The organism is Ruminococcus sp. YE71, assembly GCF_900119155.1.
GTDB lineage: Bacteria > Bacillota > Clostridia > Oscillospirales > Ruminococcaceae > YE71.
The window spans coordinates 90,222-205,564 of the sequence record NZ_FPIR01000004.1 but is presented as its reverse complement, the minus strand read 5'-3'; the positions used below and the strand labels follow the sequence as shown (position 1 = coordinate 205,564).

Annotated in this window: 104 protein-coding genes, 4 tRNA genes and 2 riboswitches; of the genes, 82 read left to right on the top strand and 26 right to left on the bottom strand. The window is 54.3% G+C overall.

The window, feature by feature from the left end:
- The first annotated feature begins 317 nt into the window (after positions 1 to 317).
- From BT142_RS05500 to BT142_RS05455, 10 genes are all read left to right on the top strand, one after another.
- Entirely contained in the window at positions 318 to 1,232 is a 915-nt protein-coding gene (locus BT142_RS05500) for a GDSL-type esterase/lipase family protein (protein ID WP_072417207.1), read from the top strand.
- A gap of 32 nt (positions 1,233 to 1,264) precedes the next feature.
- Positions 1,265 to 1,813: a DUF4358 domain-containing protein gene (locus BT142_RS05495; RefSeq protein WP_072417206.1), complete on the top strand. Its 549-nt coding sequence runs from the start codon at positions 1,265 to 1,267 to the stop codon at positions 1,811 to 1,813.
- A 117-nt stretch (positions 1,814 to 1,930) separates the two neighbouring features.
- Complete coding sequence (locus BT142_RS05490) at positions 1,931 to 3,343, top strand: MBOAT family O-acyltransferase (RefSeq protein WP_072417205.1); 1,413 nt, start codon at positions 1,931 to 1,933, stop codon at positions 3,341 to 3,343.
- A gap of 18 nt (positions 3,344 to 3,361) precedes the next feature.
- Positions 3,362 to 4,507, top strand: coding sequence for a DHHW family protein (locus BT142_RS05485; RefSeq protein ID WP_072417204.1), 1,146 nt, complete (start codon positions 3,362 to 3,364; stop codon positions 4,505 to 4,507).
- 109 nt (positions 4,508 to 4,616) lie between these two features.
- Positions 4,617 to 5,600 carry a M15 family metallopeptidase gene (locus tag BT142_RS05480; protein ID WP_072417203.1) on the top strand — a complete coding sequence of 328 codons (984 nt, stop codon included), beginning with the start codon at positions 4,617 to 4,619 and terminating at the stop codon, positions 5,598 to 5,600.
- A gap of 102 nt (positions 5,601 to 5,702) precedes the next feature.
- Positions 5,703 to 5,812, top strand: a riboswitch (TPP riboswitch).
- A gap of 51 nt (positions 5,813 to 5,863) precedes the next feature.
- Positions 5,864 to 6,058 (top strand): sulfur carrier protein ThiS, encoded by a 195-nt coding sequence (thiS, locus tag BT142_RS05475; RefSeq protein WP_072417202.1) that lies wholly within the window; start codon positions 5,864 to 5,866, stop codon positions 6,056 to 6,058.
- A 1-nt stretch (position 6,059) separates the two neighbouring features.
- Entirely contained in the window at positions 6,060 to 6,692 is a 633-nt protein-coding gene (gene thiF / locus BT142_RS05470) for a sulfur carrier protein ThiS adenylyltransferase ThiF (protein ID WP_072417201.1), read from the top strand.
- Positions 6,693 to 6,719: 27 nt separating this feature from the next.
- Positions 6,720 to 7,502, top strand: a complete 783-nt coding sequence (locus BT142_RS05465; RefSeq protein WP_072417200.1) for a thiazole synthase — start codon at positions 6,720 to 6,722, stop codon at positions 7,500 to 7,502.
- 11 nt (positions 7,503 to 7,513) lie between these two features.
- Positions 7,514 to 8,764, top strand: a complete 1,251-nt coding sequence (thiH, locus tag BT142_RS05460) for a 2-iminoacetate synthase ThiH (RefSeq protein ID WP_072417199.1) — start codon at positions 7,514 to 7,516, stop codon at positions 8,762 to 8,764.
- On the top strand, positions 8,757 to 9,332 hold the full coding sequence (locus BT142_RS05455; protein WP_072417198.1) for a thiamine phosphate synthase: 576 nt from the start codon (positions 8,757 to 8,759) through the stop codon (positions 9,330 to 9,332). Before thiH ends, BT142_RS05455 begins: the two co-directional genes overlap by 8 nt.
- A gap of 69 nt (positions 9,333 to 9,401) precedes the next feature.
- Here BT142_RS05455 and BT142_RS05450 read toward each other — a convergent pair whose 3' ends face one another.
- A complete protein-coding gene (locus BT142_RS05450; protein ID WP_072417197.1) occupies positions 9,402 to 10,832 on the bottom strand; it encodes an ABC transporter substrate-binding protein in 1,431 nt (476 codons plus the stop codon).
- 390 nt (positions 10,833 to 11,222) lie between these two features.
- Here BT142_RS05450 and BT142_RS05445 point away from each other — a divergent pair, with 390 nt between their 5' ends.
- Positions 11,223 to 13,412, top strand: coding sequence for an N-acetylmuramoyl-L-alanine amidase family protein (locus BT142_RS05445; protein WP_072417196.1), 2,190 nt, complete (start codon positions 11,223 to 11,225; stop codon positions 13,410 to 13,412).
- Positions 13,413 to 13,619: 207 nt separating this feature from the next.
- On the opposite strand, the gene BT142_RS05440 is transcribed toward BT142_RS05445, so the two are convergent.
- The 7 genes from BT142_RS05440 to BT142_RS05410 form a co-directional block, all read right to left on the bottom strand.
- A complete protein-coding gene (locus BT142_RS05440) occupies positions 13,620 to 14,525 on the bottom strand; it encodes a hypothetical protein (RefSeq protein WP_072417195.1) in 906 nt (301 codons plus the stop codon).
- 15 nt (positions 14,526 to 14,540) lie between these two features.
- Positions 14,541 to 15,908 (bottom strand): magnesium transporter, encoded by a 1,368-nt coding sequence (gene mgtE, locus BT142_RS05435; protein WP_072417194.1) that lies wholly within the window; start codon positions 15,906 to 15,908, stop codon positions 14,541 to 14,543.
- A gap of 110 nt (positions 15,909 to 16,018) precedes the next feature.
- Positions 16,019 to 16,495 (bottom strand): Cys-tRNA(Pro) deacylase, encoded by a 477-nt coding sequence (gene ybaK / locus BT142_RS05430; protein WP_072417193.1) that lies wholly within the window; start codon positions 16,493 to 16,495, stop codon positions 16,019 to 16,021.
- Between the two features lie 65 nt (positions 16,496 to 16,560).
- On the bottom strand, positions 16,561 to 17,679 hold the full coding sequence (locus tag BT142_RS05425; RefSeq protein WP_072417192.1) for a DUF4317 domain-containing protein: 1,119 nt from the start codon (positions 17,677 to 17,679) through the stop codon (positions 16,561 to 16,563).
- Between the two features lie 133 nt (positions 17,680 to 17,812).
- Entirely contained in the window at positions 17,813 to 18,451 is a 639-nt protein-coding gene (locus BT142_RS05420; RefSeq protein ID WP_072417191.1) for a hypothetical protein, read from the bottom strand.
- Positions 18,452 to 18,546: 95 nt separating this feature from the next.
- A tRNA-Gln gene (locus BT142_RS05415) sits at positions 18,547 to 18,622 on the bottom strand.
- 29 nt (positions 18,623 to 18,651) lie between these two features.
- Positions 18,652 to 18,726, bottom strand: a tRNA-Gln gene (locus BT142_RS05410).
- Between the two features lie 341 nt (positions 18,727 to 19,067).
- Here BT142_RS05410 and mscL point away from each other — a divergent pair.
- The 35 genes from mscL to BT142_RS05230 all read left to right on the top strand — a co-directional run bounded on the left by mscL (position 19,068) and on the right by BT142_RS05230 (position 51,089).
- The gene (mscL, locus tag BT142_RS05405; RefSeq protein ID WP_072417190.1) at positions 19,068 to 19,535 is read left to right on the top strand and encodes a large conductance mechanosensitive channel protein MscL; all 468 of its coding nucleotides are present in this window, start codon (positions 19,068 to 19,070) and stop codon (positions 19,533 to 19,535) included.
- Positions 19,536 to 19,672: 137 nt separating this feature from the next.
- The gene (locus BT142_RS05400; protein ID WP_072417189.1) at positions 19,673 to 19,951 is read left to right on the top strand and encodes a hypothetical protein; all 279 of its coding nucleotides are present in this window, start codon (positions 19,673 to 19,675) and stop codon (positions 19,949 to 19,951) included.
- A gap of 168 nt (positions 19,952 to 20,119) precedes the next feature.
- A complete protein-coding gene (locus BT142_RS05395) occupies positions 20,120 to 21,697 on the top strand; it encodes an ATP-binding protein (protein ID WP_072417188.1) in 1,578 nt (525 codons plus the stop codon).
- Positions 21,698 to 21,906: 209 nt separating this feature from the next.
- Complete coding sequence (gene infC, locus BT142_RS05390; RefSeq protein ID WP_207645635.1) at positions 21,907 to 22,449, top strand: translation initiation factor IF-3; 543 nt, start codon at positions 21,907 to 21,909, stop codon at positions 22,447 to 22,449.
- Positions 22,450 to 22,472: 23 nt separating this feature from the next.
- The gene (gene rpmI / locus BT142_RS05385) at positions 22,473 to 22,670 is read left to right on the top strand and encodes a 50S ribosomal protein L35 (RefSeq protein ID WP_072417187.1); all 198 of its coding nucleotides are present in this window, start codon (positions 22,473 to 22,475) and stop codon (positions 22,668 to 22,670) included.
- A 66-nt stretch (positions 22,671 to 22,736) separates the two neighbouring features.
- Positions 22,737 to 23,090 (top strand): 50S ribosomal protein L20, encoded by a 354-nt coding sequence (gene rplT / locus BT142_RS05380; protein ID WP_072417186.1) that lies wholly within the window; start codon positions 22,737 to 22,739, stop codon positions 23,088 to 23,090.
- 63 nt (positions 23,091 to 23,153) lie between these two features.
- Complete coding sequence (locus BT142_RS05375; RefSeq protein ID WP_072417185.1) at positions 23,154 to 23,951, top strand: TrmH family RNA methyltransferase; 798 nt, start codon at positions 23,154 to 23,156, stop codon at positions 23,949 to 23,951.
- 232 nt (positions 23,952 to 24,183) lie between these two features.
- Entirely contained in the window at positions 24,184 to 25,404 is a 1,221-nt protein-coding gene (locus BT142_RS05370) for a DNA-processing protein DprA (RefSeq protein WP_072417184.1), read from the top strand.
- Positions 25,405 to 25,454: 50 nt separating this feature from the next.
- A complete protein-coding gene (topA, locus tag BT142_RS05365; RefSeq protein WP_072417183.1) occupies positions 25,455 to 27,557 on the top strand; it encodes a type I DNA topoisomerase in 2,103 nt (700 codons plus the stop codon).
- Between the two features lie 231 nt (positions 27,558 to 27,788).
- Positions 27,789 to 29,108: a methylenetetrahydrofolate--tRNA-(uracil(54)-C(5))-methyltransferase (FADH(2)-oxidizing) TrmFO gene (gene trmFO / locus BT142_RS05360; protein ID WP_072417182.1), complete on the top strand. Its 1,320-nt coding sequence runs from the start codon at positions 27,789 to 27,791 to the stop codon at positions 29,106 to 29,108.
- A 332-nt stretch (positions 29,109 to 29,440) separates the two neighbouring features.
- Positions 29,441 to 30,451 (top strand): phosphate acyltransferase PlsX, encoded by a 1,011-nt coding sequence (plsX, locus tag BT142_RS05350; RefSeq protein WP_072417180.1) that lies wholly within the window; start codon positions 29,441 to 29,443, stop codon positions 30,449 to 30,451.
- Positions 30,448 to 31,146: a ribonuclease III gene (rnc, locus tag BT142_RS05345; protein WP_072417179.1), complete on the top strand. Its 699-nt coding sequence runs from the start codon at positions 30,448 to 30,450 to the stop codon at positions 31,144 to 31,146. Before plsX ends, rnc begins: the two co-directional genes overlap by 4 nt.
- Positions 31,143 to 32,150 (top strand): elongator complex protein 3, encoded by a 1,008-nt coding sequence (locus BT142_RS05340; protein WP_072417178.1) that lies wholly within the window; start codon positions 31,143 to 31,145, stop codon positions 32,148 to 32,150. Before rnc ends, BT142_RS05340 begins: the two co-directional genes overlap by 4 nt.
- A 162-nt stretch (positions 32,151 to 32,312) precedes the next feature.
- Positions 32,313 to 32,651: a hypothetical protein gene (locus BT142_RS05335; RefSeq protein WP_139182181.1), complete on the top strand. Its 339-nt coding sequence runs from the start codon at positions 32,313 to 32,315 to the stop codon at positions 32,649 to 32,651.
- A gap of 22 nt (positions 32,652 to 32,673) precedes the next feature.
- The gene (locus BT142_RS05330; protein WP_072417176.1) at positions 32,674 to 33,321 is read left to right on the top strand and encodes a YhfC family glutamic-type intramembrane protease; all 648 of its coding nucleotides are present in this window, start codon (positions 32,674 to 32,676) and stop codon (positions 33,319 to 33,321) included.
- A gap of 28 nt (positions 33,322 to 33,349) precedes the next feature.
- Positions 33,350 to 36,910 (top strand): chromosome segregation protein SMC, encoded by a 3,561-nt coding sequence (gene smc / locus BT142_RS05325; protein WP_072417175.1) that lies wholly within the window; start codon positions 33,350 to 33,352, stop codon positions 36,908 to 36,910.
- Between the two features lie 14 nt (positions 36,911 to 36,924).
- The gene (ftsY, locus tag BT142_RS05320) at positions 36,925 to 37,830 is read left to right on the top strand and encodes a signal recognition particle-docking protein FtsY (RefSeq protein ID WP_072417174.1); all 906 of its coding nucleotides are present in this window, start codon (positions 36,925 to 36,927) and stop codon (positions 37,828 to 37,830) included.
- A gap of 191 nt (positions 37,831 to 38,021) precedes the next feature.
- Positions 38,022 to 38,531: an isochorismatase family protein gene (locus BT142_RS05315; protein WP_072417173.1), complete on the top strand. Its 510-nt coding sequence runs from the start codon at positions 38,022 to 38,024 to the stop codon at positions 38,529 to 38,531.
- 4 nt (positions 38,532 to 38,535) lie between these two features.
- Positions 38,536 to 39,123, top strand: a complete 588-nt coding sequence (gene rdgB / locus BT142_RS05310; RefSeq protein ID WP_072417172.1) for an RdgB/HAM1 family non-canonical purine NTP pyrophosphatase — start codon at positions 38,536 to 38,538, stop codon at positions 39,121 to 39,123.
- Positions 39,124 to 39,126: 3 nt separating this feature from the next.
- A complete protein-coding gene (locus BT142_RS05305; RefSeq protein WP_072417171.1) occupies positions 39,127 to 39,423 on the top strand; it encodes a YhbY family RNA-binding protein in 297 nt (98 codons plus the stop codon).
- Positions 39,420 to 40,019, top strand: coding sequence for a nicotinate (nicotinamide) nucleotide adenylyltransferase (gene nadD, locus BT142_RS05300; RefSeq protein WP_072417170.1), 600 nt, complete (start codon positions 39,420 to 39,422; stop codon positions 40,017 to 40,019). The genes BT142_RS05305 and nadD overlap by 4 nt, the downstream gene beginning before the upstream one ends.
- A 6-nt stretch (positions 40,020 to 40,025) precedes the next feature.
- On the top strand, positions 40,026 to 40,604 hold the full coding sequence (yqeK, locus tag BT142_RS05295; RefSeq protein ID WP_242871922.1) for a bis(5'-nucleosyl)-tetraphosphatase (symmetrical) YqeK: 579 nt from the start codon (positions 40,026 to 40,028) through the stop codon (positions 40,602 to 40,604).
- A gap of 94 nt (positions 40,605 to 40,698) precedes the next feature.
- Positions 40,699 to 41,061 (top strand): ribosome silencing factor, encoded by a 363-nt coding sequence (gene rsfS / locus BT142_RS05290; RefSeq protein ID WP_072417168.1) that lies wholly within the window; start codon positions 40,699 to 40,701, stop codon positions 41,059 to 41,061.
- A 6-nt stretch (positions 41,062 to 41,067) separates the two neighbouring features.
- A complete protein-coding gene (locus BT142_RS05285; protein WP_072417167.1) occupies positions 41,068 to 41,391 on the top strand; it encodes a hypothetical protein in 324 nt (107 codons plus the stop codon).
- 77 nt (positions 41,392 to 41,468) lie between these two features.
- Entirely contained in the window at positions 41,469 to 43,883 is a 2,415-nt protein-coding gene (leuS, locus tag BT142_RS05280; RefSeq protein ID WP_072417166.1) for a leucine--tRNA ligase, read from the top strand.
- Positions 43,884 to 44,180: 297 nt separating this feature from the next.
- Positions 44,181 to 44,354, top strand: coding sequence for a 30S ribosomal protein S21 (gene rpsU / locus BT142_RS05275; RefSeq protein WP_022128325.1), 174 nt, complete (start codon positions 44,181 to 44,183; stop codon positions 44,352 to 44,354).
- A 65-nt stretch (positions 44,355 to 44,419) separates the two neighbouring features.
- Positions 44,420 to 44,872: a DIP1984 family protein gene (locus BT142_RS05270; RefSeq protein ID WP_072417165.1), complete on the top strand. Its 453-nt coding sequence runs from the start codon at positions 44,420 to 44,422 to the stop codon at positions 44,870 to 44,872.
- A 244-nt stretch (positions 44,873 to 45,116) separates the two neighbouring features.
- On the top strand, positions 45,117 to 45,602 hold the full coding sequence (locus tag BT142_RS05265) for a YqeG family HAD IIIA-type phosphatase (protein ID WP_072417164.1): 486 nt from the start codon (positions 45,117 to 45,119) through the stop codon (positions 45,600 to 45,602).
- Positions 45,603 to 45,608: 6 nt separating this feature from the next.
- On the top strand, positions 45,609 to 45,848 hold the full coding sequence (locus BT142_RS05260) for a hypothetical protein (RefSeq protein WP_072417163.1): 240 nt from the start codon (positions 45,609 to 45,611) through the stop codon (positions 45,846 to 45,848).
- Entirely contained in the window at positions 45,848 to 46,714 is an 867-nt protein-coding gene (locus tag BT142_RS05255) for a TIM barrel protein (protein WP_072417162.1), read from the top strand. The genes BT142_RS05260 and BT142_RS05255 overlap by 1 nt, the downstream gene beginning before the upstream one ends.
- A gap of 425 nt (positions 46,715 to 47,139) precedes the next feature.
- Positions 47,140 to 47,580, top strand: coding sequence for a type II 3-dehydroquinate dehydratase (gene aroQ / locus BT142_RS05250; RefSeq protein WP_072417161.1), 441 nt, complete (start codon positions 47,140 to 47,142; stop codon positions 47,578 to 47,580).
- A 4-nt stretch (positions 47,581 to 47,584) separates the two neighbouring features.
- The gene (locus BT142_RS05245; protein WP_072417160.1) at positions 47,585 to 48,661 is read left to right on the top strand and encodes a M24 family metallopeptidase; all 1,077 of its coding nucleotides are present in this window, start codon (positions 47,585 to 47,587) and stop codon (positions 48,659 to 48,661) included.
- 200 nt (positions 48,662 to 48,861) lie between these two features.
- Positions 48,862 to 49,419, top strand: coding sequence for an elongation factor P (gene efp, locus BT142_RS05240; RefSeq protein WP_072417159.1), 558 nt, complete (start codon positions 48,862 to 48,864; stop codon positions 49,417 to 49,419).
- 97 nt (positions 49,420 to 49,516) lie between these two features.
- Positions 49,517 to 50,119, top strand: a complete 603-nt coding sequence (locus BT142_RS05235; RefSeq protein ID WP_072417158.1) for a CD1247 N-terminal domain-containing protein — start codon at positions 49,517 to 49,519, stop codon at positions 50,117 to 50,119.
- A 60-nt stretch (positions 50,120 to 50,179) separates the two neighbouring features.
- A riboswitch (FMN riboswitch) is annotated at positions 50,180 to 50,349 on the top strand.
- A gap of 98 nt (positions 50,350 to 50,447) precedes the next feature.
- Complete coding sequence (locus tag BT142_RS05230) at positions 50,448 to 51,089, top strand: ECF transporter S component (RefSeq protein ID WP_072417157.1); 642 nt, start codon at positions 50,448 to 50,450, stop codon at positions 51,087 to 51,089.
- Between the two features lie 387 nt (positions 51,090 to 51,476).
- On the opposite strand, the gene BT142_RS19840 is transcribed toward BT142_RS05230, so the two are convergent.
- Positions 51,477 to 52,460: an alpha/beta hydrolase gene (locus BT142_RS19840; protein ID WP_175444890.1), complete on the bottom strand. Its 984-nt coding sequence runs from the start codon at positions 52,458 to 52,460 to the stop codon at positions 51,477 to 51,479.
- A gap of 3 nt (positions 52,461 to 52,463) precedes the next feature.
- Positions 52,464 to 53,519: a M15 family metallopeptidase domain-containing protein gene (locus BT142_RS05220; protein WP_072417156.1), complete on the bottom strand. Its 1,056-nt coding sequence runs from the start codon at positions 53,517 to 53,519 to the stop codon at positions 52,464 to 52,466.
- A gap of 204 nt (positions 53,520 to 53,723) precedes the next feature.
- Between BT142_RS05220 and BT142_RS05215 the strand changes: the two genes are divergently transcribed.
- From BT142_RS05215 to BT142_RS05185, 7 genes are all read left to right on the top strand, one after another.
- On the top strand, positions 53,724 to 55,124 hold the full coding sequence (locus BT142_RS05215; protein WP_072417155.1) for a helix-turn-helix domain-containing protein: 1,401 nt from the start codon (positions 53,724 to 53,726) through the stop codon (positions 55,122 to 55,124).
- A gap of 219 nt (positions 55,125 to 55,343) precedes the next feature.
- Positions 55,344 to 56,273 carry an AAA family ATPase gene (locus BT142_RS05210; RefSeq protein WP_072417154.1) on the top strand — a complete coding sequence of 310 codons (930 nt, stop codon included), beginning with the start codon at positions 55,344 to 55,346 and terminating at the stop codon, positions 56,271 to 56,273.
- A gap of 13 nt (positions 56,274 to 56,286) precedes the next feature.
- A complete protein-coding gene (locus BT142_RS05205) occupies positions 56,287 to 57,528 on the top strand; it encodes a DUF58 domain-containing protein (protein WP_139182180.1) in 1,242 nt (413 codons plus the stop codon).
- 146 nt (positions 57,529 to 57,674) lie between these two features.
- A complete protein-coding gene (locus BT142_RS05200) occupies positions 57,675 to 59,882 on the top strand; it encodes a transglutaminase-like domain-containing protein (RefSeq protein ID WP_072417152.1) in 2,208 nt (735 codons plus the stop codon).
- Between the two features lie 35 nt (positions 59,883 to 59,917).
- The gene (locus BT142_RS05195) at positions 59,918 to 61,150 is read left to right on the top strand and encodes a PrsW family glutamic-type intramembrane protease (protein WP_072417151.1); all 1,233 of its coding nucleotides are present in this window, start codon (positions 59,918 to 59,920) and stop codon (positions 61,148 to 61,150) included.
- 401 nt (positions 61,151 to 61,551) lie between these two features.
- Positions 61,552 to 61,624: transfer RNA gene (locus BT142_RS05190), tRNA-Thr, on the top strand.
- A 15-nt stretch (positions 61,625 to 61,639) separates the two neighbouring features.
- A tRNA-Tyr gene (locus BT142_RS05185) sits at positions 61,640 to 61,725 on the top strand.
- A gap of 269 nt (positions 61,726 to 61,994) precedes the next feature.
- Here the strand turns inward: BT142_RS05185 and BT142_RS05180 are convergent.
- The 7 genes from BT142_RS05180 to lepA form a co-directional block, all read right to left on the bottom strand.
- Positions 61,995 to 62,450, bottom strand: coding sequence for a Panacea domain-containing protein (locus BT142_RS05180; RefSeq protein WP_072417150.1), 456 nt, complete (start codon positions 62,448 to 62,450; stop codon positions 61,995 to 61,997).
- 4 nt (positions 62,451 to 62,454) lie between these two features.
- Entirely contained in the window at positions 62,455 to 63,342 is an 888-nt protein-coding gene (locus BT142_RS05175) for an alpha/beta hydrolase fold domain-containing protein (RefSeq protein ID WP_072417149.1), read from the bottom strand.
- Positions 63,343 to 63,584: 242 nt separating this feature from the next.
- Positions 63,585 to 64,460, bottom strand: coding sequence for a hypothetical protein (locus tag BT142_RS05170; protein ID WP_072417148.1), 876 nt, complete (start codon positions 64,458 to 64,460; stop codon positions 63,585 to 63,587).
- A gap of 42 nt (positions 64,461 to 64,502) precedes the next feature.
- Positions 64,503 to 65,531: an efflux RND transporter periplasmic adaptor subunit gene (locus BT142_RS05165; RefSeq protein WP_072417147.1), complete on the bottom strand. Its 1,029-nt coding sequence runs from the start codon at positions 65,529 to 65,531 to the stop codon at positions 64,503 to 64,505.
- A gap of 150 nt (positions 65,532 to 65,681) precedes the next feature.
- Entirely contained in the window at positions 65,682 to 66,785 is a 1,104-nt protein-coding gene (gene hemW, locus BT142_RS05160; protein WP_072417146.1) for a radical SAM family heme chaperone HemW, read from the bottom strand.
- Complete coding sequence (locus BT142_RS05155; protein WP_072417145.1) at positions 66,782 to 67,249, bottom strand: hypothetical protein; 468 nt, start codon at positions 67,247 to 67,249, stop codon at positions 66,782 to 66,784. Before BT142_RS05155 ends, hemW begins: the two co-directional genes overlap by 4 nt.
- A 52-nt stretch (positions 67,250 to 67,301) precedes the next feature.
- A complete protein-coding gene (gene lepA, locus BT142_RS05150; RefSeq protein WP_072417144.1) occupies positions 67,302 to 69,119 on the bottom strand; it encodes a translation elongation factor 4 in 1,818 nt (605 codons plus the stop codon).
- A 338-nt stretch (positions 69,120 to 69,457) separates the two neighbouring features.
- Between lepA and BT142_RS05145 the strand changes: the two genes are divergently transcribed.
- The 4 genes from BT142_RS05145 (at position 69,458) to BT142_RS05130 (ending at position 74,304) form a co-directional block, all read left to right on the top strand.
- Positions 69,458 to 70,024, top strand: a complete 567-nt coding sequence (locus BT142_RS05145) for a hypothetical protein (RefSeq protein ID WP_072417143.1) — start codon at positions 69,458 to 69,460, stop codon at positions 70,022 to 70,024.
- Between the two features lie 337 nt (positions 70,025 to 70,361).
- Complete coding sequence (locus tag BT142_RS05140) at positions 70,362 to 71,477, top strand: hypothetical protein (protein ID WP_072417142.1); 1,116 nt, start codon at positions 70,362 to 70,364, stop codon at positions 71,475 to 71,477.
- Between the two features lie 115 nt (positions 71,478 to 71,592).
- The gene (locus tag BT142_RS05135) at positions 71,593 to 73,278 is read left to right on the top strand and encodes a [Fe-Fe] hydrogenase large subunit C-terminal domain-containing protein (protein WP_072417141.1); all 1,686 of its coding nucleotides are present in this window, start codon (positions 71,593 to 71,595) and stop codon (positions 73,276 to 73,278) included.
- A gap of 96 nt (positions 73,279 to 73,374) precedes the next feature.
- Positions 73,375 to 74,304, top strand: coding sequence for a diacylglycerol/lipid kinase family protein (locus BT142_RS05130; RefSeq protein WP_072417140.1), 930 nt, complete (start codon positions 73,375 to 73,377; stop codon positions 74,302 to 74,304).
- Positions 74,305 to 74,814: 510 nt separating this feature from the next.
- On the opposite strand, the gene BT142_RS05125 is transcribed toward BT142_RS05130, so the two are convergent.
- From BT142_RS05125 to BT142_RS05105, 5 genes are all read right to left on the bottom strand, one after another.
- Complete coding sequence (locus tag BT142_RS05125) at positions 74,815 to 76,380, bottom strand: DUF4097 family beta strand repeat-containing protein (protein WP_072417139.1); 1,566 nt, start codon at positions 76,378 to 76,380, stop codon at positions 74,815 to 74,817.
- A complete protein-coding gene (locus BT142_RS05120; RefSeq protein ID WP_072417138.1) occupies positions 76,377 to 76,715 on the bottom strand; it encodes a PadR family transcriptional regulator in 339 nt (112 codons plus the stop codon). Before BT142_RS05120 ends, BT142_RS05125 begins: the two co-directional genes overlap by 4 nt.
- Before the next feature lie 329 nt (positions 76,716 to 77,044).
- Positions 77,045 to 77,998 (bottom strand): alpha/beta fold hydrolase, encoded by a 954-nt coding sequence (locus tag BT142_RS05115; protein ID WP_084659334.1) that lies wholly within the window; start codon positions 77,996 to 77,998, stop codon positions 77,045 to 77,047.
- A 15-nt stretch (positions 77,999 to 78,013) separates the two neighbouring features.
- Positions 78,014 to 78,967 (bottom strand): alpha/beta fold hydrolase, encoded by a 954-nt coding sequence (locus BT142_RS05110; RefSeq protein ID WP_072417137.1) that lies wholly within the window; start codon positions 78,965 to 78,967, stop codon positions 78,014 to 78,016.
- Positions 78,968 to 79,343: 376 nt separating this feature from the next.
- Positions 79,344 to 81,953 carry a cation-translocating P-type ATPase gene (locus BT142_RS05105; RefSeq protein WP_072417136.1) on the bottom strand — a complete coding sequence of 870 codons (2,610 nt, stop codon included), beginning with the start codon at positions 81,951 to 81,953 and terminating at the stop codon, positions 79,344 to 79,346.
- A 483-nt stretch (positions 81,954 to 82,436) separates the two neighbouring features.
- Here BT142_RS05105 and tsaD point away from each other — a divergent pair, with 483 nt between their 5' ends.
- From tsaD to BT142_RS05080, 5 genes are all read left to right on the top strand, one after another.
- Complete coding sequence (tsaD, locus tag BT142_RS05100; protein ID WP_072417135.1) at positions 82,437 to 83,453, top strand: tRNA (adenosine(37)-N6)-threonylcarbamoyltransferase complex transferase subunit TsaD; 1,017 nt, start codon at positions 82,437 to 82,439, stop codon at positions 83,451 to 83,453.
- Between the two features lie 106 nt (positions 83,454 to 83,559).
- Positions 83,560 to 84,033, top strand: coding sequence for a GNAT family N-acetyltransferase (locus BT142_RS05095; RefSeq protein ID WP_072417134.1), 474 nt, complete (start codon positions 83,560 to 83,562; stop codon positions 84,031 to 84,033).
- Between the two features lie 34 nt (positions 84,034 to 84,067).
- Positions 84,068 to 85,792 carry a phosphoenolpyruvate--protein phosphotransferase gene (gene ptsP / locus BT142_RS05090; protein ID WP_072417133.1) on the top strand — a complete coding sequence of 575 codons (1,725 nt, stop codon included), beginning with the start codon at positions 84,068 to 84,070 and terminating at the stop codon, positions 85,790 to 85,792.
- Between the two features lie 201 nt (positions 85,793 to 85,993).
- Complete coding sequence (locus BT142_RS05085; protein WP_072417132.1) at positions 85,994 to 87,301, top strand: phenylacetate--CoA ligase family protein; 1,308 nt, start codon at positions 85,994 to 85,996, stop codon at positions 87,299 to 87,301.
- A 124-nt stretch (positions 87,302 to 87,425) separates the two neighbouring features.
- Positions 87,426 to 88,451: a S66 family peptidase gene (locus BT142_RS05080; RefSeq protein ID WP_139182179.1), complete on the top strand. Its 1,026-nt coding sequence runs from the start codon at positions 87,426 to 87,428 to the stop codon at positions 88,449 to 88,451.
- A 119-nt stretch (positions 88,452 to 88,570) separates the two neighbouring features.
- Here the strand turns inward: BT142_RS05080 and BT142_RS05075 are convergent, their stop codons facing one another.
- Positions 88,571 to 89,491: a hypothetical protein gene (locus tag BT142_RS05075; RefSeq protein WP_072417130.1), complete on the bottom strand. Its 921-nt coding sequence runs from the start codon at positions 89,489 to 89,491 to the stop codon at positions 88,571 to 88,573.
- A 533-nt stretch (positions 89,492 to 90,024) separates the two neighbouring features.
- Between BT142_RS05075 and BT142_RS19380 the strand changes: the two genes are divergently transcribed.
- From BT142_RS19380 to BT142_RS05035, 9 genes are all read left to right on the top strand, one after another.
- Positions 90,025 to 90,174: a hypothetical protein gene (locus BT142_RS19380; RefSeq protein ID WP_207647521.1), complete on the top strand. Its 150-nt coding sequence runs from the start codon at positions 90,025 to 90,027 to the stop codon at positions 90,172 to 90,174.
- Between the two features lie 112 nt (positions 90,175 to 90,286).
- Complete coding sequence (locus tag BT142_RS05070) at positions 90,287 to 91,507, top strand: CPCC family cysteine-rich protein (RefSeq protein WP_072417129.1); 1,221 nt, start codon at positions 90,287 to 90,289, stop codon at positions 91,505 to 91,507.
- A 50-nt stretch (positions 91,508 to 91,557) separates the two neighbouring features.
- On the top strand, positions 91,558 to 94,203 hold the full coding sequence (gene alaS / locus BT142_RS05065; RefSeq protein ID WP_072417128.1) for an alanine--tRNA ligase: 2,646 nt from the start codon (positions 91,558 to 91,560) through the stop codon (positions 94,201 to 94,203).
- Positions 94,204 to 94,228: 25 nt separating this feature from the next.
- Positions 94,229 to 94,825, top strand: coding sequence for an SPFH domain-containing protein (locus tag BT142_RS05060; protein ID WP_072417127.1), 597 nt, complete (start codon positions 94,229 to 94,231; stop codon positions 94,823 to 94,825).
- Positions 94,826 to 94,868: 43 nt separating this feature from the next.
- A complete protein-coding gene (locus tag BT142_RS05055) occupies positions 94,869 to 95,213 on the top strand; it encodes a histidine triad nucleotide-binding protein (protein ID WP_072417126.1) in 345 nt (114 codons plus the stop codon).
- 171 nt (positions 95,214 to 95,384) lie between these two features.
- A complete protein-coding gene (gene holA / locus BT142_RS05050; RefSeq protein ID WP_072417125.1) occupies positions 95,385 to 96,473 on the top strand; it encodes a DNA polymerase III subunit delta in 1,089 nt (362 codons plus the stop codon).
- A gap of 7 nt (positions 96,474 to 96,480) precedes the next feature.
- On the top strand, positions 96,481 to 97,068 hold the full coding sequence (locus BT142_RS05045) for a ribonuclease M5 (RefSeq protein WP_072417124.1): 588 nt from the start codon (positions 96,481 to 96,483) through the stop codon (positions 97,066 to 97,068).
- 25 nt (positions 97,069 to 97,093) lie between these two features.
- On the top strand, positions 97,094 to 98,413 hold the full coding sequence (locus BT142_RS05040) for an MBOAT family O-acyltransferase (RefSeq protein WP_072417123.1): 1,320 nt from the start codon (positions 97,094 to 97,096) through the stop codon (positions 98,411 to 98,413).
- A gap of 33 nt (positions 98,414 to 98,446) precedes the next feature.
- The gene (locus BT142_RS05035) at positions 98,447 to 99,544 is read left to right on the top strand and encodes a DHHW family protein (protein WP_072417122.1); all 1,098 of its coding nucleotides are present in this window, start codon (positions 98,447 to 98,449) and stop codon (positions 99,542 to 99,544) included.
- Positions 99,545 to 99,777: 233 nt separating this feature from the next.
- On the opposite strand, the gene BT142_RS05030 is transcribed toward BT142_RS05035, so the two are convergent.
- Positions 99,778 to 100,860, bottom strand: a complete 1,083-nt coding sequence (locus tag BT142_RS05030; RefSeq protein ID WP_072417121.1) for an N-acetylmuramoyl-L-alanine amidase — start codon at positions 100,858 to 100,860, stop codon at positions 99,778 to 99,780.
- 22 nt (positions 100,861 to 100,882) lie between these two features.
- The gene (pyrB, locus tag BT142_RS05025; protein WP_072417265.1) at positions 100,883 to 101,968 is read right to left on the bottom strand and encodes an aspartate carbamoyltransferase; all 1,086 of its coding nucleotides are present in this window, start codon (positions 101,966 to 101,968) and stop codon (positions 100,883 to 100,885) included.
- A gap of 199 nt (positions 101,969 to 102,167) precedes the next feature.
- On the opposite strand from pyrB, the gene BT142_RS05020 reads away from it, so the two are divergent.
- The 9 genes from BT142_RS05020 (at position 102,168) to BT142_RS04980 (ending at position 113,215) form a co-directional block, all read left to right on the top strand.
- Positions 102,168 to 102,773, top strand: coding sequence for a helix-turn-helix domain-containing protein (locus BT142_RS05020; RefSeq protein WP_072417120.1), 606 nt, complete (start codon positions 102,168 to 102,170; stop codon positions 102,771 to 102,773).
- Between the two features lie 137 nt (positions 102,774 to 102,910).
- Complete coding sequence (gene pth, locus BT142_RS05015) at positions 102,911 to 103,537, top strand: aminoacyl-tRNA hydrolase (RefSeq protein ID WP_072417119.1); 627 nt, start codon at positions 102,911 to 102,913, stop codon at positions 103,535 to 103,537.
- 42 nt (positions 103,538 to 103,579) lie between these two features.
- Positions 103,580 to 107,062: a transcription-repair coupling factor gene (mfd, locus tag BT142_RS05010; protein WP_072417118.1), complete on the top strand. Its 3,483-nt coding sequence runs from the start codon at positions 103,580 to 103,582 to the stop codon at positions 107,060 to 107,062.
- A gap of 110 nt (positions 107,063 to 107,172) precedes the next feature.
- On the top strand, positions 107,173 to 108,585 hold the full coding sequence (locus tag BT142_RS05005; protein WP_072417117.1) for an amidophosphoribosyltransferase: 1,413 nt from the start codon (positions 107,173 to 107,175) through the stop codon (positions 108,583 to 108,585).
- Between the two features lie 240 nt (positions 108,586 to 108,825).
- A complete protein-coding gene (locus BT142_RS05000; RefSeq protein WP_072417116.1) occupies positions 108,826 to 109,599 on the top strand; it encodes an SDR family NAD(P)-dependent oxidoreductase in 774 nt (257 codons plus the stop codon).
- 242 nt (positions 109,600 to 109,841) lie between these two features.
- Positions 109,842 to 110,954: a hypothetical protein gene (locus BT142_RS04995; RefSeq protein ID WP_072417115.1), complete on the top strand. Its 1,113-nt coding sequence runs from the start codon at positions 109,842 to 109,844 to the stop codon at positions 110,952 to 110,954.
- Between the two features lie 158 nt (positions 110,955 to 111,112).
- Complete coding sequence (gene rsmD, locus BT142_RS04990) at positions 111,113 to 111,709, top strand: 16S rRNA (guanine(966)-N(2))-methyltransferase RsmD (RefSeq protein ID WP_347497636.1); 597 nt, start codon at positions 111,113 to 111,115, stop codon at positions 111,707 to 111,709.
- A complete protein-coding gene (gene coaD, locus BT142_RS04985; protein WP_072417113.1) occupies positions 111,706 to 112,215 on the top strand; it encodes a pantetheine-phosphate adenylyltransferase in 510 nt (169 codons plus the stop codon). The genes rsmD and coaD overlap by 4 nt, the downstream gene beginning before the upstream one ends.
- 403 nt (positions 112,216 to 112,618) lie before the next feature.
- The gene (locus BT142_RS04980; protein WP_072417112.1) at positions 112,619 to 113,215 is read left to right on the top strand and encodes a hypothetical protein; all 597 of its coding nucleotides are present in this window, start codon (positions 112,619 to 112,621) and stop codon (positions 113,213 to 113,215) included.
- 152 nt (positions 113,216 to 113,367) lie between these two features.
- Here BT142_RS04980 and rpmB read toward each other — a convergent pair whose 3' ends face one another.
- Positions 113,368 to 113,553 (bottom strand): 50S ribosomal protein L28, encoded by a 186-nt coding sequence (rpmB, locus tag BT142_RS04975; protein ID WP_072417111.1) that lies wholly within the window; start codon positions 113,551 to 113,553, stop codon positions 113,368 to 113,370.
- Positions 113,554 to 113,830: 277 nt separating this feature from the next.
- On the opposite strand from rpmB, the gene BT142_RS04970 reads away from it, so the two are divergent.
- Both BT142_RS04970 and BT142_RS04965 read left to right on the top strand, forming a co-directional pair.
- Positions 113,831 to 114,511 carry a site-2 protease family protein gene (locus tag BT142_RS04970; protein ID WP_072417110.1) on the top strand — a complete coding sequence of 227 codons (681 nt, stop codon included), beginning with the start codon at positions 113,831 to 113,833 and terminating at the stop codon, positions 114,509 to 114,511.
- On the top strand, positions 114,508 to 115,343 hold an 836-nt coding region (locus tag BT142_RS04965; RefSeq protein WP_072417109.1), incomplete at its 3' end, for a segregation and condensation protein A. The genes BT142_RS04970 and BT142_RS04965, both read left to right, overlap by 4 nt.

Sequence of the window (115,343 nt, the reverse complement as noted above, 5' to 3'; positions counted from 1 at the left end):
CACAAACTGATCCATAACGATATAAAATCGGCAGATCCTGAAAACACGTTCAAAAAGCCGTCCAAACAGGGACAAAGACGATTGAACGTGAACAGACGGATTTGCCGATTTTATTTTGGCGAGAGAACGCAAGCGATTCGAGCCAAAGACCCGAGCCGCTCGCCCGAATAACCCCCAAAAACGCCCACCCATACTGTAACAAATCAACAACTAAAAATCCAAAAGCTGTGCAAATTTTTCATGCGGCAGACTTGATTTAACACGGAAAATGTGGTATAATATCTTATATATCGCTTTTCGTGAAAGGAATGGTAAGCATGAAAGACGAAAGACAGCAAAGAGTAAGACTGCAATCGGGAATAATCTCTGTGGTGTCGGCGGCACTCATAGTGTTCGTGGTTGCATGGCTCATAAATACTGCGGTAACAGGCAGAAAGTACGGACTTACACTGCTGACCGCAAAGAAGGCCGAGACTTCGGCTTCGCAGAGCGAGACGGGCAAGAAGAAAAGCTCGAAAAAGAAGAAGGACAGCTCGGCAGTGACCGACACCGAGAGTAAGGCAGACTCCCTGCCCGAACAGGTGATACCTTCCGACAGCTCCGATCCGAGCTCACAGGCGGCTGTGTATGAGGGCGCCGCTATGAAGGATGACTTTTCCGATGCCTGCTTCATCGGCGATTCGAGAACTGTGGGTCTTGAACTCAACAGCGATAAGGCAAAGGCGGATTTCTACGCTTCGCAGGGTCTGAATATCAGCTCCGCACTGACCGATCAGGTCGTAACGCTCGATAACGGCAATATGGGTACTGTTATCGAAGGCGCTGCTCAGAAACCTTACAGCCGTATCTTCATCATGTTCGGCATCAACGAACTCGGCTGGCCTTCGCCCGAGACTTTCGTGGCGGATTACGTCGATCTCATCACACAGGTCAAGGCTGTTCAGCCCGACGCTCAGATCTATATCCAGTCGGTGCTGCCCGTGAGCGCTGCCGCAGTGAACGAGAACGAGGTGTTCACAAACGATAATATCGACTCGTTCAATGAGAACTTCGTAAAGCAGGTGGCTGCACAGACGGGTACAACTTACCTCGACATCAACTCCTACTTCAAGGACGCGTCAGGTATGCTCCCCGAGGACGCGGCTGCCGACGGCATACACTTCACAAGGGATTACTGCTTAAAGTGGATAGACCTGCTCGCATATCTTGTCCCGACAGGCGAGAACGTGTGAGCTGATATAAATAACGGAAAGGAAAAATGAAAATGAAAAAGAGTATTTGCGTACTTGCCGCAGTTATCATGGCGGCTTCGATGATGACCGCCTGCGGCGGCAGTGATGACAGCAGCGAGGAGAGCAAGGCTGCTCCCGCTCAGGCTCAGACCGCTGACAGCACCGCAGAAGGCGGAAACGAAGGCAACGAGCACACTGATGAAACAAGAAAGAACGCAAGCGCATATGCCGATGACCTGTTCAACGGAATCGAGTATGTGGATCAGCTCAACCCCATCTCGCCCGAAATGGTGGAGAAGGTGTACGGTATCCCCGCGGACAAGTATTCCGACGGCAAGGTTTACGTAGGCGGCGTTTCCACCGCTGAGGAGATCGCCTGCTTCGACGCTGTTGACGAGGCGGCGGCGGCAGACATCAAGGCTGCCTGTGAGGCAAGGATAGCCGCACAGATCAAGGCGGTCGAGGGCTACAACCCCGACGAGCTGACTAAGCTCAACGACCCCGTTCTCGTTGTGAACGGCAACTCGGTATATATGTGCCTCAGCAACGACAATGCAAAGGCAAAAGAGGTAATCGGATAAGTAACAGATAACGATATGTGCTGCTGTGGGATCTCACTGCGGCGATAACGGATCGTTTAAAAATCACGGCGGAGGTTCTTGAAACGGTGCTTCCGCTGTTTTTTCGGAGAAATATTTATGGTCTTTTCAAGCATGGTATTCCTGTTCGCGTTCGTGCCTGTGGTGTTCGCGCTGTACTTCGCTGTCCCGAGATTTCTGAAAAACGCTGTGCTGTTTATCGTCAGCCTGTTTTTCTACGCATGGGGCGAGCCGAGGTACATACTGCTGATGCTGACTTCCATCGGCGCGGCATACGTTACGGGTCTCTTCGCAGACAAGGAAAAATACGGTAAAAAAACCGCGCTCATATCCACCGTCTTTGCGGTCGTGTGGAATATGGGACTGCTTTTGTTCTTCAAGTACTCGGGCTTCTTCGTGATGAACACGAACTCGCTGTTCCATACGGCGTTCAAGGTCCCCGAGATAGCGCTGCCGATAGGCATCTCCTTCTACAGCTTCCAGTCGCTGTCCTACGTCATCGACGTGTACAGGGGCGAGGTCAAGCCGCAGAAGAACTTCATCACGCTGGGCACCTATGTGGCGCTGTTCCCGCAGCTGGTGGCAGGCCCTATCGTGCGCTACATCGACATCGAGAAACAGCTGAACGCCGAGAGGAAATTCTCGCCCGAACAGTTCGCTTCGGGTGCGAAGAGGTTCGCGGTGGGTCTTGCGAAAAAGTCGCTGCTTGCCAACAACATCTACATCCTCTTCGACGAGGTCAGCCACGCGGACGCTTCACAGCTGAGCGTGGGCGCGGCATGGCTCGGAACTATAGCCTACACCTTCCAGATATACTTCGATTTCAGCGGCTATTCGGATATGGCTATCGGCATGGGACGTATGCTGGGCTTCGATTTCCTTGAGAACTTCGACTACCCCTACATCTCGAAGTCGGTCACCGAGTTCTGGAGAAGATGGCATATGTCGCTGTCCTCATGGTTCAGGGATTACGTTTACATCCCTCTGGGCGGCAACCGCAAGGGCAAGGTCAGACAGTGCGTGAACATCATGATAGTGTGGTGCCTGACGGGCTTCTGGCACGGCGCGAACTGGAACTTCCTGCTGTGGGGTCTCTACTTCGGCGTGCTGCTGCTTATCGAGAAGCTGGTGCTGCTGAAACGGCTGGAGAAACTGCCTGCCGTGGTGCAGCATATCTACGCGCTGTTCATCATCGTTATCGGCTGGGGCATATTCGCGTTTGAGGATACCGCACAGCTGAAAGCGAACTTCGCGAATATGTTCGGCTTCGGCGGTCTGGAACTCTGGAACGACCAGACCACGCTCTGGTTCACGGAGTTCCTGCCGCTGATGATAGTGCTCATCATCGGCTCGACCCCCGTTGTGGAAAAGCTCAGGATAAAGATGAACAACACCTTCCCGAAGCACTATCAGCTCATCGCGGAGCCTGTCCTGACGGCGGCGATGCTGGTGCTCTCGACCGCGTATCTTGCGTCGAGCGCGTTCAACCCGTTCCTTTATTTCCGATTCTGATGAAGGGAGTTCTTTGCTATGAGAAAAGAAGATATCAAGCGCGATAAGCTCCCGAGCATCATAATGACGGGCGTTTTCATCGGCTATCTGGCGGTGTTCTCGCTGGGTACGCTGCTTATAAAAGACCGTGAGTTCTCCGAGATGGAGAACCGCCCCCTCGCACAGAAGCCCGAACTCACGACCGAGGCGGTCATGAACGGCGAGTTCGGCAACGGCACGGAAAAGTATATGTCCGACCAGATATTCCTCAAGGACAAGATGATGTCGCTGAAGACCAGCTTCGACCTCATGTCGGGACGGACTTATCAGAACGGTGTGTACTTTGGAAAAGGCGGCTACCTGATGCAGAGATTCACTTTCAGCGACCAGCTCGAAACGAACATGAAGCTCATCACCGATTTCGCCGACAGCTGCACCGTCCCCGTGAGCATGATACTCGCGCCGAATTCCATCTGCGTCAACGCCGACAGACTGCCGAAGGACGCCGTCACCGATAATCAGGTGGACATCCACAGGGTATCGCAGTTCGAGAAATTCGCGGGGCATTTCCACAACTACGTCATGCCCTACAGCCGACTCGTCGAGCTTCAGGAACAGGGGATACAGACCTACTTCCGCACCGACCACCACTGGACGGTCTCGGGCGCAAGGGCGACCCTCGATATGTGGCTGGACAAGGAGGGGATAGGCGGTACGGACGCGCCATACGAGTACCTCGACGGGTATAAGTTCTACGGCACCCTCTACTCGAAAGTGCCTGCATTCGGGGCAAAGTCGGATAACTTCGGGTACTTTTTCAACCCCGAGGGTCAGTATACCATCGAGTACGTGATGGAGGGCAGGACGACCGACCGCTTCGTTGACGAGGCTGACCTTGAGAAAAAAGACAAGTACGGCGCACTCCTCGGCGGAAACTTTGCGCTCCTGCATATCACCTCGAACGCGGCGGGCGGCAGAAAGCTCGTGGTCGTAAAGGACAGCTACGCCAACGCTATGCTCCCCATGCTCGCGGACAAGTTCTCCGAGATGTGGGTCGTTGACCTGAGATACTACCACACGGGAACGGTCAGCGAGCTTATCGAACAGAACGGCGCGGACGAAGTGCTGTTCATCCACAACATGGATTTCCTCAATGAGGACAGGAATTTCGTGTGGCTGGGCTGAGTTAAGACGTGATTTACAATATGTTTATATAGTTTAGAGTTTTATGTGTTAGAATAAATACCGTATTGTTCGTTTTCTGTGCGAAAAGACTGTAAAAGGAGGAACGTTCATGCGGAAAGATAAGGCTTTTGCCGTGATACTGGCGGCGGCGATGCTGTCTGCCTGCGGTCAGCAGGAAACATCGTCAGAAGCGGCGGTGGTCACCGTTACTGCACTGCCTGCCGAAACTACCGTGACCGAAACTGCCGCGGGGACATCGTCCGCAGAGACAGAGACTGCACCTTCCGAGACGCAGACTGCTGCACAGACGACCACCACCCGAAAACCCGACGAAACGACTGCGACCACCACCGTCACCGACCACGAGGCGAACCTCATCGACTATTTCGAGGTCACGCTTCCCGAGACGGTCATCCCCGACACTGAGGTGGAGGAACTTCTGCCGACGAGCCATTCGTTCACGCAGATAAACGGCATGACCTACATAGACGACATACTCATCGTCAACAAGACCTATTCGGTGCCTGCCTCCTACGACCCGCAGGGGCTTCTGCCCGAAGCGCAGAACGCCTTCAACGAGATGCAGTCGGCGGCTTCGATGGAAGGGATAATGCTGTACATAGTTTCGGGCTACCGTTCATACGCGGAGCAGGAGGGGCTGTACAACAACTACTATTACTACAACGGCGCGGAGACCGACCGTTTTTCGGCGAGACCGGGACATTCGGAGCACCAGACGGGGCTTGCGATGGACGTCAATAACGCGAGCCGATATTTTGCAGGCACGCCCGAAGCGCAGTGGATAGAGAAGCACTGCGCGGAGTACGGTTTCATCGTGAGGTATCCTTACGGCAAGGAGGAAGTCACGGGGTTCATGTATGAGCCGTGGCATATCAGGTATGTGGGGAAGGATCTTGCAAAGCTGCTGACCGATCACAGACTGACGCTGGAGGAGTATTTCTGTATTGATTCGGAGTACAGTGCCAGTGAAGAAGTATCGCAGGCAGAAGAAAGCAATACGGATAACGCCTACACCGAAAACAGCGACAACTACACCTATAACGACACCTACACCGACGAAACATGGTGGTAACAACAAACACCACAAAAATGTCACACATCCAAATAAAAAAAGACTTGCATTTTGAGACCTCGTGTGATATAATAACATAAGTGAGGTCGAAAGACCGCACAGACATTTACAAAGGGGAGCCTGTAAACAGGCTGAGAGTAGCACGTCCGAGTGCCTGACCCTTGAACCTGATTTGGGTAATGCCAACGTAGGGACATATCTGACCGATAACGGGAACTGTCTCTAAGAGCAGTTCCCGTTTTTTACTTTAGGAGGGGATGTTAATGGTAAAAGTCAACGGACAGCCGATGGAAGCGGCAGGTCAGACGGTGACTCAGCTGGTGACCGCTCAGGGCTATGACCCTGTCCGCATCGCAGTTGAACGAAACGAGGAGATCGTTCCGAAATCCGCTTACGACAGCACTGTGGTACAGGACGGCGACACGGTGGAGATCGTGAGCTTTGTCGGAGGCGGCTGAAATGATAACCGAGGAGGAACTGTACCGCAGCCTTGCCGAAAAACAGGGCGGGACCGCGCAGGAAAGATTTGCGGCGGCTTCGGTCGTCATATGCGGACTCGGCGGTCTCGGCTCGAATGTGGCTCTTGCTCTCGCACGGGCAGGGGTCGGGCGCATACATATGATAGACTTCGACCGCGTCGAGACTACGAACCTCGGCCGTCAGCAGTATTTCCCCGATCAGGTCGGGATGAACAAGGCGGACGCTCTGCTTGAAAACGTCCGCAGAGCTGCGCCCTACAGCAATATCACCGCTCAGACCGAGAAGATAACCGCGGAAAATATCCCTCAGCTGCTTTCGGGCTTCGACGTGGTCTGCGAATGCTTCGACAGCGCCGATCAGAAGGCGATGCTCGTCAACGCCGTGCTCGAACAGTTCCCGAAGGCGTGGCTCGTTTCCGCTTCGGGGATGGCAGGGATAGATTCGGCAAACAGCATACAGACACGCCGCGTTTCAAAGCGCTTTTTCCTCAGCGGCGACGGTGTGAGCGACGTCGAAAGCACAGAGGGGCTCTTCGGCACGAGGGTCGCGGTCTGCGCGGCTCATCAGGCACATACCGTCCTCCGCATACTCGCAGGGGAATATGACAGCTGATACTTTATTTTTGAAAGGAACTTTACAATGAAAGATCTTGCTAAAGACGACCGCCTTGTTATCGGCGGAAAATCATTCGGCTCGCGCTTTATTCTCGGCTCGGGCAAATATTCGCTCTCGCTGATACAGGCGGCAGTCGAGCACGCGGGCGCGGAGATAATCACCTGCGCCGTCAGACGCGCAAACACAAAGGAACACGAGAATATCCTCGACTTCATCCCGAAGGGCATCACACTTCTGCCGAACACTTCGGGCGCACGCAACGCCGAGGAAGCTGTGCGCATCGCACGCCTTGCACGTGAACTCGGCTGCGGCGATTTCGTCAAGATAGAGATCATGCGCGACACAAAGTACCTTCTCCCCGATAACTCCGAGACCGTCCGCGCTACCGAGATACTCGCGAAAGAGGGCTTCGTGGTGATGCCCTATATGTACCCCGACCTCAACACCGCCCGCGACCTCGTGAACGCAGGCGCCGCCGCAGTTATGCCGCTGGCTTCGCCTATCGGTTCAAACAAGGGTCTTGCTACCCGCGACTTCATACAGATACTCATCGACGAGATAGACCTGCCCATCATCGTTGACGCAGGCATCGGCCGTCCCTCGCAGGCTTGCGAGGCTATGGAGATGGGTGCTGCCGCAGTCATGTCCAACACCGCTCTTGCCACCGCAGGCGACCTGCCGATGATGGCGGCGGCTTTCCGTCAGGCGGTCGAGGCAGGCAGACGCGCTCACCTCGCAGGTCTCGGACGCGTGCTGACACGCGGCGCGGCTCCCTCGGATACCCTCACGGGCTTCCTGCATGACTGAGGAGGCACAGTATGGATGACCGTTTTTTAGTCGGGGACGAGGGTCTTTCCCCGAAAGCGCTTGAGAAAAAACACCGCCTTGAAAATGACCCCTCATCCCGCACCGACCATATGGCGTATCTGCCCGGTCAGGAGCAGATAGACTCGGATATCCGCGAGAGGGTGATGGCGGAGGTGGAGTCCTACGACCCGTCGCGCTACACGGCGGCGGACGTTGTGCGCACCCTTGCGCAGGACAATATCGGCATCGAGGGGCTGAAAGCGCTCCTTTCGCCTGCCGCGGCGCCCCTTCTTGAGAAGATGGCGCAGCGTGCTACCGTCGAGACACAGTGCCATTTCGGCAACACCGTCTATCTTTTCACGCCGCTCTACATCGCAAATCACTGTGAGAATTACTGCGTTTACTGCGGCTTCAACTGCTACAACCACATCCGCCGTATGCGCCTGACGCCCGAGCAGATCGAGCACGAGATGAAGGTCATCTCCGAGAGCGGAATGGAGGAGATACTCCTGCTGACGGGAGAGAGCCCCACAATGAGCGACATCAAGTATATCGGTGAAGCCTGCAAGCTGGCGCGGAAGTACTTCCGCATGGTGGGTATCGAGATTTACCCCGTCAACACCGAGGACTACCGCTATCTGCACGAGTGCGGAGTGGACTACGTGACCGTCTTTCAGGAGACCTACGACACGGAGAAGTACGAGACACTGCATCTTGCAGGCCACAAGCGCGTATGGCCCTACCGCTTTGAAGCGCAGGAGCGTGCGCTGATGGCAGGCATGAGGGGAGTGGCAGGCTCGGCTCTGCTGGGACTTTCGGACTTCCGCCGCGACGCGCTGGCATCGGCTCTGCATATGTACTTCCTTCAGCGCAAGTATCCCCATGCGGAGATATCGCTCTCATGTCCGCGTCTGCGCCCTATAATCAACAACAACAAGATAAATCCCCAGGACGTGGGCGAAAAGGAGCTTTGCCAGATACTCTGTGCGTACCGCATCTTCATGCCGTTTGCAGGCATCACGGTATCCTCGCGCGAGAGCAAGTCCTTCCGCGACGGCATCGTGAAGATAGCGGCGACGAAGATCTCGGCAGGCGTTTCCACGGGCATCGGCGACCACGAGAGCAAGTACGCAGGTCATGACGACGGCGAGGGCGGCGACGAGCAGTTCGAGATCAACGACGACCGCAGCCTCGGGCAGATGTACCGCGATATGGCGGACGAAGGTATGCAGCCCGTGCTGAACGACTACCTCTATGTGTAAGATAATATGCGTGACCGACATCGCGTCCTGCCGCGGAGACTTCCTGACTCAGCTGGGCAGGATATGCGAGGGCAGACCCGACGCGGTGATACTCCGCGCAAAGACCCTCGGTGCGGACGCTTACCTTGAACTGTACCTTTCCGCGAAGGAGGTCTGCGGAGATGTGCTGCTCGTGCCGCATTTTTACGGTATCGAGGGTGCGGAGGTGCGGCATATGCCGCTGCCGCTGCTGAGCGAAGAGAGACCGAGCGGCAGGTTCGGCGTATCAGTTCATTCTGTTTCGGATGCCGAGCAGGCGTTCGGGATGGGCGCGGAGTACCTTGTGGCAGGTCACATTTTCGAGACCGACTGCAAGAAAGGGCTCAAAGGCCGCGGAACGGGATTCCTGCATGAGGTCTGCTCGGCGGTGCCGATACCCGTGTATGCCATCGGCGGCATCACCCCCGAAAATATCGGGGAAGTGACAGAAGCGGGCGCGGCAGGGGTCTGCGTGATGAGCGGTCTGATGAAAAGCGAAGACCCTGCTGCATATATAGAAGCGTTAAGGCAGGGATGCCGCAAAAAGTGAGCGTCCTGCCGTCATATGTGCGAAAAAAAGCGCATTCGGAACAAACCCGAATGCGCTTTTGCTGTCATATCATTCTTTAGATGCGATATACGACGAGATCGCGGCGTTTATCGTCTTTAACTCACTTTCGACCGTCGGTCCCCATGTCTCTCTCAACTCAGCCCATGTGTACCTGTGACCCGAATCGTCGGTGTTGTTCGTGTACTCGTACAGCTTTCTTGTTACGCAGCTGCCGTCCTCGTTGGAGTTGTCGTCCGACAGCGTGCCCGAGATGCCGTAGCCGTAGTCGAATATCTGCTTGTAGTCGGTGGAGGATGCGTCAACTATTACCTGGTACATCTCCTCTGTCCAGTGGGGATTGGCGTTGAGGAACTTCTCCTTGCCGTTCTCCTTGTACTCGTCGCTGGTGGCAGCCATGCGGCAGCACTCGTACCATGTCTTTACAGCTTCCTTCTTGGTGCTGCCCTTTACCCACATATATGCGGTCATTGCGGAGGACATATACTTCTCGTCGGTGTTCGGGTCGGAAGGCATGGGCACAATGCGCCAGTCGTCGCCGTCCTTGGGACCTGCGTTGCCCGTCATTGCCCATGTGCCCATTACGTAGAAGAGCACGTTGCCGCCCTTGAGGGTGGCGCTGGCGCTGCCCGTCCACTCGTTCAGGATGTAGCCGTTCTTTGCCAGGTCGTAGAGCATATTCTCGGCACGCTCGATGTCGGGGTCGTTCAGGTTGGAGGTGAACTGGTTGTTCGCCTTGTCGTAGTTTATCATCGTCTTGCCCGTCTGCTGGATTATCTGGGTGTTGAACCAGCCGTTCACGCCGTAGCGGATATCGTCGCCCGTAGCGTTGGAGCAGAAGGTGTCGATGATGTCCACCCAGTTGTTCCAGTTCCACTCGCCGTTCTTGTACAGCTCGTAGGGGTCGTCGAGACCCTCGCTCTGGATGAGGTCATAGTCGTACATCATGAAGGTGGTGGGCTCGAAGGAGATAGGCGCAACGTAGTGCTCGCCCGCCATCTCGAACTGGTCGGCGGTCTCCTTTGTGTCAGCCCACAGCGGATCGTCGAAGCTGACGATGCTGTCAACGGGCTGGTACATATCCTTTACCACCTGGCAGGGGAATGCCAGCCACTCGTACTTGAAGATGTCGGGAACGTTCTGCTTGGACATGATAGCCGCCGCCAGCTTGTCAAACTTCTGGCTGTCGATTACCTGATCCCATACGACCGTACCGCCCTTGTTGTTGAAGAGGGACATCTCTACCGATTTGTCCTTGCCCTTTGCGGGGTTGAGGTCGTAAGTGCCCATCCAGCGTATCTCGGTCTCTGCGCCCTCGGGGATAGCGTCTATCTCGCTGGTGTCGTTTACCACAACGGTCTCGACCTGCGAAACGTCCTCGCCCGAGGAAGTTTTAGAGGAGCTTCCGCAGCCTGCCGCACCGCTCACCGAGAGGATAGCCGTGAGGAACGCCGCTGTTCTCTTGATGTTTCTTTTTATCATATGATTACCTGACCTTTCCAAAGCCGTCGCGAGCCTGTGTAAAATACTTATAAATCACCATTTTATCGGCTCTGATCACTATACCATAGTTAAATTATAGACTAATTTACTCGGGATGTCAATATACATAAAAGACAAATTCCACACCGATATTTATGCACCATGCAACAAAAATCGATTAAGTTTTGTGCATAAACCATCAAATGTGATTATTTTATTAAATGTAAAAATAATCGCTGTCACATAGTTTCAAATATTTACAAGCGCGGCGGTTTCTGCGGAATATTTGTCGGTTTTCTGAAAATTGGATGCAGAGACTTGAAAAAAAGACGGCGGTGTGGTATAATAATACCGTACACGCATTTTTGACCAAAAAGGGACACAGACGATATGAGTATAAACAGACATCTGACCGCCTTCACTCTCCGCTCTCACGGGTCGAGACTCACGGCGGCGCTGGCGTCGGCGGCCTGCACGATAGCGGTCGGCGCAGGTTTCATGTACTATTTTGATTACAGTCTCAACCGCTCACCGGGATGGCACACGGGTGAGGACGGCACTTACTACATCGTCCGCACCACCCACGAACGGGCAGTGGGGCTCAAACTCATCAATAACGCTTCCTACCTCTTTGACAGCGACGGCTACATCCTCAAAGGCTGGCAGGAGTATGAGGGCAATACCTACTACTTCGACGATATGGGCGTTATGCAGAAGGGCATAATCAAGATAGACGGCGAGGAATACTACCTCTCGGACGAGTCGGGCATCTTCAAGACGGGATTGCAGGACTTCAACGGCGAGGAATACTTCTTCAACGACCACGGTTTTCCCGACGCGGGCTTCGACAGCGACGGCAAGTATTACTACGACGCTTACGGCAAGCGTCTGCTGGGTCTGCGCGAGATAAACGGCATGACCTACTACTTCTTCGAGTCGGGGAAGAAAAAGGGTCAGCGTGCCACGGGATTTACCGAGATAGACGGCAATATGCACTATTTCGCTTCGGACGGTCACATGGTCACGGGAAAGGTCGTTATCAACGGCACTATGTACGACTTGCAGGATAACGGCGTACTGTTCACGGGCTGGGCAAAGGACGAGACGGGTAAGTTTATTTACGCCGATGAGGAAACGGGCGCGTTCGCACAGGGCTTCAGCGAGATAGACGGCAAGAAATACTACTTCGACCAGGAATACCACATGGTCAAGGGCTGGCAGCATATTGGCGACAACAGCTACCACTTCAACGAGGTGGGCGAGATGACCATAGGCTGGTTCGAGGACAACGGTAATAAATACTACTTCCTGTCGGACGGCAGGGCGGCGAAGGGCTTCATCAAGGTCGGCTACGAGTACTACTACTTCGGCGACAACAACAAGCTCTGCTACGGCTGGCACCAGTTCGACGGCGGTACTTACTATTTCGGCGAGGACGGCAAGGTTTGGCAGGGATTCCTGAACACGGGCGACAGCGTCTACTACTTCGACCAGAAGACCCACCGCGCGGCGACGGGTCTGACCCACACCCTGCCCTACAACGACGAGCTGAGGGCTGACATCAAGCAGTTCCGCAAGGACTACAAGCTGATGCAGAAGTATCAGCAGATGGAGACCGACCCCGACGTTAAGCTGACCGACTCCGAAGCCGCACGCATCCGCGAGCTGAACAGGACTTACCTGCGCGAGGGCTCGTATGAGGCGAACGTCATCACGGCGTACAACAAGCTGGGGGACAAGCTGTTCTATCAGCACCTGTTCGGCACAGACCATCTCATCAAGGTCGGCTGGCAGACGGTCTCGGGCTTCAAGTTCTATTTCGACCCCGTTACTGGCGAGAAGCTGACAGGCTGGCAGACTATCGGGGGCAAGAAGTACTACCTCGGTCAGTTCGGTCTGTGCGTTTCGGGAAATGTCACGATAGACGGTAATCAGTACGAGTTCACAAAGGACGGTTCTCTGCCCGCAGGCATCACCAAGACCGACGACGGTATACGCTGTGCCGAAGGCGACGGCTGGGTCATCAACGATTTCCGAAGCGACAAGAACAAGACTTATTATTTTGACGGAAGCGGATATGCGGTGACAGGCTGGCACGAGATAAACGGCGCGATGTATTACTTCAATTCCAACGGCGTTTTGCAGACGGGCATCCAGAAGAACGGAAGCGCGATATATTATATCACGGCAGGCGGCTCTGTGAAGAACAGATGGGTCAGCACCGACAGCGATACGACCTATTATTTCGGAAGCGACGGCGTTGCGGTGGCAGGCTGGAACGAGATAGATGGTATCTTCTATTATTTCGGTTCCGACGCGAAGCTGAAAAACGGCTGGCAGACCATCGACGGCAAGACCTATTATCTCGAAAAGGGCGCACAGCTGCGCGGTCCGTTCTCCATCGGCGGCATCAAGTACCTGATAGGCGACGTGGGCTACGTCAAGGAAGGCTGGGCAACATGGAACACCCAGCGCTACTACACCACCGAATCGGGCGTAAGATACACCGACACCGACATGGAAATAGAAGGCGTTACCTACCACTTCGACACCGACGGCGTAGCAACGGAAGTGCCTTGACGGGCAGAATTTACCTGGTGAAGACCCTTCGCCTTAGCTTCGCATGGCAGGAAAAAATGGTTCTCCCAAAAATATTTGAGTAAGATGGTAATATAGGGTCGGACTTGCTCCGCCGTTTCAATTACGGTTTACGTGTTAGGCTAAGATGAAACATGATAAAAGCCCGGGAGGTCATCCTCTCGGGCTTCGTTTTATCTGTTATCCGGTTTATTTGTATGCGTAGTGACGCACTGTGAAGGTTCCTGCGAAGATGTTTGCTTTGAAGTAGATTACGGAGAGTTTTCCGTCCTCGGGCTTCAGTTTAACGGTCTCGCTGAGGATGGGGTTGCCCTCGCAGTTCTGGTCGGCGTAGCCGAAGGTCTCGGCGGTGATGGTCTTGATATCCTTGTTGAAAACAGCAGGGATGACAGCGTGGCGGTTCTTGTAGTAGTAGACGGTGTGCTGTTTTCCCGACGTGAGTCGGAACGGGGTATCGTCGGCGTAGCTGACAAGGACGTTTGCCTTTGCTATCTCAAGGGGCACGACCTTCATGGAGTATTTGCCGAGAAGCTGTTCCGCGAAATTTCCGAACTCGTAGAACTTAGCCTCGTCGAAGTCGCTGCCGAGTTCTTCGATCTTATCGAAGAGCTCGTTTTCGAGCATTTTTCTGACCCTTGCGGTGCAGATGGTGGACAGCTTTTTTGCAGACATGACGTTGTCGGTTTCCGAGAATTTCTTCGATGCGCTGAAAAGGCTGTCGAGGGTATTTTCGTCCATCAGGTTAACAGCTTCAAGGTACAGCCTGCATCTGTTGCGGGTCTTGTTGAATATCTCCGCAAAATCTCCCACGGCGATACCTTTTCCGAGGTGTGCCAGAACGTTCTCGACGCTCTCTGCAAGAGTCTTTGTATCGGGTTCGTCGCCCGAGTCGTTGACGGTCTTGCCTATCTTCTGCATCAGTTCCTGAGCCTTATCGATGCGTTCCTGACAGCTTGTGGCGCTTTCGGCGATGCTTTCGGGTGAGATGTCGGGGATGATGGTCTGGATAGAATCGCAGTACTTGCATTTTACGATAGCTGACGTGTCGGAAGCGTTAAGGTCGGCACCGCATACGGAACATTTGAACAACAACATAAATAATTACTCTCCTTAAATGCGAATGTGGAAAACAAGAAGTGCTATATTGAAGAATACGAGGGTGGTGGAAGCATCCACTATCGTCGAGATGAAAGGCGCTGCCATGAGGGCGGGGTCTATCTTGACCGCCTTCGCAGCCATAGGCAGTATGCAGCCGATGAGCTTCGACATGATGACCGCCGCGACTATCGCAAGGCTGACGCATATCGCCAGCTTTGTCACCTGCGGGTCGCTGTGGTACTGTATGCAGATACGTGCAAAGTTCACCGCGCCGAGTATTATAGCGACTATGACCGAGATGCGGAACTCCTTGAAGATGACCTTGAAGAAGTCTTTCAGCTCTATCTCGCCGAGGCTCATTCCGCGGATGACCATAGTCGAGGTCTGCGAACCGCAGTTACCGCCCGTACCCGTCAGCGTCGGTATCGACGCTACCAGCAGCGGCACCGTCGCGAACGCCGCCTCGTAATGCCCGATGATGACGCTCGAAATGGTCGAGGACAGCATCAGCACGAGAAGCCACATGATACGGTTCTTGGCGTGGATGAACACGGGGGTCTTGAAGTAGCTCTCTTCCGAAGGCTCTACCGCAGCCATGTGCGCGAAGTCCTCGGTGACCTCTTCTTCGATAACGTCCATCGCGTCGTCGAAGGTCACGATCCCGACTATGCGGTTCTCGTTGTCAACCACGGGCAGCGCTACGTAGTCGTACTTCGCAAACTGTGAAGCCACGACCTCTCGGTCCTCGGTGGTCTCGACGGTGATGACGTTCGGATCCATGATGTTGCCGAGCTCTTCGTCGTCATCGGAGGTCAGCAGGTCGAGTATCGAGAGAACGCCGATGAGCTTGCGGTCGGCTTCGGTGATGTAGATGGTGTATACCGTCTCCTTCACCATACCGAGGGAGCGTATCTTCTGAAGCGTCTCCCCGACGGACATATGCCGTTTCATGTATATGAACTCGGTGGTCATCATCGAACCCGCGCTGTCCTCGGGGTATTTGAGTATCATGTTTATCTGCCTGCGCGACTGCGGGTCGGAAGCGTCGAGGATACGCTGAACTACGTTTGCGGGCATCTCCTCGATAAGGTCTACGGTATCGTCGATGAAGAGGTTGTCGATGACCTCTTCGAGCTCGGTATCGGTGAAGCTGTTGATGAGCAGCTCCTTCATATCCGACTCCATGTAGGTGAAAACCTCGGCGGCGGTGTCCTTCGGCAGCAGCCTGAACAGCAACGTGATATCCTTGGTGTCCACCTCTTTGTTATCGTGGAAGCCCTGCATGAGGTCTGCGATATCCGCTTCCTCAAGCTTTGAGAATATTTCCTTTACCTTGCGGAAGTCTCTCGCCTCCACCGCGTCTTTTACGATGTCGTACATTCTTAGCACCTTCTTGTCAGATTGTTTTTTCTATAAGCTATTCTCCTTTTTGATAAGAAAAATAAAAGTGTCTTTGATTAAGCGTCAGATAAATGCTGATATTGTAACTGTCACACGATCAGATCGGCCGACCGTATCGGTATCAGCCCGAACAGGTCATCAGGGGCAAGCTCCACCTGAAAGCCTATCCGTCCGCCGCTGAAAAATATGGTATCATAGGTCTGTGCGGTCTCGTGTATTACCGTCTCGAACTGCTTTTTCATGCCGATGGGGGAGCATCCGCCGTGGATGTAGCCCGTCAGTGGGAGCAGTTCCTTTGACTTTATCATCGCTATCGACTTCTCGCCGACGGCTTTTGCGGCTTTTTTGAGGTCGAGTTCCTCTGCCACGGGCACCATGAACACGAAGTTCCGACCCGATTTTCCCGCCGTCACCAGCGTCTTGAACACACGCTCGACGGGCTGACCCATAGCCTCGGCGATCTCAACGCCGTTGGTGTACTCACCCTCAAAGGTGTATTCGTTATATGAGATCTTCGCCGCGTCAAGCACTCGCATGACGTTGGTTTTCTGCTGTTTTTTAGCCATATAAAAAACTCCGTTTTTAAAAAGATCAGAAAGATGAGCCGCAGTCTGCCGCTCTTTTTCTTATTTCACACGGGCAGTCCGTTGACCGAAACGCTGTCGTCAAGCGCAATAACGAGGCATTTTCTGCCGCCTATCTCCTGAGTCTTGACCTTGTCAACGCTGTCCTTGCCGATGTTGACCGTGATGCCCTCGACCTCGACAACCGTCTTGCGCTCCACGAGGTTCGCGGCGGTCAGCGGCTTGTTCTCGGTGGCGGACTCGAACACCTTCGGGATGTTCTCCAGCTTCTCCTGTGAGATGCCGCAGTCCCACAGTATCGAGTTGAGCTTTGCCGCGTCTACCTGTGCAGGCTCGGTCTCGTGGGTGGACGAATCGACGAAATCGGCTATCTTTTCGTTGACGGTGGTAATGAGGTCGTAGTCAAGCTCCTCGCCCACAACGTTCGAGAGTATCTTCTGGAAAGTCTCCTTCTCCGAAGGCGCGGTCATCACGAACTCGCACCCGAGGAATTCCTCAACCACCGAGATGTTCGGCTTCTTGAAGTTCTTCGCGTAGCACATGACCGCGTTGACGTCGGGAGCGCGCTCGGAGAACACGGGGAAGAGGAAGCCGTCGGTAGGCTTGCCCACGATGCGGTCGCAGGTGGATTTTTTCTCTATCTTCTGGTTCTCGTCGCTGAAAATGAGCCCGTCGAAACGCAGGTCTACGGGGCATATCGCCGTGAGGATGAAGTTGTAGTCGAGGGAGTTGCTGTCCTCTTCAAGGTCATCCATCTTGTTCTTTTTGAGCACCGAGTAGGTGCAGTGCGCCGCGAACACGGCGAAAGTCGATACGTACTCGACCTTCTCGGCGATGCGCTTCAGGAACGCCTCGTTGAGCTCGTCGTCAGCCAGCTTCGAGCCGAGGAGGGTGTAGAGGAATTTCTGCGAGCCGTCCTCTTCGTACTGTTCGTTTGGGAACGGGTATTCGCGCAGGTTCTTTCCCAGCGTTCCCGAGAGAGCCTTTTTGAGGTTCTCCATGATGAGCTCGGCTTCTTCGCTGTCCATCAGGTTGTAAAGCGTGGTGTCCTTATAAACTATGTTCTTTTCCACATCGATGAAGGCTCTGAGCACCTTGCCGATGGTGAAGAAATTGCTCTGGTCGGAGAAGTTCTTCTTTATTTCCGCTATCTCTTTTTTGTTCATGATATGCACCCTTTCGTAAATTGTCAATACCTTATTATTATAACACATTCCCCCGCGGATTTCAATAGCGCAAAGCGTGAAATTTATGCAAAAAAATCCCCCGAAGCAGGTGCGGCGCTTCGGGGGAACGGCTTTACAGTGCGGTACGTTTGGTGAGTGCGGCCTTCGTACATTTTGCGGCTATCTTTTCCTCGATGCCGCTCGGGATGTCCTTCCTCATCATGTAGATGCCCTTGTCGTGTCCGTCCATGAGGACGAAGACGTCGTCCGTCCTGAGCATTTTTCTTATGGCGGTGTAGGGAATGACCTCGATGCCCTTTTTGGTGAACGCCCAGTTGTTCAGGCGGTCATGGCAGGTCAGACAGTCGGAATAGAAAGCGATGTCGCATGACTTGTCCCATTTCTTTTCTGCCTTTGCACCCAGATTTGAGAGAAAGGCGGCGCTTTTCAGGTAGGATTTCAGCGCCAGCGTCAGAGCCGTTCCGATGGGTATCGCGGCGAGCAGGGTGATGAAGTAGGCAGTGTTCTCGTCCTGCCATTTGTCAGCCCCGAGCATCGCGGCGGCTATCATGAGTACGCCCGTCACCGGAAGAAGGATGACAGGCAGGACGTATTTTCTTCTGAGGGCGGAATAACTGCTCAGAAAGGTCTTTTCGCTTATGTTGGTATGCACCTCGGCGAAGGGAGTCTCGCTTGTCTCCGCGAGAAAGACTTCCTCATCAACCACTCTGTACCTCGAATTGTAAATATAAGTTCTTTCGTTCTGCTGCATTTTCATCCCTCACAAACGATGTTTTTGATATTATACCACACATCTGTCGGAAATGCAAGCAAAAAAAGACCTCACAGAAAACTGTGAGGCCATGTTGGCTGCCGCGGAAGGATTCGAACCTACGGAATGGCGGAGTCAGAGTCCGCTGCCTTACCACTTGGCGACGCGGCATTATATATAATGCTTTTCGCTGAATGTCATGGTTGGGATAACTGGATTCGAACCAGCGAGTGAGGGAGTCAAAGTCCCTTGCCTTACCCCTTGGCTATATCCCAGTATCTCAATTGCTCGATTCAGCTTTATTATTATATCACAAGATTTTGAGTTTGGCAAGAGGTAAAAATGATGTTTTACAAAATGTTCACAAATTTCTTTTTGAGGGATATTCCGTCAGCTTTTAAAGGGGAGCCCGACATACGCAAAACGTCGCTCTCACATAGAAAAAACGGCATTTTGTTTCTTCGGCGCTTTTTATGGTAAGATTTTTAATGAAATAATGAGCTGTAATGTGTTGACTTTTTGTGTAAGGTGTGATATAATCTGTTTTGTATGAAAATGGCAGCTGAAATTGCTGCCGTTACACTATTTTTTATTATTTGGGAAGGACGTGTTTTTCATGTTTAAGAAGTTTATGACCGAGTTCAAGGAGTTCGCTCTCAAGGGCAACGTAATGGATATGGCTATCGGTGTTATCATCGGTGCTGCTTTCGGTAATATCGTTACCTCGCTCACCGATAACTTCATCAATCCGCTCATCGCAGTTGTAACGGGCGGCGCGAAGAAGGACGAGAACGGCGTTATGCAGGTAGTCGGCGGTTCGTTCAAGATCAAGGGCGTTGCATTCAATTACGGCTCTTTCATCTCGGCTGTTATCAATTTCGTCGTTATCGCTCTTATCCTGTTCATCATGCTGAAGGCTGTGAACACCGCTATGGAAAAGGCTGCTGCTCTTGCAAAGAAGGAAGAGGAAGAGGCTGCTCCCACCACCAAGGAGTGCCCGTTCTGCTTCAGCGAGATCAACGTTGCGGCTACCAGATGCCCGCACTGCACTTCCGAGCTTGAAAAGGTCGAAGTCAAGGTCTGACGGATCTCTACAGAATAGTACACAGGTCGGCATCGTTTTCGGACGATGCCGCTTTTTTGTCTGAAATCACTTGAAATTCTCTCTGAAATGTGATATAATTGTATAAAAGCAACAAGCACAGAACGGAGGGATGATCTATGAAAGTTTTACAGCTTATCGCAACGGGGGATTATATGGAGTTCCTGCTCTCGGATGAGCGAGCGGTCAGAGTGCCCGGCAAGCTCGTGGAAGGCGGCTTTGTCGGGAAAATGAACGCCAACTGGCTGCTGGTCAGCGGTCTGACTTATTACTATAAACCCATCGGTATTCAGGACATTCAGGGCAGAGTGCGCGAGGAGGAAAAGCCGCAGATCATCGGGGCGGTGTCGGCTTACCTCCGCGAAAACAGCAGCGGCGTCAGCGTGACCTTTGAGTAATGGTCGAATTGTACAAGTTTGATTTATAAAGGTTGTGCAAGCCTACAAAGAATAAATCTGCGGTTGACAAAGTTTTTGCTATATATTATAATTAAATTATGGTGTTTGTGAACGCGGTATCAATTGACGCTCACGAATATGAATCTTCAGACGGAGAGGAAGTAGTATATGAATATTAAAGAAGCCAAGGAGCAGATCGAGTACGCGATCAAGTCGTACCTGCTCAAAGACGAATACGGCGACTATCAGATCTCACTGGAGAAACAGCGTCCGCTGTTCCTGATGGGACCTCCGGGTATCGGTAAGACCGCTATCATGGACCAGATCGCTCAGGACCTCCAGATCAACCTCGTTTCCTACGCTATGACCCACCAGACCCGTGAGTCTGCTATCGGTCAGCCGATGATCGTTAACAAGAACTTCATCGGACGTGAGGTAAAGGTATCCGAGTCCACCATGTCCGAAGTTATCGCGAATATGTACGAGACCATGGAGGAAACGGGCATCCGTGAGGGCATCCTCTTCCTCGATGAGATCAACTGCGTTGACAGATCCATCGCTCCTATGATGCTCCAGTTCTTACAGTACAAGATCTTCGGTAAGCATCAGATCCCCGAGGGCTGGGTAGTTACTACCGCAGGTAACCCTCCCGAGTATAACCACGCTGTTACAGAGTTCGATATCGCGACTCTCGACCGTCTGAAAAAGGTTGACTGCGTAGCCGAGTTCGGCTGCTGGAAAGAGTTCGCGCTCAAGGCTCAGATCCATACTTCGATCATTTCCTACCTCACCATGAACCCCGATAACTTCTACGGTGTTGACCCTGAGGACGACATGATCGAGAAGAAGAAGCTCAACCCCAACGCTACACCTGACTTCGTTACTTCCCGTGCATGGGAAGATATGTCCGCTATGATCGATCTTTACGAGCAGGGCGGTATCCCCGTAGACCTCATCCTTATCGAGCAGTATATCCAGGATCACGATATCGCTGTTGACTATGAGGACTTCTACAACTTCTACAACGAGATCAAGGACGGCTTCGCTATCGACAGCATCCTTCAGGGTCAGGCAAGCGCTGAACTGATGCAGAGAGCAAGAGATATGGACTGGGAGGGCAAGGCTGTTCTCCTCGACATCCTCACCGCAGAGTGCGCAGGCGCTATGCAGTACAGCCGTGAGACTACACGACTCCTTACCGAGATGCTTCCTATCCTCCAGGATGCCTGCGAGAGAATGGGTGAGGGCTTCTCGAACCGTGACGTATTCTCCAACAAGATCATGCAGAGACAGCGTGACCTCGAAAGAATGATAATCGCACGCGTTATCTCCAGCTCCAACAAGAAGGTCGAGCGCTGGATCATCCACCACCTTGAAAATTACCTCGACGTTACTACCGACTGCCGTACCAACAACGCTGCTATCACCAAGGTAATGCAGATGTACGACGAGAAGGTAAGAGAGGTCAAGGGCGTAACTCAGGCGGCTGTTGCGGTATTCTTCAACGTTACCAAGTTCGTTCTGTCCGCTTTCGGCGCAGGCGACGAGCTGAGATCGGTATTCACCAACCTCGGTATGAACGGCAACGCTGTTAAGTTTATCACAAAGTTCGGTCTGGCAGACTTCTGCTCTAACCCGACAGGTCCTCTGCCCGCAGTTGATTACAGTATGTTCGACGGACTCAAGATCAACTACACCGTTGAAGACCCCAGAGAGAGATTCAGAAGAAATCCTCAGCCGTACTAATTTTCAGACTAAAATTCACAAAAAATTTACGACTGCCCCCGTTGACACGGGGGCAGTTTTGTTGTATAATGATTAAGTGGCAAAAGAAGAACACTTCCGTTCTCACCCTCCAGCGCAGTTTGGCAGCGAAAGGGTCGGCACCTCAATAGATTTCACATATTTTTTGGAAATTGTTGCGGACGCGGAAGTTTATTCTGTGTCCGTTTATTTTGTTTTGGAGGTGTACTGTTATTAACAACAAGGATTACAAGATCAATGAGGATATCCGCGACAAAGAGGTCAGAGTCGTAGGCTCGGACGGAAGTCAGCTTGGGATCATGTCCGCAAAGGACGCTCTCGAAAAAGCATACAGCGAGGATAAGGATCTCGTGAAGATCGCGCCTAACGCAAATCCCCCCGTGTGCAAGATCATGGACTTCGGAAAATTCCTTTTTGAACAGTCCAAGCGCGAAAAGGAAGCAAAGAAGAATCAGAAGGTCATGGACGTCAAGGAAGTAAGACTTTCCCCGACGATCGACACCCACGATTTCGAGACTAAGGTCAATCAGGCTATGAAGTTCCTGAAAAACGGCGACAGACTCAAGGTCGAGGTAAGATTCCGCAAGAAGAGAACTCTGGCACATCCACAGTTCGGTGAGGAACTTCTCAAGAAGTTCGCGGAATGCGTATCCGAGGTCGGCGTTGTTGATAAGCAGCCCAAAATGGAAGGCAGAAGCTACGTAATGTTCGTTTCGCCTAAATCGACCAAGTAAAATAATTAAGGAGGATAAATATTATGCCTAAGATCAAGACACACAGCGGTGCTAAGAAGCGTTTTTCCGTAACCGGAAGCGGCAAGGTAAAGTTCCAGCACATCAACAAGAGACACAGACTTACTCAGAAGGATCACAAGAGAAAGAGAATTCTGAGAGGCTCGGCTTACGCTGACGAATCCAATCTCAAGAACGTTAAGGCACTCATCCCTTACAAGTAAGATAGGGCTGTAGTAATCGGTACTTTTAGTAAAGATGTAAGAGGAAATAACAGGAGGTAATTAACTATGGCTCGTATCAAGGGCGCAATGATGACTCGTAAGAGAAGAAATAAGACCTTAAAGCTCGCAAAGGGTTACTTCGGTGCTAAGAGCAAGCACTTCAAGATGGCTAAGCAGGCTGTCATGAAGAGCGGTCAGTACGCATACATCGGCAGAAGACAGAAGAAGAGAGACTTCAGAAGACTCTGGATCACCAGAATCTCCGCAGCTGCAAAGCTCAACGGCATGAACTACTCGACCTTTATGAACGGCTGCAAGAAGGCAGGCATCGCACTCAACAGAAAGATGCTTTCCGAGATCGCTATCAGCGACCCCGCAGGCTTCACAGCTATTGCAGAGCAGGCTAAGGCTGCTCTTTGATCGCAAATACAACGCACAGGCTTTCACGGGCTCTGTGCGTTTTTGCTTATTGAGGTGTAACAGATGCTTATCTCCGCAAAGGATAATCCGAAGATAAAACATTACAAAAAACTCTGCTCCGGCAGGAAATACCGCGCTGAGCAGGGGCTTTTCGCAGCCGAGGGGCTGAGGAACGTGCTCGACCTTATCGCACTTGACGGCATCGAGGTCGAGAGCGTGTTCGTGACCGAAGAGGCTATCGAAAAGTACAGGGGCAGACTGCCCGTCGAGCGGATAGAACAGCTTGGCGAGGGCAGGGTGTTCCGCGTGACCGAGGCGGTGGCTGAAAAGATGTCGGAGGTCGGGCAGACGCAGGGCGCGTTCGCGGTCGTGAAGGCTTTTCACCGCGAGCTGACTGCCGAAGCCGTCAGAGCCGACGGAAAATATCTCGTGCTCGACGACTTGCAGGACCCCGGAAATCTCGGTACTCTGCTGAGGACTTCGGCGGCAGTCGGCATGGATGGGGTCATACTCTCCAACAATACGGTCGATCTCTACAACCCGAAGGTCGTCAGGTCGGCGATGGCGAGTATGTCCTGCGTGAAGGTGTTCATCGAGAACGATTTTTCGAGGGTGACCGACATCCTGCACAGCGTCGGGGTCAGGACCTGCGCGGCAGTTGTGCGCGGCGGCAAAGACCTGAGGTCTGCCGATTTCTCGGGCGGATGCGCCGTCGTTATCGGCAACGAGGGCAGAGGTCTGCCCGATGAACACGCGGATATGTGCAGCGAAAAACTGACGATACACATGAACGGCAGCATGGATTCCCTGAATGCCGCGATAGCAGGCACGATCTTTTTGTGGGAAATGGGGAAGCGATAGAGTGCGGGAACTCTTGGGGAAAGACCCTTCGCCTTAGCTTCGCACGGCTAAAAAAAGGGTTCTTTCCCCAACCCCCCTTCCTGAAATTTTTAATGCTTTTTTGCAAGGGGAGAATATCTATTATAAGTAGTATAGGGCAGGGAGTTTGTTATTCTTCTGTTATTGGGTGGGAACCCTTGCCGAAAAGATGTTCGAGGGACACTTTATATTTGATGAAAAGGAGGGGAGAGTAGTGGAAGAAAAGAATTATAGCGACAGGCGCGTGTACTGGGTTTGGCTCACGATGGTGCTCGGGGCGGCGAATGAGAGCTTCTGGCGGTTGTGCAGAGGTTATCGCTCCATAAGCGACTTTGCCGAGAATGTCAGGGAATGCAGGTTCTCGGACATGAGCGAGGCTCAGTGCGAAAGGGCGCAGTCACTGACTTATGACGACGCCGAAGCACTGATAGAACGCTGCGCAGACGAGAAGGTGCAGGTCGTCATCTTCCGCGACGAATGCTACCCTCAGCGGCTGAAACACACCCCGAATCCGCCGCCCGTGCTGTTCGCAAAGGGCGACATCGGGATACTCGGCGGCAGACGGAACGTTTCGGTGGTGGGTACGCGGACTCCCTGCGACTACTCGCTGAAAGCCGCACGGACGCTCTGCGCCGACCTTGCGCGTAAGGGCGCGGTCATAATCACGGGCGGAGAGGCAGGAATAGATACTGCCGCCGTCGAGGGAGTGCTCGCGGAAAACGGCAGACCTGCCGTACTGCTCGGAAAGGGGATATTCGAGCAGCGCACAAGGGAGGATACCCTCCTTCAGACCGCCGAAAAAGGCGTTCTGCTCTCGGAATACACCGACAGCGTGACCTTCAGGAAGGTCAGCTACGACAGCAGGAACCGCATACTCTGCGGTCTGTGCGATATGGTGCTGTTCATCGAAGCGAGAGCCGACAGCCGCGGACTCAACAACGTAAAACACGCCGAACGGCTCAACCGTCCCGTGTTCTGCGTGCCGCCTGCCGATATTTTCGACACGCGGTTCAAAGGTCAGGAACGTCTGCTGAGACACGGCGCACAGCCTGCATTCGGCGCGGAACAGATACTTTCGCGCTACGGAGAGCTTACGGGCGAGACGGTCCGCAGTGTGAAATTCGCGGATATAAAGACAAATAAGCACAATGAACGGGAAAAAACCGCAGATATGTCTGTTAAAAACGTGAAAAAAGTTGACGAAAGTACGCCCGAGGGCTTGCATAACAGCGAAAAGTCTGCTAAAATAGATATGAGCGGCTTGTCGCAGACGCAGAAATGCATCTGTGAACTGCTCAGCGAAAAGGGTACGCTCCACCTTAATCAGATAGCCGAATCGACGGAAATACCCGTCAGTGAGGTCATGACAGAGCTTACCATGCTTACATTGAAGGGAATGGTCACAGAGCTTCCGGGAAAAAGCTACAGACTGTGACATCGGTGACGGGAAGTCACGGCATTGAGAAAGTATGAGGAGAGGATAGTTTGTCAAATCTCATTATAGTTGAGTCGCCGACAAAGGTAAAGACCATCAAGAGATATCTCAGCGATGATTTCGAGGTCATGGCTTCGAGAGGACATCTTCGCGACCTGCCGAAGTCGAAGCTCGGCGTCGATATCGAAAACAACTTTGAACCCCATTATATAAATATTAAAGATAAGGAACAGATCATAAAAGAGATCAAGAAAAAGGCGAAGAAATGCGACCACGTATATCTTGCAGGAGACCCTGACCGCGAGGGAGAAGCTATCTCGTGGCATCTTGCGCAGATACTGGGTCTTGACCTTTCGGACAAGAACCGCGTTACTTTCAAGGAGCTGACCGCCGCAGGCATCAAGGCGGGCATGAGCGCTCCGAGACAGATAGACATGAACCTTGTGGACGCACAGCAGGCAAGAAGAGTGCTTGACCGAATCGTGGGCTACAAGCTGTCGCCGTTTCTCTGGAGAAAGATACGCAGAGGTCTGTCCGCAGGACGAGTGCAGTCGGTCGCCGTGAAGATGATATGCGACCGCGAGGAGGAGATACGCAAGTTCGTGTCCTCTGAGTACTGGTCTATCGACGCGAAGTTCGCGGCAAAGGGTTCGCGCAGGGCGTTCTCGGCAAAGCTCGAAACGGTAGACGGCGTAAAGCCCGAACTGAATTCGCATGCGGACGCCGACGTTATCTTAAAGCGTCTCGAAGGCGCGGAGTTCACCGTCGCGAACGTGAAAAAGAGCGTGCGCAGGAAATCGCCTGCCGCACCGTTTACTACCTCGACGCTCCAGCAGGAGGCTTCGAGGAGACTTTCGTTTCAGGCAAGGCGCACCATGAAGGTTGCGCAGGAGCTGTACGAAGGTGTTGACATCACGGACATGGGTCCCGTGGGTCTTATCACCTATATGCGTACCGACAGCCAGCGAATCTCCGACGAGGCGAGAGCGCAGGCATACGACTTCATCCGCGGGAAGTACGGCGATGATTACATCCCCGACACCCCGAACAAATACAAGACAAAGGGCAACGCTCAGGACGCGCACGAGGCTATCCGCCCCACTCATCCCGAGCTTACCCCCGACAAGGTAAAGGCGAGCGGCGTCACCGCCGACCAGTACAAGCTGTACAAGCTCATCTGGGAGCGCTTCATGGCGAGCCAGATGTCGAAGTGCGTGATGAACACTATCTCGGCTGACATCGAAGCCAACGGATGCGTGTTCAAGTCGTCGGGTTACTCGGTAAAGTTCGACGGTTTTACCGTGCTTTACGAGGAGACCAAGGAGGACGACGAGCCGAAGAACGACCTTTCGGACATCAAGAAGGGCGACGATGTGCGCCTGAAAGAGCTGACGGGAAATCAGCATTTCACACAGCCGCCCCCGCGCTACACCGAAGCAACGCTGGTAAAGGCGTTCGAGGAGACGGGTATAGGCAGACCTTCGACCTACGTGCCGACCATCACGACGATACTCGCGAGAAACTACGTGGAGCGTGACGGAAAGCAGCTGAAGCCCACTTCGCTGGGCGAGGTCACGAACAGCCTTATGAGCGAGCATTTTGACAAGATAGTTGACGTGAAGTTCACGGCAAACATGGAGACCGACCTCGATAAAGTCGAGAGCGGCGATATGCAGTGGACAGATACACTGCGCGAGTTCTACGGCGAGTTCGAGAAGGAGCTGTCCGAAGCGGAAGAAGCGATGGAGGGCAAGCGCGTGAAAGTCCCCGACGAGGAGACCAATCAGGTCTGCGAAGTCTGCGGAAAGCCGATGGTCATCAAGATAGGCAGGTTCGGAAAGTTCATGGCGTGTACGGGATTCCCCGACTGCACGAACACGAAGCCCGTAGTGCATGAAACAGGCGGTACCTGTCCGTACTGCGGAAAGAAAGTCCTGCTGAAAAAGTCCAAGAAGGGCAAGCAGTATTACGGCTGTGAAGCAAATCCCGAGTGCCGTTTCATGACGTGGGACGTACCGATGGAGGACAAGTGTCCGAAGTGCGGCTCGACGCTGTTCAGAAAAGGCGGCAAGAGCGGCAAACTGGTATGCCATAAAGAAGGCTGCGGCTACGAAAAAGACCTGTCAGGCAGCGACAGCGGAGAAACGAACTAAATAAGAAAAAAGGCGTCCCCTGCACAACTGAGCGGAGACCGCCAGAGAATCAAAAGTCTTTGGAAGGGGTCAAGGGGAGAACCTTTCTTCAGAAAGGTTTCCCCTTGTCGCCGAAGGCACACAGGGAACACCGCTTTGACCCGAAAGAGAGCAAGCGATTCGAGCGAAAGACCCCATAGCCGCAAGGCGAGGATCAAACACAACTCAACCCATAGAAAACAAACAATAACAATGAATGAAACAATAAAAGTAATAGGCGCAGGACTTGCAGGCTGCGAAGCCGCATGGCAGCTGGCAGAAGCAGGCTTGCAGACAGAGCTTATCGAGATGAAACCGCAGAAATTCACCCCTGCGCATAAGTACAAGGGCTTCGCGGAACTGGTCTGCTCAAACTCGCTGAAAGCCGACCGCATAGGTTCGGCGGCGGGTATGCTCAAAGAAGAGATGCGCCGACTGGGTTCGCTGACCATGCGCTGCGCCGAGAAGGCAAGAGTCTCGGCAGGCGGTGCGCTGGCGGTGGACAGACAGGTCTTTTCGGACGAGGTGACCGCACGGATACGCTCGCACCCGAACATCACTGTGACCGAACGCGAGGTGACAGACATCCCCGACGGCCGCGTGATAATCGCAACGGGTCCTCTGACCTCGGACGCGCTGTCCGAGAGCATACGGCGCTTCATCGGTGAGGAGTATCTGCATTTCCACGACGCGGCCGCACCTATCGTCACGAGAGAGAGCATCGACATGGAAAAGGCGTTCTTCGCTTCGCGCTACGGCAGGGGCGACGCCGATTACATAAACTGCCCGATGGAAAAGGACGAGTATGAACGCTTCTATGAGGCGCTGGTACACGCCGAGAGCGCACCTCTGCACGATTTCGACGGACAGGAAAGTGACGGCTTCAAGGTCTATGAGGGCTGTATGCCTGTGGAAGTGCTGGCAAAACGCGGCGCGGACACCATGCGCTACGGGCCGCTGAAACCCGTGGGGATATACCACCCCGTCACGAATAAACGGTATTACGCGGTCGTTCAGCTGAGAGCGGAGAACTCGCAGGGGACGATGTATAACCTGGTGGGATTCCAGACGAACCTGAAATTCGGCGAGCAGAAGCGCGTGTTCTCGATGATACCGGGGCTTGAAAACGCGGAGTTCGTGAGGTACGGCGTGATGCACCGAAATACGTTCCTGAATTCGCCGAAGCTGCTGGACGGACGTTTTTGCCTGAGAGCGGAGCCGAGGATATATTTCGCGGGTCAGATGACTGGCGTTGAGGGATATATCGAGTCGGCGGCGAGCGGTATTTTCGCAGGGCTGAGCATGGCGAGGGACGTTAAGGGACTGCCGCCCGTGACCCTGCCCGAGACGACGATGCTCGGGGCATTGTCTGGGTATATAAGCGACCCGACGGTGACGGATTTTCAGCCGATGGGCAGTAATATGGGCATATTGCCGCCCATGGGAATAAGGATAAAGGGCAAGCAGGAGAGATATGAAGCGCTTGCGCTGAGGGGTCTGAACGACCTGAGCGAAACGATAGCGACTCTGTAACATCAAAAGAAGCGGGCACGCCGGAGACAAGCCGGGTCCAGCGCCGGCATCGCGCTGGTCAGAGTCCAGAGGCGGAAGCCTTTGGTCAAGAGCCCGAGAGTGAAACTCTCGGTTTCGCCGAAGGCGAAAATAAAATCGGCAATCCAAAAGAAACGTCCCAAAAGGCGCACCCAAAAAAATCCAAATCAACCTAAAAAGAACAAACAATTTGCCGATTTTATTTTGGCGAGAGAGCGAAGCGATTCGAGCCAAACACCCCCTCGCTCGCTCAAAAAATACCAAAAACAAACAATAACGAACTAAAGAACACCAACCGCATGGAGGAAAACATCATGAACATAGTAATGGACGCATTCGGAGGAGACAACGCCCCCCTCGAAGTCATCAAAGGCGCGATAGACGCACATAACGATTTCGGTGTTGACATCACCCTCGTGGGCGACGAGCAGAAGATAAAGGACTGCGCAAAGAACAACAGCCTTGACATCTCGGCACTGAAAATACGCCACGCGGATACCGTGATAGATGTCTGCGAAGAACCTACGGAGATACTCAAGGGCAGAAAGGACTGCTCTATGGCAGTGGGAATGCAGATGCTCGCGGATAACGAGGGCGACGCTTTTCTGTCGGCAGGCTCGACAGGTGCGCTCGTTGTCGGCGCGACCATGATAGCAAAGCGCATCAAGGGCATCAAGCGCCCCGCTATCGCTACCATCATCCCGACCGCAGGCAACCCGACTATGCTCCTCGACGCGGGCGCGAACGCTGAATGCCGCCCCGAAATGCTCGTGCAGTTCGCTATCATGGGCAGCGCTTACATGAACAAGATAATGGGCGTTGCGACCCCGAAGGTTGCGCTCGTGAATATCGGCTCCGAGGAGTCGAAGGGCAGACCGCTCGATGTTGAGACTTATCAGCAGCTCATAAATGCACCCGTCAACTTCATCGGCAATATCGAGCCGAGACAGGTGCCGCTCGGAGACGCTGACGTTGTCGTAACAGACGGCTTCACGGGTAATGTAATGCTCAAACTCTACGAGGGTATGGGCAAATTCTTCGGCGGCGAGCTCAAGGGTATGCTCCAGAAGAACAAGATCGCGGCTGCTATGCTGATGCCGCAGGTAAAGGAATTCAAGAAGAAGATAGATTACAGCGAGTGGGGCGGCGCTCCGCTTCTCGGTGCTGCAAAGCCCGTTATCAAGGCTCACGGAGCTTCGGACGCAAAGGCGTTCTACAACGCAGTACGTCAGGCTAAGCTGTTCACAGAGACAGGCGTTATCGGTGAGATAACCGCGGCACTTGCTGAGATGAAAGCAAATGAAAAGAAGGCTGAGACAGAATGACCGAAACTGAGAAAATGGAGGAGCTGCAAAAGCTCATCGGCTACCGCTTCCACGACGAGAAGCTGCTGTATGAGGCACTGTCGCACTCCTCGTTCGCAAATGAGAACAAGAAGTCACGGCGCAGCAACGAGAGACTTGAATTTCTGGGTGACTCGGTGCTGTCGGTCATCGTGTCCGACTATATCTTCAAGCACTTCAAGCAGATACCCGAGGGCGAGCTGACAAAGCTCCGCGCTTCGCTGGTGTGCGAGACTGCGCTGTATGAATTCTCCAAGCGCATACGCCTCGGCGAGATGCTGTTTCTCGGCAGGGGCGAGGAGATGACGGGCGGCAGAGAACGCCCCTCGATAGTCTCCGACGCGTTTGAGGCGGTCATCGCGGCGATATACCTCGACGGCGGCATGGATGCGGTGCGCCCCTACGTGCTGTCCTTCATCCCGAAGGATATTACTCCACAGGGCGGAAAGAGCTTCCACGATTACAAGACGGAATTGCAGGAGGTCATCCAGCGCAATCCCGAAGAGAAGATAGAATACAAGCTCAGCGGCGAGTCGGGCCCCGACCACGACAAGCATTTCCGCGTGAGCGTGATGCTCAACTCCAACGTGATAGGCGAGGGCGAGGGCAGGTCGAAAAAGGCTGCCGAGCAGGCTGCCGCACGGGAAGCACTCAGGCTCATGGGTCTTGAAAAGTGAGCCACTCGAACATCGCGATATTCGTGCCACATATGGGCTGCCCGCACTGCTGTTCCTTCTGCGACCAGCATACCATCACGGGAAGCGTCAGCGTCCCTCATGCGGAGGACGTAAGACGCGCCTGTGAACAGGCGTGGGACGAGGTCAGCGACCGCTCCGAGACCGAGATAGCCTTCTTCGGGGGGAGCTTTACGGCGATACCGAGGGACTATATGACCGAACTGCTCGACGCGGCAAAGCCTTTTGTGGGCGGCGAAGGGTTCCGCGGGATACGCATATCCACCCGCCCCGACTGCATCGACGGCGAGGTGCTCGGACTGCTGAAAAGCTGCGGCGTGACTGCGATAGAACTCGGCGCACAGTCGATGAGCGACAGGGTGCTTGAACAAAACGAACGCGGACATTCGGCGCAGGCGGTGTACAGCGCGTCAAAGCTGATACGTCAGTACGGCTTCGAGCTGGGATTGCAGATAATGGTGGGGCTGTACAAGTCGGATATTGCCGACGAGAGAGCCACGGCACAGGCGGTGCTCGATATCGCGCCCGACACGGTGCGTATCTACCCCGTGTGTGTCCTTGAGGGCACGAAGCTCGCCGAGCTCTACCGAAAGGGCGAGTACAGGCTCATGGACTTTGATACCGTCATCGGCATCGCGGCTGAGGAAGCGGCGGCGTTTTCGGCGGCTGGGATACGGATACTGCGGATAGGTCTGCACGCTTCGGAAGAGGTCGGTTCGGGGCTTGTGGCGGGGTATTATCATCCCGCACTGGGCGAGATAGTCCGCTCGCGAATGATTAGGGACATTATCGAGAAAAACATCCCCGACGGCTGTTCGCGGGTCGAGGTGCGTGTAGGCAAAAGCCTTGTGAGCGCGGCGGCGGGGCATAAGAAATGTAACAGGGAATATTTTGAAAAGCGTGGCATCGGGCTTGAGATCATCCCCGACAGCACGCTTGACAGCAGGCAGATAAGTCTCGGCGGCGAGGTATTTGACTGCGTATAACAGAATTGTCCGTTGACCGCCCTACACTTGTGTTGCCCTAGGTTAACGGACTTATATCATAACGTAAGCAATCAATTCGGGGATTAGTATAAAAGTGGAAAAAAGATGAGAGTTGTCTGGGATTTTCTGAAATACCGTCTTTTTTTGGCGGCTCTTATATTTGTGTTCATATTTTCGCCGCTTGCCGCGCTGTACTGGTTTTTCTGGGGGACGGCGTGGAAGTGCCTGCTTTTTTCGGGCATATTCGCGGCGGGGATAGCGGCGGGTGTGGTCTTTCACATCAAGGCGCAGAAAAAGAACGCGGCGCTTTTCGCGGCGATGCTTTCCGAGCGCGGCAATACGGCTTTACACAGCGAGGAAACTCCGCATGAGGGCAAGCCCGAGAGTTCACCCGACGAGCAAAAGAAAAGACCGCTGTTCAGGGCGGATGTCGTGATAAGCACGGTGCTTGTCTACGGCGCACTTCTTGTTCTTATGGCGGTCATGTCGGCGCATCAGTAACGGCAAAAAGGCAGGGGAGACCATGAAAGACCTGAGTTGTCTGCTGGCAGGGCTGATATGGCTCGCGGAGCCGACTGTCCTGCTGTACCTCTGGCGCAGGAAAACGGGGGCGCTGATCTACCCCGCGTTTATAGCGTTCGGGGTGTGCATACCCGTGTTCATGTTCGCGGCGGCGGTAAGGCTGGGCTTCGAGGGCGAGGTGTCGCTCGGGTATTTTATCAAAAGAGGGCTGCTCTACGGCGTGCTTGAGGAGGGCGCGAAGTTTCTCGCGCTGAAATTTCTCTCCGACCGGTTCGGGAGCCGCCGCGACGCGGTGAGCTATTCGATCGGGCACGGCGCATTCGAGGGTCTGACCGCAGGTCTGACCTGTCTTGGACTGATCGGCACGGGCAGAGCCGCCGGAGATATCCTGCCGGTGAACATATGGTCGGCGGCAGAGGGCGCGGCTTCGTGTGCGGCGCTGACCATCGTGATATGGTACGGGATCGCCGCAGGCAGGTCGCGGCTGACATTGCCGTCGGTGATGCTGATGCACGCCGTCAGCAATATGGCGGGGCATATTTTGCAGTACACCGTCTGGGGGATACCGGTGAGGACGCTTCTCACCGCCGGCGAATGTGCCGCAGCAGTCTGGTGCTGGAAAAGGCTCGCGCCGGATGAGGACGGCTGACATAAAACTAAAGCAAGGACGTTTTTTAATGTATTTACGATCGCTTGAGCTGCAAGGCTTCAAGTCCTTTCCCGACAAGACGAGACTGGACTTCACAAAAGGAATATCTGCGGTAGTCGGGCCCAACGGCAGCGGCAAGTCGAACATCGGCGACGCCATGCGCTGGGTAATGGGCGAGAGCTCCTCGAAAAGCCTGCGCGGAAAGACGATGGAGGACGTCATCTTTTCGGGCACGGCGAACCGCTCGAAGTCGGGATTCGCACAGGTGACCATCACTATCGACAATACCGACAGGGCGCTTGCCGAGGACAGCGACATCGTCAGCGTTTCAAGAAAGATATACCGCAGCGGCGACAGCGAATATCAGATAAACGGCAAGGCGGTCAGAAGAAAAGACCTTGACGAGCTTTTCATGGATACGGGTCTCGGACGCGACGGCTACTCGATAATCGGGCAGGGACGCATCGGCGAGATAGTTTCGAGCAAGGCGAGCGACCGCAGACAGATATTCGACGAGGCGGCAGGCATCTCGAAATTCCGCAGCAAAAAGCGCGAGACCGAAGAACAGCTGGCGAAGGCGGAGGATAACCTTTCGAGACTCACCGACATCATGGGCGAGCTTGAAAGCCGCATCGGGCCTTTGCAGAAACAGTGCGAAAAGGCGAAGCAGTTCCGCATACTCGACGAGGAGAAGTGCAAGCTGGAGATCTCGCTGTGGGTAAGGCGGCTCAACGAGCTGACCTCACAGCAGAAGGAGCTTGACGAAAAACTCGCGGAGCTGAGAAGAGAATACACCGAAAAGACAGAATATTTAGACGAACTCGACGATAAGATAGAAGAGGGATTCGCCAAGTCCGCAGAGTGCGGCGACAGGGCGAACAGCTTCCGCGAGGACATACGCGCCATCGAGTCGGAGCGTTCGCAGAGCGAGCAGAGGACAGCCGTCCTCGGCAACGACATAGAACACCTCGAACAGCGCATAAACCAGATAAACGAGCAGATAGAACAGGCGCGTTCGAGCGGCTACTTCCTCGGCACACAGCTTGAGGATAAGAAAAAGGAACTTGAGAACATCATCGCCGCAGGCAAGGCGAAGCAGACCGAGATAACCGAAGCGGAGGCTTCGCTCTCGGGTGCGCAGAGCGAGCTGGACGGCGTTTCAAATGAGATAGAGCGCATGGGCGCACATATCAGCGAGCTGTACCTGAAAAAGTCAAACGCGGCTTTCAGGCTTGAGACCGCGAAGAACAGCTCCGACTCGGCGGCGGAGACTCTCGAAGAGCTGACAGCCGAGCAGGAGGAACGCGCCGAACGCAGGAAACTCTACGAGGGCGAGCTGAAAAAGCTCACCGACAAGGCAGATAAGCTGGGCGCGAAGAAGAACGAACTTTCAAATAAGATATCGGGCTTCGAGAAACTGCACAGCTCCAAGTCCAACAAGCTGAAAGCGGCGCAGGAGGAATTCTCGGCGAACGACAACGCGCTCCGCGGCATCGAACAGCGCCTCGGCATACTCCGCGACTTGGAGAACGCGATGGAGGGCTTCGCAGGGAGCGTAAAGTTCATCATGAAGGCGTCGAAACAGGGACGCATCAAGGGCGTTTTCGGGTCGGTGGCACAGCTCATTTCCACCGCCCCCGAGTACTCGACAGCTATCGAGACCGCACTGGGCGGCGCCATGCAGAACATCGCAGTCGAGAACGAGGACAGCGCAAAGCGCGGCATCAGACTGCTCAAAGAGAGCAGGGCAGGCAGAGCGACCTTCCTGCCGCTGACTTCGGTAAAGGGCAGGACGCTGGACGATACCCCCGACGGCGAGGACGGCTACGTTGCGCTGGCGTGCGAGCTCGTGGATTTCGACCCGAAATTCACGGGACTGATAAACAATCTCCTCGGCAGGGTCGCGGTGGCGGAGGACATCGACGCGGCTTCGGTCATCGCAAAGAGACACGGGTATAAGTTCAAGATAGTGACTCTTGACGGTCAGGTCGTCAACGCGGGCGGTTCGTATACGGGCGGTACCGTGAACAAGAGCGCGGGCATACTGACCAGAAAGAACGAGATAAACGAGCTTGAAGCGCAGTCGGAAAAGCTCTCCGAACAGAACGGCACCCTCAGACAGAGCTGTGTGAAGCTTTCGCAGGAGGTGCAGAATCTGGCGGCAGAGCTGGAGGGTCAGCGCTCGGAGCTTTCGGAGTGCGAGAGCGGCATCAGGGAAAACAGCCTCGAACAGAAGAGAGTCGGGGAACTGATGGAACAGCTCGACTCGGGCGGCGAGAAGCTGGATGAGAACGTTGCAAGATGCATGGCTCAGATGGAAGACGCCGAGAAGCAGGCGGACGAAGCCGCGGCAGAGCTGTCAAAGCTCGGGAGCGAGATAGAGACCGCCGAAAAGGAGCTCGCCGACAAGAAGGGCGAGAGCGAGGACGCCGCCGAAAAGCGCAGGGAACTCGCCGACAGCCTGTCGGAGCTGAAGATATCCCTCGCGGAGAACTCGAAGGACGAGGAAAACTGCCGCGCCGAGATAGACCGCCTGAACGAGGCGATTGGCGCAGGTCAGGACAGCGAGGAACGCTTCGAGGGGGACATCGGGCAGTGCAGGAAGGATATAGAGGATAAGCGTGCCGAGATAGAACGCATAGCAGAGAGCATAAGCGGCTCGGGCGAGCGGATAGCGGCACTTGAAAAGAAGATAGCGGAAGAGAGCGCCGAACAGGTGCGTCTTTCAAATGAAGCCGAAAAGCTCAGGAGCGAACAGAGGAACAAATCGAACGAGCGCGAGACTTTGGCGGCGGAGCTGACGAGAGTCACCGAGCGCGGAAACAGCGTGAGGGCTGAGTTCGACAAGCTGGTGGGACAGCTGCTCGATGAGCACGGTCTGACACGGAGCGAAGCCGCGGCACAGTACAATGAGCCCGAGGACGTTTCGGCGGCGAACAAGCGCCTTGCGGAACTGAGGAGCAAGATAAAATCCCTCGGAAGCGTGAACCTCGGGGCTATCGAAGAGTACGCCGAGGTCAGCGAGAGGTATGAGTTCTTCAAGGAACAGATAGGCGACGTGAACAAGTCGAAGGCGGAACTCGAAAAGCTGGCAGAGAACCTGACCGAGAACATGAAGTCCATGTTCACCGAGAACTTCGAGAAGATAGCCAGACGCTTTTCGGCGATATTCACCGAGCTGTTCGGCGGCGGCAAGGCGAGCCTTACGCTCACCGACCCCGACGACGTGCTCGAATGCGGCATCGACATAAACGTACAGCCCCCCGGCAAGATGGTGAAGAACCTGATGAGTATGTCGGGCGGCGAGACGGCGTTCGTGGCGGTGTGCATATACTTTGCGATACTTACGGTGAGACCTTCGCCGTTCTGCCTGCTCGATGAGATCGAAGCGGCGCTCGACGACGTGAACGTGGCGAAATACGCCGCGTATCTGCACCGTTTCACCGACAAGACGCAGTTCATCACGATCACCCACCGCCGCGGTACGATGGAGGAGGCTGACGTGATCTACGGCGTGACCATGATCGACGGCATATCGAGACTTCTGAAGATGCCGTCGGAGGAAGCGGATAAAATGGAGCTGGACTGAAAGGGAGATGACCAATGGGATTTTTTGAAAAGCTGAAAGCAGGTCTGAAAAAGACGAAAGATTCGATGATGAGCAAGATCGAACGTCTGCTGGGGTCGTTCACGAAGATCGACGAGGATCTGTTCGAGGAGCTGGAAGAGACGCTCATCATGTGCGACATAGGTGTGAACACATCTGTGGCGATCTGCGACAAGCTGAGAGATCAGGTGAAGATAAAGGGCATCACAGACCCGATGGAGATCAAGGATCTGCTGAAAGAGATCATCATCGAGATGCTGGGCGAGGACACACCGCTGGACGTTTCGACGACCCCGAGCGTAGTGCTGGTCATTGGCGTGAACGGTGCAGGCAAGACCACGACCATCGGCAAGCTGGCGTATTCGCTGCACTTACAGGGCAAGAACGTACTGGTAGCGGCAGGCGACACCTTCCGTGCGGCTGCGATAGATCAGCTTGAGGTATGGACAAACCGTGCAGGATGTGATATAATAAAGCATAAAGAGGGCAGCGACCCTGCGGCAGTAGTATTTGACGCGCTGACCGCCGCGAAAGCGAGGGGCATGGACGTTGTTCTGTGCGACACTGCGGGAAGGCTGCACAACAAGAAGAACCTTATGAACGAGCTGAAAAAGATAAGCCGAATAGTTCACGAGCAGGCTGAGGGCTGTTCGCTGGAGGTACTGCTTGCGCTGGATGCGACGACGGGGCAGAATGCGGTAAGTCAGGCGAAGCTGTTCAACGAGGCGTGTGACATCACGGGCATCATTTTAACGAAGCTGGACGGCACAGCCAAGGGCGGAATAGTCATCACGATATCGGAGGAGCTGGGCATCCCCGTAAAGCTGATAACAGTAGGTGAAAAGATAGACGATATGCAGCCATTTGTAGCAAGAGATTTTGTGAACGCGCTGTTCGATTAATCACCATCGTCCCGTGTTCGCCGGAGGCAAAAAAAGTCTTAGGGGAGAGTCCTCAATTGCGCCGCAGGCGCAACAAAACGAGGGACATTCTCCGCCAACGCGCAAGAGCACACCCCCCTCAAAAAACACACGATCAGGACAACCATCAAGCCAAAAGAAAAAGAATATGAAAAGCAAAGAGGTAATCCAATATGGACAGAGTTTTGTTTATAATCAATTTACAGGAATATTACGTAGGCAGAACGCGCGATATGGAGAAGTTCCCCTTTGACGCGGAGCAGCTCATAAAAGGCATAAAGAAGCGTATCGCGGAGTATAAGCCCGAAGAGGTGTTCGCGCTGAATATTGTCGGCAAGGGGCTTTTGCAGAAAAGCAACGTGCCGAAAGCAGGTTCTTCCGAGGCGGACGTCGTAAAGGACATCAAGATAGACAAGAAGAATATCTACGAGCGCACAAAGTCCGACGTGTTCTCGAACAACGCACTGCTGGACTTTATCCGTGCGAGAAACGTGAAGGAGATAGAATTCGTGGGTGTTGACCTGGGCGAGGATATCGGAAAGAGCGCTATGACCGCTACCGAGGACTACAAGCTCCACGTATATTTCAATGAGGCGTGCATAAAACTGATGCAGCCCGAAAAGACCAAGAAGCTGCGCGAGAAACTCCGCAAGACCCGTGTGACTTACATGGAGGAGTGGTAAAAAAGTGAAGCTCATAATCGCAAGCGGCAACGCAGGCAAGGTGCGCGAGTATAAGGAAATGCTCGCAGAATGCGGGTTCGATGAGGTGCTCAGCCTTAAAGACGCAGGCATAGTCTGCGACCCTGAGGAAACAGGTACGACTTTTGAAGAGAATGCCGCTATCAAGGCAAGGGCACTGTTCGGGCTGGTGAAGGGCACGGGCGCGGCAGCACTCGCGGACGACAGCGGACTGTCGGTGGACGCGCTGAACGGCGAACCCGGCGTCTACTCGGCAAGATGGCTCGGACTGGGCGACGATAAGGCAAAGAATGATGAGCTTATCCGCAGGCTCGAAGGCAAAACAGGCAGCGAACGCTCCGCAAGATTCGTCTGCGTGATACACTTCATCAAGGCTGACGGTACGGAGATCTCCGTGCGCGGCGAGTGCGAGGGACGCATAGGCTTTGAACCGCTCGGTGAGAACGGCTTCGGCTACGACCCGATTTTCATGTACGGCGACAGGTCTTTCGCACAGATAGGCGCGGAAGAAAAGAACGCCGTTTCACACAGGGGTACGGCACTGAGGAAACTCGTGAACGAACTGAAAGGATAAAATATGATAACACCAAAACAGAGAGCCGAACTCAAGGCTCTGGCAAATTCGATAGAGCCGTCTTTCCAGATCGGAAAGGGCGGCGTGAACGACGCTCAGGCACAGCAGATAGACGACTACCTCAGAGTGCATGAGATAATCAAGATAAAGGTGCTGGACAACTCTCTCCTGACCGCACGCGAGGCCGCAGAGGACATCGCGGAACGCATCGGGGCAGAGGTCGTGCAGTGCATCGGTTCAAAGGCGGTGCTGTTCAAGCGCAACGAAAAAGAGCCGAAGATAAGGCTGAAAGCCAAGTGAGCACCGCGATATTCGGCGGCACCTTCGACCCCGTACACATGGGGCATATCCGTCTGCTGAAAACCGTGCTCGAAGCCGTGGATATAGACAGGACGTTCGTTATCCCGACGAAAACGCCGCCGCATAAGCAGGCAAAGGGTCTGTCGGGCGGAGAGGACAGGCTGGAGATGCTGAAACTCGCAGTCGGGGATATGAACGGCGTGACGGTCAGCGGATGGGAGCTTGAACGTGAGGGTAAGAGCTATTCCTACTACACGGTCAGGCACTTTCGGGAGCTGTATCCCGAGGGTGAGCTGTACTTCATCATGGGCAGCGATATGCTGCTGACCTTCGACCAATGGTACAGAGCGGACGAACTGATGAAAATGTGTACGCCGCTGTGCATCACACGCTGCGCCGAGGACACACAGGCCTGCCGCGAAAAAGCGAAGCGGTACCCGAAGGCGGTATTTGTCGAGGCGGAACCCTTCGAGGTCAGCTCGACGCAGATACGTGCGCTGGCGAGGGAACGCCGCTACGGCGAGCTTGAAAAGCTGCTGGACGAAAGGGTGCTCGGATACATCACGGCGCATAAGCTTTACACTAACGAGGAATGATAGATATTGGCGAAAGAACTGAATAAATACAAGGACTTTCTGAAAGCGAACCTTTCAAAGAAGCGGTACGTACACTCGCTGAACGTAGCCGCGATGTCGAGAGAGCTTGCCGAGCTGTACGGCGAGGACAAGGAGAGGGCATATTTTGCAGGACTGATACACGACATCGCGAAGGAGCTTCCGAGGGAGCGGCAATTCGAGCTTGCGTCGAGGTGCAAGATAGCGGTCTCACAGATAGAGCTGAAGAGCACACCGCTGCTGCACGCGGTAGCGGGGGCGCAGCTGCTGATGGAGGAATTCGGGCTGACGCTTGAAGAGGACAGGGACATACTCGAAGCCGTGAGGTACCACACGGTAGGAGCGGCGGGGATGTCGAAGCTGGCTCAGATAGTATATCTTGCGGACCTGACCTCGGAGGACAGGGAGTACAAGGATGTAAAGAAGTACCGCAAATACGCGCATACGAGTCTTGACAAGGGAATGTATGAAGCGTTAAGATATTCGATAGCGGACAGTGCGCTGAAAGGCAATACGATACCCATCTCGACACTCGAAGCCTACAATGAAATACTAAGTAAGAAATAAAAAAATAAACAAGGGGCATGGGGGACGAAGTTCCCCACAGGAAAACCCGCACTTTATGACCAAAAATAAAACAAAGACCCAAGGAGGAAAGCTAATGGCTTCACAGAAGGAAACCCTGATAACCATAATCAAGGCACTCGACTCGAAGAGGGCAGAGGACATACAGGCAGTCGGCATCCGCGACCTGACGATACTCGCGGACTACTTCGTGATCGCGAACGGTACATCGTCCACCCAGACGAAGGCGCTGGCGGACGTGGTGGAGTACGAGCTGAAAAAGCTCGGTCTGGAGCCTGTGCGCACCGAGGGCTACTCGGAAGCGAACTGGATAATTCTCGACTACACCGACATCATGGTACACGTTTTCAATAAAGAGACCCGCGACTTCTACAAGCTCGAAAAGCTGTGGCAGGACGGCGAGTTCATGGACATCAGCGAGTACGTGAAGGAAGGCTGACGGAAGATGGGTAATTCATCGAACGGACACAGTATCTCCACAGGCATCGCCCTGTATATGGTGGTAAAGAGCGTGGTGAACCTGCTGCTGGGCTTCTCGCTGACGAACATCGTGATGATAGTGGTGAATGCGGCGCTGGGATACACGCTGCGCCGGGGCAGAAAGCCCTTTAACCTGCTGACAGCAGTGTTTCTCGGCGCGATAGCGCTGATGCACCTGAAAGCCAACATCGAAGGCAGACAGGCGCTCTACCTCGCTGAGGGTATAGCAGATATCCTCTGCGCGGCAATGCTGGTCATCAATAAAGATGTACGCGCATTCTTTTCCTGATATGTATGCAGGGCAGGGGCACCCACCCTACATATTAACCAAGTCAAAATTTTTTAATGTAAAAGAGGACTGATAAAATGAAAAGCTACGATTTTGCCTCGATAGAGGAAAAATGGCAGAAGTACTGGGACGAGCACGGCACGTTCAAGGCTTCGGACGATCACAGCAAGAAAAAGTTCTACGGACTGGTTGAGTTCCCCTATCCGTCGGGACACGGTATGCACGTGGGACACATCAAGGCTTATTCGGGTCTTGAAGTAGTCAGCCGCAAGAGACGTATGCAGGGCTACAACGTTCTGTTCCCCATCGGCTTCGACGCTTACGGTCTGCCCACCGAGAACACCGCCATCAAGGAGAACATCCACCCGAGACTCGTTACCGACCGCAACATCGTCAAGTTCACGGGTCAGCTCAAAAAGGTCGGCTTCTCCTTCGACTGGTCGAGAGTCGTTGACACCACCGATGAGGGCTACTACAAGTGGACCCAGTGGATATTCCTCAAGATGTTCGAGAACGGTCTCGTGTTCCGCGACAAGACCCTCGTTAACTACTGCCCCAGCTGTAAGGTGGTTCTCTCCAATGAGGATTCCCAGGGCGGCAAGTGCGATATCTGCCACAGCGACATCGTTCAGAAGACCAAGGAAGTATGGTACCTGCGCATCACCGAGTACGCAGACAAGCTGCTCCAGGGTCTCGAAGAGGTAGACTACCTGCCCAACGTCCGTCTCCAGCAGGAGAACTGGATAGGCAAGTCCACGGGCGCATTCGTTGACTTCGCGGTAAAGGTAGGCGGCGCTGACGAAAAGCTCCGCATCTACACCACACGCCCCGATACCCTCTACGGCGTAACATTCATGGTAATCGCTCCCGAACACCCCATCATCGAGAAGTACCGTGATTCCATCACCAACATAGACGCCCTCGACGCTTACAAGGCTGAGTGCGCAAAGAAGAGCGAGTTCGAGAGAACACAGCTCGTAAAGGACAAGACAGGCGTGAAGATCGAAGGTCTGACCGCTATCAACCCCATCAACGGCAAGGAGATACCCGTATTCATCTCCGACTACGTAATGATGGGCTACGGCACGGGCGCTATCATGGCTGTTCCCGCACACGATACCCGTGACTACGACTTCGCTAAGAAGTTCGGCATCGACATCATCGAGGTCATCAAGGGCGGCGACATCTCCAAGGAAGCCTACACGGGCGACGGTGAGATGGTCAACTCCGACATCCTCAACGGCATCAAGACCAAGAAGGAAGCTATCGCAAAGATACTCGGCGTGCTTGCCGAAAAAGGCTGCGGCGAGGCAGGCGTTCAGTACAAGATGAAGGACTGGGCGTTCAACCGTCAGCGCTACTGGGGCGAACCTATCCCGATAGTTCACTGCCCGAAGTGCGGCATGGTGGCTGTTCCTTACGAAGAGCTCCCGCTGAGACTGCCCCCCGTTGAGAACTTCGAGCCCGGTACCGACGGCGAGAGCCCTCTGGCAAAGATCGAGAGCTTCGTGAACTGCACCTGCCCTAAGTGCGGCAGCGCTGCTAAGCGCGAGACCGATACCATGCCTCAGTGGGCAGGTTCGAGCTGGTACTTCCTGCGCTACTGCGACCCCCACAACGACAGCGAGTTCGCATCGCAGGAGGCTCTGAAATACTGGATGCCCGTTGACTGGTACAACGGCGGTATGGAGCACGTTACACGCCACATGATCTACTCCCGCTTCTGGCACAAGTTCCTCTACGACCTCGGCCTCGTTCCGACTTCCGAGCCGTATGCAAAGAGAACTGCTCAGGGACTCATCCTCGGACCCGACGGCGAGAAGATGTCCAAGTCGAGAGGAAACGTCGTTGACCCTAACGACGTTGTCAAGGAGTTCGGCGCTGACGTTCTCAGACTCTACGTTCTGTTCATGGGCGACTACGAGAAGGCTGCACCGTGGAGCGACAGCAGCGTTAAGGGCTGCAAGCGTTTTGCGGACAGAGTATGGGCGCTTCAGGAGAAGGTCGTTGACAGCGACGACTACAGCGACGCTCTCAGAAGCAATATGCACAAGACTATCAAGAAGGTCACCGAGGACATCGAGGCGATGAAGTTCAACACCGCTATCGCCGCTATGATGACCCTGCTGAACGACATCTATGCAGTCGGCAGCATCACAAAGCGCGAGTTCAGGGACTTCCTCATCATCCTCTATCCGTTCGCACCCCACATCACCGAGGAACTGTATCAGGCTATCGGCTGCGAGGGCGTGCTCGACGAGCAGGAGTGGGTGAGCTTCGATCCCGCACTCTGCATCGACGCGACCGTTGAGATCGTTTGCCAGATCAACGGCAAGATCAAGTGCAAGCTGAACATCCCGAAGGACAGCACCAAGGACGAGATGCTGGCGCTCGCAAAGGAACAGCCCGATATTGCCGCTGCTATCGAGGGCAAGAACATCGTCAAGGAGATCGCTGTACCTGCTAAGCTGGTCAATATCGTAGTGAAGTGATGACTGACAGATATTTACGGGTCTGACATTTTTCGGACCCGTGAAGATCTTCAAAAAAATAAATACAAAAAAAATCTCAAAAAGCTATTGACAAATGAGAAGAAATGTGATATAATGATGTCTGTAGTTATGTAAGTAAAGCCTGACGGTAAAGAACGGCAGAGAGGGAGCGCGGTAATACCGCACTTTCAAGGACTGCGCTGTTGATGCGCAAGCCTCCTTTACTATAACCGCAAAGAAGATGCGTCGGGACACATAACTATTCTCTGTCAGCAGCGGCAAAGGGAGGGAAACATTTTGGCAGAAATTCGCGTAGGCAAGAACGAGAGCCTTGATACCGCTCTTAAGCGCTTCAAGAGAAGCTGCGCAAAGGACGGCGTTATCGCTGAGGTTCGTAAGAGAGAGCACTACGAAAAGCCTTCGGTAAAGCGTAAGAAGAAGTCCGAAGCTGCTCGTAAGCGCAAGTATTGATGATAATAAAGGCGGGTATTTTTGCAAAAAATGCCCGTTTTTTTTTCTTGAAAGGAGAGACAGATATGAAACTTGCAGAGGCACTTGGCGAAAGAGCCGATCTTCAGAAGCGGATCGAACAGCTCAGAACAAGACTTGAGAACAATGCAAAGGTGCAGGAGGGCGAAAAGCCGAATGAAGACCCCGCCGAACTGCTGGCAGAACTCGATTCCTGCTGTGAAAGGCTCGAAGAGCTCATTATCCGCATAAATCACACAAACTCGGTGGCTGTCACAGACGGCGAGACGCTCTCCGCGATAATCGCAAAACGCGATGTGCTGACGATGAAGATAGCAGCCATCCGCGCACTGCTCGCATCGGCAAATATGAATATTCGCAGGATGTCGGGCAGCGAGGTGAAGATACTCCCGACCGTGAACGTCCGCGCTATGCAGAAGGATCTCGACAAGCTGTCGAAACAGCTTCGTGAGACCGACACGAAACTTCAGGGCGCGAACTGGAACACCGATCTTATCTGATAATATTTGCTGGTAGTTCCCGTGATGAGAGTGTATCTCCTGAGGCTGAGAATGAGCCTCGCTTCAAGGTTGTGTCCCGGGGCGGGCACAGAGGTTCGACTCCTCTTTTTACTTTTACGCTCAGCAATGTAACAAATGCACGGCGTACAACTTATTATTACTACCTGCACTGTCACGGGGATGAGGGTGAGGACAGGGGACTTTTTTCAGATAACAGTTCGGAGATAAGAGATCAGAGATATTTATGTTTAAGCCTACTTATGTATTCAATGACGTGACCGAGATAACGCCGCAGTTCCTGAAACAGAAGCATATCAGGGGACTGCTGCTCGACCTCGACAACACGCTTACCACACACAATAACCCCGTGCCGCCGCAGTCTTCTCTGGACTGGCTGGACACCATGAAGGCGGCAGGGATAAAACTTATGATCGTGTCGAACAACAAGCCTGAGAGGGTCACGCCGTTCGCACGTCAGCTGGGGCTCGACTTCGTGCCGAACGGCGCGAAACCCCTGCCCATCGGCTACATCAGGGCGAGAAAGCTCATGGGTCTGCCGAAGCGCGAGATAGCGGCGGTGGGCGACCAGATATTCACCGACGTGATGGGCTGCCACGCGATGGGTATACGCTCGATATTCGTGTTCCCCATCGAGCCCGAAACCAGCCTTCCGTTCAGGTTCAAAAGACGCATCGAAAGGGTGTTTCTGCCCGAAAGACCAAAGAGGTGAGCTGCTATGCTGCTTTTTTCATCGAAGATAATCGGCAGGGAATGCGATCTTATGACCGAAGACGCAACGTTCTGCGGCGTGGTCAGGGCGGTTCATGACGAGTGGGTCGAGGTGGAGTCGGCGGGGGAAGTGATGTTCCTCAACGGCAGACATATCGTCAGCATCACCATCGACAAAGACCCCAACGATAACAACAGACCGCGCAAACGCCTGTTCGGAAAGAACAAGACGGAGGAGGGCTGCTGATGGGCGCACGTTTCGGAGTGGCGGGAAACAGCGACGCTTTCTCGGAAAAGTACAGAACGACTGCGGCGGCGCCGAAGTATCTGCACGAAATGGGACTCGACCACTACGAGTATCAGTGCGGCAGGGGAGTGCGCGTCAGCGACAAGACGGCGGCTGAGATACGCGCCAACGCCGAGCGCGAGGGGATCACCCTGTCGGTACACGCGCCGTATTTTATTTCGCTGTCGTCGGTGGAGCCCGAGAAGCGCGACAATTCGATAAACTACATTTTACAGACCTGCGACGCGGCGAAAAGACTGGGTGCGGAACGCATCGTCATCCACAGCGGCAGCTGTGCGAAAATGAGCCGTGAGGAAGCTCTGGAGCTTGCTAAGGATACGCTCATGAGGGCGAGAAGGCAGGCGGCGGAGCTGGGCTTTGAGGACATCGTGTTCTGTCCCGAGACGATGGGCAAGGTCAATCAGCTGGGCGACCTGCGGGAAGTTCTGGAGCTGTGTAAGCCGGACGAAAGCTTTCTGCCGACGGTGGACTGGGGACATCTGTATGCGAGGACGTTCGGGGAGCTGAACGGCGCGGAGGTGTTCGGGAAGATGCTGGACGAGATGGAGAATGCGCTCGGACATGACAGACTCGCGCGTTTTCACAGCCATTTCTCGAAGATAATGTATACCGTGCCCGGCGGCGAGAAGAAGCATCTGACGTTTGCGGAGAATGAGGGTTACGGCCCCGATTTCGAGCCGCTGATGGAGCTCGTAGCGAGGAAAAACCTGTCGCCCGTATTCGTCTGCGAAAGCGCAGGAACACAAGACATCGACGCCCTCGCAATGAAAAACAGCTACCTGAAAGAATTAGGAAAACAGAAATAAAAAAGAAAAAAGATCACCACCGTCCCGTGATCGCCAGGGAATCAGGTTTAGGGCATGGGGGTCAAGGGGGATGACCCTTTTTAAAGGGGCTGCCCCCTTGCGGGAGCGCGAGGGCAGAGCCCTCGTTCACGCCGAAGGCGCGACAGAAAAAACCAATCCAACCCCAAAAAAGCCATCCCTCCCCGACCACCCAATAAAATCGGCATCCCAAAATCAAATCAGGAGTAGTACACCTCATGAGAGAACATCTCCATAAAGCGAAGAATCACCAAAAATGCCGATTTTATTTTCGCGAGACAGCGAAGCGCTTCGAGCGAAACCCCTCATCGCAGCAAAGCTGCGACCGAACCTGAACCACCCCCAAAAAAAGTCAGTACACACAAGAAACACCACATCGCCAAACATATTACAAGGAGCATATCCACATGAGCAGGAAAATATTAGTAGTTCACGGTCCGAACCTGAACCTTCTGGGCGAACGTGAACCGGGATACTACGGCAGCGACAGCTTCGCTTCCGTCAACGAGGAAATAAAGGCAAAGGCGAAAGAGCTCGACTTCGAGTGCGAGATATTCCAGTCCAACAGCGAGGGCGCACTTATCGACAAGCTCCACGCAGCAAGACTCGACTGCGTGGGCGTGGTCATCAACGCCGGCGCTTATACCCACTACAGCTACGCTATCCGCGACGCTATCGCCGCGATAAAGATACCCGTGGTCGAGGTGCATATGTCGAATATTCACGCAAGGGATGAGTTCAGACATACTTCTGTTATCGCACCCGTGTGCGCAGGACAGATAGCAGGCTTCGGAAAATACAGTTACCTGCTGGGCGTCGAAGCACTTAAAAATATTCTGGAGGCATAAGAAAATGACTGCAATAGACAGACTGAAAAATAAACTCGCGGAGGAAAACCTCGGCGGTGCTATCATCTGCTCGGACGTGAACAGACGCTACTTCACAGGCATGAAGTCCAGCGCGGGCACACTGCTGGTCTTCCCCGAAGCAGCATACCTCATCATTGATTTCCGCTATATCGAAAAGGCACGCAATACCGTGAAAAACTGCGAGGTCATCCTGCAAAAGCCCTCGAAAGGCATCTACGGACAGATACAGGAACTCTGCGATAAGTACGGCGTGACACAGCTCGCGGTCGAGGCTGACCGCATGACCCTCGCAGAAGCCGATAAGCTCGCTGAGGAACTGGACGTCACTCTCGAAATGAGCGATAAGCTCACCGACATCGTGACCTCTATCCGCCTTGTCAAGACTCCCGACGAGCTCGAAAAGATGATAGCCGCACAGCGTATCGCCGAAGAGGGTCTGAAGCATATGTACGAGTTCATCCGCGAGGGCGTGACCGAACGCGAGATACAGCTGGAGCTGGATTACTATATGCTGAGCCACGGCGCCGAAGCGCTGTCCTTCGATACCATTGCGCTGAGCGGCGTGAACACTTCCATGCCTCACGGCGTGCCTTCCGACAAGAAAGTGCAGAAGGGCGAGTTCGTGCTGCTGGATTTCGGCGCGGTAGTTGACGGCTATCACAGCGATATGACGAGAACTATGTGCGTCGGCGAACCGACCGACGAGATGCGCCGCGTCTACAACATCGTGCTCGAAGCACAGCTCAAGGGCATCGCGGCGGTGAAGGCAGGCATGAAGGGCTGTGAGCTCGACGCGGTGGCAAGAGACTACATTAAGTCGCAGGGCTACGGCGAGGAGTTCGGCCATTCGCTCGGCCACGGAGTCGGCGTTGAGATACACGAGAACCCCTATGCGGCATCTTCGAGCGATGAAGTCCTGCCCGAGAATTCGGTGGTGACCGTCGAGCCGGGCATCTATCTTGCAGGCAAATTCGGTGTGCGCATCGAGGACTTCGTGATAGTGAAAAAGGACGGCTGCGTGAATATGACCGAGGCTGACAAGAGCCTTATCGTACTCTGAGCAGACCACCGATAATACCGACAATATTACCGCAGACAGCCGCCTTCGGCAGACAGTGTTTTGTAAAAAAAGTATTAATACGGTAAAAAATCCTTAAAAGCCCTTGAAATGTACGCCAAGATTTGATATAATAGTTCTAAGGAGTGTTCTGCCGCAAGGTGCGGACATTCGTTCACACAAAAAACGGAGGTATATAAAATATGATTACAGCAGGCGATTTCAGAAATGGTATGACTTTTGAAGAGGACGGCAACGTAATGCAGATCGTTGAGTTCCAGCACGTAAAACCCGGTAAGGGCGCTGCTTTCGTAAGAACTAAGGTAAGAAACGTTATCACAGGTTCCGTAGTTGAAAAGACATACAACCCGACCGCTAAGTTCCCGACCGCTTTCGTTGAGAGAAAGGATATGGAATACAGCTACTCCGACGGCGATCTCTACTACTTCATGGATCCCGAGACCTATGATATGGTACCGATCAACTCCGCAGAGCTTTCCGATAACTTCAAGTTCGTTAAGGAGAACATGGTATGTAAGGTACTGTCCTACAAGGGCAAGGTATTCGGCGTTGAGCCTCCTACATTCGTAGAGCTCGAAGTTACCGACACCGAACCCGGCATCAAGGGCGATACCGCTACCAACGCTACCAAGCCCGCAACCGTTGAGACCGGCGCTGAGATCAAGGTTCCGCTGTTCATCAACACAGGCGACCGCATCAGGATCGACACCAGAACCTGCGAGTACATGGAGCGCGCTTAAATCAGATAATAACAAAGAGATAAGAGAGACCGTGCCGCCTGCGGCGATGTTGTTTCAACAGGGTCATCTCATCTTTAAAAAAAAGGAGCGAAGCATTATGGAGCTTTCAAAGAAGGTTGGCTACATCAAGGGTCTTATGGCAGGGCTGAATATCAGCGATACCACACCCGAGGGTAAGGTACTTCACGCTATGAGCGATCTGCTCGAAGAAATGGCCGATGAGATCGAGACTAACGCTCAGCTTATCGACGAGCTGGGTATGTTCATCGACGACCTCGATGAATACGCGGATGTCCTTGACGATGATCTTGAAGATCTCGACGATATCCCCGTTGAAGTTTTCGACAGCGACCCTACTGAGGGCGGCGCTACCGCAGATAATGCTTTCGCAGCAGAGGATATGCCCGCAAATACCGATGAACTGGTAGAGGGCGACCGCCTCGAAGATCTTACGGGTCTTGATGAGCTCGAACAGACCGAGCTCGCTCCCGAGACTCCCGCTGAGGAGACTGCCGAAGCACCTGCTCCCGAGCCGTCTGCATCCGAGCCTGAGCCTGCACCTGCACCTGCACCCTCTGCTGAGGAACGCTACGAGTGCCAGTGCCCCGAGTGCGGAGCTGTTATCGGTATCTCTGCGGCAGATATGGCAAGAGGTATCATCTTCTGCGGAAACTGCGGCATCAAGCTTCAGTTAGGCTGACAACACCGCGCCGCGGTGATGTTATAGAACTCATATCGGGCAGGATATGAGCACATCCACAATATGTTTCAAGGGGTGGTGAAATTCCACACCGGCGGTAAAAGTCCGCAAACTCGAAGCAGTGCCGAACACGGCGCTGTGACAGAGCCGAATCGGTGAAATTCCGATACCGACGGTTGGGTCTGATCTTTTCGGTCGGATCCAGATAGTCCGGATGGAAGAAACGACAGACTATTTTTTAAGATAGCTATCGTCCCCGTGTGTTTGTACGGGGACTTTTTTCTGCTGTTTCTCCCTAAAAAACCCGATTTTTTAGGAGGAATGAATTATGACAAAATCAAAATTAAACACAAGAACGATCACAGTCATCGGTATGATGAGCGCGCTGTCTTTCATCGTATTCATGCTTGAGATACCCGCACCGCTGATGCCCAGCTTCATCAAGCTCGACCTCTCGAACGTTATCTCGCTTCTGACAGCGTTCGCACTCGGTCCCGTTGAGGGCGTTATCGTGTGCTTCATCAAGAACCTTATCCACCTGATGGTAAGGGGCTACGCTTCCACGATGGGCGTCGGCAACCTGTTCGACTTCGTGACTTCGTCGGTGTTCTGCTTCACCGCAGGCCTTATCTACAAGCACAACAGAACTATCAAGGGCGCAATGATCGCGACCGTTGTCGGCTCGCTGGTGTTCACTCTTGTCAGCCTGCCGCTCAACTACTTCATCGTTTACCCGTTCTACTTCAAGCTGTTCGCTAAGTACGGCGGTGAAGCTGGCGTGCTCGGTATGTATCAGGCTATCCTGCCCAGCGTGAAGAACACCCTCTCCGCACTGCTGATCTTCAACGTGCCTTTCACTTTTGTCAAGGGCGTTATCTGCGCAATGATAACCGCAGTGGTCTACAAGCCCCTGTCCCCCGTAATAAAGGGCACAAGGTCGCTCAAGAAAAAAGAAGCAGCCGCCCACTAACAAAACCCATCCTGCCCGATAAAAAGAGCTTCTGTACGAACCTGTACAGAAGCTCTTTTGCGTGGGTTTAACTGGGGGAAACCTTTCTGAAGAAAGGTTCTCCCCCAGACCCCCTTCCAAAGACTTTTAATATTGTCGTTCGTTTGTTGTGGTTTAGAATATAGACTCTCGACATTTCATGAGAGACCGTCTGATGACTTCCGCAAATGATGCGTTAATCACCATAGAACGTCTTTTTGGCAAGGGACGTACAATCGAAGAGAAGAGCGCCGTTCTTCCCGTCCAACACAAAGTAAAGAAGAAGCGCCACCAAGCCAAAAAGTATTAAAAGTTTTAGGAAAGGGGTTTGGGGGATAACCCTTTTTCAAAAGGGTTTCCCCCAATAATTCAGCACTGTTCGCTGAGCCAGCGGAGGCAGTGGTCTACCCAGGTGGCGGCGGCGGGAACTATGTGCCAGTCGCCTGTTGCGGTCGTGCCGTCGCAGAGGGAGAGGCCGTGGCCGCCGTAGGGGTAGATGTGGCTCTCGAAGGGCACCTTGTTTTTGGAGAGCGCCGCGGTGTAGAAGAGCGTGTTTTCAACGGGGACGCAGCCGTCGTCGGCACAGTGCCAGATGAAAGTCGGGGGTGTCTGTTCGCCCACGCGCTTGTCCATTGAGACGAGATCTCTGAGCTCGGGGTCGTCCTTGTGGGTCAGGAGGTTCGAGATAGTGCCTTCGTGGGTCAGTTCGGGGTCGGAGAGGATGACGGGATAGCAGAGTATCGAGCCATTGACTTTCAGCAGTTCGCTGTCACAGCCGAGGGTCTCGCTGAGCACGGAGCTGTTCCACAGATTCGCCATCGAAGCCGCCAGATGACCGCCTGCGGAGAAGCCCATCACAAAGACCCTGTCGGGGTCGATGTCGAAACGCTCGGCGTTCTCGCGGACGTACTTCAAAGCCGCCGCACATTCCAGCAGGGCGGTGGGGAACTTCTTGTCCACGCAGGAATACCTCAGCACGAAGCACGCGTACCCTGCCCCCATGAAGCGGAACGCCACAGGCTCGGCTTCGCGCTCGCTGCACCAGTCGTAGCCGCCGCCGGGGCAGATAACGACCGCGCCTCTGCTGCGTCTGCCTGTCTCCTCAAAAATGGTAGGCACGTAGCAGTCGAGAAGCGGCTGTGTGCAGGGGTCGGGGAGACCTGCCTTTGCGTAATCGACCTTTATCTCAAATCTTTCCATAGTATCACTCTTTCTCCTGATATGACGTATCTTCAGTTTGCGTTTCAGCTCGATGGGTATGTCCGCAGGTTCGCGCACGACCCCTGCGAGCCGTTCTTTGGCCTTTTTCGCGGCGGCGTTTATCCTGACCGCGCTGACTGTGTATCTTTCCATGTCTCAGTCCTCAGTGTTGACGTCGGCTGTTGTACTCGTGTCCGAAGCGGTGTCGGTGGCGGCACTCTCGATGAGGGGCGTGTATTGCAGCTCCGCGCAGATGAGGTAATGTCCGCCGCAGGTGTACGCGGTGAAAGGCGCGGGATTGCCCTCAGGGTCGGCAGGCAGACGTATCTGTGCCGAGCCGTTCTCGTCGGCGGCGATGGCGTAGACCATCACAGCCCTGCCGTTGATCTCGATTATCTCGGCGGTGTCGAAGCTGAGCTGTGAGATGCAGCTTTCGAGCTCTTCAAAGCAGGCGCCGTTTTCGTGCAGGATGTATGCGGCTTCCTTGCCGACGTAGCGGAACCGCGTGAGGTCGGCGTCGCGTCCCGTGATGCTCTCCTTGCCCTCGGGGGAGTACAGCATGAAGCCATATTTGTAGCAGTTCTCGGTGAACCAGTCGTACACGCCCTTGCCCGTGAATTCCCGCGAGCCCTTGTATTCCTCGTATAGCGAGAACCCGATGATGAGTCCCGAGGATTCGGCGGTGGGGGTCGCTTCGCTGTAGCTGTATTCGCCGTAGTCGTTATATGCGAAGCTGTTCTGCGGCGGTTCTTCGTAGGCGGAGCTGACCATAACGGTGCGCATCCCCGTTTCCTGATAGAAGCCCGTCAGCATCTGCGAGAGCGGATAGACTACCTCTGCGGCGCAGAGCAGTTTCGTGTCCTCAAGTGACGCGACCTGCAAACCGTCGGGGGAGAATACCGCGTTGTATACGGGCTGCAAGCAGCGTTTCGGAGCCGCGTATTCGTGTGCGAACAGCATATCGTCCGCCGAGCCCTGACTGACCTCGCCGTAGGTGAACTGAGCGATGACGGCAGCTTTGTCTATTTTTTCTATCTCGCTGGGTTCGATATACTGAGATGAGCTTTCGGGCAACGAGGACTTCATTTCTATTTTTGTCCTGTCACTTCTGATGACACCTCTGACCGCGAGCGCCGCCGCTATGATAACAAGAGCGGAGACAGCCGCCAGCCGAAGTTTCCGAAGCTGTGTCTCGTTTGTGTTTGCGTCCATTCTGTAATATTGCCTCTCTTTCGTTTCTGTACACAGATATACATATTGATTATATCATATCGGCGGCGTATTGTCATTACTTTTTCATTAAAATTTAAATGAAGTTGGAAAATCCTGTGAGAAACATTTGTGTTTTCTGCGAAAGTGTGCTATAATGTATAGGCAATCGGTTTTGCACATTTCCCGAGAGGAGCTCCCCGACCTATGTCACAATTCTCAGACAAACTGAAAAAATACACCGAACGCCGCGGTATCACCGTCGTTTCCTTTGCCCGTCAGCTGGGCATCGACCGTGCGACCCTGCATAAGATGATAAGCGGTGAACGCCGCCCGACTTCCGCTGAACAGGTGACGGCTATCTGCCGCCTGCTGATGCTCAGCGCCGACGAAGCCGCCGAACTCAAAGAGCTGTATAAGATAACCGTCATGGGCGAGAACGTCTACAGCCGCAGACTCCGTGTGAAACGCATGATACAGCGCTTCTCCGAGCTGGAGGACGGCAACGGCTTCGGCGACCTGGTGCAGCGGTCCATCGCCAAAATTCCGCCTTCCGTACCGCCTGTCATGGTCTGCCGCACCTTCGATGAGCTTGCCGAGACCGCACGCCCCATGCTCGGACGGTCTTTCATGAAAGGCTCGGGCATGAAGACCATCTGCCAGCCCGACCGGAAGCTGAAAGAACTTCTCGGCTCCTGCGCTTTCGGCCGCGGCATAAAGGAGCATATCATCTGCTTCGACAACACCGCCGACAGCGAGCATAACCTCAATCTCTTCCCCGAGATATGCGCCTACGCGTTCATAGACAACAACTACCGACCCCTCTGCTACTACGGCAACGTCAGGGAGCATATCAACTCCATGACCCTCATGCCCGTTCTTTTCGTGACCGATGACCTGGCTATCTGCGCCGAAATCGACCTCGGCACGAGTATCATCTATACCGACCCCGAAACGGTGGACTTCTACCGAAGAGTGTTCGACAGGATGAAAGCCGAGTGTTTCCCCTTCGTGGAGGTGGACGACAGTCTGTCGGATATGCTGAGACGTCTGGACAACTACCCCAGCTATACCCTGACCTTCGACCGTCAGCCCAGCGTGGTGCTGACGCTGGATGACAATGACATAAAGCGTATGCTGGCTCTCGACAAAGAATACCTGAACGCCGCTCTGGAAAAAGCAGGGTATCTGCGCAAGATGTTCCTTGATACGGGCTATATCAGCATTTTCAGTGAGGAAGGTCTGCGTGAGCTGGTGCTGAAGGGCATCTGCGAAGAGCTGCCTTCACCTGACGGCGGCTGTCTCGAAGCGGATACCCGCCGTCAGATACTCACCCGCATGATAGAGTTCTCCGAGTCGGGACGCTACGATTACCGCATCGTGGACAGCGAACACGCGTCCATGGGGCTCCGCGTGAACCTCGTAGAGGGCAGGCACATAAAGCTCGTCTCCCGCCGCCCCGACCGCGGGATGCACTTCGTTGACGTGAGCGAACAGAGCATCGTCAGCGCGTTCAACGACTACATCGAATACCTGATGGCGGACGGCATGGTCTACAGCCGCGAAAAGACCCTTGAGATAATGCGCGGCTACCTTGAAATGCTGTGACGGAGGTCTGTCTGACCCGCTTCTGCGGCAGCTGACGGGCTTGTGAAAGATACACAAAAGATATACGAATTTACTTGACGATACAGTGGTAATATGGTATAATATACACGGATGCTTTACATTGTCAAAGCACTGTGAGAGCTTGTTCTCTCATGCAGGGACGCCGCACAGCTCAGCGGTCGGATGACCTGTATTATCGTTACGGAGGAAAGGATAATAATGAACACACAAATTGAAGCGCTTGTGAACAATATAGAGAAGATAATCGTCGGAAAACGCACTTCCATCGTGAAGGTCATCTGCGCGATGCTGTCGGAGGGCCATATCCTTATCGAGGACGTGCCGGGCGTCGGCAAGACGAGGCTCGTGTCCGCGCTGGCAAGCTCGGTGGACGGCAAGTTCAACCGTATACAGCTCACCCCCGACATCATGCCTTCCGACATCGTCGGTTTCTCGATGATAAACCCTCAGACCCGAGAGCTTGAGTACAAGACGGGTGCGGCGATGTGCAACTTCCTGCTCGCCGACGAGATAAACCGTGCCTCACCGAAGGCGCAGTCCTCGCTTCTGGAGGTCATGGAGGAACACCAGATTTCCCTCGACGGCGTGACCATGCGCCTGCCTGCACCTTTCATGGTAATGGCGACCCAGAACCCTGTCGAGACCTACGGTACCTACCACCTGCCCGAAGCGCAGATGGACAGATTCATCATGAAGATCTCCATGGGCTACCCCACCCCCGAGGAGGAGCTCGACATCATAAGCCGCTCCGAGACCAACGAGTTCACCGAGAAGCTCGCGGCGGTGATGACCGTTGACGACGTTATGCAGCATATCGCAAGCGTAAAGCAGGTGCGCTGCACCGACAGCGTCAAGAAGTACATCGTAGACCTGCTGAACGCTTCGCGCTCTTCCGACCTCATCAAGCTCGGAGCGTCGCCGAGAGCAGGCATCGCACTGCTCAAAGCCGCGAAAGCCTACGCCTACATCGACAGCCGCGACTACGTCGTTCCCGATGACGTCAAGGCGGTCATGAGCGCGGTGCTGTCTCACCGACTGATGCTCTCTCCTAAGGGTAAGAGCGCCTTCGGTACGGCGGAGGAGGTAATGGAGCAGGTGGCTCTTACCGTGCCTGCGCCTGTTGAATGACGCGGGTGACGATATGACAAGCGAAGAAAAGAAGAAACTCGTACTGAAGGGCGAGCTGCCGTCGGGCGTGACCCAGACCCGCACCTACCGCGCCGTGGCAGGCGTCGCGTCCTATATCGGGTGTATCGCGGTGGCTTTCGGGGTGACCTATTACCTCGACGGTACGGCAGGCGTGATACTCATAGCCGCGCTGGTGTGCGCGTTCCTGCTGTCGCTGGTGACGACGCTGGTGCTGGTGCGCAGCATAAACGTGACGGTCGCGGCTGACAAGACGGTACTGACGAAGGGCGAGGACATGGTGCTAAAGGTCAGACTGTCCAAGTCGATACTGCTGCCGTCCCCCGTCATCGAGATACGCGTGGACTGCACCCCTCACCTCGAACTTACGGGAGGCAGCCTGTTCAAGGGCGCGGTGGCAGGAAACGAGACCAACAGGATAAAGATACCCGTCCGCTCGAAACACTCGGGCGCAGCGGGTCTGATGGTGCAGAGCGTGCTGCTGACGGATTATCTCGGGATATTCACCTTCGCGGTGAAGGTGCCCGAGGATCAGAAAAGCATCCGCGTCGCGGTCTACCCCGACATCCCCGATGCCGCTCCGCAGACCGAACTGCTGAAAACCACCAGCCGCTTCAACAACGATGACGACGAGGAGGAGAGCGACGAGAATTCGCTGACCCCAACAGGTCTCCCCGGCTACGACCACCGTCAGTACGTCCCCGGCGACCCAATAAAACGCATAAACTGGAAGATGTCCTCGAAACGCGATATCTACATGATACGACTCGACGAACAGATACGCGGCTCGGGACAGATGTTCTTCCTCGACTGTCCGCCCTACATCCCCGACGACTACCTGCTGTCGGTGAGAGACAATGTCATAGAAGGTGCGCTCGCCATGTTCACCATGCTGCTGCGTGAGGGCAGGGAAGCGACTTTCTACTATTGCAGCGAGGGCTTGTGGCTCAGCGAGGAGATACACAACATGGCGGACGTCTTTCGTTTGCAGGAGGAGCTCTCGGGTCTTGAACCCTGCGAGCCCCCTGCACTCATACCGCCCGAACTGACCGCTTCGGCAAAAACGCCTATCTGCTTCACAAGCGCGGTCTCGGGCAAGGATTCTTCGGCTGTGCAGATAGCGGCACAGTCCCCCGATGCCCTCATAATATGCTCGGCAGGCGCGAACCTGCCCATGATAAGCCCTAACCTCTGGACTATCTCAAACGAATTCGAGTTCAGCCGTGTGCAGGGGTGACCCCCATCCGAAGACTTTTGATATTGGGGGCGTTTGATCTGGAGGCTGCGTTTGACTAGAGATACTGCCTGAATGGCTTCTGCACTTTTGAAGAACAGGAGCACAAACAGCGGTGAGGGACAATACCCGTATAGGGAGTTATATAGATGTTTAAAAAAGAGAAGAAAACCAAGACAAAGCAGGAAAAGCCGAAGCGTCCGTTAGCGGAGACTGTGAGCAGTTACTTCTGCCCGATGCTGCTCGGGGGAGTGCTGTGTTTTTCCGTATACTATGCGCTGTACAGACCGTTCGTACCATTCATGACGGTGATGTTCATGCTGGTACAGCTGGGGCTGTTCCTGTTTTTTGACAAGATAAAGGACAAGAAGATAATAGGCGGCATCATCTACTGCGCAATACTGTTTCTGGTAGTGAACGCATCGGTGATGCTGATGTGGTCGGGCATCGTGAGCGACTACACCGAGCCTGTGAGCTGGTTCTACGGTGAGGACGGTTCGTATAGTTACCGCCCCGAGTTCATATGGGCGGTATTTCTGGGCGGAGGATTCTTCCTCATCTCGGTGCTGTACTATTTCACGCAGATACGCTACCGAAGTCTCGGTTCGATGCTGTGTCTGATGTTCCCCTTCGTCATCTATGCGAAGCGGGCGGAAGAAATGCCCGAGATAGTCGTGACGCTCATCATCACGTCGTTCCTTGCGGTCATGGTACACAACCGCCGTGTTGACCCTGCCATCCCGCCGAAGGACAGGGGCAGGATAAAGATAGACCGTTCCTACCTCATCAGCATCGCGATATTCGTTTCGGTAACGGGCGCTGTCACGATGATGATAAAGAAGCCGACCTACCGCTCGAAGCTTGAGCAGGATTCAAACTTCTTCAACTACGTGGACACGCAGGCGACGGGAAGCGGCGACGACAACAGCATCTCCCCCGAGTCCTCTGCACGTTCGACGCCGCCCGCTTACACGGGAAGGCAGATATTCAGCTTCAAGACCGAGGGCGACAGAGAGGAGTATTTCCTGCGCATACAGCCCTTCGACAACTTCGACGGCGACAAGTGGAAGTACACCATGAACGACTCGGATTTTGCCCTCGCGTACTCGTCGGTAGTTCCCGAATACGGGGTAGACGACATCCTGAAGGATGCGGCGGCACTGGGGCTGTCGGTGCCTGACGGTCTGCCCCACAGAACTACGGGCATCGTCTATGATGAGACTTTCGCCCCCGAATATCTGCCTGCCCCCCTCAACACGATAACCGATGATGAGGATTTCACGGGGCTCGATTACTACAAGTTCCCGAAGTCGGTCATCATACGCCGCGCTTCGAGAAATGCCGAGCCGAATCCGCCCCTCAACGACACCTTCGTGTATAACGATACCGACGCGGATATGTATATGTACGTCAGCTCCCTCGGTCTGAGCGCCGCCGACCTCTACGACCCGAAGTACGACGGCGAGGCGGCAGACCGCCTGCGTGCCGACTACGAGACCGCCTGTGACAGCTACATGGCGCTGTCGGGCGTGTCCGACAGGCTGGCAGAGCTTTCGTTTGAGCTCACCAAGGACGCGAAGAGCGACTATCAGAAAGCAAAGATACTGGAAACGTGGTTCGAGGAGACGGGCTTTGAGTACTCCCTTGAGTACGTTCCCGAGGACACCTCGATAGACTACTTCGTTTTCGAGAGCAAGACGGGCTACTGCACCAACTTCGCCACCGCCATGACGCTGATGGCGAGAGCCGCAGGACTGCCTGCACGCTATGTGGAGGGCTTCGCCGCCTTCGAGAGAGCGGATGACGGTTCGTTCATCATCAGGGACAGCTGTGCCCATGCCTTCGTGGAAGTCTACATCGCAGGCGCAGGCTGGATGACCTTCGACCCCACCGTGCCGGGCTATATGCAGATACCGAAGCAGGACGATAATTTCAGTGCTGCGGCATTCCTGCGCATACTCAGCAGGTTCCTCATCGTTATCATCGTGGCGTTCGTAGTCATCTTCGTACTTCTGCTCGACCGCATCGTGGAGCTGATACTCCGCATACGTCTGCGAATGAAGAGCCCTGCGGAGCGCACGCTGATGCTCTACCGCAACATCATCAAGCTGGTGAACCTCTCCACTGGTTCGGACTACAGCGCCTATACCGTGAAGATGCTCAGGACCTACCTGAACGAGACGAGAGCGGCAGTCCCCGAAAAGCTGCTGCGGCTGTTCGAGAGGGTATGCTTCGGCGGTCACACGCCCACCGAGGAGGAATTCGCGGAGGCGTATGATGAGTACAAGCGGTGCTACAAGTACCTGCGCAAGATCCCCAAACCGAAAACACTGGAAAAGCTCAGAGCTGTTCAGTGAGAGAAATACGGACAGAAAGTTAGGAGTGACAACAAATGAGTCTGCTGACCCTTATAACCCTCGGCATCGCCCTTCTGCCCACCATCGTCATAATGCTGGTGGTAATCAATAACGCGCGTGCCGAAAAAGAGCCTTTCAAGAAGCTCGCATCGGTATTTACGATTAGTGCGCTCTCGACCATCCCCGCGATAATCCTTGAAGTGGTAGGCGGCATGGTGCTCGGGTTTGTGCTGGGCATCTTCGACATCGAAAACGGCGCAAGCACGAACGAGTCCGTCATCTATCAGGTGCTGGAATTCTTTGTAGTCGTCGGATTGTTTGAGGAAGCCTGCAAGTACTTCACCTTCAAGTGGATAATCTTCAACGACCGCGATTTCGACAACACCTACGACGGCGTCATCTACGGCGCCTGTTCGGCGCTCGGCTTTGCGACGCTTGAAAATCTCGGCTACATATTCCTGAACGGCGGCGGACTGAGCGTTGCGATAATGCGTGCGGTGCTGTCGATACCGATGCACGCGGTAACGGGCATCGTGATGGGCTATCACTTCGGCGTGACGAAATACCGCCGCTACAACAACTTGCAGGACACTCATCCCGAGCGCAAGGCTTTCATGTTCTCGGTGATCCTGCACGGCATCTACGACTCGCTGGCGACCCTTCCGGGGCTTCTGAACGAGAACTGGCCGTTCCTTGTGCTGCTGTTTGTGATGGTGTTCATCTACGTCACCATCGGCAAGACGGTCAAGCGTGCGAAGGCCGAGAGCCACAACATCTACAATCGTTATTACTACGAAGTGCTCGGCGGTGAGTATCAGGACATGAAGGGCGGAAAGACCACCTCGAAGAAGGTGTTCGGAATGCCGCTTCCCCCGATGGGTGCAGCCCGTCAGGAGTTCAATCCCTACCAGCCGTATCAGAACGGTGCCCCGATGGGAATGCCCCCGATGGGTATGCCGCCCTCTATGACAAACGACATGGGTCTGAACATGGGTCAGCAGCCGAATTTCGGACAGCCTCAGCAAGGCTACCAGCAGCCCGTACAGCAGCCTGTTTACACGGGTGCTGAAAGATATAGCTCGCAGCCCCAGAGCCCCGTACAGCCCGCACAGAGCCCCGTACAGCCGATGGTAGTCGCAGTGTCGGCAGTCCGCGCAGCAGAACCTGCCCCCACACCCGCCACGGCACCCGCAAAGTACTGCGCCCACTGCGGCGCGTCCATGCCCGCCGAAGCAAGATTCTGCCCCATCTGCGGCAGCAAGGGGTGAGCGCAGAGTGCGGGATTATCCGGGGGCAACCCGCCTTAGCTTCGCACGGCCGGAAGAAAGGTTCTCTCCCAGCCCCCCTTCCAAAGACTTTTGATATTGGGGTGCATGGGCGTTCTCCTCGAAATGGTTAGATAAAAAAGTTTTGTGATTCTCCCCCCCCTGATTTATGGGGGAAGAAATTTTTTTTTTAGATTTTTTTGGGAGAAAAATCAGCTTTTTTGAGGGTTTTTTGGGTTGATTTTTGTGTGTTATGAATATCTACGTGTGCAAATTATCACTCGAATTTGTGTAAGTCTACAAAGTTAAAAAAAGGGGTTGACAGAACCGAAATTGTGTGCTATAATAATTAAGCTGTCGGACGTAAGGAAAACGAAAAACCGAAACCGAACACCGAACAGAACGCTGGATTAGCTCAGTTGGTAGAGCAGCTGATTTGTAATCAGCAGGTCGGGGGTTCGAGTCCGTCATCCAGCTCTCAAAATTAAATATGGGGGAATTCCCGAGTGGCCAAAGGGGGCAGACTGTAAATCTGTTGTTCTTTAACTTCGATGGTTCGAATCCATCTTCCCCCACCAGAAACGCCCCTCAGCTTATTGCTGAGGGGTCATTTTTTTATTTGTGCGGCAAAACGAGACCCTGACAACTGTTGAAGCAGGCGTTTCTGTATTATTCATTATTCTCTATTCTTTATTCTTTTTTGCACACGGATCAATGTATCGGAAAGCTCCTTAAAAAAATACAAAAACAGGTTCATCTTCAGAACCTCACAGCAGACCGAACTGTTATAGATGCGGCCGCAAAAAATAAGCTCCCGAACGTTCGGGAGCTTTTGTGTCGTTATCTGTCAGCCGAAATACTTTTTCAGCTTTTCGGGCGGGATGATGCGGCTGTGGGTGTTCAGCGCGTGTCTGTAGGGGCGCTGATCGTGTATCAGGCTCATCATCGCGGAATTCGACCACTCGGATGTGAAGTCGATGACCTCGAACAGCAGCTGCGCGTCCGACTTGGTCGCTTCGAGCAGGTGGTCGGGGTTCTTCGGCAGCGGTATCGGGTCGATGCCGTACTGTGAGTACTTGGTGTACACCGCAGGCACGACGGGGCCGTACTCACGGGCGATAATATCGTCGATGAAGCACACCTCGTCTATCTGCATCAGGAAATACGCCTGAATGAAGTACAGCACGCTGTTCAGTCTGTTGTTGTTGATAGGTTTCTCGATCTTGTGGTAGAATTTGATAATATAGTCTGAAAGATCGAAAACGTCGATCTTGATGTGAGCGTTAGGATCAGAAGTTTTCATAGTGTTAGTCCTCCATATTGTCGGCTGCGAGCTGCGCTGCCATTTTGCGTACAGCGTCACGTCCCTCGCGCATAGGATATGCCGCCCATACGTGGGTCATACCCTCGCCGACTGTGATGTCAAGTGCTGTGCCGCTCCCTTCGAGCAGCTTTTCGAGCCTTGTGACTTCGGGATAGAATATCTCATGCGTGCCTACGTAGACGTACAACTGACGTATGCCCTCGAAGCTGCCGTAGATGGGGCTGACCATCGGGTCGCGGACGTCGAGGCTGCCTGCCCAGAGCTTGCCCATGCGTTTCAGCCCGTAGATACCGAGCATAGGGTCGAGCTCCTCGTACTGTCTCATCTCCTCGTTTTCCATGGAGATATCGAGCCAGGGGGAGAGCAGGATGAGTTTATCGGGGCAGTGTCTGCCGTCTGCGATAAGGGTCTGAGCCAGACCGAGCGCGAGACCGCCGCCTGCCGAGTCGCCCATGAGCGCTTCAAAGTGGTATTCGGAGCAGAGCTCGGTCAGCAGGGAATAAGCCGCCGCACAGGTATGGACGGGGGCTCTCGGGTACAGGGGTGCGACCACGCGCACCTGAGCGAGCTGACTGAGTCTTACGAGCATATCCCAGTGAAAGATATTAGGCGGAGCGAAATAAGAACCGCCGTGCAGGTACAACACGGTCTTTTCAAACTCATCGCCTATGGTAAAGACCTGCATCCCCGACTGAAAAGTTTCGGAGAGCTTACCTGTCCGAAGGGCAGGGGTCTTATAAGGAAGGCGGTTTTGTTTTTCCATATACGCGATATATTCGGTACAGGCTTCGGACTCAATGAATTTTCGTTTGCCGTCATAGAGTCTTATTACAGGTTCAGCCGCACCTGCGAGGAAGGATCTGTCGGGCATATTATGCTCCTTTCCGTACAATATCCCATTAATATTATATCACAATCAAAACTGATTTCCAATAGTTTTGCTGAAAAACTTAGGTGAAAACGATTTTTTTGTTAATTTGCTCCAAAAAATCCCCCGATGATTTTTTATATTTCACAAACAAAATTTAAAAAGATTTAACAAATAAAACCGCGATAACTGTTTCGTCCCATGCAAAAAAGCCGCACAGGAAAATTCTGTACGGCTTTGCTTTTTTACGAAATACCGAGGAACTCCCAGTAGTTCTTCTTCGGCATATTCTCTTCGGTGACCTTTGCTTCCTTCCAGGAATCGGTCGGTGCGAGCTTGTAGCAGAGGTACAGCACCTGTTTGCCCTGCTTGTCTTTCTTGACCGTCCAGCCGACGTCGGGGACGATACCTCTCGTGCCCTTGGTGGTCACGACGCGCTTGATGCCCTTCTGCTTCAGCGAGAAGAACTTCAGCGTGATGTCCTCACTTGCGGGAACGACGTATATCTTAACTCGTCCGTCCGAGTCCTTAACGTCGGTCATGTAGAAGCGGAACTTTCCGTCGGGGGAATAGGTGTTGTCGTCATTCGTCACCTTCGACAGGTGAACGAGGTCGGTCTTGTAGTAGGAGTACGCTGCCGAGTCGGGGTCAAGGGACATATCCAGCGGAGTCTCGATAGCCGAGCCCTGGAACAGCATATTGCAGATGATGTATGCCACGATTCCGAGCACATACAGCAGAAGGTATATCGTGCCCATGATGACTTTTAGCGATTCTGATGTGCTCGCCGCGAAGAATATCACCAGCGCCACCACGAAGGGAGGTATTATGAGCGTCCAGTTGCCGTTGCCGAGATTGAACAGCAGCAAGAAGAATACAATGGGCAGCATCAGTATGCTCAGCAGTTTCGTCATAAAAATGTCCCGCGTGTACAGCATCAGCAGCAGGAACACTATCGAAGCTATCGCGTAGATGATTAGGAACGTCGCCTGCTTGCCCGAGGCGAACACAAGGTTGTACTGAAAGGTCGCATAAGTGAACAGCGCAATCATCGCAGCGTAAGCCGCCGTGAATATCGAGACGCATCTTTTCACCCATGTGTTTTCAAGGATCTCTTTCATGGGGTCATCTCCTCCGGATTTTCTTTTTCATATTTTCGTATATTAGTTGACTATGACCTGTTCTCCGCCTGCAAGACCGCTTACTATCTCGGTCTGTTTGCCGTCGGCGAGCCCTGTTTCAACGTCCTGTTCGATCTTTGTGCCGTCGATCAGGAGATTTACGTAGGTGCGGTCTTTCGAGGTCTTTATCGCTTCGGTCGGCACCAGCACGGTATCGAGCTTCGAGTAAACATCGAACACGCACTGCACGGGCAGGTCGCTAAGATCCGCGTCCTTGTCAAGGTCGATGACGTAGGTGTAGATCACCATTCCGCCGCCCTCCGACTTGAGTATATCCACGACCTTGCCCTGAGCCTGCGAAGCGCCCTGCTCAAGGTTCACCCTTGTGCCGAAATTGACGTTTTCGAGGGGGTTGTCGTAGACCTCACAGATGAGGTACTGCTTCGAGTGGTCGGAGATCTTGCCGAGAGTCTGCGAAGCCTTGACCGAGCCGCCGACGATTATGATGCTGTCCGCGCCCCTCTGTTCGGCGATGCCGTGTCCGAAAGCGGTCTTGCCGTCAGTCCTGAACACGCCGTCGCAGGGAGCGTAAACGTTATAGTCGTCGTAGGAAGCCGTCATGTGGTCGTACTCAAGCTGGAGCACTTCGAGCTGAACGTTCGCCATCTCGATCTCTTTCTTCGAGCCGCCGTCCTGAGCGAGCTTACTGACGGTCTTTTTCGCCTGTTCGAGGTAGACCTTCTTCTCTTCGAGCTGCTGATCGAGCTCCTCGGAGTCGAGAGTGCAGAGGATATCGCCTGCCTTGACGGTATCGTTTTCCTCAACGTTTATCGACTTGATTATGCCTGCCTTTTTGAACTTGACCTTTTCGGAGTAGGGGTAATCGAACCTGCCCTCGACGTAATACTTCTGTGTAATATCGCCGATGACAGCCTCCTCGGTCTTGTAGTTTATATCCTTGGTCTTATATATAGGCACGACGATCTTATCGTCGGTCTGTTTTGAGCCGCATCCGACAGCCGTAATGAGCATTACGGCGGCTGCCGCAAGAGCGGTGAGCTTTGTCCTCATGTTTTCTCCTCCGTAGACAGGGAAACAGAACGTATATAGTTATTATATCATTTTTTATCGCCGCGTGCAATAGCGAACATATTAATTGTAGGGTTGCACAATTCTCCTTGCTCTTTTTTGTGGAGAATCAACACGGCTATCGTTCCGCGGTCAGCCCTCCGCCAGTCTGAGTATCACGGCGTTCGACACCAGTGCGCCCTCGTCGGTCAGAGCTATCCTGCCGTCCTGCACGGTGACGAGCCCTGCCTTTTCGAGCTCTGCGGCTCTCTCAAAGACCGTCTCCGCGAACTCTTCGTTCCCGAGTTCTGCCAGACGTTCCTTCGTTATCCCGTCGGAGATGCGCAGACCCAGCATTATGTACTCCCTGAGCCTGTCGGGGCAGTCGTCCTCGGTCTCGTTCCGCTGGATGCCTGCGCGTATGAAGCCGCCGATGTCGTCGGGACAGAAGTATCTTCTACCGCCGAAGTCGGAGTGCGCCGACGGCCCGATGCCGATGTACGGTTCAAGCGTCCAGTACTTCATGTTGTGCCGCGAGCGTCTGTCGTCCTTCGCCCAGTTTGATATTTCGTACCGCTCAAAGCCTGCCGCCCTCATGCGTTCGCAGAGCCGCAGGTACAGGTCGCTGACCGTGTCGTCATCGGGCAGTGAAGCGCGGACAGCGTCGCTGTCGAACGCCGTGCCTTCCTCCACCGCCAGCATATACGCCGACAGATGGCTTATCGGCAGAGCGAGCATTCTGTCGATGGTGCGGTCAAGCGAACCTCTGTCCTGACCCTTCAACCCAAGCATCAGGTCGCATGAAATGTTGCCGAACCCGACCTCATGAGCGGTGCGGACGGCTTTTTCAGCGCGTGCGAAGTCGTGCAGTCTGCCGAGAAAGCGAAGTTCCTCGTCGTCCGCGCTCTGCACCCCGAAGGACAGCCTGTTCACGCCTGCCTGCCGCCACCCGATGAGCTTTTCACGGGTGACGCTTGACGGGTTGGCTTCGAGGGTTATCTCGGGGTCGTGCAGGTGAACGTTCGCACGCACCGCCGAGAGTATGTCCTCAACGGCTTCGGGCGGCAGGAGCGAGGGCGTGCCGCCGCCGAAATAGACGGTATCCGCGTCGATATTCCGTTCGCCCAGCACCGAAAGGTTGCGCATGACGGCGGCGGTGAAGTCGGGGATGTCCGCAGGCCGAAGGGGTTTCGAGCAGAACTTGCAGTAGGGGCATTTCCGTATGCAGAACGGCACATGGATGTAGATGCCCGTCATGGTTCGTCGTCCTCAAAAGCGTTCTCGATGGCGGCGGAAGTCTCCGAGCTGTTCTTCTCGAACTTGCCCACAGCCGCCCTGAACCCGAGCCGTCCGAAGTAGATGAGATACGAGCAGGCGAGCAGTGCGAAGGCCTTAGCCCAGTAGCCTGCCAGCTCCACCAGCGAAAGCTCAAAGTAGGTCGAGTTGGCTTCGAGCCAGCTTTTCACGGCAGGGTGGATGACAACGTACCCGATAAGGCTCAGCACCACCGCCGAAAAGACGTAAGCCGATACCCCGAGCATGGCGTTCCTGAAGGGCAGGGAAGAGAATTTCACCCCTGCGAGGACAGCCCATACCGCGACCATCCCTATCCCGAAGCCGTGTGATATATTGGCGAATACCTCTCCGCCGACAGGCAGCACGACAGCCGCCCCCAGCGCAAAGATAATGAAGTATTTCATAGATTTTTCGCTGTCGTTCATTGTCCTCTCCTAACCATATTATAATAGATAACGGATGAGATCTGTTATTTCTTTAGTCTTCGTCGAGCTTGAGGACGCTCATGAACGCTTCCTGCGGTACCTCAACAGTGCCGAGCTGTCTCATGCGCTTCTTGCCCTCTTTCTGCTTTTCGAGGAGCTTTTTCTTTCGGGTGATGTCGCCGCCGTAGCACTTGGCGAGTACGTCCTTGCGCATCGCCTTGACGGTCTCGCGTGCGATTATCTTGCCGCCGATAGCCGCCTGGATAGGCACCTCGAACAGCTGACGGGGGATGTTGTCCTTCAGGCGTTCGCAGATCTTGCGTCCGCGTGCGTAAGCCTTGTCTGTGTGGACGATGAAGGAAAGCGCGTCCACCACCTCGCCGTTGAGCATGATGTCCAGCTTGACGAGCTTCGAGGGCTGGTAGCCCAGCATCTCGTAGTCGAAGGACGCGTAGCCCCTTGTACGGCTTTTCAGCGCGTCGAAGAAGTCGTATACTATCTCTCCCAGCGGCAGCTCATAGTGCAGGTCAACGCGGTTCTCGTCGAGGTACTCCATGTTCTTGAAGGTGCCGCGTCTGTCCTGACACAGCTCCATGATATTCCCGACGAACTCGGGCGGAGTGTAGATGTCCGCTTTCACCATCGGCTCTTCCGCCGAAGCGATGACCGCAGGGTCGGGGTAGTTGGTGGGGTTGTCTATCATGACGGTGGAGCCGTCGGTGAAGTTGACCTTATACACAACGCTCGGTGCGGTGGTGATGAGGTCGAGGTTATACTCACGTTCAAGACGTTCCTGGATTATCTCCATGTGCAGAAGTCCGAGGAATCCGCATCTGAAACCGAAGCCCAGCGCCGCGGAAGTCTCCGCCTCGAAGGACAGGGAAGCGTCGTTGAGCGCCAGCTTGTCGAGAGCGTCGCGCAGGTCGGGGTACTTGGCGCTGTCGGCAGGGTACACGCCCGAGAAGACCATCGGGTTGACCTTCTTGTAGCCCGGGAGCGGTTCTGCGCAGGGGTTGTCGGTGAGGGTGACGGTGTCGCCAACCTGTGTGTCACCGATGTACTTGATGGAAGCCGCGATGTAGCCGACTTCGCCTGCGTGCAGTTCGCCCACGGGCACAAGGTCGGTCGCGCCCATGAAGCCGACTTCGGTGGTCTGGAATTCCGCGCCCGTCGCCATCAGCTTGATGGTGTCGCCTGCTTTCAGACAGCCCTCCATCACGCGGACGTAGATGATAACGCCCTTGTACTGGTCGTAGTAGCTGTCGAAAATGAGTGCCTGCAAGGGCTTGTCGTCGCTGCCCTTTGGTGCGGGGATGTCGGTGATGATGCGTTCGAGCACCTCACGGATGTTCTCGCCCGTTTTTGCCGAGATGCGCGGCGCGTCGAGTGCAGGGATGCCGATAACGTTTTCGACTTCCTTGCAGACGCGGTCGGGGTCGGCAGAGGGCAGGTCGATCTTGTTCACGACGGGGAGCACTTCAAGGTCGTGCTCGATGGCGAGGTAGGTGTTCGCCAGCGTCTGCGCCTCGATGCCCTGCGAAGCGTCAACGATGAGCACAGCGCCCTCGCAAGCCGCCAGCGATCTCGATACCTCGTAGTTGAAGTCAACGTGTCCGGGCGTGTCGATGAGGTTGAAGATGTAGTCCTCACCGTCGTCGGCGTGGTATTTCAGACGGACGGCACGCGCCTTGATGGTGATGCCGCGCTCGCGCTCGATGTCCATGTTGTCGAGCAGCTGATCCTCCATGTCGCGGAGCGCGACGGTGTCGGTCAGCTCAAGTATGCGGTCGGCAAGCGTTGACTTTCCGTGATCTATGTGCGCGATAATGCAGAAATTGCGTATGTTTTCCTTGTTGGTAAGCTCAGCCATTTCCATATCTCCTTTCAAAACGTATACTTTATTATTATACCACATCCCGCCCCGTTTGTCTACAGCTATTTTGAAACTTTTTCTCCGCCGGGGGAGTGCGGCTCTCTCCATTTACAAAGATGTGTTTTTTTTGCACCGGGAACGCAGAGGGCAGGTTCTTATTTTGATAACGTTTCGATTTGTGCGAAAAGTTGAAAACAATATGTAAAAAAACATTATCCCGCCTTGACAAAAAATGTATAAAATGCTATGATTAAAAACATAACATATATATTACGGTATATGATACTGTCTGTGGGGATTATGTATTGTTTTGTTGGGGAAGAGGGGAACTCTTGTTGAGAAAATATGCTGTCTATAAGGCGGACACGGGTTATTATTGCTGTGAATACTATGATACCCTTGAGTCGCTGGAAGCGTGTGCATCTCCGCTGAAGAATGTCATCACCGAGGAACAGCTCCCCGTTGTTTTTGACGGAAAGGGCGGTTATCGGAGCTTTGATCCCGAAAACGATTTTGCTTTCGTTGAGATCATTGAGTCGGACGAAAAATATCCTCTGCCTCTTGAACAGATGTTCTTCAAGAACCATGAGGGCTTTCAGCTGGGCTGGATATCTCCCGATGGCGACACCTACTCCTGCGATTTCACGGGTCACGCAAAGTGCGCGGTCATGCTCGCCGATAAGTTCTACCCCGACGCAAAATATCCCGAACGCACCCTCGGCAGAAAAGGCTGGATCAAGGTCATAGACTCCTGGGACGGCGTTCAGCGTCAGCACGGTCAGTTCGTTTACTCCATGACAGGAAAGATGACCAACCGCCAGGCGGATAAGCTATACGATCTCGGTCTTTACGATAACCCCGAGGTCAGACAGATGCTCAAGGACAGTGAAGATTTCTGGTAAAAAGAGGAAATATTTGATTCACGCCTGCGGACAGATCGGTTCTTCGCAGGCTTTTTTGATGCAGTATTTGATTTTGGTCAGATGTGTTTTTGCTATAAATTGCCATTTTGCACCGAAAACGAAGTGGGAAAATCTGCCATGAGTTTATAATGTACAAATTCAATAGCATTTGCTGTGTAAAACTCATAATTTTGTAAAAAATGTATTGACATTTATTAAGAAATGATGTATAATAGAAAATGATATATAGGCATTTCGGCTACGTGCGCCTTTTTGGCGCTGAAATGGGTCAGAAAGCCTTTTTTCGCAGCATATTTACTTAGGAGGATCTTCACAAATGGCTGAATCCAGATTTATCAAAACGGTGACCTTCGGCGGTTACGACAAGAATGACGTTGACAAAAAGCTCGAATTCCTGTTCACTCAGGTCTATGAGCTGAAAAATGAGCTGAGAGTGTCGAAGCTCAGACTCGATGAGTACAAAAAGGGCACCGACGAGGAAAAGGCTCACGAATCGATCCTCGCTGCCGAGCGTGCAAAACTCACGCAGGTGCAGGTACAGAACGAAACTCTCTCCGAGAAGTTCAAGGCTGTAGACGACGATAATAAACAGAAAGACAATCAGATAGCAGAGCTCAAGGCTCAGATCGAGAAGCTTAACGGCGAAAAGGCCGATCTTGAGGACAAGCTCAAGGCTGCGAACGCAGGCTCCGATGCGGCTGCACTCAGCACCGTTTTCATCGAGGCTCAGAAGTCCGCAAAGCTCATCGAGGATACCGCTTCGGGCAAGGCTAAACAGATCGAGGCTGACTCGAAGAAGCTGGCTGAGGATACCATTGATGAGGCAAACAATAAGGCTAAGAAGATAATCTTCGACGCTGAGACACGCGCTGCCGAGATCGACGCTGAGGCAAAGAACAAGTCCGAGAAGATGGATGCGGCTTCCGATAACCTCAGAGCCAGCCTGCTCTCCGACGTTGAGCGCTTCACCGCTGAGGTCGAGAAGCTCAAGAACGTGTTCGAGACCTTCCAGAAGGACGGTATCGCCAAGCTCGGCGAGAGCGAGGAGATGCTCAAAAAGGCGGACAAGACTCTCAAGCAGGGCGGAGTTCCCCAGTTCAGAGAGCCGAAGAAGTTCGAGCCCGAATATCCCGAAGCTCCCGAATATAAGAAGGTCACCGCTGTATACGCATCGGCTGTTTCCGAGGCTGACAAGAAGAAAAAGGAAGAGCTCGAAAAGCTCGCGGCTCTTGCGGCTTCCCTCGACGGCGGCTCTGCACCTGCGGCTGAGACCGCAGCAGCTCCCGCAGGCGGCGTAGACCTTGCGGCTCTCGCAGCTCAGGCGGCAGCACTCGGCGGAGATGACGCCAAGGAAGAGAAGAAGGACGCTGCTCCCGCAGGCGGACTTGACCTTGCAGCTCTCGCGGCTCAGGCAGCAGCTCTCGACAGCTGAGCCTGCATTTCCCTTTAGGACGAACGCATGAATGGGTGCGGCAGCCATTCCGCACCCGGGCGTGCCCGATATAGATATGATCTGCAAATTAGTATTAAAAGGAGTTGTTTTATAAATGGCTGATCTGATAATCGTTAGACCCGACAAGTGCGTCGGCTGTAATGCCTGCGTCAGAGTATGTCCCGCTACGGAGGCTAACATCACAAAAATATTAGAGGACGGAAGATTTGTTACCACAGTCAACAACGACCGCTGCATCGCCTGCGGTGAGTGCGTAAAGGCGTGCAACCACGGCGCAAGAGACTATCTTGATGATACCGAGGCTGCTATGAGCCGCATGAACAGCGATAAGCTCATAATCCTTGCCGCACCTTCGATAAAATCTGCGTTCCCGACCCAGTGGAAGGGTATCCTTGACTGGTTCAAGAAGAAGGGATGCATCATCTATGACGTATCCTTCGGTGCGGATATCTGCTCGTGGGCACACCTGAGAGCTATCCAGAACAAGAAGGTAGGCAACATCATCACACAGCCCTGCGCGGCTATAGTAAAGTACATAGAGATGTATCAGCCCAAGCTTTTACAGAACCTCTCGCCTATCCACAGCCCCGTTATGTGTGAAGCGACCTATGTAAGAAAGTACCTCAGACGCAATAATCCTATCGCTATGCTGTCTCCGTGTATCGCTAAGAAGAATGAGTTCATTGATACCGGACTTATCGACTACAACATCACCTTCAAGAAGCTGAAGGAATACTTCGACAAGAACGATATAAGAATACCTACCAACTCCGCACAGGAGCTTGACTACTCGTTCGATGACCAGCAGGGTCAGATGGGCAGCGTTTACTCCCGTCCGGGCGGTCTCAGAGACAACCTCTGGCTGTTCGACCCCGATATCAATATCACTACTTCCGAGGGCGCTCACAAGGTCTACCCCGAGCTCGATATGTACGCTCAGATGCCCGAGTTCAAGCACCCAGAAGTTTTCGACGTTCTCTCCTGCGAGTTCGGCTGCAACGTAGGTCCCGGTACAGGCACCGCTCAGAGCGTGTTCGACGTTATGGCTACCATGCGTGAGGTCGAGAAGGACGCTAAGGCAAGACGTAAGACCAGCGGCGCCTTCAACAGAGGTGAGGATAAGCTCTACAAGAAGTTCGATGACGAGCTCAGACTCGCGGACTTCATGAGAAACTACCGTCCTCAGAAGCCTACCCCCGTGCCTACCGACAAGCAGCTCGAAAGCGTTTACGAGCTCATGGGCAAGCACAACGAAGACGAGCGCAGCTACGACTGCCACGCCTGCGGTTACAACAGCTGCCGCGATATGGCTATCTCTATCTACAGAGGCCTCAATACTCCCGAGAACTGTATCGTTCACGCTAAGAGCGTACTGCTCGCAAGACACAGCGCTTTACAGGAGCAGCATGAAAAGCTTGAGGAGATCACCAACGAGTGTCTCGCTCTGTCCGACAAGCTCAAGGCCGACGTTGACATGATAACCGAGAACGTTACCAATATCGGCGATGCAAACACCAAGACTCACGAGAGAGCAGGCGTCGTAAACAACCTCCTCCAGAACGTTGTTGCGTTCTGCAAGGGCAACTCGACCATGGACGCAGGCAGCGTTCAGCAGCTCATCGGTATCCTTGAAACGACCATCAAGGCGTTTGGCGCACTTGACGAGAACGTTACAAAGACCAGCGAAAGCTCGAAGCTCATCACCGAGTCGATCGAACAGATCACTCAGCTCGTTGATGAACTCAACGACACTCTGCACAAGACCGCAGGCGAACTCTGAGCAAAACCATAAAAGTCTTTTAAAGCCCGTGAACCGCTCGGCTCACGGGCTTTGTCTTTAGAGAGAATTAGAGAGAACAGAGAAAGTTGGTTTGGTATGCATTTTGAGATACTTGTGAATCCGACGGGCGCGTCGGGAAAGGCGTGGAAAAAATGGCTGGCGGTCGAGCCGCTATTCAGGTCGGGCGACTGCACCTACACCCTGCGGCGCTCGGAGAAGGAATACGGCATCGAGGAGATGTGCCGCGAACTGACCTCCCGCGGGGAAGAGACCGCGCTGGTCGTCATCGGCGGCGACGGTACGCAGAACGAGGCTGTGAACGGCATCGTCGATTTTGAGAGGACAAAGTACGGGTTCATCCCCTGCGGCACGGGCAACGATATGGTGCGCGATATGGGTCTTCCCTCAGACACTGAGGAACTTGTCCGCAGGATGCTCGACGGCACCGTGAAGCGCGAAGCCGACGTCGGTGAGCTGACATTCCGCTGCGAGGACGGCAGCGTGATAAAGCGGCGATTCAATATCAGCAGCGACGTTGGTTTCGGGGCTGCGACCTGCGAGCTCGTGAACCGTTCGCGGCTCAAACCCATCCTGAACCGTTTCGGGCTGGGACGGCTGATATATATCATCAAGGCGATACGTGTGTGCTTCACGGCACGGCCGTCGGCGGTGACGATAACCTGCGGCGGAAAAACCAAACGGTACAAAAAGTGCCTGTGCGCGGTCGCGATGAACCACTGTCACGAAGGCGGCGGACTGAAATTCTGCCCCGACGCCGACTATGCCGACGGTCAGCTCGACCTCTGCATCGGAAACGGACTGTCACATCCTGAGTTTGTCATGATGCTGCCGAAAGCGCTGAAAGGCAAACACCTGTCCATGCGCGGTGTGTACAGCGAACGCGCCGAACACATAGCGATGCGGTCGGACGAACCCCTGTGGGTCCACACCGACGGCGAGGTCATCGGCAGATCCCGCAGCGTCGAAATGCGCATCCTCGGTTCCAAACTCAAAATGCTGGTATGACCAACACCCCCCGAAGCAGCTTCGACCTGCTTCGGGGGGTGTTGCGCTTTACGCTTAATGAGTGCGGGATTGTCTTGGGGGAAACCCTTTTGAAAAAAGGGTTTCCCCCAAACCCCTTTCCTAAAACTTTTAATACTTTTTGGCTTTGGGGTGCTTCTGCATTATTTTGTGTTGGGCGGGAAGAGTGGCGCTCTTCTCTTCAATTGTGCGCTCTTGCCAAAAAAACGTTCGATGGTGGATAACGCTTCAATTGCAGTATTTTTCAGATTGTCACTCTTGAAGCGGTGATAGGCTATCTTCCAAACCACAACCAACAGACGACAATATTAAAAGTCTTTGGAAGGGGGGTGGGGGAAACCTTTCTTCTAGCCGTGCGAAGCTAAGGCGGACGTGCGAAGCTAAGGCGGACGTGCGAAGCTAAGGCGGACGTGCGAAGCTAAGGCGGACGTGCGAAGCTAAGGCGAAACGTGCGAAGCTAAGGCGGGTTGCCCCCAGTCAGACCCGCACTCGTCATTTAAAGGTGACGGTGATGCTTCCTGCGCTGCAATTTATGGTTACGGGGATGGTGCCTGTGGTCGAGGTCTGTTCCTCGCCGTTTATGCGGACATCGCCGAGGTCTGTGGTTGCCATGATGGCGTAGTCGGTGCCGAGGAGGTCTATATTGCAGCTGCCGAGGTCGTTTTGGAACGCGGACGCTGCTGTGAAGGTTGTCTGGCTGACGTCAATATCTCCGCAGTTGTCGGTGACGCTGACTGCCTTGAATGTGCATTCGTTCACCTTGATGTCGCCGAGGTCGTCGGTAACGGTCATCTGACCCTCACAGGTCGTGCCCGACAGCTCGATGCTGCCGCAGTGGTCGATGACCTTCGCGTCGGTGAAAGTGCAGCTTTCGATCTTGTTTTCGCCGAGGTCGTTGTTGAGGTCAAGATCGGCGGCTTTGCATCCGCTCAGTTCGACCTCGCCGCAGTTGCATTCGATATTCATCTCGGTCGCCGTGATGCCCGAGAGCTTTATATTTCCGAGGGAAGCGGAGACCTTGATCTTCGAGGTCTGACCTTCGGGCAGATAAAGGGTGAATTTCGGCGTAGTCTTTTCGGCGTACTTGTTTATTGAACCGAAGCCGAATTTAGGGCTCAGCGGCGAGCTCTTCATGAGATCGTAGTTGTATCTGATCTTCATTCTGCCGTCCGATTCGATCTTGAGGTATTCTCTGTGAACGTTCTCGCACAGCAGTTTTGCCTTGCCGTCGGTGGAGGGCAGTACGGTTATGCTGCCGATCTTTGCGTTGATGGAGAGGTTGTCGGTGGGACCGCTGAGACTCTGCTCGAAGGTCTCAAGATCCATCTTCTGGATGTAAGCGTCCATGCGCTTGTTGTTGTTGTACTCGCTGAATATCGCGCCCGAAGTTCCGAGAACGAGCAGTGCCGCGCCGACGATGACTGCCAGCTTGTTTATCGGCGCCATACCTCTGCGCTTCTGTCTGATGTGACCCGGTGCGAACAGGAAATAGCTGTAGTCTGCGATGAGTCCTGCCGCGCCGCGGAACAGTGCCTTCACAGGTCTGAAAAGAAGAACTGTCAGACCGAGCATCATCAGTGCCACAAAGAACATCTCGATGGTGAAGGGTACGAACTGCTTGATGTACTTGAACGCCGCCACGAAGCTTGCTGCCGAAGCCGCCGCGCAGGCAAAGTATACCGCCGCTATCACGATGAAGAGCGCCGCCATGAGTGAGTAGCCCGCAGTCCAGAAAGGCATGGTGAGCACCAGCGCGATTATGCGGAATGCGCTCCAGCCAGAAGCCTTTGGGGGAGGCGGGAAGCCGTTCTGCGGAGGGGGCGGGAAGCCGTTCATGCCCTGCGAATACTGCTGTTCTTCCTCGGGCTTTACCCAGCCGTTCTCCTGGATTATCTTTGTTGCGAGCTGTTCGGGGCTGCCGAGGCTCATCATCTGTTCTTCCTGATTGTCTGCGTCCTCGATGAGTTCGGTGTAGTAATCCACCACGCTCGCTACCTCATCCTGGTCGAACGCCGACAGCGCCATTACCAGTCTGTCTCTGTACTCGTTTACCGTCATGATGTCTCCATATCCTTTCGTTCATTTCTCTCGTTCAAAAAATAACCGATCTGTCTTGAAAAATCCGTCCACTCATGTCTGAGCTCGTAAAGCTGTTCCTTGCCGCATTCTGTTATGCGGTAGTAGCGGCGGTTACGCCCAAGATACGGCATATCGTAGACTTCGAGCATCCCGTTTTTCTGCAATCGTCTGAGCACGGGGTAGAGCGTCGATTCGCTGACGCTGACCTTCTCCTGGATGTCTTTGGTTATCTTGTAGCCGTAGCTGTCCTCATTTTCCGTAACGGCAAGCACCATAGCGTCAAGAAGTGCCGCGCTTATCGGGAATACACTCATGTTCTCACCCCGTTCCCACGAACGTCAAAGCTGTTCAGTACTGTTTTTTTCATATCAGTATCCTCGTCTCTTTCCGATTATAATTATATCACACAATTTCTTAAATAGTCTTTAAAATCCAAAGAAATATCTTATTTTCTCTGATGATCCGTCCTCGGCTCTGCAACCGCCGCAGATAATCGGACATTTGTTTTGCGCCCGAGGTGGGGGGCAAGCCCCCACCCTACGAATTATAGATAACCGCCAAATATTCAGATACGCGGCGCAGCCGCTCATTTCAGCATCATACTTGATGCGGTTATCTGTTATCTTTCATCTGTTATCTTTCTTCAAAGTTTTGCTATGAACGCTTTCATCTCTCCGCTTATCCTTTCGTACTCGAAATCGTGAACGTAGTGACCGCAGTCAAGCTGTATCAGTTTTCCGTCTAAGGACGCATCGACCATAGCCTGCATACCGCCGACCCACAGTTCATCGCCCGAATTATCGGCGGAAACGTACATCAGCACGGGAACGGTCGGCAGGGGCGCGGAGTTCAGCTCGGCAGTCGCGTTGATACGGCAGTCGATGTCGCCCTCGTTGATTATCGTATCGTTTGCGGTGATATGGCAGGCTATCTCGGTGAATATTTTTTCCTCGTCTTCGGTGAGCGTCCCCGACTGATCGTAATCCACAAGCCTTATCAGCCCCGTGTTCTTTCCCGCCCTGTTGATAAGCTTTACAAGCCCCAGCTGTTTCGACTCGTTTTTCTGCGTTTCCTCACTCTCGCAGTTGGGCGTACACATATCAAGCCCCACGATACCCTCGACTTCATCGGGGTATTTCTGCGCCCAGAGCGTCGCCTCGTAGCCCGAAAAAGAGTGCGCACACAGCACATACGGCGCTTCGATACCTGCCTTTTGCAGAGCCTCTCTGTCCTGACGGAGCAGAGTGTCCATATCGCGCTCGCCGTCCACGATGTCGGAAAAACCGTAGCCGAATTTCTCCACAACGACGCATCTGTACTCGTCCGAGAGCCGTGAATACAGCGGCTTGAAGTCCAGTATCGGCGAGGAAGTCCCCCACCCCGACATGAACACGATAGTGTGCTGACCCTCGCCCTCGGTGTAGATGCTCATGTTGTGCCCGTCCACCTCGACAAGCTGACCGAGCGGCTTTTCGTACAAGTCCTTGTTCTTTTTGAGCATTATCTGATTGTATACCGTCATGATGATAAGGAATACCGTAAGCAGTATCAGCAGTCCGAGAAGTATTTTCCCGATTATTTTCAGTGCTTTTTTCATGGTTGTATCCTCGCTTTATTTGTTGAGTCCCGAAATGAATTCTTTCATTTCCTCAGCTATGCGCTCGGATTCATACTGATGAACGTAGTGACCGCAGTCAAGCTCGATCATTTTGCCGTCTTTGGAAGCCGCAACTATCTCGTCGCAGGCTTTGAGCACGGACTCATCATCCTTGCGGTCGGCAGAAATGTACTGTATGGTCGGAGTGTCAGGCAGGGCAGCCCCTGTTATCTCGCCGAATACCGCCGTGACAGCGTCATTCTCGCGGCAGGTGGTGTCGTTCGCCTGGTTCTTGCTGACAAGCGCGATATACTGCTTCGTCTCCTCGTCGGAAAGTCCCTCGTTGTCGCTGATCGTCAGCAGAAAACGGTTGATGCCCGAGATCCTGACGACCTTGTTGAGCTTCATGATCGCTTTCTGCGCCTTGCTTTCCTTTGCTGTTACGAGGTTCGGGTTGTTGCCGAAAGACATATCGAGCCCCACGATGCCCTCGACCTCGTCGGGGTACTTCTGCGCCCAGAGGGTCGCTTCAAGTCCCGACAGCGAGTGGGGACACAGCACGAAGGGACCGTTGATGCCGAGCTTTTCGAGGGCTTCTCTGTCCTCGCGGAGTATGGTGTCGAAATCGCGTTCACCGTCGATCTCGTCGCTGAACCCATAGCCGAACTTCTCGATGACCACGCATTTGTAGTCGCCGCTGAGCTTCGAGTAGAGGGGCTTGAAGTCGTAGTAGGGCGATTCAGTTCCCCAGCCCGACAGGAACAGTATGGTGTGGTCGCCGTCTCCCTCTGTGTAAATGTGCATATTGTGACCGTCGATCTCAACGAGCTGTCCGGGATATTCCTTGAGGATCTCCTTTTCGCCATGCATCGCGATAGCATTCCAAATGCCCGTGATGACAAGGAACGCGACTATCAGTATCAGCAGTATGAGTATAAATTTTCCGAATAATTTGAGTGCTTTTTTCATGATTGTCTCCTTTATTGGTCTTTATTTGCCGAGCCCTGCGGTGAGTCCTTTCATTCCGCGGCTGAAACGCTCGTTCACGAAACCATGACCGCAGTCGGGCAGAACCTGATCTTAAATGCTCGTGATGATGAGAAGTGCCGCAATAAGTGTCAGTATCACGAAGAAAATATTACTAAAGATCATCAATGCTTTTTTCATATCGCAGCCCTCCTGTGGTATATGTCTTGTTGTTTGCTATAATATTATACGCCGTATAGTATCCTTCTGTATGATATTATACGACATATAATATTGTTTGTCAATAAGGTAAGCGTTATTTCATTAAAAAAGACGAAAGCCCTTGCAAACTTTCGTCTTAATTTGGTAATATTGACTATTATACGCGTTCGGAGACAGAGCGTCGGGAGGTTTTCACTACCGAGATGCTTCCGCTCACCGCCGAACACATCGGCGCGGCAAGTGCTGTCACGGCGCAAATGACAAGACCTTTCGTGTCGGGCATGGTCAGCGAGAAGATGTCTGCCAGCTTCGGCAGTACACAGCAGACCGCCGTACACGCCGCCGACACCGCCACCGCGCCCACCGCAGGCAGACAGCCCTTCAGCGGTATCGAGAAGAGCGGCTTATCCTCGCTTCGGCACTCGAAAACGTGTATCAGCTGCGAAGCCACCAGCGTGAGCATCGCCCCCGTCCTCGCCGCCGCGAGCCCCTGCGGGAGCAGCAGCGAGAAGCACCCCAGTGCCGCCGCCGCGATGAGTGCGCCGCGGATCAGCATCTTGCCCAGCAGTCCACCCGAGAAAAAGCTGTCGTCGGCGGAGCGCGGCGGACGGCGCATGATGTCGCGCTCGGGCGGCTCTGCGGAAAGCGCCGCCGCAGGCAGCCCGTCGGTCACGAGGTTCACCAGCAGTATCTGGGTGGGCAGCAGCGGAATCGGCATCCCGATGACCATCGCGCCGAACATGGTGAGCACCTCGCCGATGTTGCAGGCGATGAGGTACCGCACGAACTTGCGGATGTTGGCGTAGATAGTCCGCCCCTCGCGCACAGCCGACACCAGCGTCGCGAAGTTGTCGTCGAGCAGCACGGTGTCCGCCGCCTGCTTGGTGACGTCGCTGCCGCTGATGCCCATGCTCACGCCGATGGAGGCTTCCTTGACGGCAGGCGCGTCGTTCACGCCGTCACCCGTCATCGCCACCACCTTGCCGCGGCTCTTGAAAGCGCGGACGATGCGCAGCTTGTGAGCAGGCGTCACCCTCGCGAACACGGCGATGTTTTCGATTTCCTCGGCGAGCTGTTCGTCGGTCATGCGGTCGAGCTCCTCGCCCGTGACGACGCGCTTTGAGGGGGTGAGGATGCCCGCCTGTTTCGCGGCGGCGGAGGCGGTGAGCTTGTGGTCGCCCGTTATCATGACAGTGGCGATGCCTGCGCGGCGGCACTCGCGGACGGCTTCGGCGGCCTGGGGCCGCAGAGGGTCTTCGAGGGCGGCGAACCCGAGGAACACCGTCTGTCCCCCGACCGTCTCAGCCAGTCCGATGAGCCGCAGACCTTCGGCGGCGAGCTCGTCACAGCGGCTGCGGACAGCCGAGACCTGCTCCTCGCCGAGGGGTTCGAGACCGCGCTGTGTGCGCCGCGAACGGCACATTTTCAGCAGGACTTCGGGCGCACCCTTCGTGAACACCGCCGTTCCCTCGCGGCTTCGGCAGGTCACGGACATATACTTGCTCTCGCTGTCGAAGGGCTTCTCGTCGATGCGTTTGTAGAGCAGAAGTTCGCGCTCGATGCCTGCCGACGCGCACAGCTCGGCGAGTGCGGCTTCGGTGGGGTCGCCCTCGAAGTGCGGACGGCGCAGGCGGTTGCGTTCACCCGTCGGCGGCTCATGCACCCTTCTCGCGTTGGAGCAGACCGCCGCACAAATCAGCGCTTCGGTGAGAGCCGCGCCGTCCCATGCGGTGAAGCTCTGGGAGGTGTCCTGTTCGGTGAGCGTGTCGGACAGCACGCACAGACGGCTGACCCTCATGCGGTTCTGGGTCAGCGTGCCCGTCTTGTCGGTGCAGATGACGTTGGCACAGCCGAGGGTCTCCACCGAGTGCAGCTTATGTACGAGGGCGTTCTGTCTGAGCATACGTCTTACCGCCAGCGCGAGGGCGATTGTCACCGCCGCAGGCAGACCTTCGGGGATGGCCGCGATAGCCACCGACACCGCCGTGAAGAACATCTCGCCCACCGCTTCGCCGCGTATCACTCCTGCCGCGAACACCAGCACGCACACCGCAAGACAGATGAGAGCCAGCACTTTTCCAAGCTCGCCGAGCTTTTTTTGCAGGGGAGTCTGTTCGTTTTCGATGCCGCCCAGCATCCCCGACACCTGCCCCATCTGCGAAGCCGTGCCGACCGCCGCTGCCTCGCACACCGCCGAGCCGCGCACTGCCGAAGTCCCCATGTAGCCCATGTATGGCAAGTTGATGGACTTGCGGTCTTCCTCGCCCGACCATGCGGTCTTTTCGGCGGGGAGAGTTTCGCCCGTGAGTGCGCTTTCGTCGCAGGCGAGACGGTTCTGAGAGAGGATGATGCAGTCGGCAGGGAAGCGGTCGCCTGCTTCGACCTCGAAGACGTCCCCCGTCACCACCTGCGAGGCAGGTATCGTCACAAGCTCGCCGTCGCGGCGGACTCTGGCTTCGGGGGCGGCGAGCTCTTCCATGCGCTCAAGGGTCTTCTCGCAGCGGTACTCCTGAAAGAACCCGAGGGCGGCGTTCATCACGACGATTATCATGATGGGCAGAGCATCCTGCCACCCGCTGACGAACACCGACACCGCTGCTGAGATGAGCAGTATCATGACCATCACGTCCCTGAACTGCCCTGCGAAGATCCTTGCCGCACTGACTTTTTTCTTCCGCGCAAATCGGTTCTCGCCCTGTTCGGCAAGGCGCAGTTCTGCTTCGGCAGAGGTGAGCCCGATGTGCTTTTCTTCTGTTAATGTTGACATTTTATCAGCTCCGTTTCGGTTGATGAGGGTTTGTACTCATTATATAAATATGCTTGTACATTCAGGATATGCCTGCAAATGTTAATATATTGTAAACATACATTTCGGACGATATTCCGCACTTGAAGAATCACGCAAAAATTGGTATAATAAAATAAATAATGGTTTGTGGTGACTGGGTGCGGGTAGTATTGGTCGTGAAGAGTGTCACTCTTCTCTTCAATTGTGCGTCCCCTGCCAAAAAGACGTTCGATAGGGCGTAACGCATCATTTGCGGAATTTTTTAGATTGTCACTCATGAAACGGTGAGAGTCTGTCTTTTAGACCACAACTAACGAACGACATATTAAAAGTCTTTGGAATGGGGGCCGCCTTAGCTTCGCACGGCAAGGGGAGAACCTTTCTTCAGAAAGGTTTCCCCGGTTAAAACCCGCACTCACCCCCCTGCAAGTACTGATTTATAACACATGAAAGCGTGATAATATGAAGATATTAGGAATAGAGAGTTCGTGCGACGAGACTGCTGCATCCGTTGTTGAGGACGGCAGGGTCGTTCTTTCGGACGTGGTGGCGAGCCAGATCGACGAGCACAGGCTTTACGGCGGCGTCGTGCCCGAGATAGCTTCGCGGCGCCATGCCGAGAACATCGGATGGGTGGTGCGTGAGGCGCTTCTCAAAGCCGACTGCACCCTCTCCGACATCGACGCGGTGGCGGTCACCTACGCGCCGGGACTTATCGGCGCACTGCTTGTGGGCATCAGTTTCGCGAAGGGTCTTGCCATGTCAGCGAACAAGCCGCTGATACCCGTTCACCACATCGCGGGGCATATCGCCGCGAATTACCTGACCCATCCCGACCTTGAACCGCCCTACCTCTGCCTTGTCATTTCGGGCGGTCACAGCCACATCATCGAAGTCCGCGACCACACCCACTACCACGTCATCGGGCGCACCCGTGACGACGCTGCAGGCGAGTGCTTCGACAAGGCGGCGAGGGTGCTGGGGTACGAGTATCCGGGCGGAAAGTTCATCGACGCGGCGGCAAAGCTGGGCGACCCGACTGCCTACAAGCTTCCGAAGCCGAAGATACCGGGCAGCGAGTTCGACCTGAGCTTCTCGGGGCTGAAAACGGCGGTCATCAATACCGTCCATAACGCCGAGCAGAAGGGCGAGCCTGTGCGCCGTGAGGATATGGCGGCTTCCTTCCAGAAAACAGTCGCCGACACGCTCGTTGAAAGGACGATGGCGGCGGCGAAGATGCTGGGGAGCAAGCGGCTTGCGATAGCAGGCGGTGTTTCGGCGAATTCTGGCGTGCGAGGTGCGTTCGAGACCGCGTGTAAGAACCGTCATATCGAGCTGTTCATGCCCGAGCTGAAATACTGCGGAGACAATGCCGCTATGATAGCCTGTCAGGGCTACTATGATTATATGGCAGGCAAGCGTGCGGATATGAGTCTGAACGGCATAGCGACGCTGTCACTTGACAAAATATCGGAATAAGAGCTCCAAGCAAGCTCCGCACTCCACCCAAACAAAGATCACACCCTTTCTCAAAATAAATAATACCACTCCCAAAAAGCGAAAAAACTCGAAAACAGGAGACAAGATGGACTACACAATAAGAGACATGACCCCGCAGGAATACAGCAGGCTCGACGACTTCCTGTACGAGGCGATATTCATCCCCGAGGGTATCGAGCCGCCGCCGAGAAGCATCATCGAACAGCCCGAACTCAGGGTCTATACCGAGGATTTCGGAACGCGCAGGGGCGACTTCGCACTCGCGGCAGAAGTCGGCGGACGGATAGTCGGGGCGGTGTGGACGCGCATCATGAACGACTACGGACATATCGACGATGAAACTCCGTCTTTCGCTATATCGCTGTACAAGGAGTACCGCGGTCACGGGATAGGGACGGCGCTGATGAAAGAGATGCTCGGAAAACTCGGGCAGGCAGGCTTTGAGCAGGCTTCGCTCGCGGTGCAGAAGGCAAACTACGCCGTCAGGATGTACAGAAAGGTCGGCTTTGTGACGGTGGGCGAGAACGCCGAGGAATACATAATGCTGTGCAGATTGTGAATCGTGCAGGTCAATAATCCGAAGAGGTGAAATTATGCAGAGGATAAGAGGACGCGCCGCATCGGGCGGCATCGTGTTCGGGAAGATAAAATTCTACCGCCGCGACGATATCGTGGTCAACAGGCATAAGGTCGGCAACCCCGAGCTTGAACTTCAGCGCTACGAGTACGCGAAAAAACTCTCGCTCAAGGAACTTGACGAGCTTTACGAGCGCGAAGTCCGCAAGATAGGCAAAGACCACGCCGAGATCTTCATGATACACCGTATGCTCATCGAGGACTACGGCTTCGTGAACAAGATAGAACAGATGATACGCGAGGAGAGCGTGACTGCCGACTACGCCGTTCACCGCGCCGCCGCTGAGGTCGCAAGCTCGCTGGGACGCGCAGAGGACGACTATATCCGCGCCCGTACCGCCGACGTACTCGACATCTCGGGCAGACTTATCAGACATATCCAGAACAAGTCGGAACAGAAGCTCGAATTTGAACGCAATACCATTCTCTGCACCTACGACCTTGAACCTTCCGAGACTATACGGCTCGACACACATCTTGTGCGTGCGGTCTGCACCTGCTACGGCTCGGTGACTTCGCACACCTCGATACTGGCGAGGACCATGGGCATCCCCTCGATAGCGGCTCTCGGCAAGGCGCTGTCGGATGACTACGACGGCTGTGAGGCGATAGTTGACGGCTTCGCGGGCATCCTCTATATCGACCCCGACAACGCCACAAAACGCCGCATGATAGAAAAGCGCGAGGAAGAGGGCAGAAAACGCGAACTGCTCATGAGGCTCCGCGGAAGAAAGAACGTCACCCTCGACGGCCGCGAGATAGAGATATACGCCAACATCAGCGGCCTTACGGATGTTAAGTACGTTGAGGACAACGATGCGGAGGGCATCGGACTTCTGCGCTCGGAGTTCATGTACCTGCAAAATGATGACTTCCCCGACGAGGAACTGCAATTCTATACCTACCGCCGCGTGCTCGAACGAATGAACGGCAAGCGCGTCGTGGTGCGGACCCTCGACATCGGCGAGGACAAGAACCCCGACTTCATCTACGGCGGTTCGGACAACCCTGCCATGGGCGTGCGCTCGATACGCCTGTTCTTTGAGAAGCCCGAGGTGTTCCGTACACAGCTGAGGGCGCTTTACCGTGCTTCGATGTACGGCAGGCTGGCGATAATGTTCCCCCTCATCGTTGACCCCGAGGAGATAATCGCGATAAAGGCGATAATCTCAAACGTCTGGGAAGAGCTGGACGAGGAAGGCATACCCTACTCGAAGGACGTTGAGATAGGCATCATGATAGAAACGCCCGCCGCGGTAATGCTGTCGGAAGAGCTGGCGAGGGAGGTCGATTTCTTCAACGTCGGCACCAACGATCTTGAACAGTACGCGCTGGCGATAGACAGGACGGATTCGCGGCTTGAAAAGTACTGCCGTTCGCATCATCTGGCGGTAATGCGCATGATAAAGATGGCAGCGGACAGCATCCACCGCTACGGCAAGTGGATAGGCATCTGCGGCGAGCTGGCAGGTGAGCCCGAACTGCTCGAAGCGTTCATCGCGATGGGTGTGGATATGCTGTCGGTGTCGCCGACGAAGATACTGCCGATGCGCCGCAGAGTGCGTTCGCTGAGGATAGACGAGCCGAAGGATATGCTTGTGAGAAAGGGCATAGTGCGCCCCGACGCCCCCGAGTACTACGGGGTGTATCTCGACTACAGCAAGAACCGCAGATACGAGTAAACGGCTTGACGGCTCGAAAAAAATACGTTTTCCCACGGAAATACTCTGATTTTTATAGTAAAAAAAGTCTCCCACGATTTATGCAAAATGCACATTTCGGGGGATATTTTTAAGAAAATGTGGATAAATGCTTGCTTTTTTTGACGGGATATGGTATAATACACGTATATACGCTTTAAAACACCAAAGGAGTAATGCAATATGTTTTTCCAGAAAGAAGCTCAGACTATGAGCCGAAGCGAGATCGAGGCAGACCAGCTCACAAAGCTCAAAAAGCTCGTGAAGTACTGCTACGATAATTCGCCTTTCTACCACAAGAGATTTGACGAGATAGGTCTTGACCCCGACAGCATCAAGGAACTCAAGGATATCGAGAGGATACCGTTCACGACCAAAGCCGACCTGCGCGATAACTATCCCTTCGGCGTGTTCTCCGTTCCGCAGAGCAAGATCGTGAGACTGCACGCTTCGTCGGGAACAACTGGCAAGCCTACCGTCGTAGGCTACACCGCAAACGACCTCGACGCATGGAGCGACTGCATGGCTCGTATAGTTACCGCCGCAGGCGCGGACGAGAACAGCCTTGTGCAGATATGCTTCGGCTACGGACTGTTCACGGGTGCGCTGGGTCTGCACTACGGCCTTGAAAAGATCGGTGCGACGGTTGTTCCGTCTTCGAGCGGCAACACCGACAAGCAGATCATGCTGATGCAGGACTTCGGTACCGATACCCTCGTTGCCACCCCGAGCTACGCACAGTACATCGGCGAGCTGGCGAAGGAAAAGGGCGTTCTGGACAAGATACACCTGAAACTCGGTCTGCTGGGCTCTGAGGGCTGCACCATAGAGATGAGAAACGCTATCGAGCAGACTACGGGTATGTTCGTCACCGATAACTATGGCATGAGCGAGCTCGGCGGCCCCGGCGTTTCGGGCGAGTGCCGCGAGAGAAACGGTATGCACATCAACGAGGATCACTTCTACTGCGAGATCATCGACCCTGCTACGGGCGAGGTGCTCCCCGCAGGAAGCGAGGGCGAGCTGGTAGTCACCACCCTGACCAAGGAGGGTATGCCGATACTCCGCTACAGGACCCGCGACATCACTTCCATCAACTACGAGAAGTGCGCCTGCGGAAGAACTACCGCGAGAATGGGCAAGCCCAAGGGCAGATCGGACGATATGCTGAAGATCCGCGGCGTAAACGTGTTCCCGTCGCAGATCGAGAGCGTGCTGATGACCTTTGACGAGATCGCACCCCACTATCAGCTGGTACTGACCCGTGAGAACTTCGCGGATCATCTGGAGATCAAGGTGGAGCTGAACGAGAACTACAGCAGTATGCTCGACAACTACGCACAGCTTGAGGAGCTCCACAGAAGAGTTACTCACGAGCTGAAGGTAGTCCTCGGTATCGCGACCAAGCTGACCATCGTTGACTGCAAGACTCTGGAAAGATTCCAGGGCAAGGCAAAGCGCATCGTTGACCTCAGAAATCAGGATAAGTAAAAAAATAAGGTATCGCTCACATACGGGCTATGCTAATATAGTAGTTTTATGCCATAGTATTTCTGATTTACAGTCAGAAGTACTATGGCGTTTCTATTGACAGTGCAGCGATGCTATGTTATAATTGCTATTAATATATATCGGGATTGATTTATATTCGATGAATAGGGGAAAAGCTATGAAAATAGAAACAGGTTCAACAATAGGCGTTTTCAGCCCGTCGTGGTGCATCACAAATGAAGCGCCGGAAGCTGCTGCTCGTGCAGAGAAATTTATTCGCTCCCAGGGTTTTAATGTAAAGCACGGCAAGCTATGGGGAAAGGCAGACGCGTACGTTTCAGGCTCACCAGAAGAAAGAGCTGATGAATTCAATGCGTTGCTTCACGATCCCGAGATCCGTATACTTATGGCGAGTGTCGGCGGTCAGGTGACGAACGGTATGCTCCCGTACATTGATTATGAATACTACGCGGAAAACCCGAAACCCGTTGTAGGTATGTCAGATGTGACAGCGCTGCTGATGGCAATTTATACGAAAACAGGCGTACCCACATATTACGGCTCGAACTTTGTAACAAGCTATGCAAGGCTCAATCCGTATCGGGATATTGCCTTAAAAAGCCTTTGCGATGTGCTGAACTTTGAAGAATGCTACAAATATATTTTCCCCGAATACTATTCTGACGACGTTATAGAATGGTCGCAGGAATTAACCGAGGAAAAGTGTATTCCAAATGAGATTATAACTCTGAGCGGCGGAAAGGTATCGGGCAGACTTATCGGCGGGAACCTGTATACTATCGGAAATATATGGGGTACCCCATATATGCCGGAAATACGCAAGGGTGATATTCTGTTCATTGAAGATACCGAGGAGTGGGCGTGCAGCGTGGAACGAACATTGGCTCAGTTGAAAATCTGCGGTGTTTTCGACATGATTGGTGGGCTTATCATCGGGAAATGTAGGCAATTTCAGCATTACGGGACAGAGAAAACGTATTATGAGTTTATATACGATTATCTGAACGGACCGAATTATCCCGTGCTTGCCGAGTGTGATTTTAGCCATTGTGCACCCATGCTGACGCTGCCTATCGGAATCACGGCTAAGCTGGATGCCGATGCCCAGACGATAGAATTGGTAAGATAAATTATGAATTGTTTTAGCAGCCGTATAAAAACGAATGCTCCGAAGCATTTTGAAATGCTTCGGAGCAAAACTTCTATATGGGTATCCATCTTACGGGCGATACCTTTTTTACAGCAGTCCTATTTTATTTTCCAGCCCTGCTTCATCTCGCGCAGCGCTTCGCCCGAACGGCGTACTATCGCTTTTATCATTTCGAGCTTCAACGGCTCGTAGACGTATATCAGCTGACCCTTCGCGTCGATGTCGAAATGGACGCCTATCATCACGATGACCGCCAGCTGTGCGAAGATGAAAAAGCTGAACGTGTCGAACTTCACCGCGTGGGAGCCGTACTTCGCGATCGAGCGTATCTCGTCACTGCACCGCGACGGCTTTTCGAGCATATAGCCCCAGTTCTTCGCACGGAGCCCTCTGTAATCGAAGGTGAAATCGTATGCGTTCATCGTCCGCGCTGCCCTCAGTGACGCATCCACCTCGTCGGCGGACTTGCCTAAGATGTGGCTGTAGTCGAAATAGTCCCATAACGACTCGCTGTTTATGGTCTCCAGCTGTTCGGCTGTCAGCGCACGTAGCTTGCCCTCGCTCATGCTCTCCAGCACGATGGAGGCGGGCGCCTGCTGCATCTGAATCATGAAATCCGCGGCGTCGGCGTAGTCGGCGTGCAGGTCTTCATATCCGCCGAAATAGTAGACATCGGCATCGGTTGCGCGCATATAGCGGTATACGCTCAGTTCGTAGTCGTGGCTGACGTAGAACGCGAAGGACGCCCACAGCGATGCCAGATACCCCAGCGTCAGAAGCAGGGTAGTCAGCCTGCGTTCCCTGAAACCGATGAACACGCAGAGCGTCTTGACCGCGAATGCAGGCATCAGCACGAGCACCGCCGTGCTCAGCACCACGATGACGGTATTGATGGGCGCACTTGCGATCAGTATGAAAAGAATTCCCGAGACCGCTGATACCACCGCAGACAGCAGGGCTGTGAGCAGTATACACGACCACACGGGCAGCCTCGGTACGGTTGCTTGTCTGAGCTTCATATTTTCCCTCTTTTTCGGAATTGCGGCTTACATTATTTTCTATATATTATATCACATTTTCCACGGCGAATCAAGGAAAAAACGCGCTATATCGCTGCCGTATCAGGTAAACTATTTGTAAACCATCTTTTAAGCCTTTTTCGGCGATTTAAGGTATATTTAAAGTAGATTTCAGGATAATGTTCACATAGTATATCTATGTTAATATTAGATAAATCTTTTATGTAAAAAACCGTCGATTTAGGCGAACCGCACAAAACGATTTTGTGCATAATGCTGAAAAAAAATAGTTAAAAATAAAAATCAGCCGAAACTCTTGACTTATCGCCGAAATTAGTATATAATATAGATGATGTTAAGTAACTCATTCAGTAATGTTTGAAACTAACATCCGTTTTGTTGTCTCCTTTCTTTTGTTCTACACATAGTTTTATTTTGTTTCATCTACCGCCTCACATCGTGTGGGGCTTATTTTTTTGCATTTTTATTAAAATGCGTCTGTGCTCTTGACAAACGGGATTTGCTACTGTATAATGGATATATATGTGCAAAATGCCGTGACGGAGATTGATCGGGCAGGTGACATTCACAGAGAGCGGAGCGTATCGCTGAAAGCCCCGTACTGCCGCACCCGAGTGCTGCTCCCGAGCACCGCCGAAAACGGCGGCGTTTTCCCGCGTTAAGGGGTTTGAGTGACCGCGTGGTCCAGCCGTGCGGTAATTTGGGTGGTAACACGGAGTTCGCTTCGTCCCATGTTTCAGGGGCGAAGCGGCTTTTATTATGAAAGGATGTCATATGGAAAAAAAACAATGTCCGTGCTGCGGCTGCCTGACGCTCGATGAGCTCGGCGCCTGGGAGATCTGCCCCGTCTGCTTCTGGGAGGACGAAAGCGGCATTTACAGAAACGGTTCGCCCGACCCTCAGCTGGCGAGCGTGCCCAACGGCGACCTGTCCATCGTGAAGGCGCGCCGCATACTTCGCAGGTGCGGAGCCTGTCAGGAAAGCATGGCGGGCAAGACCCGCAAGCCGACTCCCGAAGAGGTCACCGTCATGTATACGAACCTGATGAACGACCCCGACGGCTGGCTCCACGATCTGGCTCATGATCTGTGCATCGACGCCTTCTTCCTTGTGCTCATCGCGTCGAGGAACTCACGTCAGGCGAATATCTACACGGTCAGGGACGGTTCGGTGGTCACCTACACCGACTGGTTCGGCGGCGCAGATTCTATCCACGACCGCTACATGAAACAGTTCAGCGAGCAGGGGAAACAGCCGGGTATCCACCTCTGGCGGTTCGAGTACGGCACCCCCGTCATCCAGCGCTTCTACCCCGAGTCGGAGTACAATTCGGTGCTGTACGACGGCTACAGCAGCTACGTCATGTTCTGGATAGAGTACGGTCTGACCCCTCCGGGTGAGGAAGGCAGGGCGAAGCTCGAAGCCGTGATGGACGACGCCGAAAGGATACGTAAGAGCCTTGTCTATGCGTGCTACATCGGCGATACCGAGCAGATAATCGCCCGTGCGAAAAAGGCGAGCCCTGCTCAGCTCAACAAGGCTATCCCCTACATGAACACCCCCCTCGGTTTCTGCGCTCAGCACGGCGACCTTGAAGGATTCAGGGCGGTGATGGCGGCAGGCGCAGACCTCGGCAAGAGCGTGGCATCCATGTCGCCCCTCGGGTGGGCGATGCATTGTTCGCCCGATATCGCGCTGTACATCCGCAAGAATTACCGCGCACAGTTCGACGCCGAGCTGAAAAAACAGGGCGTGCGCCTGTTCTCACAGACGAACGACCCGCGGCTGTTCGCAGTCGCCGACGAGAGCGGTCTCGACCTTGCGCCGCTGGCGTTCGATTTCGCAAAGTCGGGCAACGCCGCAGGCATCAACTACCTTCTGAAAAAGGGCACTGACCTGAACGTCACCGACAGCTGCGGCTGTACGCCCGTTTTTTACGCCGAGCGCGGCGGCGAAAAGACCCGCGCAGTCAGGGAACTGCTGGCAAAGGCATAAAATAGTTTATCATTTACAATTATCAACTATATATTTCGGAGGAAACTAAAATGGAATGGACAAGCTTAAACGACCTCAGAGAATCCTATCTGAAATTCTTTGAGAGCAAGAACTGCCTGCGCAAGAAGAGCTATTCGCTCGTACCGCAGAACGACAACTCGCTGCTGCTCATCGTGGCAGGCATGGCACCGCTGAAGCCTTACTTCACGGGTCAGGAAGTTCCGCCCCGCACACGTATGACCACCTGTCAGAAGTGCATCCGTACAGGCGACATCGAGAACGTGGGCAAGACCGCACGTCACGGTACATACTTCGAGATGCTGGGCAACTTCTCCTTCGGCGACTACTTCAAGAAGGAAGCTATCACCTGGGCATGGGAATACGTTACCGAAGTGCTGAAGCTCCCCAAGGACAGACTGTGGATCTCCGTATACGAGGACGACGACGAGGCTGAACAGCTCTGGCAGTCGGAAGCAGGCGTTCCTGCTGACCGCATCGTCCGCATGGGCAAGGAGGACAACTTCTGGGAGGCAGGTACCGACGGTCCCTGCGGTCCCTGCTCGGAGATATATTTCGACCGCGGCGTTGAGTACGGCTGCGGCAAGCCCGACTGCAAGGTAGGCTGCGACTGCGACCGCTTCATGGAGTTCTGGAACCTTGTGTTCACACAGTTCGAGCGCCACGAGGACGGCACCTACACCCCCCTCGCACAGAAGAACATCGACACGGGCATGGGTCTTGAAAGACTTGCTGCTCTCATGCAGGGCGTTGACTCCATCTTCGATGTTGATACCGTCAAGGCTATCCGCGACCACATCTGCCGCATCGCAGGCTGCGAGTACGGCAAGGAATACAAGAAGGACGTTTCCGTCCGCGTTATCACCGACCATATCCGCGCTGTGACCTTCCTCGCAAGCGACGGCGTTCTGCCTTCCAACGAGGGTGCAGGCTACGTTATGCGCCGCCTTGTCCGCAGAGCTGTACGTCACGGCAAGCTGCTGGGCATCGAGGGTATGTTCCTCAAGGACATCGTGCGCACCGTCGTTGACTGCAATAAGTGCGAGTACAACGAGCTTGAGGAGAAGTACGACTACATCGTCAAGGTACTCACCAACGAGGAGCTGAACTTCAACCGCACCATCGACCGCGGCATGAAGCTGCTGGACGACCTTATCGCAGATATGCAGGCTAACGGCAAGACCGTTCTCGGCGGCGAGGACTGCTTCAAGCTGTCCGACACCTACGGCTTCCCGCTCGACCTCACACGCGAGATACTCGAAGAAAAGGGCTTCACCGCTGACGAAGAGGGCTACGAGAAGTGCATGGAAGTTCAGCGCACCACCGCCCGTGAAGCTCGCGGCGGCTCCAAGTACATGGGCGCTGACGAGACCGTTTTCCACCGCATCGACAAGGAATTCCACAGCGATTTCCTCGGCTACGGACAGCTCGAAGCTGATTCCACCGTTGACTTCATAGCAAACGATGACGAGCTCATCATGAGAGCCGACGAGGGTCAGACCGCTTACATCGTGTCGAAGGCTACCCCGTTCTACGCTGAGAGCGGCGGACAGGTAGGCGACACAGGTATCATCACCACCGCTACGGGCAAGGCGGAAGTCACCGACACCCAGAAGGCTGTTGCAGGCAAGATCGCTCACACAGTAAAGGTAGTCGAGGGTCACATCGAAGCAGGTCAGGCTGCACACTTCGCAGTTGACGCAAAGAGAAGAATGGCTATCGCAAGAAACCACACCTCGGCACATCTGCTCCAGGCGGCTCTGAGAGAAGTGCTCGGCGACCACGTTCACCAGAAGGGTCAGCTCGTTGACGCGGACAGAGTTCGTTTCGACTTCTCCCACTTCGAGGCTATCACTCCCGACGAGCTCGCAAAGGTCGAGGCTCTCGTGAACGAGAAGATCATGGACTGCCTGCCCGTTGACACCCGCGAGATGCCCATCGAAGAGGCGCAGAAGCTGGGCGCTATGGCACTGTTCGGCGAGAAGTACGGCGAGACTGTGCGCGTTGTTTCCATCGGCGATTTCTCGCTGGAGTTCTGCGGCGGTACCCACCTCACCAACGCTTCTCAGGCAGGTCTGTTCCGCATCATTTCCGAGAGCTCTGTCGCAAGCGGCGTAAGACGTATCGAAGCTGTTACGGGCGCAAACGTGCTCAAGCTCCTCGCTGAGCTCGACGGCAAGCTGGCAAACGCTGCAAAGACCCTCAAGGTCAACGACGTTAACCTTATCGGCGACAGGATCGCTGCCGTTCTCGAAGAGAACAAGGAGCTTTCGCGCAGCGTTGACAGCCTGAAGGGCAAGATCGCAGGCGCTATGTTCGGCAGCGTTGTAAGCGCGGCACAGGACGTAAAGGGCGTGAAGCTCGCGGCTGTCAAGCTCGACAGCGTGGGAGCTGATATGTACGACAGCTTTGCCGACGGCGTAAAGAGCATGGACGAAGCATTCGTTCTGCTGCTGGCAGGCACCGCCGACGAGAAGCCGAAGCTGCTCTGCGTATGCTCGAAGGCTGCTGTTTCGGCAGGCGCTCACGCAGGCAAGCTCGTCAAGGAAGCGGCTGCCATCACAGGCGGCAAGGGCGGCGGACGTCCCGACCAGGCTATGGCAGGCGTCGGCGACGCGGCTAAGATCGACGAGGCTATGGCTAAGGCGGCAGAGCTGCTGGGCGGCTTCATCAAGTAACGGAATCATATCACGGAGGATCGTAATGAAGAGTATCACAAGAGTGATCGCAGGACTGTCGTCGGCGGCTGTGCTGCTGTCGCTGACGGGCTGCGGCAATAAGGAAAAGGAAAGCAATTCCGACTACACCTTTGAACAGCAGACTACAGCAGAACTGGTGATGCCCGAACTGACTATGGAGGACGCAGGCGAAGATGAGTCTCTGACTGAGGATACACAGCCTGCCGAGACCGAAGCTCCCGATACCACCCCGGGCGAGACCATCATCGAGGAACACTCCGATCTTGCCGCAAACACAGTGGAGTTCGGTACGGCTGAACCTGTGCCTTTCAGGGACAGCACGACGGGCGAACTGCTCTCGCTCAAAATGAACGGTCAGATAGAGTATCTGCCGTTCTTCGACGGTGAGGAAGTCACCGACACCAAAGAGTTCGAGGCTAAACTCGCCCAGAAGGCAATCTCTGCGTTCGGCGTGAAGGCGGCGGAGCTTGCGGCAAGCGGCGTGAGCTTTGAGGAGATCAGCGCTTATACCCCGCAGATCGCGCAGGGGATGACAGATATCCTGCTGAGTAAGGGCTACGCTGTGACAAGCGTTATGTTGAACAGCATTTCCGCAAAATAAAGTACGTCTGCGGAAAAGGTTTATATAGAAGGAGGAAATCACAATGAACGACTGCTTATTCTGCAAAATAATCGCAGGGGAGATACCCTCGACCAAGATATTCGAGGACGAGCAGGTGTATGTCTTTGCCGACATCGCACCTACCGCGCCTATCCACTGGCTGGTCATCCCCAAGACCCACATCGCAAAGCTCAGCGACATCACCCCCGAGAACAGCGCGGTCATCGCACATATCTACGAGGTAATCTCGAAGCTGGCGGCGGAGCACGAGGAGTTCAGGGACGGCTTCCGCGTAGTTACGAACTGCGGCGAAAGAGCGGGACAGAGCGTGTTCCACATCCACTTCCATGTGCTGGCAGGACGCGACCTTGCGTGGCCCGCAGGCTGACAGTTGACAGCGGAAGATAAGTAAAGAACAATGCAGAGATACGGAAAAATCATGTGATAAAGGCGACCTTTGAGCCCTTATGCCGCAGATCGGCGGCAGGGGGCGGGGGATGCCCGAAGTGCTTTTTCCGTATTTCTTGTCTGTTGATGTGTGTGACAAGAGGTGAACATCATGGCGGCTCCGAAACAGAAGGGCTACAAACAGAAATTCGCGCCGACCTCGCCCTCCGAGTGCGGCAAGGCGATACGCGCAAAGGAATACTCGAACCTGTACCTGTTCTACGGCAGGGATACGGGCGCACTCGACCCGTTCGTGAAAAAGCTCACCGAACGGCTCTGCCCGAAGGAAGCTCAGGTAATGAACCTGCATACCTTCGACGCAGGCGACCAGCTTGATATGGAAGCGCTCGCCGACGCGGTGCAGGTACTGCCGATGTTCGCCGAGAGGGTGGTGGTGACCCTCAGCGGTCTCGACATGGATTCGCTCCCGCCCACGAAAGCGGACATCCTGCGAAAGCTCATCGAGGACATCCCCGAAACTACGGTGCTGATGCTCATCGCAGGCGGCGAAAAGCCCTACAAGAACCGCCGCTCCCTCTCGGACAAGAACCAGAGGTTCTTTGAGAAGTGCCAGAAGTTCGGCACGGTGGTGGAGTTCGCCTTCAAGTCGGTGTACGAGCAGGGCAAGATGATAACGGCGGCGGTGAAGAACAACGGCTGTTCCATCTCACAGCGCGACGCGGAGTATATCGCACAGCTCTGCCTGTGTGACACCGCGAGCATCGCTATGGAGACCGAAAAGCTCTGCGCCTACGCAAACGGCGGCACCATCGAGCGTGAGGCGATCGACGCGCTCGTCATCCGAAAGGTCGAGAGCGACGGCTTTACCCTCGCGGTCAACATCCTTCGCGGAAACGCCGCATTCGTGTTCGCGAGACTGACCGAGCTCAGAGCGCAGAACTACGAGCCGATGCAGATACTCTCGGTCATAAATATGTCCCTTGCGGACATCTACCGCGCAAGGCTCGCAAGGTCGGCAGGACGGACGGATTCCGACTGTGCGAAGGACTTCGGCTACCCGAAGAACCGCGAGTTTGCCGTGAGAAAGGCGTATGACGACTGCATGAGCATCGACCCCGACCGCCTGCGCCGCACGCTCACTCTGCTGTCGGACACCGAGCTTCGCATGAAGACCTCTTCGATGAACGATGCGGCGGCTTATCTTGCGGTGGAGCAGTTTGCCGCAAGCTCGATGGCGTGAGGTGCGCATGGAAAAACTGCACATCTCAAGGGCGATAGTCGTCGAGGGACGGTACGACAAGATAAAGCTCAGCTCGATCGTTGACGGCGTTATCATCGTGACGGGCGGCTTCGGCATCTACAAGAGCCGCGAGACCTGCCGACTTATCAGGCGCTACGCCGAAACGACGGGGCTCATCGTGCTGACCGACTCGGACAGGGCAGGCAGACAGATACGCGCCCACATAAAAAGCATCCTGCCCAAAGAACTTCATACGCGCATAGCCGAACTGCACATCCCCCAGATAAAAGGCAAGGAACGCCGCAAGGCCGAACCCTCGAAGGAGGGCACTCTCGGGGTGGAGGGGATAGACGCGGATATCCTTCGCAGACTGCTGGAACCCTTTGCCGACGAGAAGCCGAAGCAGGGGGAGCCTGTCACGAAGAACGATCTTTTCATGCTCGGTCTGTCGGGAACGCCCGACGCGTCCGAGCGCCGCGCTGCGCTATGTCAGCGGCTAAATCTGCCGTCGGGGCTGTCTCCGTCGGCACTGCTCGACCTGCTCAACACCCTCTACACCCGTGAAGAGCTCACAGACCTGATGAACGAAGAATGACCCGAACGAAAGGCGGTGGACACCCTTGACACTGTACAGCCTGATATATCTGTTTTTCTTTCTGCCCGTGTTCATGGGTGTGTACAGGCTCACACCTGCGAAACACCGCCGATGGCTCATCGCGGCGGCGAACCTTGCGGTCATAGCATCGCAGGGGATATGGGGACTTGCCGTCTACGGCGCAGATCTGGCGGCGGTCTACGTCTCGGGCAGGGTGATAGCCGACAGCCGCGCCCGTCCCGACAGGATAAAGCTCTGCCGTATCCTATTCGCTTCGGATATGGTGTTGCAGGCGGCTATGTTCGTGTTCTTTGCGAAGGGCAGGGGAGCGGACCTTGCGCCGCTGTCGGGGATAGCGGTGGCAGGCGGTGCGGTCATCGCTCTGCATTTCGTGTCCTATCTGGCAGACGTATGGCGCGGCCACGAACCTGCGGACATCGGCACACTGACGGCATATTCCGCCTTCTTCCCTGTGACGGGGGTGGGACCCGTACTGCGCTACAGGCGCACCGTGAAGATATTCGCCGCCCCGAAGGTCAGCTTCCGCAAGCTGGGCAGGGGGATATGGCTGTATGTTTTCGGACTGGCGGAGTTCCTGCTGATATCGTGCAGGCTCTCAGATGTGTGGCAAGAATACGCATCGCTCCCCGTGAAAAGCAGGGGCGGCGCGGCGGCGTGGCTCTCTCTGCTGATATGGTACGGAGCGTTCATGAGCGGTATCTCGGGTCTGCTGTACATGGGGCAGGGAACCGCCATGATGATGGGACTGAGGGTGAGACAGCCCGTCCGCAGGCGGCTGTTCGACAGCTCCCTCCGAAGCAGGCTCGGCGGTGTATGCGTTCATCTGACCATGTGGATACGCGACTACATCTGCTCACCGATAATTCGTCTGACGGGGAGGAAACTGCTCGCGTCGGCGGCAGGTACGATGTTCGCTCTGCTGTGGTTCTCCTTCGGCTGGGAAGGGATGGCGGCAGGAGCGGCTGCGGCGGCTGTGATGGTCTTGCAGCTGAAGTTCACTAGCGGACTGAAAGAACCGCGGCCGATAACGGGGGCGGTGTTCACGAAGCTGGCGGCGGCATCTGTAGGCGGCGTGCTGGCGGCGCTTTCTCTGCTGCCTTACGGGATGCCCGCCTTCGGGCTGTCGCTGGCGGACATCGACAACGAAGTGTTCAACTATCTGCTCGAAGCGTCGTGGCTGCCGCTGCTGACGGCGCTGTTCGTGACGGGTTCGGTACTGCCGACGGCTCTGAGGCGGATGAACACACGCTGGCTGATATTCATTCTGCCCGTGCTCGAAGTCATCGCGCTGGTGCTCTGCTCGGCGTATATGCTCAACAGATGATATGATGTGTTCACGCAGGAAGGAGGAAGCTCTGTGCGCAGGCTCATTGAAGTTATAACAGTGGTACTTTTCTTCGGGTTTGCCGCGGTGGGAGGGGTCATGACCGTTCTCGGCGGCAGAGGAGAACTCGCAGCGTCGGCGGAGTCGGACGAATCTGCGGCGGCGTTTCAGCAGGCAGCTTCGGAGAGTTTCCCCATGTCGGACAAGATGCTTGTCCTCTATGCGAGGTGTGCGCATCTTTTCGGGCAGCGGAGTTTCGGCGGAGTCTACCACGACGCGGACGGTGAGCGGCTCATCGACGTTCACAGCGGTCTCGACACGGATGCGGCATACGCTTCCTGCGAAGCGATAGGGCGTTTTCACAGACTTGCCCCCACGCTGCCTGCCTACGTGATGCTTGTGCCGACGGCTTCGGGGATATACCGTGAGCATCTGCCCGACACCCTCGGGGCTGACGACCAGCAGAAGATTATAGACGAGCTGTACTACGCCATCGACCCCGACGTGACCCCGCTGGACGTGTTCGGTTCGTTATACAAGGTGCGTGACAACTACATCTACTACCGCACCGACGACCGCTGGACGCCGCAGGGTGCGTATGCCGCCTATGCTGCTTCGATACAGAAGCTGGGTGGAACGCTTTACAGTGTGCAGAACTACGATGTCGAGTACACTCATGTGGAGTTCCTCGGGAGTCTTGCCGACAGGAGCGGAGTGCGTAGCGTACCCTCCGACAGGATAAACGCCTACCGCTGCAAGTTCGGCAGTTATGTGAAGTCCTGTGATGTGACGCATGACGGTGTCACGGACAACCGCACGTCGGTATACAGCCGAAGCGGACTGACGAAGGCTGACAAGTACAGTTTCTTCCTTGGCGCGTCTGATCTGAGCACAGCGAAGATCGTGACGACGGCGGAGAGTATGCCTAAGTTATTGCTGATTGGGTCGGACTATGCGCATTGTTTTGTACCGTTTTTACTGCCGCATTATTCGGAGATAATGCTGATCGATCCCGACGACCTGCCCGAGGGTAAGAATGTAACGGACATCATCGACCCGAAGGATTATGATCAGGTGTTATTCCTGTGTGATCTGGAATCGTTCAGCAAGAGCAAGTGGGAGGGGAAGTAAAAGCCTTACACGTCTTGTCGCACCTTTGGTGCGATGGGATGTTTGTGCGCTTACGGGTCAAAGCCACATTCCCTGGGCGGGGACGCCGTCCCCGAGCCCCTGCTGGGGGACCCTTTGAAAAGGGTCTCCCCAGACCCCTCCTAAACTTTTTGATTCTCTGGCGAGTACGGGACGTTTTGCGGTTTTGCCAATGGAAAAGCCATAGTATCGTTTTTTGATACTATGGCTTATTTTTAATATTCGTTATCTTCCTGCTCCTGAATGGTGATGGTGCTTTCGTTTCCATCATTCATCGTGACATTCGTCTTTCCGTCGGATAATAACTGCTCGCCAAGGATCCTCGATCCGTTGTCGGCGATAACTCCAAGCTCCACCGCAGTCTTGATGATGCCGCTCGCGATCGCTTCCGCATACGCCTGCTTGTTCGCCGCGAAATTGTCGTTGTCATCACTTACAAGCATACTGCCTAACTCTATCTGACAACTCGGCATTACCGTGTTCGTGTTTATCTCGTAGTTCGAGTCGGCTGAACCGTCGTAACCGTAGTAAACTCCCATGTCCTGCGATACTCCAACCGCATCCAGCGCACGGAGTATGTTCTGCGCTAACGCCGTGTCGTAGCTCGGGTGCATATTGTTCACCCACGCGATGATGCCCGGTGTGCCGTAGTAGTAAACACTGTCCGAACCGCCCCTGTGTATCGAAACGAAAAAGTCGGCACCCGATGTGTTCGCAAGCGTGCATCTGTCGGTGCGCGAAATGTTCGAGTCGGTCTCTCGCGTCATAACTACCGTTACGCCCTTCTTCTGAAGACAGTCGCGCACCAGCAGTGCCATCTCAAGGTTCTCGTCCTTCTCGAACGAACCGTTCCCGTCGGAGTTTCCGAGGTCGATGTCGCCGTGACCTGCGTCGATGCAGACCTTCAGCTCTCGTCCCTGAGCTTCGGCAGTGCCTTCGGTAACGCTCGCCGTACCCGAGGGAGCGTCAGCCTTGACCTGCTCGGTGTACTTCGTCGTTTCGGAAGTTTCTGCCTCGGCAGTTTCCGTGCTGTCGAATACGAAGGTGTTCGCCTTCGCAGTGACGTTCTTGTTCTTCGCACTTTCCGAGAAATGCTTCACGACCCTGCTCATGCCGTATATCATCAGCAGGAGCATGAACACCGCAACGGCTATCCTGTTCCAGTATATCTTCTTCTTTTTCTTGTATTTGGTTATCTTTACCACGCCGTCGTTGTAGTAGGTGTACTTCATGCACCCCTGTCTCTCGACGTTTACGACGTAGCGCTCGCCCTCGGGCGGCATCGATACATTGACCATTTCTATATCAATCCTCCGTCTGTCAGACCAGTGTCCTGTTGTCACAGTATTCGCAGGTGAGAATGTCGCCGCTTCCCTCGAACAGGTGCGGCAGATAGGTCTCGGCATGAGTGATGCACTTGGGGTTTGAGCAGAGAACGGTCGGGTGCGCTCTGCCCTTGACTATCTTCGCGGGAACTCCGTCGCCGCGGATAACGGTGTAGATGAGAGCCATACGGATGTACATACCGTACTTCGCCTGTTCAAAGTACATGGCGCGTTTGTCGTCATCCACTTCGATGGCTATCTCATCGACTCTCGGCAGGGGGTGGAGCACTATCATGTCATCCTTCGCGAGCTTCATCTTCGCCTTGTCGAGTATGTACGAGCCTTTCTGCGCGAGGTATTCCTCACGGCTCGCGAAGCGTTCCTGCTGGATGCGCGTCATGTACAGCACGTCCAGCTCGCCGATGACCTCCTCCAGCGAGGAAGCCTCCTTGAAGGGTACGCCGCCTGCCGACAGCATATCCTTTATATAAGAGGGCAGGGAGAGCGCAGGTGTCGAGATGAGCACGAAGCGTGTTCCCTTGTAGCAGAGCATCGCCTTGATGAGCGAGTGTACCGTCCTGCCGTTTTTGAGGTCGCCGCAGAAGCCGATGGTCAGCCCTTCCAGCGAGCCTTTCTCTTCTTTCAGTGTGAAGAGGTCGGTAAGGGTCTGGGTCGGGTGGAGATGTCCGCCGTCGCCCGCGTTGATGACGGGGCATTCGGCAGTCAGAGCCGCCGCCTTGACCGAGCCCTCGGTAGGGTGACGCATGACGAGTATATCCGCGTAGCCCGAGACTATCTTGGTAGTGTCCTTGAGGTTCTCGCCCTTTGCCACCGAAGAAGTGGCAGGGTTGTCGAAGCCGATTATGGTCCCGCCGAGCCTGAGCATCGCGGTCTGGAAAGACATCTGCGTTCTTGTGGACGGCTCGTAGAACAGCGTTCCCATTATCCTGCCCTCACACGCCTTTGAATAGAGCGTGGGGTTGCCGCGAATCTCGTGAGCGAGGGACAGCAGTTTGTTCCACCAGGACACGGGGTAGTCGTTCAGGTCGATAAGGTTGAGATGCTGAGTATAATCGGACATTTTCATTCACTCTGCCTTTCAGGTGCTATCATTCCATTTGCCTATTCCAACATATTATATCACATCGTGCCAAAAAAATCAATAGGGTTACAAAATGTTTACATACTTTGTAACTTTTTCGTTCGGAGAGCATATCTACGGAGCGTGGATTGACGGGACAGGTCGCAGATGTTATAATATCATCAGGGGGATGATATTCATGGATCAGATCAAAACGGGGGCGCTGATACGCGCTCTGAGACTCAGAAACAATATGACCCAGAAACAGCTCGCCGAACGCCTGAACGTCAGCGACAAGGCGGTATCAAAGTGGGAGTGCGCAAACGGCTGTCCCGATATTTCCATGCTGACCGAGCTTGCGGAAGTTTTCGGCACGGACGTTCAGACTCTTCTCTCGGGCGGGGCGGACTGTAATGAAAGTGAGGTGGGAAACATGAACAAGCTGAGATTCTACATCTGCAAGGACTGCGGAAATATCATAACCGCATCTTCCGACGCGAGCATCACCTGCTGCGGCAACAGGCTCACCGCCGCCGAACCGCGCAGGGCTGAGGACGGCGAAAAGCTCAGGGTCGAGAACATCGGCGGCGAACTGTACGTCACTTCCGATCACGAGATGACGAAGGAGCATTACATCTCGTTCGTCGCGTATCAGAGCGACAGCTGTCTGATGATGTTCAGGCAGTACCCCGAGTGGGCTATGCAGGCGAGACTTCCGCTGTTCCGCACGGGACGGCTGGTGTGGTACTGCAACAGGTGCGGACTTCTTTACGGCGACCTCAGACGGCTGATGACCGACGCCTGACGTACACAAAAAATTAACTTGCAATCGGAACATTTGTGTGCTATAATGTATGAACAGGATAACTGATGAACAGGGCGAATGCCGCATTTTGTCGGCATACGCCCCTTTAGTGTTTGCATGAAAAAGGAGTCGGGAGTATGAGCATCTGGGACGCATTCGACAGGATATCAAAGGGAAGAGAGCCGCAGGGCGGGAAGATCGAGTTCATTATCGCAGGACTCGGCAACCCGGGGATACAGTACGAGAACAGCCGCCACAACGCAGGATTTATGGCAGTCGCGGCACTTGAGAAGAAGTTCGGCTTCGAGGTGAAGCAGCATAAGTTCAAGGCGGTCATCGGTGAAGCGAACATCGGCGGCAAGCGCGTTCTTGTCATGAAGCCCGAGACTTACATGAACAATTCGGGGGAAGCGATAGAACAGGCGATGGGCTTCTACAAGATACCCATCGAGAACGTGCTGGTCATCTTCGACGACATCTCCCTCGAACCCGGGCATATCCGCGTCAGACGCAAGGGCAGCGCAGGCGGTCACAACGGTCTGAAAAGCATAATCGCACTCTGCGGCGGCGACGGTTTCCCGCGCATCAAGCTGGGGGTGGGTGCGAAGCCACACCCCGATTACGACCTTGCGGACTGGGTGCTGGGCAAGTTTGACGATGACCAGCAGAAGGCGTTCGATTCGCGGCTGGACGACGCCTGCAAAGCCGCCGAATACATAGTCGGCGGAAGCATCGACAAGGCGATGAACGAATGCAACAAGTGAACGGATGAAACGCACCGCATTACAGCATTATAGGGTATTGCTATGAATATTTTTGACCGTATTTTACATAAGACCGAATTTTATAATGACCTGTATAACACCGCGGCAGGCGGATACACACCCATCTCGGTCACGGGCGTGGCAGGCATACACAAGGCGCATATCGCGGCGGCGCTGGCTGCCGATACTTCGGTGCTGCTGGTCTGTGCCGATGAGGCGGCGGCTGTCCGTGCGGCGCAGGATATAAACACCCTCGCCGACAGGCGCCTTGCCTGCGTCTTCCCCGAGAAGGAGTTCGTGTTCGTGCCGATGGAGGGCGTGTCGAACGAGTACGTCCACAGACGTATCGAGGCGCTTTCCCTCATACTCACGGGCGAGTGCAGGGTGCTCTGCTGTTCGGCGGCGGCGGCTTGTCAGGCGACAGTGCCCCCCGACGTGCTGGAGGAGTATTCTTTCAGGCTCGAAGTGGGCGGTGAGATAAACACCGATACCCTCATCCGCAGGCTCACCGCCGCAGGCTACAGCCGATGCGAGATGGTCGAGGGTCAGGCGCAGTTCTCGGTGAGGGGTTCGGTGGTGGATATTTTCCCTGTGTCGGACTCCGAGCCCGTGCGTATCGAGCTGTGGGGCGATGAGATAGACAGTGCCGCCCGTTTCGATACCGAGACTCAGCGCCGCACCGAGCCTGTTGACTGCGTGACCGTGTTCCCCGCGCTGGAGGTCATCTTCGGTTCGCAGGAGGAATTCTGCGAGAGGATAGATAAGCTCTCGCAGTCCCTTCGCATGAAGAACGCCGACGCTGTCCGCGCCTATCTCATGCGCGACCGCGAGATGGTGGAGACAGGGCTCTCACTCACGAACCCCGATAAGTACTACTCCCTCGCCTACGAAACGTCCGCGTTCGTCACCGACTATTTCTCGAAGGGCGTCTGTCTCGTGTCCGAGTACACCTCTGCCTGCGAGAACCTGCGCGGCTTCTCCGACCAGCTCTCCGAGGACTTGAAGCTCATGTACGAGAGCGGCATCATGTTCAAGCGGCTGGAGGGCTACATGGCGGACTCGGGTCTGCTGGAAGCGAAAATGCTGGCTCTGCCCTGCATCTTCCTCGATACCTTCATGCGGCAGAACGGCAGTATCCGCTTCAAGAAGCTCATCAACACCGACTGCCGTCAGACCGCAGGCTGGGGCGGCAGCATGACCGCCCTCACCGAGGAGCTGAACGAGTATATCGGGCAGGGCTACTCGGTGGTGCTGCTGGCAGGCTCGGAGAAAACCCTCCCGATAATCGTCAGCGACCTCTGCGAGGACGGTTTCAGAGCCGAGATACTGACCGAGGATTCGGAGCCCGAAGCAGGCAGGGTCTACGTCCGCACGGGTTCGCTGTCGTCGGGCGTTGACTACCCGACAGCAGGCTGCGCCGTCATCACCCAGATGAAGTCGGCGAACATCGTAAAGAAAAAGAAGAAGCGCAAGAACGACGACGTTATCCGCGCCCTCACCGAGCTGCACCCCGGCGACCTTGTGGTACATTCTATACACGGCATCGGACGTTTCCGCGGTATCGAGAGCATCGCCGCCAACGGCGTGAAAAAGGATTACATCACGATAAAATACTCGGGCACGGATGTGCTGTACGTTCCCGTCACCCAGCTCGACCTTGTGTCGAGGTACGTGGGCGCGTCGGACGACACCACCGTAAAGCTCAGCAGGCTCGGTTCGATAGAGTGGCAGAAGACCCGCTCGCGCGTAAAAAAGGCGGTCAGGGACATGGCAGAGGAGCTGACAAAGCTCTACGCCCAGCGTCAGACCGTGTTCGGTCACGCTTTCTCCCCCGACAACGACTGGCAGCGCGATTTCGAGGACAGATTCGACTATCAGGAGACCGACGACCAGCTGCGCTGCATAAACGAGATAAAAGAGGACATGGAAAAAGTCCAGCCGATGGACAGACTTCTCTGCGGAGACGTGGGCTTCGGCAAGACCGAGGTGGCGCTCCGTGCGGCGTTCAAGTGCGTGCTCGACTCGAAGCAGGCGGCGATACTCGTGCCGACAACGGTGCTCGCGTGGCAGCACTATCAGACGGCTATCAAGCGTTTCGAGCACTTCCCGATAAAGGTGGAGCTTCTCAGCCGTTTCCGCACTCCGCAGCAGCAGGCACAGATAGTCCGAGAGCTCAAACGCGGCACTATCGACGTGATAATCGGCACTCACCGCCTTGTCTCGAAGGACGTGGGGTTCAAGGACCTGGGACTTGTCATAATCGACGAGGAGCAGCGCTTCGGCGTGGCGGCGAAGGAGAAGCTCAAGGAGCTGTTCACGGGAGTGGACGTGCTGACCCTTTCTGCGACCCCCATCCCAAGAACACTGAACATGGCGCTGTCGGGAATCCGCGATATGTCGGTCATCGAAGAACCGCCCCAGGACAGGCGACCCATCCAGACCTACGTGACCGAGCACAGCCCTGCCGTTATCGGGCAGGCGATCTCGAAGGAGCTTCGCCGCGGCGGTCAGGTCTACTACATCCACAACCGCATCGACACCATCTACCGCACCGCCGACGAGATAGCGAAGCTCGTCCCGGGGGCGAGGGTCGGCGTGGCGCACGGCAGGCTCAGCGAGCACGAGCTCAGCGAGATATGGCGCCAGCTCATCGAAGGCGAGATAGACGTTCTTGTCTGCACTACCCTTATCGAAACGGGCGTTGACGTCCCGAATGTTAACACCCTCATCATCGAGGACGCGGACTATCTCGGGCTGTCCCAGATGCACCAGCTGAGAGGCCGCGTGGGGCGTTCCAGCAGGAGAGCGTATGCGTACCTGACATTCAGGCGCGGCAAGGTGCTTTCCGAGGTCGCCACCAAGCGCCTTGAAGCGATAAAGGAGTTCACGAAGTTCGGTTCGGGCTTCCACATCGCCATGCGCGACCTTGAGATACGCGGCGCGGGCTCGATACTCAGCGGCAGACAGCACGGCCATATGGAAGCGGTCGGCTACGACCTGTACTTGCAGCTTCTCAACGAAGCGATAGCCGAGCAGAAGGGCGAGGCTCCGCCCCCGTCCCCCGAGGACTGCCTTATCGACATCATGATAGACGCGTTCATCCCCGAGACCTACATCGAGAGCGATATGCTGCGTATCGACGCTTACCGCCGCATAGCTTCGATAGTCAGCGTCGAGGACAGCCGCGACGTTATCGACGAGTTCATCGACCGTTTCGGCGACCCGCCCAAGCCCGTCATGGGTCTGATAAACGTTGCCCTCGTGAGAAATTCCGCGGCGGCACTGGGCATCAGGGAGATCTCACAGAAGGGCGCGAAGGCGGTGTTCACCATGCGTGAGTTCAAGCCCGAATACGCCCCGAAACTGCTGGAAAAGTACGGCAAACGGCTGCGTTTCATACAGGGCGACGCCCCGGGATTCTCCATCGACATCAGCGCAAAACAGCCCACTGCCGAGCTTATCACAGAGGTGGTGGCGGTAATGCGCGGTCAGGACGGCAAGCCCGATAATGTAAAAAAAAAATGAAACTGTGAAGAATCATCTTGAAAAAAGATGAGGATTGTAATATAATAGGTTTAGATATTTTTTTTGTGAAAATTTTTTTGGAGATGTTTATTCGGAAGGAGTAAAAAAATATGGGCGGATTTTTTGGAGCGGCTACAAAGAACGATAACTGCGCTTTCGATGTGTTCTACGGCACCGACTACCACTCGCACCTCGGCACGAGAAGAGCGGGTATGGTCATGTACAGCAAGGATAAGGGCTTTGACAGGTCTATCCACAACATCGAGAACTCGCCGTTTCGCACCAAGTTCGACAGCGACGTGAACTCTATGAAGGGTCACCTCGGCATCGGATGTATCTCCGACTACGAGGCTCAGCCCCTGCTGATACGCTCGAAGGTCGGCACCTACGCCATCACCACCGTCGGCAAGATAAACAATACCGAGGAACTGCTGGACAGAGTGTTCGAGAAGAGCCATCTGCACTTCTTTGAGATGAGCGGCGGCGAGGTCAACGCGACCGAGCTCGTGGCGGCTATCATCAATCAGGAAGAGAGCATCCTTGAGGGCATCAAGCTGGCACAGGAAGTCATCGACGGTTCGATGACCATGCTCGTTATGACCAAGGACGGCATCTACGCCGCAAGAGACAGGCTCGGCAGAACACCTGTTGCTATCGGTCAGCGCGAGGACGGCTTCTGCGCCGCTTTCGAGAGCTTTTCCTACCTGAACCTCGGCTACACACATTATAAAGAGCTGGGTCCCTGCGAGATAGACTTCATCACACCAGACGGCGTCGAGGTACTTTCCGTGCCGCGCCAGCAGATGAAGATATGCACGTTCCTGTGGGTATACTACGGTTATCCCGCATCGAGCTACGAGGGCGTGGGCGTTGAGGAGATGCGCTACAACTGCGGCAGACTGCTCGCACAGCGCGACGACGCGAAGCCCGACATCGTAGCAGGCGTTCCCGATTCGGGTATCGCGCACGCTATCGGATACTCCAACGAGTCGAAGATACCTTTCGCAAGACCCTTCATCAAGTACACCCCCACATGGCCGCGCTCCTTTATGCCGACCAACCAGAACCAGCGCAACCGCGTTGCGAAGATGAAGCTGCTCCCCGTTGAGAGCCTTATCAAGAACAAGAGCCTGCTGCTCATCGACGACTCGATAGTACGCGGCACTCAGATGAGAGAGACCACCGAGTATCTGTTCAGGAGCGGTGCAAAGGAAGTTCATATCCGTCCTGCCTGTCCGCCGCTGCTGTACGGCTGCAAGTACCTGAACTTCTCGCGCTCGAACAGCGAGATGGATCTTATCACCCGCCGTATAATCGCAGACCGTGAGGGCGCGGATGTCACCCCTGCAAAGCTGCTCGACTACGCGAACCCGCTCAGCACCAACTACGCCGAGATGGTCGAAGAGATACGCCGTCAGCTGACCTTCACCAGCCTGAGATTCCACCGCCTCGACGATATGCTCAACTCCGTTCCGATAGAAAACTGCAAACTCTGCACATACTGCTGGGACGGCAGAGAATAAAAAAACACAAGGAGTTGGTCTGACCCAAAAACAGACCAACTCCATTTTTATTGAAAGAACCACACTCTCCCCAAAATAAAAAGTTTAGGGAAAGGGGTCAGAGGCAAAGCCCCTGCGTTTGTCAGGCACACACCAAAATTTGAAATTCACGTTTTTGCTCCGTCAGGCGTTGACTTTTTGAACAAAATGTTGTATAATATTAATAATGTTATGCATACTATGAAACGGAGGTCATGACTTATGGAAAAATGGGCACTTATTACGGGAGCGAGCTCGGGCATCGGCGCGGAGCTTGCCAAGTTGTACGCAAAGCGCGGTTACGGTGTCGTGCTGGTGGCGCGGCGCACCGAAAAACTGACCGAACTTGCTCTGAAACTGGAGACTCCGACGCGTATAATCTCCTGCGACCTGCGCGACAGAGAGTCGGCTAAGGAACTTTACGACATGGTCTATGACCTGAACGTCGAGATCGTCGTGAACAACGCGGGCTTCGGCGCGGTCGGCAGGTTCGAGCAGATCGACCTCGACCGTCAGCTCGACATGATCGACCTGAACTGCACCGCGGTCGCCGCGATAACCTATATGTTCCTGAAGGATTTCCGCTACCGAGACTGCGGCGCGATACTCAACGTCGCTTCGTCCGCGGGTCTTATGCCCGGCGGTCCGAACATGGCGATGTACTACGCCACAAAGGCTTTCGTGGTCTCGCTGACGAACGCTATCAACGACGAGCTCAAGACCTCGAACAGTAACGTGAAGATCTCCGCACTCTGCCCGGGTCCCGTCGATACCGAATTCAATGACGTGGCAGGCGTGAGCTTCGGGCTCAAGGGCATTTCCGCGAAATACTGTGCGATGTGCGCGGCTTACGGACTCGATCACGGCGAGCGCATCATCATCCCCGAGCGCAGCATAAAACTGCTTCGCACGGCGGCAAAACTCTCCCCCGAAAGAGCGGCTCTGCGCATCACGGGCTACGCTCAGAAGCATAAATCGGGCGATCTCGGCGGCTGACGCACGGTTTCATATCCTCACAAACAAATGAAACTATCATGTGATATTATCGGAAGTTACAAAAAATTGGACGGTTTTTATGATAACTGCACATATCAATTGTGAAAAGTTTGTGTAAAAGTACGATTGAAAATTGTAACGAAATAAAGTAAAATATATTATATAGAGTTTTGCTCACTTTAGGGCAGTAAAACGAAATATAACTATCTGACAGTAAAATTTTGGAAAGGAAGTCATTTGTTATGAAAATCAGAAAGATCCTTGCAGGCATGGCTGCTTCTGCGATCGCTATGACTACACTTGCAATGGTAAGCGCACCTACTGCTGCTTCCGCTGCAACCACCGCTACCGGTCACGCCGGTATCTCCTTCCAGGCTAACGATACCTGGAACTACAGAAACACCTTCGGCTCTGATGATACTACCGCTGCATTCCCCGACAAGAAGGTCGGCGTTCAGGGCGGCGCTTACGGTATCGACACCGACGCTAACTTCGGCGATGTTGAGATCAACGGCGACGGTACTTATACCGTAACTATGGCTACCAGCGGTACTCTCAAGGAAGAGAACGCTGCGGCAGTTGCTGAGGATAAGTCCAGCTGGTTCGCTGATGAGGCTAAGACCATCACCAGAGAGGGCAGCAAGTGGTCCATTCTCCACAACTTTGAGCCTAAGACCAACGACGGCAGTGAGACTCTCACCAAGGATAACCTTACCTGGGAAGCAGGCAAGGACGCAGGCGTGTTCAACATCCTGTCCGTATCCACCGACATCATCGTTACCTACAACGCTGACGGCGACAATACCGCTGAGGATCTGCTCGACAAGCCTACCTACAACGGCAAGCTCGTTGAGATCTCCGACCTCGTTGTAGACATCCAGGGTCAGCAGTTCTCTCCCGAGGACGTTGTTAAGTTCAGCTGGGATCCTAAGAAGGACCTCGACGAGTCTACCCCCGGCGTTCAGAACTACCTCACCATCATGCTGATCGACAAGTGGAACAAGAACAACACCATCGATCCTAAGGCTTTCGTTACCGCTGAGGACGGCGACATCTCCGTTACCTTCACTGTTAAGGGTCTGACTGTTGAGAACACCGATTCTTCCAGCTCGAATGCTGACTCCAGCTCTAACGCTGACAGCTCTTCGACTTCTTCCACTACTTCCAGCAAGTCTACTACTTCCACTACCAGCAAGGCAGCAGGCGGCACTGCAAGCACCACAGGCGGTTCTACCACTTCTTCCGCTGCTGCATCCGACAACACTGAGAACGCTCCCGCAGGTGCTCCCGCAGGTATCGCTCTCGCACTCGCTGCTGTTGCAGGCGCTGCTGTAGTTGTTTCCCGCAAGAAGTAATTTCTTGAAGAACAGTTTATAAAACGGTTTATCCGTTTCGTGAAGAGACCTCATGTATGTGAGGTCTCTTTTTGTTTAATGTGTACAAAAATCCCCGTCCGCCAAAATTCGTCAAAAAAAATCTGAAAAGCCTATGGACAAACGCTTTAAATTATTGTATAATATTTATATATGAAATTCAGACCAAGAGGTTTTACGATATGAGAGTTATTACAGGTTCGGCAAGGGGAAGAAAGCTCAAAACGCTCGATTCTCTCGATATTCGCCCGACTCCCGACGCAGTCAAGGAAGCTATTTTCTCGGTGGTGCAGTTCGACCTGCCGACGGCAAGCGTTCTTGACCTGTTCGCAGGAAGCGGACAGCTCGGCATCGAGGCGCTCAGCAGGGGAGCGGCACACTGCGTTTTCGTCGATCAGAATCCCGACGCTGTCGCCGTTATCAAGGAAAATCTGAACGCCTGCAAGCTGATGAGCAGCGCGAGAGTCCTGAATATGGACAGCATCGAATACATAAAAGTGGCAAAAACGGGTCTGGATATGGCGTTCCTCGATCCGCCTTACCGCCACGGACTGCTCGAAAAGGTGCTTCCGCTCATCTCGAAAAAGCTGAATGAGGGCGCGTTCGTCATCTGCGAACATGAGGCTGAACTGACTCTGCCCGACGAGTATGAGGGGCTGTATCTCCACAAGAGGTACCGCTACGGCAAGGTCGCTGTGACCGTTTACCGCACACCGCAGTCGGAGGATGAGCTATGAGAAAGATAGCTGTCTGCCCCGGCAGCTTCGACCCCGTGACCAAGGGTCACCTGGACATCATCGAACGCGCGTCAAAGCTGTTCGATAAGGTGATAGTGCTCGTGTCCTTCAATCCGCGGAAGGCGGGTTCGGGCGCGTTCCCGATCGAGGAGCGCATGAGGCTCATCATCGAATGCACGAAGGGCATGGAGAACGTGATAGTTGACTGCCATTCGGGACTGCTGGCGGAATACCTGGCAAGGACGCACGCCTGCGCGATAGTCAAGGGTCTGCGTGCTGTGACCGACTTCGAGTACGAGTTCCAGATGGCGCTCGCAAACAAGAAACTCTACCCCGACGCCGAAACGGTGTTTCTGACCACCAGCGCGGAGAATATGTACCTGTCGTCCAGCGTGGTCAAGGAGATCGCAGCACTCGGCGGCGATATTTCCGACTTCGTGCCGCCTGAGATCCTCGACGACATCAACTCCAAACTGTTCGTTCCGAGGGACGGGCTGGAGATCTGACGGGATATGCTTGCTTTTAGGGTTTTTACTGGGGGAAACCTTTCTGAAGAAAGGTTCTCCCCCAGACCCCCTTCCAAAGACTTTTGATATGTTGGCAGTTGGATGTGGTTTGAAAGACAGACTCTCTCCATTTCATGAGAGATCATCTGATAACTTCCGCAAATGATGCGTTAACCGCTATCGAACGTCTTTTTGGCAAGTGGCAACTATATAAAAGAAGAGCTCCGAACTATCCGACCTGCACAAATTAAGTCAGAACCACCCACAGCCAAAAAGTATTAAAAGTTTTAGGAAAGGGGTTTGGGGGATAACCCTTTTTCAAAAGGGTTTCCCCCAATAAGCCCCCACAAGCCGGCAGCGCAAAATTTTAACGGGATATTATATACAGAAAGGACGTTTAAATATGAACTATGATGAAATACTCGAAATGATGGAGGAGCTTATCGACAATTCTTCTGCCGTTCCGTTCTCGGGCAAGAAGATGATCGACTGCGACCAGATGCGTACCTATATCGACACTCTCCGTCTGAATATGCCCGGCGAGATCAAGAAGGCAAAGGAGCTCCAGACCCAGAAGGAGACCATCCTTGCGGAAGCGAATGCCGAGGCGAAGAAGATCCGCGCTCAGGCTGACGAGTACGTTGAGGAGACCAAGGTCAAGATCGAGGAGATGGTCAAGGAGACCGAGATCACCCGTCAGGCTAAGGAGTATGCTGTTGAGCTGATCCAGCAGGCGCGTCAGGAGGCTGACGACATCGTTGCGAAGGCGAATGCAGACGCTGACAAGACCATTTCGGACGCCGAGGAGAAGGATGCGGCCATCAGACGTATGCTTTCCGACGATCTGAACAGTTCGCTTGCTGAGGCTAAGGCTGTGCTCCAGAAGAATCTCGACAAGGTCGTTGACACCATGGACGCTTTCGAGAAGCTGAACGCCGCTCCGAAGGAGACCGAGGAGGAAGAAGAAGCCGAGGACGTTTTCGCATCCAAGAAGAAGTGATGACCCCTTCACAAACGCGTATTTTGCGGTAAAGAAAACAACAGGAGATGGCATCTCGCGTGAGAGACCATCTCCGTTTTTCGTGTCGGTAAAAAGTGCAAAAAAATAAGACCGTCCGAACAGACGGTCTTGAAGTAGCTTTAGTGAAAGACTTATGCTCTCTCTACCTTACCGGAACGAAGGCATCTGGAGCAAGCGTATACGTGACAAGGAGTACCGTTGACAATTGCCTTTACTCTTTTTACGTTGGGCTTCCAGCTTCTGTTAGTCCTTCTGTGCGAGTGCGATACCTTTATACCGTAAACGATCTGCTTTCCGCAAAACTGACACTTTGCCATGACAAAGCACCCCCTTTGAATAATGATGGGTAAATATGATCTTTTTCATACTTAGGTCAATAACCAAAATATATTATATCACAACCTCAGATGAAATGCAAGTGTTTTTTGAAAAAATATATTAATTTTCAGTAAATTCGTTACCTACGGCAAATTATAGTGAAATAGCTGTAAAAAAATCCGATGCCACTTGAAATCCTCGCCGAAATGGTGTATAATATACAGTGTATATGTTTTTGTGGAGAGAAAGCTGAACGTTAGGAAAAGAGGAAAAGAAATGATCTCAGCACTACAGACAAAGGACAAGGAAACGATAATCATATCGCTTTTCGTGTATCTTATGATAATACTTCTGATAACGCCGATACATGAGTTCGCACACGCGTGGGCGGCCTACAAGCTCGGCGACGATACTGCAAAGCTCAAGGGCAGACTGACCCTCAATCCGATAGCATCCATCGACCCGTTCGGTACGCTGGGTATGCTCCTGTTCGGGTTCGGATGGGGCAAGCCCGTACCTGTCAACCCTCTGCACTTCAAGAATTACCGCAAGGGCATGGCGCTGACCGCGGCTGCGGGACCTATATCCAACCTCATCGTTGCGTTTGTGGGAATGATCGCCATGAAATTCTCGCTGGCGGCGTGGTATGTTCACCCTTCGGATGGGATGAGCTACCTTTATACGATACTCAACCTTTTCACAAGGATAAATATCGGACTTGCGGTGTTCAACCTCATCCCCGTTTTCCCGCTGGACGGTCAGAAGATACTCGCGTACTTCACCCCGAAGGGATTCGATGAGTTCATGGCACGCAATCAGATGTTCATGACGCTGGCGCTGTTCGCGCTGATGATGTCGCCTGTTCTGGGCAAGGTGAGAGAGGTCGTGTATTTCGGCCTTGACAAGCTGACCTTCTTCATCGACCCCATCGCGAATGCGGTGTTCGGTATATCATGAGTATCCCCGAATTCAAGCTGGATGCTTTCGAGGGGCCGCTTGATCTTCTGCTGCACCTCATCGCAAAGCACAAGCTGAACATTTACGACATAGAGATCTCCCTGCTTCTCGACCAGTACCTTGAGTACATCGAGGGGCTTGAGGAGCAGGACTTCGATGCCGCGGGCGATTTCCTCGCGATGGCGGCAAGGCTGGTCTACATCAAGACCTGTTCTCTGCTCCCTCAGCCCGAGGAAGCAGAGGAGATGAAAAAAGAGCTCCAGGGTGAGCTGCTCGATTATTCCGAGTGCAAAGCCGCGGCTGCGCGTCTGCTGAGACTCAGCGTCTACGGCGACGTGTTCGTCCGTCCGCCCGAAAAGCTCCCCGTGAACAAGGTCTTCACGGGAACGATAAGCCCCGACAAGCTGGTCGAGGCGTACCTCGGCATGAACGCGAAAACGCGCAATCTGAAGCCCGTCCGCGCGGAGCAGTTCTCGCCCCTCGTGAGATCGCGGTTCGTGACCGTCACTTCAAAGATCATCCATGTGCTGAAGCGTCTGCTGAAAACGGGCGAATGCACGGTGGCGGAGCTGTACGTGGGGGTCGAGGACAAATCCTCACGCGTGGCGACCTTTCTGGCGGTGCTGGAGCTTGCAAAGTCGGGTCGCATCTCGCTCAACGACGACAACACGGTCATCAGCTTCAACCGTTCCGCGCCGCGAAGGCACGATCCGAATGCAAAGCCTGCCGAGACTAAGCCGAAGGAGCAGTACACAGTCCCGACCGTGACGATCGAGCGTGCCGTTCCGAAGGAGCAGTACACTGTCCCGACCGTGACGATCGAGCGTGCCGC

Excerpts from the sequence above, each read along its gene's own strand:
- BT142_RS05500 (WP_072417207.1), top strand. The coding sequence starts at position 318 with ATGAAAGACGAAAGACAGCAAAGAGTAAGACTGCAATCGGGAATAATC.
- BT142_RS05495 (WP_072417206.1), top strand. The coding sequence starts at position 1,265 with ATGAAAAAGAGTATTTGCGTACTTGCCGCAGTTATCATGGCGGCTTCG.
- BT142_RS05490 (WP_072417205.1), top strand. The coding sequence starts at position 1,931 with ATGGTCTTTTCAAGCATGGTATTCCTGTTCGCGTTCGTGCCTGTGGTG.
- BT142_RS05485 (WP_072417204.1), top strand. The coding sequence starts at position 3,362 with ATGAGAAAAGAAGATATCAAGCGCGATAAGCTCCCGAGCATCATAATG.
- BT142_RS05480 (WP_072417203.1), top strand. The coding sequence starts at position 4,617 with ATGCGGAAAGATAAGGCTTTTGCCGTGATACTGGCGGCGGCGATGCTG.
- thiS (WP_072417202.1), top strand. The coding sequence starts at position 5,864 with ATGGTAAAAGTCAACGGACAGCCGATGGAAGCGGCAGGTCAGACGGTG.
- thiF (WP_072417201.1), top strand. The coding sequence starts at position 6,060 with ATGATAACCGAGGAGGAACTGTACCGCAGCCTTGCCGAAAAACAGGGC.
- BT142_RS05465 (WP_072417200.1), top strand. The coding sequence starts at position 6,720 with ATGAAAGATCTTGCTAAAGACGACCGCCTTGTTATCGGCGGAAAATCA.
- thiH (WP_072417199.1), top strand. The coding sequence starts at position 7,514 with ATGGATGACCGTTTTTTAGTCGGGGACGAGGGTCTTTCCCCGAAAGCG.
- BT142_RS05455 (WP_072417198.1), top strand. The coding sequence starts at position 8,757 with ATGTGTAAGATAATATGCGTGACCGACATCGCGTCCTGCCGCGGAGAC.
- BT142_RS05450 (WP_072417197.1), bottom strand. The coding sequence starts at position 10,832 with ATGATAAAAAGAAACATCAAGAGAACAGCGGCGTTCCTCACGGCTATC.
- BT142_RS05445 (WP_072417196.1), top strand. The coding sequence starts at position 11,223 with ATGAGTATAAACAGACATCTGACCGCCTTCACTCTCCGCTCTCACGGG.
- BT142_RS05440 (WP_072417195.1), bottom strand. The coding sequence starts at position 14,525 with ATGTTGTTGTTCAAATGTTCCGTATGCGGTGCCGACCTTAACGCTTCC.
- mgtE (WP_072417194.1), bottom strand. The coding sequence starts at position 15,908 with ATGTACGACATCGTAAAAGACGCGGTGGAGGCGAGAGACTTCCGCAAG.
- ybaK (WP_072417193.1), bottom strand. The coding sequence starts at position 16,495 with ATGGCTAAAAAACAGCAGAAAACCAACGTCATGCGAGTGCTTGACGCG.
- BT142_RS05425 (WP_072417192.1), bottom strand. The coding sequence starts at position 17,679 with ATGAACAAAAAAGAGATAGCGGAAATAAAGAAGAACTTCTCCGACCAG.
- BT142_RS05420 (WP_072417191.1), bottom strand. The coding sequence starts at position 18,451 with ATGCAGCAGAACGAAAGAACTTATATTTACAATTCGAGGTACAGAGTG.
- mscL (WP_072417190.1), top strand. The coding sequence starts at position 19,068 with ATGTTTAAGAAGTTTATGACCGAGTTCAAGGAGTTCGCTCTCAAGGGC.
- BT142_RS05400 (WP_072417189.1), top strand. The coding sequence starts at position 19,673 with ATGAAAGTTTTACAGCTTATCGCAACGGGGGATTATATGGAGTTCCTG.
- BT142_RS05395 (WP_072417188.1), top strand. The coding sequence starts at position 20,120 with ATGAATATTAAAGAAGCCAAGGAGCAGATCGAGTACGCGATCAAGTCG.
- rpmI (WP_072417187.1), top strand. The coding sequence starts at position 22,473 with ATGCCTAAGATCAAGACACACAGCGGTGCTAAGAAGCGTTTTTCCGTA.
- rplT (WP_072417186.1), top strand. The coding sequence starts at position 22,737 with ATGGCTCGTATCAAGGGCGCAATGATGACTCGTAAGAGAAGAAATAAG.
- BT142_RS05375 (WP_072417185.1), top strand. The coding sequence starts at position 23,154 with ATGCTTATCTCCGCAAAGGATAATCCGAAGATAAAACATTACAAAAAA.
- trmFO (WP_072417182.1), top strand. The coding sequence starts at position 27,789 with ATGAATGAAACAATAAAAGTAATAGGCGCAGGACTTGCAGGCTGCGAA.
- plsX (WP_072417180.1), top strand. The coding sequence starts at position 29,441 with ATGAACATAGTAATGGACGCATTCGGAGGAGACAACGCCCCCCTCGAA.
- rnc (WP_072417179.1), top strand. The coding sequence starts at position 30,448 with ATGACCGAAACTGAGAAAATGGAGGAGCTGCAAAAGCTCATCGGCTAC.
- BT142_RS05330 (WP_072417176.1), top strand. The coding sequence starts at position 32,674 with ATGAAAGACCTGAGTTGTCTGCTGGCAGGGCTGATATGGCTCGCGGAG.
- smc (WP_072417175.1), top strand. The coding sequence starts at position 33,350 with ATGTATTTACGATCGCTTGAGCTGCAAGGCTTCAAGTCCTTTCCCGAC.
- ftsY (WP_072417174.1), top strand. The coding sequence starts at position 36,925 with ATGGGATTTTTTGAAAAGCTGAAAGCAGGTCTGAAAAAGACGAAAGAT.
- BT142_RS05315 (WP_072417173.1), top strand. The coding sequence starts at position 38,022 with ATGGACAGAGTTTTGTTTATAATCAATTTACAGGAATATTACGTAGGC.
- BT142_RS05305 (WP_072417171.1), top strand. The coding sequence starts at position 39,127 with ATGATAACACCAAAACAGAGAGCCGAACTCAAGGCTCTGGCAAATTCG.
- rsfS (WP_072417168.1), top strand. The coding sequence starts at position 40,699 with ATGGCTTCACAGAAGGAAACCCTGATAACCATAATCAAGGCACTCGAC.
- BT142_RS05285 (WP_072417167.1), top strand. The coding sequence starts at position 41,068 with ATGGGTAATTCATCGAACGGACACAGTATCTCCACAGGCATCGCCCTG.
- leuS (WP_072417166.1), top strand. The coding sequence starts at position 41,469 with ATGAAAAGCTACGATTTTGCCTCGATAGAGGAAAAATGGCAGAAGTAC.
- BT142_RS05270 (WP_072417165.1), top strand. The coding sequence starts at position 44,420 with ATGAAACTTGCAGAGGCACTTGGCGAAAGAGCCGATCTTCAGAAGCGG.
- BT142_RS05265 (WP_072417164.1), top strand. The coding sequence starts at position 45,117 with ATGTTTAAGCCTACTTATGTATTCAATGACGTGACCGAGATAACGCCG.
- BT142_RS05260 (WP_072417163.1), top strand. The coding sequence starts at position 45,609 with ATGCTGCTTTTTTCATCGAAGATAATCGGCAGGGAATGCGATCTTATG.
- BT142_RS05255 (WP_072417162.1), top strand. The coding sequence starts at position 45,848 with ATGGGCGCACGTTTCGGAGTGGCGGGAAACAGCGACGCTTTCTCGGAA.
- aroQ (WP_072417161.1), top strand. The coding sequence starts at position 47,140 with ATGAGCAGGAAAATATTAGTAGTTCACGGTCCGAACCTGAACCTTCTG.
- BT142_RS05245 (WP_072417160.1), top strand. The coding sequence starts at position 47,585 with ATGACTGCAATAGACAGACTGAAAAATAAACTCGCGGAGGAAAACCTC.
- efp (WP_072417159.1), top strand. The coding sequence starts at position 48,862 with ATGATTACAGCAGGCGATTTCAGAAATGGTATGACTTTTGAAGAGGAC.
- BT142_RS05235 (WP_072417158.1), top strand. The coding sequence starts at position 49,517 with ATGGAGCTTTCAAAGAAGGTTGGCTACATCAAGGGTCTTATGGCAGGG.
- BT142_RS05230 (WP_072417157.1), top strand. The coding sequence starts at position 50,448 with ATGACAAAATCAAAATTAAACACAAGAACGATCACAGTCATCGGTATG.
- BT142_RS19840 (WP_175444890.1), bottom strand. The coding sequence starts at position 52,460 with ATGGAAAGATACACAGTCAGCGCGGTCAGGATAAACGCCGCCGCGAAA.
- BT142_RS05220 (WP_072417156.1), bottom strand. The coding sequence starts at position 53,519 with ATGGACGCAAACACAAACGAGACACAGCTTCGGAAACTTCGGCTGGCG.
- BT142_RS05215 (WP_072417155.1), top strand. The coding sequence starts at position 53,724 with ATGTCACAATTCTCAGACAAACTGAAAAAATACACCGAACGCCGCGGT.
- BT142_RS05210 (WP_072417154.1), top strand. The coding sequence starts at position 55,344 with ATGAACACACAAATTGAAGCGCTTGTGAACAATATAGAGAAGATAATC.
- BT142_RS05205 (WP_139182180.1), top strand. The coding sequence starts at position 56,287 with ATGACAAGCGAAGAAAAGAAGAAACTCGTACTGAAGGGCGAGCTGCCG.
- BT142_RS05200 (WP_072417152.1), top strand. The coding sequence starts at position 57,675 with ATGTTTAAAAAAGAGAAGAAAACCAAGACAAAGCAGGAAAAGCCGAAG.
- BT142_RS05195 (WP_072417151.1), top strand. The coding sequence starts at position 59,918 with ATGAGTCTGCTGACCCTTATAACCCTCGGCATCGCCCTTCTGCCCACC.
- BT142_RS05180 (WP_072417150.1), bottom strand. The coding sequence starts at position 62,450 with ATGAAAACTTCTGATCCTAACGCTCACATCAAGATCGACGTTTTCGAT.
- BT142_RS05175 (WP_072417149.1), bottom strand. The coding sequence starts at position 63,342 with ATGCCCGACAGATCCTTCCTCGCAGGTGCGGCTGAACCTGTAATAAGA.
- BT142_RS05170 (WP_072417148.1), bottom strand. The coding sequence starts at position 64,460 with ATGAAAGAGATCCTTGAAAACACATGGGTGAAAAGATGCGTCTCGATA.
- BT142_RS05165 (WP_072417147.1), bottom strand. The coding sequence starts at position 65,531 with ATGAGGACAAAGCTCACCGCTCTTGCGGCAGCCGCCGTAATGCTCATT.
- hemW (WP_072417146.1), bottom strand. The coding sequence starts at position 66,785 with ATGACGGGCATCTACATCCATGTGCCGTTCTGCATACGGAAATGCCCC.
- BT142_RS05155 (WP_072417145.1), bottom strand. The coding sequence starts at position 67,249 with ATGAACGACAGCGAAAAATCTATGAAATACTTCATTATCTTTGCGCTG.
- lepA (WP_072417144.1), bottom strand. The coding sequence starts at position 69,119 with ATGGCTGAGCTTACCAACAAGGAAAACATACGCAATTTCTGCATTATC.
- BT142_RS05140 (WP_072417142.1), top strand. The coding sequence starts at position 70,362 with ATGGCTGAATCCAGATTTATCAAAACGGTGACCTTCGGCGGTTACGAC.
- BT142_RS05135 (WP_072417141.1), top strand. The coding sequence starts at position 71,593 with ATGGCTGATCTGATAATCGTTAGACCCGACAAGTGCGTCGGCTGTAAT.
- BT142_RS05130 (WP_072417140.1), top strand. The coding sequence starts at position 73,375 with ATGCATTTTGAGATACTTGTGAATCCGACGGGCGCGTCGGGAAAGGCG.
- BT142_RS05125 (WP_072417139.1), bottom strand. The coding sequence starts at position 76,380 with ATGACGGTAAACGAGTACAGAGACAGACTGGTAATGGCGCTGTCGGCG.
- BT142_RS05120 (WP_072417138.1), bottom strand. The coding sequence starts at position 76,715 with ATGAGTGTATTCCCGATAAGCGCGGCACTTCTTGACGCTATGGTGCTT.
- BT142_RS05115 (WP_084659334.1), bottom strand. The coding sequence starts at position 77,998 with ATGAAAAAAGCACTGAAAATAATCGGGAAAATACTTCTCGGACTGCTG.
- BT142_RS05110 (WP_072417137.1), bottom strand. The coding sequence starts at position 78,967 with ATGAAAAAAGCACTCAAATTATTCGGAAAATTTATACTCATACTGCTG.
- BT142_RS05105 (WP_072417136.1), bottom strand. The coding sequence starts at position 81,953 with ATGTCAACATTAACAGAAGAAAAGCACATCGGGCTCACCTCTGCCGAA.
- tsaD (WP_072417135.1), top strand. The coding sequence starts at position 82,437 with ATGAAGATATTAGGAATAGAGAGTTCGTGCGACGAGACTGCTGCATCC.
- BT142_RS05095 (WP_072417134.1), top strand. The coding sequence starts at position 83,560 with ATGGACTACACAATAAGAGACATGACCCCGCAGGAATACAGCAGGCTC.
- ptsP (WP_072417133.1), top strand. The coding sequence starts at position 84,068 with ATGCAGAGGATAAGAGGACGCGCCGCATCGGGCGGCATCGTGTTCGGG.
- BT142_RS05085 (WP_072417132.1), top strand. The coding sequence starts at position 85,994 with ATGTTTTTCCAGAAAGAAGCTCAGACTATGAGCCGAAGCGAGATCGAG.
- BT142_RS05075 (WP_072417130.1), bottom strand. The coding sequence starts at position 89,491 with ATGAAGCTCAGACAAGCAACCGTACCGAGGCTGCCCGTGTGGTCGTGT.
- BT142_RS19380 (WP_207647521.1), top strand. The coding sequence starts at position 90,025 with ATGGATATATATGTGCAAAATGCCGTGACGGAGATTGATCGGGCAGGT.
- BT142_RS05070 (WP_072417129.1), top strand. The coding sequence starts at position 90,287 with ATGGAAAAAAAACAATGTCCGTGCTGCGGCTGCCTGACGCTCGATGAG.
- alaS (WP_072417128.1), top strand. The coding sequence starts at position 91,558 with ATGGAATGGACAAGCTTAAACGACCTCAGAGAATCCTATCTGAAATTC.
- BT142_RS05060 (WP_072417127.1), top strand. The coding sequence starts at position 94,229 with ATGAAGAGTATCACAAGAGTGATCGCAGGACTGTCGTCGGCGGCTGTG.
- BT142_RS05055 (WP_072417126.1), top strand. The coding sequence starts at position 94,869 with ATGAACGACTGCTTATTCTGCAAAATAATCGCAGGGGAGATACCCTCG.
- holA (WP_072417125.1), top strand. The coding sequence starts at position 95,385 with ATGGCGGCTCCGAAACAGAAGGGCTACAAACAGAAATTCGCGCCGACC.
- BT142_RS05045 (WP_072417124.1), top strand. The coding sequence starts at position 96,481 with ATGGAAAAACTGCACATCTCAAGGGCGATAGTCGTCGAGGGACGGTAC.
- BT142_RS05030 (WP_072417121.1), bottom strand. The coding sequence starts at position 100,860 with ATGGTCAATGTATCGATGCCGCCCGAGGGCGAGCGCTACGTCGTAAAC.
- pyrB (WP_072417265.1), bottom strand. The coding sequence starts at position 101,968 with ATGTCCGATTATACTCAGCATCTCAACCTTATCGACCTGAACGACTAC.
- BT142_RS05020 (WP_072417120.1), top strand. The coding sequence starts at position 102,168 with ATGGATCAGATCAAAACGGGGGCGCTGATACGCGCTCTGAGACTCAGA.
- pth (WP_072417119.1), top strand. The coding sequence starts at position 102,911 with ATGAGCATCTGGGACGCATTCGACAGGATATCAAAGGGAAGAGAGCCG.
- mfd (WP_072417118.1), top strand. The coding sequence starts at position 103,580 with ATGAATATTTTTGACCGTATTTTACATAAGACCGAATTTTATAATGAC.
- BT142_RS05005 (WP_072417117.1), top strand. The coding sequence starts at position 107,173 with ATGGGCGGATTTTTTGGAGCGGCTACAAAGAACGATAACTGCGCTTTC.
- BT142_RS05000 (WP_072417116.1), top strand. The coding sequence starts at position 108,826 with ATGGAAAAATGGGCACTTATTACGGGAGCGAGCTCGGGCATCGGCGCG.
- BT142_RS04995 (WP_072417115.1), top strand. The coding sequence starts at position 109,842 with ATGAAAATCAGAAAGATCCTTGCAGGCATGGCTGCTTCTGCGATCGCT.
- coaD (WP_072417113.1), top strand. The coding sequence starts at position 111,706 with ATGAGAAAGATAGCTGTCTGCCCCGGCAGCTTCGACCCCGTGACCAAG.
- BT142_RS04980 (WP_072417112.1), top strand. The coding sequence starts at position 112,619 with ATGAACTATGATGAAATACTCGAAATGATGGAGGAGCTTATCGACAAT.
- rpmB (WP_072417111.1), bottom strand. The coding sequence starts at position 113,553 with ATGGCAAAGTGTCAGTTTTGCGGAAAGCAGATCGTTTACGGTATAAAG.
- BT142_RS04970 (WP_072417110.1), top strand. The coding sequence starts at position 113,831 with ATGATCTCAGCACTACAGACAAAGGACAAGGAAACGATAATCATATCG.